Below are 93,593 nucleotides of genomic sequence, written 5' to 3'. Positions count from 1 at the left end.
CGGCTCTGGGCATGGTGTGGATTGCATCATGGCCGTGGCAAGTCGTGGCAGCATCTCGCGCAAGCGGAATCGACGATTAAAACGATAGGCCGCTTCTCCCAGGTAACGCCTTGCGTATTTGCCTTGCGCGATGGCGTGATACACGCCACTGATGGCGCGTTTGAGATTGCCCAGCACCACGTTGAGCCAACGTGCACCGGCCGTTTCGGTCGCGGCACGACCACCGCCAGTGTCCAGCGTGGTGTGCGCGTGGCCGGCGTCTTCTAGCCGGCGGAAGCAGGCCAGCCCATCGGTGTAGACCTCGCATTCGGGCGCCAAGCGACGGGCAATCCAGTCCTGCAGCGAGGTGTTGTCGAAGCTGCGCACCGGCTCGATCACCACAAAGCGCGGCGCGGTGAAGGTGGCATCGGTCTGCACCGCAATCAGGAACGCTTGTTTGTTCTCCGATCCGCGTCCGGCCTTGCCACCGTTACGCTCGCCGCCGAGATAGGCATCGTCGATCTGCACGAAACCCGCCAGTTTCCGCATGGATTCGCGCTCGGCCATAACCTGCATGATCTTGTGTTTCATCCGCCAGGCCGTCTTGTAGTTGACGCCCAGATGCCGCATCAACTCCAGCGCGGCCATGTTGGTTTTGGTCGAGGTCAGCAGGTGCAACGCCAGCATCCAGGTGCGCAGCGGCAGCTTGGTGCCTTCGAACATCGTGCCTGCAATCAGGCTGGTCTGATGCCGGCACGCGCTGCATTGGTAGTAGATCGCAGCACCCCGCTTGAAACGCGAGCGCACGCGTCCGGCACAAACAGGGCAACGAAAGCCTTGCGGCCAGCGCCACTTGTAAAGCGCGCGATAGCACTTGGCTTCGGTGCCGTAGGACGCGAAGAACTCAGGCATCGACAATCCCGCTTGGAACTGCACGGCATTGATACTCATCACGCCACCTCGTTGGCTTCAGGTGACAGCAGCATCCACCCAGCGCGGCGCAGATCCTGCGACAGGCGGCTGATGGTCAGGGCTAATCAGGNACGGCATTGATACTCATCACGCCACCTCGTTGGCTTCAGGTGACAGCAGCATCCACCCAGCGCGGCGCAGATCCTGCGACAGGCGGCTGATGGTCAGGGCTAATCAGGTGAACTGTTGATCAATTGTGGCAGATCAGGATGGGTTGTTCAGAGCTTCCATAATGATGGAATATTGCTTACAGCTTGTAGAAGCAGCAAAAAGTAAATCGAGATAAGGGTGGCAGCGATTACCGCAGTTGCTCGCGTCATACCCAGGCTATGACGAAGGACGTCGCTCTGTCATGTCGCCAGGCACCGAGGCCTGCAGCAATACATCGTTCAATTGCTCAGCCAGCATATCGAAGCAGAATGCCAACGCATCCAATGGTATGGGAGGCTCATTGCTGCCTGAGGTACTGGACACGCAGCGGGGGCGTGCCAGCGCAGCGAGAAAGCGTAGATGATCGCGCGTCTGCAGCAACCGAAGCTGCGCGTCTTCCGGCAGCAGGTAATACCCGAACAGAGACTGGTCCATGCTCGACTCTCCGGACAGGCTCCCGCCGCACGATGCGGCGGGATGCCGGGAGGTTAGCAACCGCAGACAGACGGCGGGCTTATTTCCCTTGCGGGTGTTGTATTCGCCGCCCTCCCGGCGCGGAGACGCCGAGCGTGTGCCCAAGAATCGGGCACAAAAAACCACCGCTTGACGGGGGTGGCACCGCTGTCTACGGAGTTGCTACGCTCCAGCGCCGAGTGTGCTGCGCAGGCACAGCAGAGTCAAGGCAACGCGATCGTTACGCAAGCGCTTGCACGGTAGGTGCCGCGTTGCGTGCATTCATGCAGAGCAGGGTGCGTGGCTCAGGTGATACGCTTGTCGAATGCAGCATGCTCCTGTCGCGCGGTGTGTGGGTTCCGCGCCGTCGTTCATCACCAAGGTGATGCCGCATCTTCCCCATACGGATAAATCGTCGCGATCTTTCCTTGCTCATCGTGCTGCAGCGGCGTCATCTTGATGCTGCGCAGATGCGTCTGGCCCTGCGACAGGCTGGCATCGTGGTAGAACAGGTACCACTGCCCATCGACGTTGCAGATGGAGTGATGGGTGGTCCAGCCGATCACCGGTGCGAGCAGTACGCCCTGATAGGTGAACGGGCCGTAGGGCGCGTCGCCGGTGGCGTAGCAGATCAGGTGGGTGTCGCCGGTGGAATACGACAGGTAATAGCGGCCGGCGTGGTGGTGGACCCAGGGGCCTTCGAAGAAGCGGCGGGCGTGGTCGTCGGCGCGTAGCGGGGTGCCGTGTTCGTCGAGGATCACTACCTCGCGCGTGGGCTCGGCCAGGTGCAGCATGTCCTGGCGCAGGCGGCCGACGCGCGGGCCGAGCGCCGGCGCCGCGCCTTCGGGTTCCTGGTGGGTCTGCGCATAGCCATTGTCGCGGTAGTGCTGCAGCTGGCCGCCCCAGATGCCGCCGAAGTACAGGTAATGCTCGCCATCGGCATCGGCGAACACCGCCGGGTCGATGGAGTAGCTGCCGGCGATGGGTTCCGGTTCTGCGGTGAACGGACCTTGCGGTCCGTCGCTGACCGCGACGCCAATCTGGAAGATGCCGTCGGCGCGCTTGGCCGGAAAGTACAGATAGGTCTTGCCGTTGCGTTGCGCGGCATCTGGCGCCCACATCTGCCGCTGCGCCCAGGGCACATCGCGCACATGCAGTACTTCGCCCAGGTCTTCGGCCGGCGCGTTGGGATGCGCCATGCGAAACACGTGGTAGTCCTCCATGCCGAAGTGCGAGCCGTCGTCGCTGAAGGCCACGCCGGCATCGATGTCGTGCGAGGGATAGATATACAACGCGCCGTCGAACACATGCGCGGACGGGTCGGCGGTGTAGAGGTGGGTGACCAGCGGTGCGGAAATGGCGGTGCGCGCCAGCGCCTGCAGGGTGGCGGCTTGCAGTTCATCGGACATGCGCGTACCTGTGCATGGGGTGGGAGGTGGGGGGTTAGGGCGATGCGAGGGGTGTGGCCTGACGGCGCACGCCCAGCTCGCGTTCGATGCGGGTTTCCAGTGCCTTGTCGATTTCGTACAGCGCCAACAGCGCGGTGCCGAGCAGGAACGGCAGGGCGGCGTACACGCTGATGGCCAGGCGGATGCCATCTGTTACCGCGGTGCCCTGCCGTGGCTGCGCGGCGTCATAGCCATAGACGGCGAGCAGGCCGGCAACCAGCGCGCCACCGACGCTCAGGCCGATCTTCAGGCCACACAACATCGCCGAGAAGATGATGGCAGTGGCACGGCGGTGGTTCTTCCACTCCGAGTAATCGGCCACATCGGCGATCATCGCCCACAGCAGCGGGATGGTGATGCCGTAGAAAAAGCCGTGCAGCACGTAGGAGGCAAATACCAAGCCAATCGCATCCGGCGGATACACGTAGAACGCGAGCAGGAACAGCGTGGAAACCAGCAGCGCGCCGCCGAAGACGTTGCGCTTGCCGTAGCGATCGGCCAGGCGCTTGGAAAACCCGATGCCCACGATCATCGCCAGGATGCCGCCGGCACTGAACACGCTGAAGGCCGACGTGGGCGCGTCCTGCGGCCACTGCAACGCGGTCATGCCGGCACCGGTGAGCATGCTGTTGATGCCGCCAGTGAAGCGATTGAAGCCTGCGTTGTCGAGAAACTGCGCCAGCGCGCCCGCGTCGAGGTAGTCCTTGAAGTAGTAGATGTACATCCCGCCCTTCATGGCGAGATTGATGAAGACCAGAATCGTCAGTGCCAGCATCACCAGCCACGGCTTGTTGCGCACCAGGTCGGTGAGGTCCTGGCGCACGCTGCTGCGCTGTTCGGTGATCGGCAGCACGCGTTCGCGGGTGGTGAAGAAGGTGATCAGGAAGCACAGCGTGCCGACTGCCGCGAACAGCCCCATGGTGTTGCGAAAGCCTTGCGCCTTGTCGCCATTGCCCAGGATCAACACCAATGGCAGCAACAGCACCTGGATGATGAACTGCGCGAACGTCACCGCCAGGAAGCGATACGCAGACAGGCTGTTACGCTGCTCCATGCTGCTGGTGAGCACGCCGCTCAATGCCGAGTACGGTAGGTTGTTGGCCACATACACCAGCATCAGCAAGGTGTAGGTGGCGAAGGCATAGGTGATTTTGCCGTGCTCGCCAAGCGTCGGCGTGTTGAACGCCGCCAGCGACAGTGCGCCGAACGGCAGTGCCGTCCACAGGATCCATGGGCGGAATTTGCCCCAGCGGGTGCGCGTGCGGTCGGCCAGGATGCCGATGATGGGCGTGAACACAAACGCGCCGAGCAGGCCGACCACAAAGATCAACGTGGCCGCCGCGCTGGCGGGAATCCGGAACACGTCGGTATAGAAGAACGCCAGGAAAGTGACCAACGTCTGGAAGATCAGGTTGGCGGCCAGGTCCCCCAGGCTGTAGCCGATCTTCTCGCGCACGGAGAGCTGCTGTGACCGATCGTTCATGAGGTGAGGCGGGCTCGAAGAGTGCTACGGAAAACGCCGCGGCGCGCGCTACGCCGCTGGCCGTGACCTCGCTGGATCGTGGCCGCAGGCGCAGCGGTTGCAGTGTCCGTTAAAACGTCGTGTGCCGTCTTGCAGGCAGCGTGACCGGCGCAGCGGCGGCGCGATGCACGCGTAGAGTGCGTGCATCGCGACCATCGGCCGCGCATGGCTGCCCACGGCGCCGTCGTGTCGATAGTCACTGTCAGAACGTGCCGCGGATGCCGAGCATGACGGTGCGCCCCGGCTCGTACAGGTCGTAGGTGGCGTTGGGCCACGCATAGGTGGTGCGCAGCGGCTCGTCGGTGATGTTGGTGACGTTGAGGGTGATCTGCGGCTTGGACGGCAGCCAGTCCAGCGCATAGCTGGCCGACAGATCCAGCTGGCCGCGCGCATCGGCATTCAGGCGTGCGTACGGAATGCCGTTCTGGTTGGCCCCGGAGATCACCATGTCGTCGTTCCAGGTGTAGGACAGGCGTACCGAGGCGGCCTTCTTTTCCCAGTACACGGTGCCGTTCCACAGGTTCGGCGCCACACCCACCGCCACCGCCGGCACGCCTTCGCCTTCGGAGGATTGGGCGACATGGGTGTAGTTGACGCTGAAGCCCAGGCCGTCGACCAGCCTGTCCAGCGGCTGCACCCAGATCGCCTCGGTACCGCGGATGTCGAGCACGCCATCGGCGTTGACCTGGGTCTGCACGTCGACTGGGGCCGCGTCCGGCCCACCGCGTTGCTGCAGGCCGGCCTGCTGGATCGGCAGCAGGCTGTCGTAGGGCACACCCAGATCGTTGAAGGGAATGCGCCGCACGCCGTTGACGGTAAAGCCGCTGATGCGCTTGTTGAACAGCGTCAGGCCCACATAGCCTTCCCCGCCGGTATACCACTCGCCGCCGAAGTCGACGTTGGTGGACAGGTAAGGCGCCAGATTCGGATTGCCTTGGGTGGCGGTCTGCGCGGAGGGATCGCTGAAGTTGGTGTTGGGCAACATCGCGCTCGGGTCCGGGCGGGTGAGCGTGCGCGAGCTGGACAGGCGCAGCACCACGTTGTCGGCCACGTCCCAGGCGGCATTGAACGAGGGCAGGGCTTCCTTGTAGTCGGAGTCGAGTACCTGCACGCGGCGGATGCCGTTGATGGTGACCGGGCCGGTGATGGTCTGGTCGGTGGTGACGTAACGTACGCCGGCGTTGAGGCGCAGCGTGCGGTTCCACACCTCGGTTTCCGCGTTGGTTTCGATGTAGAAGCCGAGGTTCTTCTCGCGGATGCCACCGGTCGAGGCGCCGGTATTGGCCGAGTTGGATTCCGGCGCTGCATCGCGCAATGGGTAATAGTTGGTGTCACGCAGGAAGCGATCGAAATCGGCGGTGATGAAGCCATCCGGGCCGGGCCGCAAATAGGTGGCTAGCACCGCGCTAGGTACCGCCGAGCCCGGACCGCCATTGCATACGTTACCGCCACCGCCACGGCAGACCACCTGCTCCCAGGCGATGCTGTTGTCGAAGCCGCGGATGGTGCGCTCGGCCTGATCGTAGGCCGCACCGATCTTGATGTTGCGCTTGTCCTCGCCGAACTGCAGGTCGGCGCGTGCGCCGCGGGTTTCGGTCACGCGTTTTTCGTTCTGGATGTTGACCCGGCCACCTGTCCAGCCCCAACCCAGGTTGGGATCGTTGAGGTCCAGCGGGCTGGTGATCGAGGGGCGGTCGCCGCCTTCGTTGCGATAGTCCACGGTGGTGAACGGCGAGGTGACCAGGATGCTGGGCGACTCGCGGTCCAGCCAGCTGCGCGTGGCATTGGCCTGCACGTTGAGCTTGATGTCCTGCTCGGGGCCGAACAACAACTCTGCACCGGGATTGACGCTCCAGAACTTGACCTCTTCGCGGTATGGGCGCGCTTCCAGAAAGTACTGCGCGTTGGCGAAGGTGGCGCTGGTGACCACGTTGTTCTGGTCCAGCTGCATGCCCAGCGGGATCATGTTGCCGTTGCGGCCGATCAGATTCATGCTGATCCGCTCGGTGGTGCGCTTGGCTTCGGAATACAGCGTGTCCAGGTAGAAGTGCATGCTGTCGGAGGGGCGCCATTCGAGCGACATCACCGACGCATCGCGGTCGCGATCGCCATTCATGTAGACCTGGCGGCCAAGACGCGGAATCAAGGCATCGCTGATCTGGTCGATGCTCAGGCCCGGGTTGCGTGCCAGCAGCCACGCCGCGTCGATGGTTTCGCCGGTGGTCAGGCCGCTGCCGGCAGTGGCAGGGACACGGTCGGGAATGCGCCAGTTGCCGCCGCCGTTGACGTTGCACGCCGCCGGCTGATTGGTGGCCGGCGTGCCTGCGGGCGGGGTGAGCCCGCATTGGGTATAGGTCAGGCCCGGGTTGGTCCAACCCACGCTCTCGAAGCCGCGCACGCCGAGTTTGCTGCGCACCGAGGCCATCCCGAACAACGCGCCGAGGGTGCCTTCCTCATTGGTCCAGCTGCCCATGAAGGCGCCGCGTGGGGTTGTCTTCTCGCTGGTGCTGTTCCAGTCGGCCTGCGCCTGGTAGGTGAAGTGCACGCCGGGGCGATCGAACGGGCGCGCGCTGCGCATGTCCACCACACCGGAGACGCCGCCCTCGAGCATGCTGGCGGTCGGTGTCTTGCTGACGGTGAGCTGGGTGAAGAACTCGGTGGGAAACAGGTTCAGATCGACTTCGCGGTTCTGGTTCTGCGCGTTCAGGCCGATCGAGGCGGTGGCGATGCTGGAGCCGTTGAGCGTGGTCTTGGTGAAGCTGGTGCCCAGGCCGCGGATGGCGATGTTGAGGCCTTCGCCGTTCACGTCGCGCGCCAGCTGCACGCCGGGAATGCGGTTGAGCGACTCGGCGATGTTCATGTCCGGAAACTTGCCGATGTCTTCGGCAAACACGGTGTCGGCGAAACCGACCGAATCGCGCTTGGCATCGGTAGAGAACTGAATGCTGCGTCGGTAGCCGGAGACGGTGACGGTATCGAGCTGGGTCACTGCGTCGTTGCTGCCGGCCGGGTCCGGCGGCGGTGGCGCAGTGGTGGCATCGGTGGACTGGGCCCAGGCGACGCTGCTGGCCATGCCCAGCAGGATGGATCCCAATGCGCAGGACAACGCGGTTCGTGCGTAACTGTTCTTCACCGTAATCCCTTCCCTAACAGGTGAGCAGATGTCCCACGCATCGCCCCGGCGCAGGGAGTGCCGCTGCCGGTAGCGGCGCGGCGATGGTGCGGTGGGGAAGAACGGGCGATCAGTGGCGCTGGATGTTAGCGCTACCAAATTCGTAACATCACGCTGCAGGGCAGCATAGACGCAGCAGCCGGGCAGGATGGTGCGCAAGCCGGGCGTTTTTGACGGTTGGCGAGTGCGTACGGCACGCGGTCGTGTTGCACTGCGCGATGGCTTTCGCCGGGGAGCGTGATAATGATAGCGCTATCACCCGTGGCGCAAGGCCACCCTCGTGCAGGTGCAGCGGTCGATGAAACCCAGCGAAGAACGCGGCAACCACGCGCATGAGCGGCACCGGTGCGGTACGCGCACCGCTGCTGCTGCGATGCCGGTGCAGCAGCTGCGCGGAGCCTGGTCGCCGCGCAGGCCGTGCGCATGAGCGAGGCACCCAAGGCCGTGCCTGTCGCTGCGCCGGCGGGGTTGGGCCGCGTGCGTTGGCGGGTGTGCGCGCTGTTGCTGGCAGCGACCACCATCAACTACGTCGACCGCCAGGTGCTGGGCGTGCTGGCGCCGTTCCTGCAGACCCAGATCGGTTGGAACGAGATCCAGTACGGTTACATCGTCACCGCGTTCCAGGCGGCCTACGCATTGGGGCTGTTGTGCAGCGGCGCGGTGATCGACCGCTTCGGCACCCGCATCGGCTATGCGCTGGCGATCGGGGTGTGGAGCCTGGCGGCGATGGGGCACGCGCTGGCGACCAGCGTGGTAGGCTTTGCGATTGCGCGGTTCTTCCTGGGGCTGGGCGAGTCGGGCAATTTCCCTGCCGCGCTCAAGACGGTGGCCGAATGGTTCCCGCGCCGCGAGCGCGCGCTGGCCACCGGCATCTTCAATTCCGGCTCCAATATCGGGGCCATCGTTGCCCCATTGCTGGTGCCGGTGATCGCCACGATCTGGGGCTGGCAGGCAGCCTTCCTGTTCACCGGCGTCCTCAGCGCCACCTGGTTGTTGGTGTGGTGGGTCAGTTACCACCCGCCCGAGCAACAACCCGGCCTGTCGGCGGCAGAGCTGGCGCATATTCGCAGCGATGCGTACGAGCCGGCGCAACGGCGGCTGTCGTGGCTGCAGGTGCTTGCGCATCGCCAGGCCTGGGCCTTCGTGCTGGGCAAGTTCATCACCGACCCGATCTGGTGGTTCTTCCTGTTCTGGCTGCCGAAGTTCCTGCATGCCGAGTATGGCTTGAGCCTGCTGCAACTGGGTGCGCCATTGATCGTGATCTTCGTGCTGGCCGATGTGGGCAGCATTGCCGGTGGCTGGATCGCCGGGCGGTTCATCGCGCGCGGCTGGAGCGTCAATCGTGCGCGCAAGACCGCCATGCTGATCTGCGCGATCTGCGTGGTGCCGATCGTGTTTGCCGCGCGCGCAGACAATCTGTGGCTGGCGGTGGCACTGATCGGGTTGGCGACCGCCGCGCACCAGGGCTGGTCGGCCAATTTGTTTACGCTGCCGTCGGACATGTTTCCGCGACACGCGGTGGCCACGGTGGTGGGCATCGGCGGATTCGCCGGCGCGGTGGGCGGCATGCTCATCGCCACCTTCATCGGGTTTTTGCTACAGGCGACCGGCAGTTATGTGCCGGTGTTCCTGATGGCCGGCTCTGCGTATCTGCTGGCGTTGGCGCTCGTGCATCATCTGGTGCCGCGGCTGGAGCCGGCGCATCTGCCCGCGACCACCCCGGCGCCGCCATCTTCCTGAGGGACGCATCATGCAGTTGCACACAATGGGGTTGGGCGTGTTGCTCGCCGCAAGCCTTGCATTGGCGGCCCATGCGGCGCCGTTGGCGGGGCGCGCATCCAAGTTTTTGGGCAGTGCCTACAGCGCGCAGCAGGCACCGGAATTTGCGCAGTACTGGAACAAGCTCACCCCGGAAAATGGCGGCAAGTGGGGCACGGTGGAAGCGGTGCGCGACCAGATGGACTGGAGCGCGCTGGATACGGCCTATCGCTTCGCCAAGGCCCGCGGCATACCGTTCCAGATGCATGTGATGGTGTGGGGCAACCAGCAGCCGGAATGGATCAAGACGCTGCCGCCGGCCGAGCAGCGCCGCGAGATCGAGCAGTGGTTTGCCGCCGTGGCGCAACGCTATCCGGACATCGACCTGCTGGAGGTGGTCAATGAACCGCTCAACGACCCGCCCAGCAAGGCCGACACCGGTGGCGGCAACTATCTGCAGGCCCTGGGCGGTACCGGCACCAGCGGGTGGGAATGGGTAGTGCAGTCGTTTCGGTTGGCGCGCCAGCATTTCCCGCACACCAAGCTGATGATCAACGACTACAGCATCACCAACACGCCCAAGGCCACCCAGCGCTATCTGCAGATCGTGCACCTGCTGCAGCGCGAGCACCTGGTGGATGCCATCGGCATCCAGGAGCATGCCTTTGAAACCACCCCCGACGTGGCGATGTCGGTGCACCGCGCCAATCTGGATGCCTTGACGGCCACTGGCCTGCCGATCTACATCACCGAATTCGACCTGGATGGGCCAAGCGATGCGCAACAGCTGGCCGATTACCAGCGCGTGTTTCCGGTGTTCTGGGAGCACCCTGCGGTGCGCGGGATCACCCTGTGGGGGTTTCGTCCCGGCCTGTGGCGCGACAAGGAGGCGGCGTACTTGCTGCGTGGCGACGGCAGCGAGCGGCCGGCGATGCGCTGGTTGCGCGAGTACGTGGCCACCCACCGCGGTACCTCGGCACCATGACGCGGGCGGCCGACAGCGTGTATTTCCCGTCTTTCTCGGTGTTCTGAGCCCATGTCCACACCTGTTCCCCTGACCCTGCACGACGACCGGCTGTTACCCGCCGACCCTGGCACGCGTGCGATTGCGCGCCGTCTGTATGCACGGATCGCCAGGCTGCCGATCGTCAGCCCGCATGGGCACACCGACCCGGCCTGGTTTGCCACCAATGCGGCGTTCGCCAACGCAACAGAACTGCTGCTGGTGCCCGATCACTATGTGTTTCGCATGCTCTACAGCCAGGGCATCGATCTGGATACGCTGGGCATTCCGCGAGCCCATGGCAGCCGCGCAGCGGTGGACCCGCGTGCGGCATGGCGGGCGTTCGCCGAACACTTCGCGCTGTTGCGCGGAACGCCGTCGGCGTTGTGGCTCAACCATGTCTTCCACGAAGTGTTCGATCTGCGCATCCGGCTGGATGCGGCCACCGCCGATCACTACTACGACCACATCACCGCCGCGCTGCAGACGCCCGCATTCGCACCGCGTGCCTTGTTCGAGCGCTTCGCCATCGAGGTGATCGCCACCACCGAGTCGCCGCTGGACAGCCTGCAGCATCACGCCGCCATCGCCGACAGCGGATGGACCGGACGCGTGCTGACCGCCTACCGTCCGGACCCGGTGGTGGACCCGGAGCACGAGCAGTTTGCCGGCGCGCTTCAGCAGTTCGGCGCACTCACCGGCGAGGATGTGCTGACCTGGCCCGGCTATCTGCGCGCGCACCGGCAGCGCCGCGCGTTCTTTGCGGCGCACGGCGCCACCTCCACCGATCATGGGCATCCCAGTGCCGCCACGGCCGACCTGTCGCCGGGGGAGGCGCAGCGCCTGTTCGAGACCGTGGTGCGCGGCGCGGCGACGCCGCAACAGGCCGAGCTGTTCCGCGCGCAGGTGCTGACCGAAATGGCAGGCATGAGCCTGGACGACGGGCTGGTGATGCAGCTGCATCCGGGCTGCTTCCGCAATCACAACCAGCCGCTGTTCCAGCGCTACGGGCGCGACAAGGGTGCCGATATCCCGATGCGCACCGACTATGTGCATGCGCTCAAACCCTTGCTCGATCGCCATGGCAACGACCCGCGGCTGCGCCTGATCGTGTTCACCCTGGACGAAACCAGCTACAGCCGTGAACTGGCACCATTGGCCGGACATTACCCGGCGCTGCTGCTGGGACCGGCCTGGTGGTTCCATGACGCGCCGGAGGGCATGTGGCGGTTCCGCGAGCAGACCCTGGCCAGTGCCGGCTTCTACAACACGGTGGGCTTCAACGACGACACCCGTGCATTCCTGTCGATTCCCGCCCGGCACGATGTCGCGCGACGCGTGGACAGTGCATTCTTGGCCAAGCTGGTGGCCGAGCATCGGCTGGACGAGGACGAGGCTGCGGAAATCGCAGTGGATCTGGCCTACCGCCTGCCCAAGCAGGCCTACAAGCTGTGAGAGTGGGCAGGCGCATCGCGCGCCCAGGCGACGACCGGCGCATTGCAGGCGACGTGCGTCGTGGGAGTGAGCGGGTGACCCTGCCGCCGCACAGCATCACGCGCACGCGGCCAAGGCGCGCGCGACCACATGCGGCGCGCGTATGCCGCTACCGCGCGCCCTGGGTCTACGGGCGTTGCTGTCCCACCTCGACAATTGCGCCTGTGACCTGCGCCCGGACACCCGGCAGCGGCACGCCCGGCATGCTGGCCTGGTCGCGTCATCTGCTGCCGCACTGGAGCTGGCCGGGGCGCGAGGGCCACGTTCGTCTCGACACAACGCAACGCCTGACTCCCCGCACCCACCGGTATGCACACGCCGCATTCCCCACCACACGCCCCTTTTGACTTGTGAGAACGCCATGCATCACCGACCCTGGCTGTTACGCTGCGGCTTGTTGCTCGGGCTGAGCGCGATCGCCGCATCCGCCACGGCAGCGCCGGCGTGCGCGCCCGGAGCGGTGACGCTCAAGTCGGCCTATTCCAAGGGGTTTTTGCTGGGGACGGCAGTCAATGCCGAGATCGTCTCCGGCAAGGACGCCGCCTCCGCGGCGCTGGTGGCTTGCCACTTCAATGCGGTCACTCCGGAGAACGTGATGAAGGCCGAGGTCGTCGCGCCGCGGCCGGGCGTGTTCGACTTCGCCGCCGCCGACGCGTTCGTCGCCTATGCGCAGCGCCGGCGCATGTTCGTGGTCGGGCACACGCTGGTCTGGCACAACCAGACCCCGGAGTGGTTCTTCGTCGATGCGCAGGGCGCAGCCAACACCTCGGCTGCGCAGATCGAGCGCATGCGTGCGCATATCGAACGGGTTGCCGGGCGCTATGTCGGCAAGGTGCGGGCCTGGGATGTGGTCAACGAGATCATCGACGAAGACGGCAGCTACCGGGCCACCAACTGGGTACGAGTCGTAGGCGATGGTGACACCGTGGTGCGCAATGCCTTTGCCTTCGCGCAGCGCTACGCGCCGGATGCAGAGCTCTACTACAACGACTTCAATGCCTGGCGGCCGGCCAAACGCGACGGCATCGTACGCATGGTCAGGATGTTGCAGCAGGCCGGTATCCGCATCGACGGCGTCGGCATGCAGGGGCATTGGGGGCTGAACTACCCCAGCGTGCAGGACATCGAAGCGGCCATCGATGCGTATGCTGCGCTCGGTATCAAGGTGATGATCACCGAACTGGACGTGGACGTGTTGCCGGTCACCAAGGAAGGCCAGGTGATCGGAACGGGCCTGGCGCACAAGCAGTTCCAGCTGCCGGAATTCAAGCGGTTTCTCGACCCGTATCGCGATGGGCTACCGCCACAGGTACAGGCGCAGTTGACCGAGCGCTATGCGGCGCTGTTCGCGCTGTTCTGGCGCAAGCGCGACACGCTGGCGCGTATCAGCGTGTGGGGCGTCACCGACGGCATGTCGTGGAAGAACGATTACCCGGTTCCCGGCCGCACCAATTATCCCTTGCTGTTCGACCGCAATCATCGGCCCAAACCTGCGCTGGACGCGGTGCTGGCGGTCCCCGCCGCTGCCGGGCAATAGCCGCGTTCGCCAGCATGCGCGGCTCGCATGATGGCATGATGCTCGCACTTGAACCCGGACCTTGCCGATGCGCTTGTCGCCCTATTTGTTGTTGGCCGTTCCGCTGCTGGCCATTGTCGCTGCCTGCACGAAGAAGGACACACCGCCACCGCGATTCACCAGCATCGGGCATCTGCAACGCTTCGATCAGCGTTTCAGCAAGGTGGTCGCGGCCGATGCGCGCATCGAGAAGCTCACCGAAGGCTTCACCTGGTCAGAAGGCCCGGCGTGGGTGCGCAACGGGGGCTACCTGCTGTTCACCGATGTACCGGAAAACAAGCTGTATCGCTGGTCCGAGGAAGCGGGCCTGTCGGTGCTGCTGTCGCCGTCCGGCTACGTCGGCCCGGAACAGGCCACGCTGCGCGAAGCCGGTGCCAACGGCCTGTATGCCGAGCCGAGCGGCACGGTGCTGCTGGCCGATTCGGGCACGCGGATCGTGGCCAGGCTCGATCCGGCCACCCGCAAGAAGACGCCGCTGGCCACCCGCTTCGACGGCAAGCGCTTCAATAGTCCCAACGATGTGGTGCGTCGCAACGACGGCGTGGTGTTCTTTACCGATCCGCCGTATGGCTTGAAGGATCTCAACGACTCGCCGGCCAAGGAACTGCGCTACAACGGCGTATACCGGCTGGACCCCGACGGCAGCGTGCATCTGCTGGACGACAGCCTGAGCTTCCCCAACGGGATCGCATTGTCGCCGGATGAGCGCACCTTGTACGTGTCCAATTCCGACCCCAAACGGCCGATCTGGATGGCGTATGCGCTCGATGCGCAGGGTGCCGTCACCGGCAAGCGCGTGTTCGCCGATGCCTCGGATCTGGTCGCCAAGGACGCCCCCGGCCTGCCCGACGGCATGGCGGTTTCGTCTGACGGCCACCTGTTCGCCACCGGCCCCGGCGGCGTCATCGTGTTCGACCCATCCGGCCAGCGGCTGGGCCGCATCGAAACCGGTGAGGCCATCTCCAACTGCGCGTTCGGCAACGACGGCCATACCCACTACATGACCTCGCACGCGATGCTGGCCCGCGTGCGGGTCAAGTCGCTGGGGTTGCAGTTCGTGCGTTGATGGTGCACTGCGCGCCTGTGCATCTCGGCGGCAGCGCATGGAGACAGGGCGGTCTCAACTTGCAAGTGCAACACGTGAGTTGAATTGAGCGATCTCTTCTTCCAGCGCCTGGTTCGGCGTCTTCCAGCCAAGCGTCTGCCGTGGCCGGGCGTTNCTCCGCGTCGCCGAAGGTCAGTTGCATCGTCATCGTCCTGGTGCCTCTGTGCGATTGTCGCAGGATCGGGGGGAGTTGTTCAGAGTTTCCCTAAAAGACGGCTCTGCTATCGGTTGTCTGGCGTCGTTGGATGGAGCCAGCGAATCGGGAGTGCGTGGTGAAGGATTTGAATTGGTTGACACGCAAGGCAGCGTGTATGCCTTCAACCACATGGTCACTCGCTCCTATCCAGCGTTGGCTAAGTCCTCCCCTGGCCCAGCGGCCCTTTCTGCAGGTGCGGCAATGACCACCGCAAGCGTCGGTGGAGTCGTTCCGATGGTCGCTAACAACTACATCCTGGTTCGCAAGGAGGTCTTGATCTATCCCACGCGAGTGACCGATCGCTTCGGCAACACGGTGGTTTACAACTGGAATCCCGGTGCTCCGTGGCAGCTTCTAAGCATTGTTGCCAGCGATGGGCGTCGCATTGACCTGTCATATGCCGGAGGGGATAGCAACACCATCACCTCCGTGACCACCGGTGGGCGAACGTGGTCTTACGGCTACAGTGACCCCCTGGATACAGTGACGCTGCCTGACGGCAGCAGCTGGACCTTTGATTTGGTCGCCTTGTCTCTTGCACGCGTAACTTACAGCCAGCCGCCGGGCTGCGACAACATACGCCCTTGGTCCGGTGGCACTAGGGTCGGCAGCATCACTGCTCCGACCGGCGCTCGCAGCGATTACACGATCAATTCCATGCTGATGGGACGGTCGTGGGTGCCCAGGGTTTGCAGGAGAGAAGAGGCCTATTCGGACATCCCCTATCAGTTCTATGTCATGGCAGGGCGGTCTCAACTTGCAAGTGCAACACGTGAGTTGAATTGAGCGATCTCTTCTTCCAGCGCCTGGTTCGGCGTCTGCCAGCCAAGCGTCTGCCGTGGCCGGGCGTTCATCAGGTCGGCGACGTTGTTGAGATACTCCTGGCTCGCCTTGGACAAGTCCGCGCCTTTTGGCATGAACTGGCGCAGCAGGCCGTTGGTGTTCTCATTGCTGCCGCGCTGCCAGGGCGCATGTGGATCGGCGAACCAAAGATCGATGTTGAGCCGCTTCATCAGCTCTGGACAACACGTCATCTCGGTTCCGCGGTCATAGGTGAGGCTTCCCAGCAGGAAACGCGGCAGCTTCTTCATCTGTCGCGTGAAGCCCTCCAGCGCATCCTGTGCAGTACAGCCATCCATCTTGCACAGCACCACAAAGCGCGTCTTTCGCTCCACCAGCGTGCCTACGCACGAGCGGTTGAAAGCCCCTTTGATCAGGTCGCCTTCCCAGTGCCCAGGAATCAAGCGCTGCGCCACCTCTTCAGGCCGATGGACGATACGCAGCTCCTCCGGCACCCACGTGCGCTTGGCAGCGGTTGTACGGCGCAAGCCTCGCGTCGGCTTGTGCTGACGAAGCGCCTCCACAAGCTCTTTCTTCAAACCACCACGCGGATGCGCGTAGATAGCGGCGTAGATTGTTTCGTGACTCACGCGTTGACTTGGATCATCCGGATGCATGGCCTTGAGCTTGGCAGCAATTTGCTGGGGCGACCAACGATACAGAACCAAGTCGTCACGCACCTGCTGAAAGAGCGCACTGCCTTCAACAAGCCGGCGCCTTCGAACGCACGCTCTGCGGCGCAGCCGATAGTTGCTGGCTGCGCTGGTTGCCGCATAGACAGGTTCGCCCTGTCGCCTTATCTCGCGCGACAGGGTGGACGCACTGCGATTGAGTCGCCTTGCAATGGAGTTGATGCTCATTCCGTTACCGAGTTCAATTTGAAGCAAAGCGCGTTCTTCGGAACCCAGGTGTCTGTACTGTGTGCCCATGCCGCTACCCTACGTCAAGGCGGGGTGTTGCACTTGGAAGTTGAGTCTAAGGTTTGAGATAGATCATCCCCACGCCATAGCGGCGATGGCGATGCGCCAACGCAACAATGTGCTCGCGCAGCTCAACGTTGCGGCCCCCGCGCGGGCGATAGCGCAGCGCACTGGCGCTCATGCCGATCGCTGCCAGGGCGCACCGCTCGCTGGCCCCAGCTTCGATCCACTCGCGCACCAGCGCACCGCGCGCCGGTGCGCTCACCATTTTTTTGTAGCGCATCCTTGGATCAGGTCGTTCTGGAACACCTGCTCGGCCAGCGACTTCTTCAGTCGCGCATTCTCGGCTTCCAGATCCTTGAGCCGCTTGGCATCGGGCACGCTCATGCCGCCGAACTTGCTGCGCCACAGGTAGTAGGAAGCCTCACTGAAGCCATGGCGCCGGCACAGGTCCTTGATGGCGACGCCGGCCTCTGCTTCGCGCAGGAAGCCAATGATCTGTTCTTCGGAAAAACGCTTCTTCACGTCCAATCTCCTCGGGATGGGGAATTGGACTCCAAACCAAGGTGCTACTCAAACTTGGGGGGACGTCAGTGACGCGCCGTTGATCGGATTCGCTCCGTCGTCACTTTAACATCGCTTTTCCTCAATGTTTGGCTGGATAGGGTGCGGTTTCCCCTAATCTAACGAGGACATCCTCATGGCCGAACCCAAAGAAAACCTGCTTGATTGCTCCGCGATGCTCATGCGATGGAACAGCAGGCCGAGACCATGTTGAGGGGCCAGGCGTCTCGCATTGAGCACTACCCGGTCTTGAAGGCGCGGATTGAGGAGCACATCCAAGAAACGATCGGCCAGCGGGAGTTGCTCGAGGGGTGTATCAAGCGTTTGGGCGGTTCTCCCTCCACGATCAAGGACGTGATGGGCAAGATGGCGGCTCTAGGCCAAGCGGTGGGTGGGATGACCGCATCAGACGAAATCGTGAAAGGCGCGATGGCCGGCTATGTCTTCGAACACCTCGAAATTGCGTCTTATACCGCGCTGATCGCGGCGGCCAAGACCGCCGGTGATCCGGAAACGGCACGCGTGTGCGAGGAGATCTTGGCTCAGGAGGAAGCAATGGCCGACTGGCTCGCGACGCACCTGCCAGAACTCACCGAAGAGTTCCTGGTGCGCGATGCAACTCCGGGCGTTGAGGCGAAGAAGTAACGATTGGCTCTTCATCAGCGCCTTGTCGGATGCGCTACGACGGCCCGACGGGCGCTGATTTGCATTACATCCCAGGTTTTGCGATAGGCGTGGGTGCTGAACTTCTAGAGAGCGAGCACCGTAAGAAGCAACACCAGCATGATGGCAAATAGCCGCAGATCGAGGAGATCACCATGACTGACGACAAGAAGACCACCGGCAGCCCGGACCGCGATCGGATCAACGTCAATGAGGACTACGAGCTGCACTACTGGACCAAGGTGGTGGGCGTCAGCGCGGAGGAGCTTAGGGCAGCGGTCGAAGCCGTCGGCCCGACCGCGGCGGCCGTGCGTAAACACCTGGATAAGTAACCGGGAGTAGGGCATGTTCCTCGCCGAATACAGCCGCAAGCGGCGTTTTGACAAAACCAAGGAGCCAGAGCCGGGGAAGGTCTTGCCATCCGGGCAGCGCGCGATTTTCGTGGTTCAACTCCACCATGCCAGCCGCCGTCACTACGACTTCCGGCTCCAGGTCGGCGATGCGCTCAAAAGTTGGGCCGTTCCCAAAGGGCCCAGCTACGACCCCAAGGTCAAGCGCATGGCGGTGGAGGTTGAAGACCATCCCGTGGACTACGCCGGCTTCGAAGGCGAGATTCCGAAGGGGCAATACGGGGGTGGCCACGTCGCCCAGTTTGACCACGGTGTGTGGGCCACCTCAGGCGACCCGGAGGCCCAACTTGCCAAGGGACACCTGCGTTTCGAGCTCTTTGGCACCAAGCTCAAAGGCGGTTGGCATCTGGTTCGATCGGGCAAGCCGGCCAAGCAGCCGCAATGGCTACTTTTCAAAGAAGACGATGCCTTCGCCAGCGATGTGGAGGCGGATGACCTGCTGGGCGACGTCACCTCGCCGCCTCCTGAAGATCTGAAGCGGGCAGGGGCTGGCAAGGCAGACAAGAAAAAGCTCACGGCGGTGGCCCTGCCACGTAAGGGCCGTCGCAAGGACTGGGCGAAGAAGGCCGCGGCGCTGACCAAGGCCAAAAGAGGCAAGCCGCCAGAGGGCCCGTTCGAACCGCAGCTGGCCAAGCTCGGCGACGCTCCCCCCCAGGGCGACCAATGGGTGCATGAGATCAAGTGGGATGGCTACCGTATCCTGGCCACCATTGAGGAGGGCGAGGTGCGCTTTTGGTCACGCAATGCTCTGGAATGGACCGAGAAGATTCCTGAAATCAGGGATGCCGTTGCAGCTCTCGGGCTGAAGTCAGGGGCACTGGACGGGGAACTCATCGCCGGCAACGGTACAAAAGAGGACTTCAACCTCCTGCAGGCCACCCTGTCCGGTGAACGGCAAGGCACCTTGGCCTATGTCTTGTTCGATCTGCTCCACATCGATGGAATAGATGTTGCCGATGCGCCCCTGCTCGAGCGCAAGGAACTCCTGCAGGAGCTGTTGGAGGACAGCCAAGGGCACTTGGCCTTCAGCTCCCACATCGAGGGCGATGGGGAATCGGCCTACCGGCTGGCAGGCGAGCGCCACTTTGAAGGCATCATTTCGAAACGTGCAGACCGGGCCTATCACAGGGGCCGGGGCGAGGACTGGAAGAAGACCAAGCAGCTGGCCAGCGACGAGTTTGCCGTCGTGGGTTACACGGCCCCGAAGGGCAGCCGCACGGGCTTCGGGTCGTTGCTCCTGGCCAAGCCTGACCCTAAGCACGGCTGGCTTTACGTGGGCCGGGTGGGTTCAGGCTTCTCCGATGCGCTGATCAAAGAGGTGGGCCAGCTGGTCGGCCGAGCTGGCGGAAAGACGCCTACCGCTTACGTCCCCACCGAGGACACCGACCTCCGCTCGGCCACGTGGTTTGAGCCAAGGTTCGTGGTGGAGGTCTTTTATCGCGGCATCGGCGGCCAGCAACTGCTGCGCCAAGCCTCGCTCAAGGCGGTCAGGCAAGACAAGGACGTGGCCGATTTGGCCGACTCGGACAGGGCTGCCACCGTCGAACAGCCCGCCGATGCCCCCCAGTTCACCCCCCCTGGCAAGCGGCTCAAGAGCGCCTCAAAGCACGGCAACGCTTCAAAGCACGGCACCGCCCCGACAGGAGCCCAGGGCCGCACACCGCCTCGGCTGTCCAGTCCGACCAAGGTGATCTTTCCTGACATCAGGGCCACTAAGCAGGACGTGTGGGATTACTACACGGCCGTGATCGACCACGTATTGCCCGAGGTTATCGGCCGCCCCTTGTCGATCATCCGGTGCCCCAGTGGGGCTGCCAAACCTTGTTTCTTCCAGAAGCACCACACCGCAGGCCTGGAGCTTGTGGACTCGGTTCGGCTCAAAGAAGACAGTGGGATCAACGCACACTACTTGGTGGTCAGGGATGCAGCCAGCCTGCTCGAGCTGGTTCAGTTCAATGCGCTGGAGTTCCACCCGTGGGGCAGCCACGCGGAAGCGCCTGATCGGGCCGACCGCGTCGTCTTTGACCTGGATCCCGGCCCTGATGTGCCCTTTTCCGAAGTCAAAAAGGCAGCCGTGGACATCCGCAAGCTGCTTGAACGGTTGGAATTGGAGTCGTTCTTGCGGGTGTCAGGCGGCAAGGGGCTGCACGTGGTGGTGCCGTTGAACCCGGGGTGCGATTGGGACCTGACCAAGCGCTTTGCCAAGGGGTTTGCCGACGCGTTGGCACAATCGGAGCCGACCCGCTTTTTGGCCACCTCGACCAAAAGCCTTCGTGACAAACGCATTTTTGTGGACTACCTGCGCAACGGCCGCGGGGCGACAGCGGTCGCATCGTATTCTCTGCGCGGCCGCCCCGGCGCCCCGGTGGCCATGCCCATCGCCTGGAGCGAGCTTGCCGAGCTGACCGGTGCGGACGCTTTCACCATGAAAGACGTGCCGGCGAAGTTGGCTAGACGCAAGAAGGATCCTTGGGCGGACATCAACGCGATCCAGCAAAACCTGGCCCGGTGGGCGCAAGACGCGTGATCCGGCCGCCTGCCTTGATACTTGGGAGAAACCGATGCATCGATCCATCCTGTCCGCTGCCGCAGCCCTCGCCTTAACCGCGTGCGGGGGCGGAAACACCGAGTCCAGTGTCCAAGCGCCTGGTGCGGAGGAAACGGCCAAGACGAAGGCCTTGGAAACGGGTGCGGCAGTGATGCAGGATCGGCCGCCGATCGATGCCGTCAACGCCTACCTGGACGGCTTTCATTTCTACAATGGTCAGATGAAGCTCCAGATGGAAGCTCATCATTACTGCTCAATCCTCAACGAGGATGTCATCCAGTGCACCATCTACGATGGCAATGTGAAAGACGCCAAGCTGATGGGCGTGGAATACATCATCAGTGAGAAGCTATTCGCGGGCCTCCCTGAGCAGGAAAAGGCGCTCTGGCATAGCCATGTCCAGGAGGTGAAATCGGGGCAGCTGATCGCACCAGGGATCCCGGAGGTGGCTGAGCATGAGCTCATGGAGAAACTCATCCGCACGTACGGGAAAACGTGGCACACCTGGCACACCGACTTGGACAAGGACCTTCCGCGAGGCATGCCGCAGTTGATGATGGGCTTCACGGCCGATGGCCAAGCGGACCCGGCGATGGTGGCGGCTCGCGACACGCGGCTCGGCGTCAGCAGCGAGGACAAGCGAACGCGCCGCGCCGATATCGCCGCTTCGACCATAGACCCGGGTGCAGACGCCTGGCAACAGGGGACAGTGATCCAAATCCAGGACCCAAGCGGTGGACACGCTCACGGGGCCGAGAGCCGGAATAAGGCAGCCACCACCGGTGGGGATCCTTCTTGGCCCCGGCGGTGAAGATCTTCGGGTCAAAGATGCGCTGCAGCTCTTCCTCGTCGAACAAACGCTCCGGCTTATCCGTGTCCACGGCCAGATCCTTGTTGATTTCTGCGAAGGCGTCCATGGGCGACATCGGAATCGCCTTGGTCTTGGCCAGATTGCCGAAGAACGTCACCAGGAACCGCCGGTGCTTCTCCAGCGTGGCGGGAGCCGGGGGCGCCACGCCGAGTTCCTTGCCGAGGGCAACCGTCCTGCTCGAACGTGTAGTCCCGATACTTGAAGTCGGGCAGCAGAAGCAGTGGTGCCCGACGCATCAGGCCGCAAAGCTTGTAGACGTGAGCGTGGTCGGTGCGCGAGACGGGAATGTCACCACCCGCGATTCGCGAGCCGTGGCGTCGATGGTCTCCTTGGCCAGGCAGCACCGGTCGCGGCGTCCCAGGTAGTCCGAGATCTCGACCGAGAGCAAGCGAGCCGAGGGCAGGGGCTCGGGGGGAGAGTGTCCGGTTCTTGCCGAGGCGCACCCTTCGAGAGCGCTCATCCGCGCGGTCAAAGAGTTCTAGTGCGTGGATCGTGGCTTCGCGACTCGTGATGTTGATTTCGGAGGCCCGGACGTTGCCGACATGGACATCCTTTATTTGCAGGAGCCCGAAGGGGGCGGTGATGTAATCGCGGAGTTGTTGCTGGATGGGTGACGACATGGCTTTCTTTCATTGGAACAATCCATTCCCNGGCCGGGCGCTTGACCGCGGCCATGGCGAGCTCGCGTTTGGGCGCGGCCACCGGCTTGCTCTTGGACTGCAGTACGGTGGGCGCGGCAGCGCGGATGGTGGTCGGGCGTTCGGCTTCGATCTTGAAGATCGACACCGCCTGCCTGAGCTGCACGGCCTGGTCTTCCATCGAGCGGGCGGCCGCGGTGGCTTCTTCCACCAGTGCGGCATTTTGTTGGGTGGTCTCGTCCATCTGGGTGACGGTGAGGTTGACCTGCTCGATGCCGGAGGACTGCTCCTGCGAAGCGGCAGAGATTTCGCCCATGATGTCGGTGACGCGCTGCACGCTGGCCACGATTTCGGCCATGGTGGTGCCTGCGGTGTGCACCAGGGCAGAGCCTTCAGCCACGCGTTCGACCGAATCGTCGATCAGGCCCTTGATCTCCTTGGCCGCGGCGGTGGAGCGCTGGGCGAGGGTGCGCACCTCGCTGGCAACCACGGCAAAGCCACGCCCTTGTTCGCCGGCACGCGCGGCTTCCACTGCAGCGTTCAGCGCCAGGATGTTGGTCTGGAACGAGATGCCGTCGATGACGCTGATGATGTCGGCGATCTTCTTGGACGAGGCTTCGATGCCGGTCATGGTGCCCACGACCTTGCTGACGATATCGCCACCTTGCGAGGCGACGCTGGCCGCACCGATCGCCAGCTGATTGGCCTGGCGCGCATGTTCGGCATTCTGCTTGACGGTGGAGGTGAGTTCCTCCATCGAGGCGGCGGTTTCTTCCAGGTTGGCGGCCTGCTGTTCGGTGCGCTGGGAAAGATCCTGATTGCCGGCGGCAATTTCGCTCGCAGCCGAATTGATCGACACTGCCGACTGCTGGATGCGCCCGACAATCTCCGCCAGCTGCGTGGCCGTGGCGTTGGCGTCGTCGCGCATCTGTGCAAACACGCCCTTGAAGTCGCCGCTCATGCGCGCGGTCAGATCGCCGGCTGCGATGGATTGCAACAGCGTCGACAACGATTGCAGGTTGCCGTCGGCAGTGGCCATCAGCTGGTTGAGGCTGTCGACCATGACATGGAAATCGTACTGGAAACGATCAGCATCGCCACGCGCGCTGAAGTCGCCATTGGCTGCCGACAGCGCCAGCTGCTTGATCTCTGCATTCATTGCCGACAGGTTGGCCTTGACTTCATCCATGGTCTGGGTGAGCACGGCCTTTTCGCCCGGCAATGCCGCCATGCTCTCGCTCAGGTCGCCGATGGCGTAGCGGCCCATGATGCGTGCGAGCGTGGTCTGCACCGCCAGGTGCGAGGCCACCAGCGCATTGGTGTCCTGCGCCATGCGGCCGTAATCGCCGGGAAATGCATCGGCATCGATACGGAAACTGATCTGCCCATCATCGTGACGCTTGGCCATCTCGCCTTGCGCGCGCAACAGGGACTGCAACTGGGCCTGCATGCCGCTCATGGCACGCAGCAGGCGGCCGGTTTCGTCCCGGGCATCGGTCTGCACCTGGTTGTCCAGCTGGCCGTTGGCAATCGCTTCGGCGGCCTTGGTGGCGCGGGCCAGCGGATGGGTCAGGCTGCGGGTGATCAGCCAGGCCAGCAGGCCGCTGATCGTGACCACGGCGACTCCGCCGATCAGCAACAGCAGCTTGGCGCGATTCATCGACTGCACGGTTTCCGCATAGGCCTGCCGACTTTGCTCTTCCTGCCGGCTCACCAGCTCGCGGATCTTGTCCTGCCAGGCGATATTGGCAAGGCGCGCCTTTTGGTTGAGCAGAGTCTGGGCAGGCGTATTGTCATCAGCGGCTGCCAGGGTCATCACTTCGTCATTGATTTTGCCGGAAACCGCACGCAGCGCGTCCATCTCCGTGCGAATCTTGCGGCCTTCTTCGGAGCTGGGCAGCGTCTCGAGCCTTGCGCGCAGATCCTTGTAGCGCTGGCGCTGGGTCTTGATCGTCTCCAGTGCCTGTTTGTCGAGTTCGGCACTAGTGGCCATGGCGTAGGTGCCCAGCGCGATCATGATCGACGAGTTGGCATCCAGCATCCCGTTGCCCATCTGGATCTTGGCCATGCGGTCGAGCACGATGAAGTCCAGCTGTTTCTTGGCGCTGGCCATCGAACTCAAGCCGATGGCAACCAGCAGACCCGACAGCAGGATCAACAGGGCGAATGCGGCGCCAAGGCGGCGGCCGACGGAATAGCGTTGCAGTAAGGCGGTCATGCGGCAGTCCCGTGTCCAGGTTTAGAAGGTGCCGGTCTGACCAGTCGTGTGAAGATCGCATGAGGATCGGGTCGGCACCGTGGATAACGACGCGTAGTGTGGAAACTTGATCCGCCAAGGCCAATGGATTTAGCTCCGCGTCGCCGTTGTCAACAGGTCGGGAAATACCCGACTGGCAGATGCTGTGGGCGGGGCTGCAGACTGCTGACGTGGCAGCCTGCGGCAGCGGCGGGCGCAGCCCTCATTGCACATGATCGTGTCGGCGGCCGCGTTAGAGTCGCAGCCCACACCGACGTCCGACATGCACGCATGGATACCCAGAACCACGAATGGATGCAGGCCGTCACCGATGCGCTCAGCGATCTGCTGGCTGCGCGCGTTGCGCAGGCCACCTTGCTGGAGGCCATGCTGGTCTCGCATCCCGAGCCTGCCGCGCTCAGAAAAGCCTGGGACGAATTGTCGTCCCAGCGCATTGCCGTCGTAGCCCAGAACAAGGCGACCGCACAGGTGGAACGGCCGATGGATGGCTATACGCTGGAGCAATTCCAGGCGTGGGAAGAGAAGTTTCGCCGTTATTTTCCGCGCGATTTGAACGCGTCATCGGACGATGCGTCAGGTTGATCAACAGCGCGCAGGGCAGGGCAATCAGCTCCTGGTGTCCTGTAGAGCAGTTGTCGTCGATCAGGTGCCGAAGGCGCCTTTCATGCGGCTGCTTTGAAGGCGCGGTCTTCTTGCTGGCCACTTCTCGTACGACGTCTTAGAAAGATTTTCTGGTGATGTCGTTGTCATTGCTGGCAAATGGTGCCGTCATCGTGGGCGTTGCAGCATCGCAAGGCTGCAGCGCAGTACTGGGCTTCACCAGCTTTGCATCACCGCCGGCGGCTTCTGGTCAGACCCCTTCGGCGGTTGGAAACGCTAAGATCCGGACTCGTGCAGAGTTGGAGGCGCTAATGATCGATCGTCGTACCTTTCTTGCCACAGGTGTCGTGGCCGTTGCCGCAAGTTTCGGCGCATCCGCCGCTCGGATCACGGCGGCGCCGCGTCCGAATGGCCCGGCGCCGTGGGGCGCCGTGCCCAGCGCACGTCAGCTGCAGTGGCATCGGTGGGAGCAATACGCCTTCGTGCATTTTGCGATGAACACCTTCACCGACAAGGAATGGGGCTACGGCGACGAAGATCCGCGCAGATTCGATCCCAGCGATTTCTCTGCCGATCAAATCGTCGCCGCTGCCAAGGCCGGCAATCTGAAAGGGCTGATCTTCACCGCCAAGCATCACGATGGATTCTGTCTTTGGCCGACACGCCTGACCGAGCATTGCATTCGCAATTCGCCCTACAAGGACGGCAAGGGCGACATCGTCGGCGAAATGGCAGCGGCGTGCCGACGCGCTGGCCTGGCCTTCGGCATCTACCTTTCGCCTTGGGATCGCAACCACGCCGAGTATGGCCGCCCCGGCTATCTCGATTACTTCCGCAAGCAGATCGTCGAACTCTGCACGAGGTATGGCGACCTGTTCGAATTCTGGTTCGATGGCGCCAATGGCGGCGACGGCTACTACGGTGGCGCACGCGAGTCGCGCAAGATCGATGCGCCTGCGTATTACAACTGGCCGCAGACGATTGCGTTAGTTCATCAGCACCAGCCGATGGCCTGCACCTTCGACCCGCTCGGTGCGGATATCCGCTGGGTTGGCAACGAGGACGGCGTTGCTGGCGATCCATGCTGGCCGACCATGCCCAATGCGCCCTATACTCAGGAAAACGGCAATGTCGGCGTGCGCGGGGCGGCACTATGGTGGCCGGCCGAAACCAACACCTCGATCCGCCCGGGCTGGTTCTACCATGCCGATGAAGACGGCAAGGTGCGCAGTCCGGAAAACCTGGTGCGCTACTTCGATACCTCGGTCGCGCGCGGCACCAACATGAATCTCAATCTTCCGCCCGACCGACGCGGCCGCATCGCCGAACACGACGTGGCGGTGCTGCAGAGTTTCGGTAATGCCATCCGCGCCAGCTTCGCCATCGATCTGGCCAAGGGCGGCAAGGCCAGTGCCAGCGCGTCGCGCGGTGCCGGGTTCGAGCCGGCGCGCGTGCTCGACCATCAACCGGACAGCTACTGGTCCACGCCGGATGAGATCACCACGCCCACGCTGACGTTGGAGCTGTCTGCGGCGCACAGCTTTGACCTGATCCGGCTGCGCGAGTACCTGCCGCTGGGCGTGCGTGTCACTCGTTTCGCGATCGAAGCCGAGGTGGGGCAGCAATGGCAGCGGTTGGCCGAGGCGCAGTGCATCGGTGCACAGCGGATCCTGCGGCTCGATCGCCCGGTCACCGCGCGCCGTGTGCGTTTGGTCGTGCTTGAGGCGCCGGTCTGCCCGGCGATCAGCGAATTCGCGCTGTTCCGCGCGGTTGCGCCCGTCCCGGTTGCGCGGCCGACGGCGAACGCGCCGGATGTGCTGTCAACCGCAGGCTGGCGCATAGTGCAGGCCAGCGCGCCGGGAGCGGAGGCATTGCTGGACGATGATGCAGGCACGATCTGGACCGTGCCCGCTCCCACACCTGGCCACCCCGTGCAGGTGACCATCGACCTTGGCGAGCGGCGTGACGTTGCCGGCTTCAGCCTCACGCCATCGCGCACGGCGACGACCGGCGCGGCGCCGCCGAAGGGCTACCGCGCCGAAACCAGCGAAGATGGTCAACACTGGCAGCCGGCCGGTGCCGGCGAGCTGTCCAATATCGCCTATGCACTTGCGACCCAGCGTCTGAATTTCCCTGAGGTCCGCCAACTGCGCTACCTGCGGCTGTCGTTCGCAGAAACGGCAGTGCCTGCCGCGCGGCTATCGATCGCCGGCATCGGTGCCTTCTCCCGGTTGCGCTGACGGGACACGGGGTTTCTCGCCATGCACGGCGGTTGGTTGTGCATGGCAGCGGCGATGCAGCGTCACGGATCCGGCAACGCGTGAGAGGAGTACAGGCCCTGCGCCGGAGTGAACCGCCGGCCACGATCGCCGCGTAGCGGTGGGCGTTGGCGTGCGGCCCTGCGTGCGTCCATCGTAAGAACAGCAGATGGGAATGGCTTAGGCGGAAGAACAGCAGGTCCGGTGATTGAAGCTTTGGCGGCGATGGAACTGTTTCATCTGCCGGGGCAGTCAGGGCTCCTCTTGCCACCTCGCCTTGGTGGCTCCGCGCGGCGTAATGGGCCCGGCCAGGCACCGGCCTGAGACGCCTCGGGCCGGCGGCATGCGCGGTGTCCATCGCGTCGTCCTGCCGATCAGGTCACCGAAGGCCGTGTTCTTGCCTGCTCGCTGCGCAACGCCAGCCGTGCCGGGGGCAGCCCCGGTGCGCGCGCTTCCACTACCAGCGCGCCGGCGGCGCGAGTGGTCTGCAGCAGCGCCATGCACAGGCCGTTGAACGCGCGACGGCTGTTGCCCTTGTCGTTCTCGTGGCTGGCCGGGTCGCCGTTGCCCAGGCCGATCAGGCGCGCAGGTCCACGTAGCGCGAACTGCACCTGGTTGTCGGCGCTCGGCGCCATGCGCCCTTGCGCATCGACGATTTCCACCTTCACCACAGCCACGTCTTCGGCATCGGCGCGTAATGCATCGCGATCGCAGCTCAGGCGGATCGCGGCCGGCTTGCCGACGGTTTCGCGGCGCTGGCTCAGCACCAGCGTGCCGCCGCGATAGCCGCGCGCTTCGATCGCGCCCGCGGCATACGCCACGCGCCATTCGACATGGCCGTAAGTGGGCACCTGCTTTAGGCCCTGGCTGACGCCGTTGACCAGCAACTCCACGGCGTCGAGATTGCTATGGCACCAGACCTGTACGTGGCCGTTGTCGTCGGCCTGCAGCAGGCCATCCCAGTTCCAATGCGGGAACAGATGCAGCACCGGGTCGCTGGTCCATTGCGCGCGGTAGTACCAGTAGTTGTCCTTGGGAAAGCCGCAGCTATCGAGTACGCCGAATTGCGAGGCCACATTCGGCCAGCGGTTGTAGGGCGTGGGTTCGCCGCGGTAGTCGAAGCCGGTCCAGATGAAGCCGCCGGCGATATAGGGGCGTTGGGCGACATAGCTCCACCACGCTTCGGCGGTGCTGGCCCACCAGGGGTGGTCCAGGTCGTAGGCGCGTGTGTAGCCGCGTGCGTCGTCGCGTTGGTAGTTGCCGCGTACCGACACGGTGCTGCCGGTTTCGCTGCCGTAGATCGGAATGTCAGGGTATTGCGCGTGGAAGCCATCCATCTGGCTGGTGCGGTAATTGAAGCCGACCACGTCCACCACCTGGCCGACGCCATCGCCAAAGCCCTTGTCCATGGCGAAGGTGGTCGGGCGGGTGGGGTCGAGCTGGCGCACGCGCTGCTGCATGCGCGACACGATGCGCGCGCCGCGCTCGGTGACCTGCTGCGGTTCTTCGTTGCCGAGCGACCACAGGATGACGCTGGGATGATTGCGCCCGCGTCGCACCATCGTTTCCAGCTCGCCCATCGCCTCGGGATCGGTGGACATACGCCGGGTTTCTTCGATGACGAACATGCCCAGGCGGTCGCACAGGGCCAGCAGTTCCGGCGTGGCCGGATTATGCGAGCTGCGGTAGGCGTTGCAGCCCATCGACTTGAGCTGGCGCAGGCGCCATTCGTGCAAGGCGTCCGGGATGGCGGTGCCGACGCCGGCATGGTCCTGGTGGTTGTTGGTGCCGTGCAACTTGAGCGGGGTGCCGTTCAACAGGAAGCCGCGCTGTGCGTCGAAGGCGATGCTGCGTACGCCGAACCGGTTCACCACCGCATCGGTGGCGCGACCGTCGCTGTGCACGCTGGTGGTGGCGCTGTAGAGCTGCGGGGTGTCGATCGACCACAGCATGGCCTGGCCCAGTGGCAGGGTCTGCTCGATCTGCTGCAGCTGCCCCGGCGCCAGCGTGATGGCCGTGCTGGCCGATTGCGCAACCACGCGACCGTCGGGCGCGCTGATGCGCGTCTGCACGACGCACTGGCGCGGCGCGATGCCGTCGTTGCGCACTTCGGTGGAGACCTGCGCGGTGGCGTTGCCGGAGTCGATGCTGCTGCGCACGAACACGCCGTCCTGCGGCACATGCAGTGGGTCGATCTTTTGCAGCCACAGGTGGCGGTAGATGCCGGCGCCCTCGTAGAACCAGCCTTCGCCCCGGGTGGCATCCACGCGCACGGCGATGACATTGGGCTTGCCGTAGTCGAGCACTTCGCTGAGGTCGACCTCGAACCCGCAGTAACCGCTGGCATGGCGGCCGACAATGTGGCCATTGCAGAACACGATGCAATCGCGGAACACACCGTCGAATACCAGGCAGATGCGCTTGCCCAGGTCGCTGGCCGGAATCTGCAGCGTGCGCCGATACCAGCCCACGCTGTTTTCAGGAAAGCTGGTCCCCAGCGCCTTGTAGCCATGTGCGGCTGCCGGGTCTTCCTCGGTCATCGTGGCCGAGATCGGCTCCTGCCGGAACGGCAGGGTCACGGCCCAATCGTGCGGCAGGTCCACCGGCTGCCAGCCGCTGTCGTCGAAGCCCGCCTGCGCGGCGGTGGCGGTGTCCTTGCCGGCCTTGGCGAAGGTGCGCTGGAAGGTGCCTAAGTCGAAATCGCGTGAGGCATCGCTGGCGTGGCCCAGATGAAAGCGCCAGCCAAAATCGAATAGCAGGCGCTCGCGTGGCGCCAGTGTTGCGTCACCCAATGCGCTAACCGGCGCGGTGGTTTGGGCAGCCGTCGGTGCGGCGGCGGCAACGCCAGGCCCCAGGGCCGCAGCGGTGCCAACCGGGAGTGCCGCGCGCACGCCGCTTGCAAGCATGCCGCGCAGCACCTCGCGGCGATTGATGCCGGTCATGGCCGTGTCCTCGTGCCGACGTCTGCCGGTGTTGCCGATACAGGCGTGTGCGCTGCGGGCGTGTACGAGGGCGGTGCGCCGGTGTAACGGTGCTGCATGAAGTCGATCGCCGGCAGCACCTCGTTGCCGTGCCGGAAATCGAAGAAGCTGGCGTTTTCCCACGACGAGCCGGTGCCCCAGCGCGTCTTGCAGCTGCTGCTGGTCCAGGCCGGTTCCCAATACACTACGCCGGCACCGCCGGTGTCGATCACCAGCTGGGTGAGGTCGATCATGTACTTGGACTGGCCTTGCGGCGTGGCCGGATAGCCGGCAATCAGCGAGTCTTCGCCAAGCAGGTTGTGCGAGGTATCGCCGGATGCCAGCGTCCACGGGTAGGCCGTTTCCACCACCACCACGTCGGCATCGAAGCGACCACGCAGGCGCTTGATGGTCTTGCCCAGCTGCGCCATCGATTGGGTCGACCACTTGCGGTAGTAGCTGATGCCGATAAGGTCGAAGTCGGTGACGCCGGCCTTGGTGGCGGCGGCGAACCACGGCTCCACGTTCTCCGGCTGGGCGATATGCAGCATCACCCGTGGCTTGATCGCCGAGTGTGCGCCGATGTCGCGTACCGCCTTGATGCCGGCGTTGAACAGCTTGGCGTTGCGCTGCCAGTCGATGGGGCGCTTCTTGTCCCAGGGCTGGCTGTCCATCAGGTCGGAATTGCTTTCATTGCCCACCTGCACCAGTTCGGGCATCAGCCCGGCGCGGTCGAGCGCGCTGAGCGTGTCGTAGGTGAACCCGTAGAGCGTGCGTGCCAGCTCGTCGGTATCGGTGATGCTGGCCCAGGCCTTGGGAATCAGCTGTTTTTCGCCATCGGCCCAATCGTCGGAATAGTGCAGGTCCAGCAGCACCTGCATGCCCTGTGCGCGCGCGCGGGCAATGGTCTTCTTGACGTCGGACAGGTCGCTGTAGCGGGTCCAGCGCGCATCGTTCCACAGCCGCACCCGCACCAGATTGGCGCCGTGCGCATGGAACAGTTCGAACGGGTCCTGCACCACGCCGTTTTCGCGGTACTGCACGCCGCATTCTTCCATCTCGTTGACGTAGGACAGGTCCGCACCGAGATACAGCGTGGCGGGGGGCTGGGCGGCGTGTGCGGAGGCAGACAGCGCCAACGCCAGCAGCGTTGGCATCCAGAGACGGCGTGTAGTGCGCATGCAATTCCTCGACAGATCAAACATGGAGCGGCCGACAGCATGCTGCATGTGGCCGCCGTGGAGCGCAGGCGGTGCGCGGAATCGCAACCAGGGTTGCAGGTTGTTTCCGCCTCTGGAGGTCACTCACCTGCTGACCGGCGCAGCAGGCGCAGGAGACGTGGGTGGGGCGGTTATCGAACGCAACGGTGCAGGCGCAAAGTGTATGGCGGCCTGCACGGACCCGGCAGATACCTGCCGGATCCTGCATGCCGTCCAAGCATTGCCGGCGCCTGCGCGTCATGCGTTCGCCGCCATGCTTAGAACCGGTAGGTCGCCTCCAGCTGGTAGCGGCGCCCGAACAGCTGGTAACCACCGTCGTCCTGATTGGCCAGGCGATTGGGCTTGTTGTCGGTGTAGGCGCGCAGCGGTTCGTTGGTGAGATTGCCGGCCTGGAAGCGGAAACCCAGCTGCTTGCTGTACTGCCAGTTCAGGCTCAGATCCACCGTGCCTTCGCTCTGCAAGCGTGCCAGCCGCGCAGCATTCCAGCCGTACACCACCGTGTAGGGGCTGTGGTATTTGTAGCCCACGCGCGCTTCGAAGGTGCCGTTGCTGTACCACAGGTCGAAGGTGCCGGTCTTGCGGGCCAGGCCGCTCAGCGGCAGCGGATTGTCTTCCGGCGAGAATTCCTTGAGGTTGGAATCCACCAGCGAATAGTTGGAGTAGACGCCGAAGTTCTCCATGTGCGGGATGAAGAAGAACGGCGTCTGGAAGGTGAGCTCCACGCCATTGATGTAGCCGCCACCGCCATTGAACGGCGCGCTGACCAGGTAGTCCAGGCCGTTGATCACTTCGCGATCGGTACGGTAGCCGATGCTGGAATCCACTTCCTTGCGATACACCGCCAACGCCGCCAGCGCTTCCTTGTGGAAGTACCACTCGTAGGAGACATCGACCTGGGTGGCCTTGAACGGGTCCAGCTGCGGGTTGCCGCCGCTGCCGGTGAGCTGGCCCACGGTGACGGTGGGGTCGTCCAGGCGACGGCCGGTGCGCAGTTCGTCCAGCGGCGGACGCGCGATGACCTTGGCTACCGCAAAGCGCAGGATGCGTTGATCGTCGATCAGGAAGTTGAGCGTGGCGCTGGGCAGCACGTCGGTGTATTCCTTGCTGTCGCTGCTGGGCTGCACGGTGCCGCCGACCGAATCGAAGCCGTTGCTGCTGGTCTTGGTATTGACCAGGCGCACGCCGACATTGCCGGTGACATCGGTGCCGAACAACTGCGAGCTGAAGACCGCCTTGGCGAAGGCTTCGCGCACATCTTCCTTGACGTTCCAGTGGTCGAGCATCTGCTCATTGAGCGTGCTCGGGTCGAAGCCGCCGAACCCGATCCGCGCGATCTCGGCCAGATTGCCGCCGGTCAGCGTGGGCACGTTCAAGTCGGGCATGCTGACCGGGTAGATCAGGTCCTGATACGCCGAGATCGGTTGGTCGTAGCCGGACTGGTTGCCGAGGAAGTGGCGGTTCTGTTTTTCGCGGCGTGCGGCGCGTGCGCCGAATTCCAGCGAGGTGAACGGGCCGGCATCGACCGAGCGGCTGGCATTGAGCGCCAGCGCGGCGATCTTGTCGCGCAGTGCCTGCGGTTCGGTCTGGCCGGCGATGCCGTATTCGGGCGTGTCCGAGCTGGTGCTGATGGTGGGCGTGACGCTGCGGCGGAAATCGAACGACACCGTGTCCGGGTTGCTGCCCAAGCGCACCGCCTGCCAGGTGTTGTCGCGTTTGGCCTGCGAGAACGACAGGTCGCTGCCCAGCGTCCACACATCGCCGTTCCACTTGGCATTCAAGCCACCGGCAGCGAGCGTCTTGACCTCGTTGTAGTGGCTTACCACGTGGTCGACCTGCAGGTTGGAGTTGGCCAGGGTGCCGGCCACCACGTCGCCATCGACGATGGTGTAGGACGAGCCCGGGGTGGTGTACGGATTGGTCGCGCCGGAAAAGGTGCTGAAGGCCAGGCCGTTGAACCAGTTCTGCAGCTGGTCTTCGTCGATCTCGATGCGCGAATACAGGCCGTCGAACTTCAACTCGAAATTGCCCGAGCGCCACTGCACCGTGCCCATCGCGCCGGTGCGGGTCTGGTCGATCAGCTTGAGCTGGTCGGCCGCGCCCCACGGTGTGGGATCCGGGGTGCCATCGCCGTTGACGTCGCGCGAGGTGGTGGCATCGGTATAGCCCCAGCTGCCGATCGAGGAGCTGGCATTCTTCTGCTTCTGGTACGTGGCGCCGAACGCCACCGCCAGGTTGTCGTTGAACTTGTGCACCCAGCTGGCGCCAAAACGGCTGCCCCAGGGGGTGTAGCCGTCCACGTCCTTGGCGTGGTCGTAGAACACCGGGCCGGCTGTGCCGACAAAGCCCGGGCCGGAGTAGTCCAGCGGGCTGATGGTGGAGATGTCCACGGTGGCGGCCAGGCCACCGGCCACCAGGTCGGCCGACTGGGTCTTGTAGACCTTGACGGTGGAGACGATCTCGGTGGGAAACACTTCCCAGCGCACCGCGCGATTGGGCTCGGAGGAGGCGATCTCGCGCCCGTTGACGGTGCCCATGGTCATGCGCGGGCCCAGGCCGCGCACGGTGGCCAGGCTCTCGTTGCCGCGGTCGCGGGTGCCGTTGACGCCGGGCAGGCGCACCAGTGCCTCGGCCACGGTGACGTTGGGCATCTGGCCCATGTTGTCCGCGGAGATCACTTCCATGACGTGATCGGACATCTGCTTGGCCTGCACGGCCTGATTCAGGCTGGCGCGCTGGCCGATCACGGTGATGTTGTCCAATGTGACCGGCGCCTGGCCATTGCTGGCGGCGCTGCTGGTGTCGTTGGCCGGCGGCGCGGCGGGCGCGGTGTCCTGCGCGTGCGCGCTGAACGCGGTGGCCAGGACGCAGGCGATGGTGGTGCAGAGAACGTCGCGGACCGGCGTGCGGCGCGCAGGCCGGCTGGCCGAGCGGCCGGTGTGGTGAACAGGCATCGGTTGATCCCTCCCAGGACAAAGTGACCGAATAAGGTAGTTGGCTGCGTCGGCCTGCCGGCGCCGACGTGCGAGGCGCGAATGGGCGGGCGTGGCGTGAGGCGGTCATGCGTGTTGCGGTGTGTTCGTGTGGCGCCGAGACGCTCGACGAGCGCGTTGGCGTCCCCCTGTCCTGCATGTGTCCGCTTCAGGGTAGAAGCGAGAGTCATTCCATTCCAATGAAGCATTTTGCTGGAGCTATCTCGGCTTGGAATGCTGCAGTGCAGCGCTAGTGTCTGCTTCGTCACACTCCGGCATGCGTGGGTCAACGGCGATCAAAGATTGCTCCATGTCGTGGCCGTGCGCTCTGGTCTTGCGGTCAGCGCGCACTGGCCGGGAGCCGGGGCAGGGCAGGAAACGCGCGCTGGACGCAATCGCTGCGCTCGCAGGTCAGACAGCCGGGTCCGATCGGCACCGCATCGTCCACCGCGCCCAGATCCCAGCCGCGCGCGTAGACCAATTGGTCGGCATGGCGCAGGTCGCAGCCCATTGCCAGCGCGAAGGTCTTGCGCGGGCGGCCGTAGCCCGGCGGCCCGCTGCTGACCTGGCGTGCCAGCCAGAAATAGCGCCGCCCGTCGGGCATGCGCGCGATCTGGGTGAGGATGCGGTCGGGCTGGTTGAAGGCTTCGTACACGATCCACAGCGGGCAGGCGCCACCGACGTGGGAAAAATGGAAGTCGGTGGCAGAGTGGCGCTTGGAGACATTGCCGGCGCGGTCCACCCGCATGAAGAAGATCGGCAGCCCGGCCGCGCCGCGCCGCTGCAGGGTGCTCAGGCGATGGCAGACCGCTTCGAACCCCACTCCGAAACGATCCGCCAGCCATTCGATATCGTAGCGCGAGGCCTGTGCGCTGTGCAGGAAATCGCTGTACGGCATCACCAGCGCGCCGGCGAAATAATTCGACAGGCCGATCCGCGACAGCGCGATGCGCTCGGCATCGGCGAAGCCGGCATCGGCGATGCGCGCCTCCAGTAGCGGGGCACATTCCAGCACGGCCAGTTGCGCAGCCAGTTGGAACGCCTGCTGGCCTGGGCGCAGATGCGCCGGCAGCCACAGCACGCGCGCCTGCGCATCCAGATGCCGCTTGTCATGGTGCAGGTCGGGCGATTCCTGCACCAGCAGGTCGTGGCGATCGGCCAGGCGTTGGCGCAACCGCAGCGGCAGGCTGTCGGTGGTCGCGCCGAGTTCGGCGTGCAGTGCTTCGGCGCGTTCGTCCAGTTCGGGCAGATAGTTGTGCGCGCGATTGAAGTAGTCGCGTACCTGCTCGCCGGGCGACAGCGACGGCATTGCCGCATGCCCCACGCCGACCTGTACTTCCAGCACGGCAGTGCGCTCCAGCAGATGCTGATGGGCGCGCTGCAGGTCCAGCAAGGCCTGCGCCACCTGCGGCAGGTTGCCGGTGAGCGTGCGCAGTTCGGGCGGCGACAAGGTGTGGCCCAGGCTGCGCAGCGCATCGTCCAGCGGCTCGACCAGGGCGGCCGGGTCGTCCGGGTCGTGCAGTCCGTCCAGCTCGCCCAACGTGGCCTTGAGGCGCTGCTGGATCGCCAGAGTCAGCGGCCGCTGGTTGCGCTCGATCTGGTTCAGATAGCTGGGCGACAGGCCCAGCCGGCGCGCCAGCTCGGCCTGGGTCAGGCCGTGGCGCTGGCGCAGCCGCTGCAGGCGCAGGCCCAGCTGGTGCCGCAAGGTAGGAAGGGACTGGGGCATTCGCAGATTTCGCAAAATCTTGCAGGTAGCTTAGCGCGATTAAGCAATTCATGGCTGGGAATGCCAGGGCAGGGTGCGAATAATGCGAAGCACTGGGCCGGCGTGGCCCGATGCCCCTTGCGAGCGAGCCCTGTGATGAGCGAATCCGTCCCCCGCGTGTCCCTGTTGATCGATGGTGAAATGGTGGTCTCGGCCAGCGAGCAGTGGCAGGACGTGGTCAACCCGGCCGACCAGTCGGTACTGGCGCAGGTGCCGTTCGCCACCAGCGCCGAAGTCGACGCCGCCGTGGCTGCCGCCAGCCGTGCCTTTGTCAGCTGGCGCAAGACGCCGATTGGCACCCGCGCACGTATCTTTCTCAGGTACCAGCAGCTGATTCGTGAGCACATGCCCGAGCTGGCCGCGCTGCTCAGCGCCGAGCAGGGCAAGACCCTGGCCGATGCCGAAGGCGACGTCTTCCGCGGGCTGGAAGTGGTGGAGCACGCCGCGGCCATCGGCAACCTGCAGCTGGGCGAGCTGGCCAACAACGTCGCCACCGGCGTGGATACCTACAGCCTGCTGCAGCCGCTGGGCGTGTGTGCGGGCATCACCCCGTTCAACTTCCCGGCGATGATTCCGCTGTGGATGTTTCCGATGGCGATTGCGACGGGCAACACCTTCGTGCTCAAGCCGTCCGAGCAGGACCCGATGGTGACCATGCGGCTGGTGGAACTTGCCTTGGAAGCGGGTATCCCCAAGGGCGTGCTCAACGTGGTGCACGGGGGCGAAGCCGTGGTCAACGCGCTGTGCGACCACCCGGAGATCAAGGCACTGTCGTTCGTCGGCTCCACCAAGGTGGGCACGCACGTCTATCGCCGCGCATCGCTGGCCGGCAAGCGCGTGCAATGCATGATGGGCGCCAAGAACCATGCCGTGGTGCTGCCGGACGCCAACCAGGAACAAACCCTCAATGCGATGGTCGGCGCCGCCTTCGGAGCGGCAGGCCAGCGCTGCATGGCCGCCTCCACGCTGGTGCTGGTGGGTGAAGCGCGGCAGTGGATTCCGGAGCTCGTCAGCAAGGCCAGGAGCCTGAAGCTCGGTGCAGGCAGCGCCGCTGGCACCGATGTCGGTCCCTTGATTTCCTGCGCCGCACGCGAGCGTGTGGAAGCATTGATCGCCTCAGGCGTGGAGCAGGGCGCCACGCTGGAACTGGACGGGCGCGCGCCGCAGGTGCCGGGGTTCGAGCAGGGCAACTTCGTCGGCCCGACGATCTTTTCCGGGGTCAAGCCCGGCATGCGCATCTACGACGAGGAAATCTTCGGGCCGGTGCTGGTCATTCTCGAAGCCGCTACGCTGGATCAGGCCATCGCGCTGGTCAACGCCAATCCCAATGGCAATGGCACCGCGCTGTTCACCCAGTCCGGCGCGGCCGCGCGGCGTTTCCAGGAAGACATCGATGTGGGTCAGGTCGGCATCAATGTGCCGATTCCTGTCCCGGTGCCGCTGTTTTCCTTCACCGGCTCGCGCGCCTCCAAGCTCGGCGACCTCGGTCCCTACGGCAAGCAGGTGGTGATGTTCTACACCCAGACCAAGACCGTGACCGCGCGCTGGTTCGACGACCAGACGCTGAGCCATGGCGTCAACACCACCATCTCTCTCAAGTGAGCCGATCGCAATGAATGCAGCCATCCAGCTCCACCCCAACGCGGCCGAGTTGAACGACGAGCAGGAGGCCTTCCGCGCCGCCGCGCGCGACTTTGCCGACAAGGAACTCGCCCCGCATGCGGCGCAGTGGGACGCGGAAGGGCACTTCCCGCGCGAGGTCATCGCCAAGGCCGCCGAACTGGGCTTTTGCGGCCTGTACACCGACGAGGACGTCGGCGGCCTGGGGATGCGCCGGCTCGATGCGGCGGTGGTCTTCGAGGAACTGGCCACGGTCGATCCCTCCACTTCGGCCTTCATCAGCATCCACAACATGGCCACCTGGTTGATCGCCAGCTACGGCAACGATGCGATACGCGCGCAGTGGGGCGAGGCGATGACCAGCGGCGCCAAGCTGGGCTCGTACTGTCTGACCGAGCCGGGCAGTGGTTCGGATGCGGCTTCGCTGAAGACCCGCGCGCAGCGCGCTGGCGACAGTTACCTGCTCAACGGCAGCAAGGCCTTCATTTCCGGCGCGGGCGCCACCGATGTGCTGGTGGTGATGGCGCGCACCGGCGACGACGGCGCGCGCGGCATCAGCGCCTTCGTGGTACCCGCCGATGCGCCGGGTATCAGCTACGGCCGCAAGGAAGAAAAGATGGGCTGGAACAGCCAGCCCACGCGCGGGGTGACCTTCGCCGATGTGCGCATTCCGGCCGGCAATCTGCTGGGCAAGGAAGGCGAAGGCTTCAAGATGGCGATGAAGGCGCTGGATGGCGGCCGCATCAATATCGCCGCCTGTTCGCTGGGTGCCGCGCAAGGCGCGCTGGACGCCGCCCGTCGCTACATGGGCGAGCGTCGCCAGTTCGGCAAGAAACTGGCCGATTTTCAGGCGCTGCAGTTCAAGCTGGCCGACATGGCCACGCAACTGGTGGCCGCGCGGCAGATGGTGCACACCGCTGCGCGCAAGCTCGATGCCGGCAGCCACGACGCAACGGTGTGGTGCGCGATGGCCAAGCGCTTCGCCACCGATGCAGGCTTTGCGATCTGCGACGAGGCACTGCAGATCCACGGCGGGTATGGCTATATCCGCGAATATCCGATCGAGCGGTTGCTGCGCGACAGCCGCGTGCACCGCATCCTGGAAGGCACCAACGAAGTGATGCGCATGATCGTGGCGCGTCACCTGCTCAACGGCGAGGAGGAACTGCGATGAGCGATTGGGAAGGGCGCCTCCACACCGGCCTGCAGGTCGAGCGCGATGGCCATGTGGCCATCGTCACGCTGAGCAACCCGCCGGCCAATACCTGGACCGTACACAGCCTGGCTGCTTTGCGCGACCTGATGCGTGCACTGGATGCCGACCGCAGCATCTATGCGTTGGTGATCACCGGCCAAGGCGAGAAGTTCTTCAGCGCCGGCGCCGACCTCAAGCAGTTCGCCGATGGTGACAAGGCCAACGCGCGCGAGGCCGCGCGACGGTTTGGCGAGGCGTTCGAGGCCCTGAGTGCTTTCCGCGGCGTCTCGATCGCCGCGATCAACGGCTATGCCATGGGTGGCGGGTTGGAATGCGCATTGGCGTGCGATCTGCGCATCGCCGAGCAACACGCACAGCTCGCCTTGCCGGAGGCCAGTGTCGGCCTGCTGCCGTGCGCGGGCGGTACCCAGAACTTGCCGCGGCTGGTCGGCGAGGGCTGGGCCAAGCGCATGATCCTGTTGGGCGAGCGCCTGGATGCCGCCACCGCCCAGCGCATCGGTCTGGTCGAAGAGGTGGTGGGACAGGGCGAATCGCGCGCGCTGGCGATCGCCTGGGCGCAGCGTGCCGGCAAGCAGAGCCCGGTCAGTGTTGCGGCCTGCAAGCGGTTGGTGCAGGCCACCCGCACCGCGACCCATGCCGCAGCCCTGGTGGCCGAACGCGAGGCCTTCGTGGATCTGTTCGAGCAGGCCGACCAGGCCGAAGGCGTGGCCGCCTTCCTGGGCAAGCGCGCGCCGCAGTGGAGCAACCGCTGATGGTGGGGGCCACTGCAGCCGACGATGCCGCGCCGGTGCTGTTCGAACAGCGCGACTGCACCGATGGGCACTGCATCGGCATCGCTACCTTGAACGCACCCAAGACCCTCAACGGATTGTCGCTGGAGATGACGCGGCTACTGGACGCGCAACTGCGGGCCTGGGCTGACGATGCGCAGATTGCTTGCGTGGTGTTGCGGGGCGCCGGCGACAAGGCCTTGTGCGCCGGTGGCGATCTGCATGGGCTCTACCAAAGCATGCGCGCGCATCGCGATGCGGTACCCGAGGCCGCGCGGCGACGCGCCAGGCCGCAGGACAATGCGCATGCCGCTGCCTTCTTCGAAGAAGAATATCGGCTGGACTACCGCATCCATACCTACCCCAAGCCGTTCCTGTGCTGGGGCCATGGCATCGTGATGGGCGGCGGCATCGGGCTGATGTCCGGCGCCAGCCATCGTGTCGTCACCGAGCGTTCGCGCCTGGCCATGCCTGAAATCACTGTTGGCCTGTTCCCGGATGTGGGCGGCAGCTGGCAGCTGCGTCGCGTGCCGGACGGCGCCGGCCTGTTCCTGGCGTTGACCGGGGCGCCACTCAATGCCAGCGATGCCATCCATGCCGGGCTGGCGGACGTGCAGCTGGAACATGCGCAGTTTCCGGCGGTACTGGAAGCGCTGGGCGCGCACGCGTGGAGCGGCGATGCGCAGGAGGACCGCGCGCAACTGGGCGCCTTCCTGCAAGGCCTGGCACAGCCGCTGGAGCCGGGTCCGCTGCAGCTGCATGCGGGGTTGATTGCGCAACTGGTGTCCGGCGACACGTTGGAGCAGGTCGTCGCGGCCATCGACGCCCTGCAGAGCGAAGATGCCTGGCTGCAGGCCGCGCGTACCACGCTGGCCGCCGGTGCGCCGGGTTCGGCACGTCTGGCCTGGGAGCTGCAACGCCATCCTGGTACCGCTGTGCTGGCCGATACGTTTCGTACCGAGTATGTGGTTGCGCTGCACGCCGCAGCGCATGGCGATTTTGCCGAAGGCATCCGTGCGCTGCTGATCGACAAGGACCGCCAGCCGCAGTGGCAACCGGCATCGCTGGGTGAAGCCGATGCGGCGTGGGCAGCGGGATTTTTCGCCACGCCCTGGTCTGCCGATCAGCATCCGCTGGCCGATCTAGGCATGCGCTAGGCATGGCAACGCGCGGCACCGCTCGGGTCGGCGCGATTGCCGGACGCATGCGCGCTGCGTGCGTGCCGCCGCGTGGTTGCTGCTTGCCGGGATGCAATCCCTTTCTTCTTCCGATGAATGCTCCAACCTGGAGATCGACACGATGAGCAAGCTCGCCTTTATCGGCCTGGGCAATATGGGCGGCCCGATGGCCGCCAACCTGATCAAGGCCGGGCACCAGCTGCGGGTGTTCGACCTGATGCCCGCCGCGCTGGACGCTGCTGCGGCGGCCGGCGCGCAGGCGGCCGGCTCGGCGCACGACACCCTGGCCGAGGCCGAGATCGTTATTTCGATGTTGCCGGCCAGCCGCCACGTGGAAGGCCTGTACCTGGGCGATGGCGGCATCCTGGCGCAGATTCCAGACGGCGCGCTGGTCATCGACTGCAGCACCATCGCGCCGGTGTCCGCGCGCAAGGTGGCCGAGGCGGCGCGCGCGCGCGGGCTGGCGATGCTGGACGCTCCGGTCTCCGGCGGCACGGCCGGCGCGGCCGCCGGCACGCTGACCTTCATCGTCGGTGGCGCTGTCGACGCGCTGGAGCGCGCGCGTCCTGTGCTGCAGGCGATGGGCAAGAACATTTTCCACGTCGGCGACAACGGCGCCGGCCAGGTCGCCAAGCTGTGCAACAACATGGCGCTGGGCGTGATCATGGCCGCCACCGGCGAAGCCTTGGCGCTGGGCGTGGCGCAGGGGCTGGATCCGGCGGTGCTGTCGCAGATGATGGCGGTCAGCACCGGGCGCAGCTGGGCCACCGAAGTGTGCAATCCGTGGCCGGGCGTGTTGCCCAACGCGCCGGCCTCGCGCGGCTACAGCGGCGGTTTCGGCAATGATCTGATGCTCAAGGATCTGGGGCTGGTGGCCGAATCGGCGGTGCAGGCCGGGGTCTCGATTCCGCTGGGCGAGCTGGCGCGCAACCTGTACGCGATGAACAGCCAGGCCGGTCATGGCGGCCTGGATTTCTCCAGCGTGGTCAAGCTGGTGGCCAAGGTCTGAGCGAGTGCAGGGTTGCCGTCGCGTCATGTGATCTCATCACGCGCGGGTGTAATAGTCTCCGTCATCGCGCGTGCTTAAGGTGCGCGCATTGCACGAGGCCGCACAGCATGGGACACGACCACAACCACGCCCCCAACGAAATTCGCCACGAAACGCCGCTATGGTGGGCGCTGGCACTGACCGCCACCTTCCTGGTGGCCGAAGTGATCGGCGCATTCGTCACCAACAGCCTGGCGCTGCTGTCGGATGCGGCGCACATGGCCACCGACACGCTCGGCTTGATGATCGCGCTACTGGCCGTGCGCCTGAGCCGGCGCCCCGCCGATGCGCGCCGCACTTACGGCTATGTACGCCTCGAAGCGCTGGGTGCACTGGTCAACGGCGCGCTGCTGTTCGGCGTGGGCGCCTACATCCTGTGGGAAGCCGCGCAACGCTTCCGCGCGCCGCAGGACATTTCCTCCAACGGCATGTTGCTGATCGCCGGGCTGGGCCTGGTGATCAACCTGGTCGCGATGAAGCTGCTGCATGCCGGCAGCGGCGAAAGCCTCAACGTCAAGGGCGCCTACCTGGAAGTGTGGAGCGACATGCTGGGCTCGGTGGCGGTGATCGTCGGCGCCCTGCTGATCCGCTGGACCGGCTGGCCCTGGATCGACCCGGTGCTTGCGGTGCTGATCGGTCTATGGGTACTGCCGCGTACCTGGGTGCTGCTGCGCGAGGCGATCAATGTGCTGCTGGAAGGCGTGCCCAAGGGCATCGATCTGACGCAGGTGCGGCGGGCACTGGCCAGCTACCCAGGCGTGGACGACGTGCACGACCTGCATGTCTGGGCGCTGGCCTCCAGCATGCCTGCACTTACCGCGCACGTGGTGGTGGGCGGGTCCGTCGAGCGCGACCACCTGCGCGATGCGCTCGCCGCGCTGCTGCACGAACGCTTCGAGATCGATCACGTGACCCTGCAGGTGGAAAGCGGGGATTGCGGTGTGCACCCTTGCGGGACCCCGGTGTCCGTGTCGGCGGCCTCGCATCACGCTCATCATGATGATGATGGGCACGCCGGGCATCATCACCATCATTGATGCGTGTTCCGGTGTCGGTATCGACGGCCCGGCCGCCGGTGTCGATCCATCGAGGCTACCGCGGCTGCGACAACGCACCGTGCCAAGCGCCACCCCATGGCCGCACAGAAGCAGCAAGGCCGCCAGTCGGCGGCCTTGCTGCATTCGATCATCCACCACGATCATCCACGAGATTGGATGGACCTGGGTTCACGCCACCGGCTCGCGCAACACCGGCGAGTCCCAGCCCGGGCGCGGCGCGAAACGCTCGCCATAGCGCGCGTGCAGCGCCTGCAGGCGCGCCAGCAGCGCATCGGCGCCGGCGCTGCGGATGTACTGGATCGGGCCGCCGCGGAACGGGGCGAAGCCGGTGCCGAAGATGACGCCGGCATCCAGCAGATCGGCATCGGCTACCACGCCGTCGTGCAGGCAGGCCACCGCTTCGTTGAGTAGCGGCAGGATCAGGCGGTCTTCCAGATCGACCGGCGCGGCGTAGCCGTTGGGAACCTCGGCCTTGACCGCACGCCCGTTCTCCCACTTGTACAACCCCTGGCCATCCTTCTTGCCGCGCTTGCCCGCCTCCACGGTGGCCAGCGCGGCCGGAATCGGCAGATGCAGGAACGGCGCCAGCTCGGCACCGACGCCGGCGGCGACGTCCAGGCCCACGGTGTCGATCAGTTCGATCGGCCCCATCGGCATGCCGAACTTGACAGCCGTCTTGTCCAGCACCGGTCCCGGGATGCCCTCGGCATAGGCGGTGGCCGCTTCCAGCAGGTACGGAAACAGCACGCGGTTGACCAGGAAGCCCGGGGTGCCCGCCACCGGCACCGGGAACTTGTCCAGCGCCCTGCAGAACGCCGCCAGGCGCGCCACGTTGACCGGATCCAGCCCGTCGTGCTGCACGATCTCCACCAGCGGCATCATCGCCACCGGGTTGAAGTAGTGCAGGCCGGCGAACTGGGCCGGGCGCAGCAGCTGGCCACGCAACTCGGTCAGCGGAATCGACGACGTATTGGTAGTCAACACGGCGTCCGGCTTGAGCTGCGGTTCGATCGACTGATACAGCTCGCGCTTGGCCTGCGGGTTCTCGACGATCGCCTCGATCACCAGATCCGCCTGTGCCACGCCTGCACCGGCCAGGTCGCCACGCAGGCGCGCGGCGACCGCCGGGCGCTTGGCCTCGTCCTTGACCCGCTTGGCGAACAGCTCGCCGCCACGGCTCAGCGCGGTGTCGATGAAGCGCTGCTCGCGATCCTGCAGGGTGACCTCGAAGCCCTTGTAGGCGGCCAATGCCGCGATATCGCCGCCCATCACGCCGGCGCCGACGACATGCACATGACGGATGGGTACCGCCGCCGCGCCGCCGGCATCCTTGCCGCCCAGCGCCTTCAGCCGCTCGGTAAGGAAGAAGATGCGGATCAGGTTGCGTGCGGCCGGGGTGCTGGCGAGCTTGACCACCGCCTTGCGCTCGGCAGCCAGACGCGCCTGGATGCCGCCGCCGCCCGCCCGTTCCCACACGTTGATCAGGGCGTACGGTGCCGGGTAATGCTCCTTGCGCGCCTTGCGCGCGACCTGCTTGCGCATCTGCGGCGCCAGCAGCTGGCGCGCAAGCAGGGTATTGGTGGCCCAGGCGGTGGCGCGTTGCTTGAGCGGGCGCGTGGTGCCGGCCAGCGCCAGGGCAGCGGCCACGTCGACCAGCACGGCGGGTGCAGCGACCTTGTCCACCAGGCCCATGGCACGCGCGGCCTTGGCCGACACGCTGCGGCCGGTCAGCATCAGGTCCATTGCCGCCGGTGCGCCGATCAGGCGCGGCAAGCGGGCGCTGCCACCCCAGCCGGGAAAGATGCCGAGCTTGGTTTCCGGCAGGCCGATGCGGGTGCTGCCGTCATCGGAGGCCACCCGGTAACGGCAGGCCAGCGCGATTTCGGTACCGCCGCCCATGCAGAAGCCGTGGATGGCTGCCACCGTGGGGCAGGGCAGCTCGGCCAGCTTCTGGAACACCTGCTGGCCGCGGTGGATGGCATCGTTGACCGTGCCCTTGCGATCGAAGTCCTGGAATTCCTTCAGGTCGGCACCGGCAATGAAGCCGTTGGCCTTGGCCGAGCGCAGCACCACGCCCTTGGGCGGATCCAGCGCCAGCCGTTCCACCAGTGCGCCCAGCTCGAGCAGCACCTCCTGCGAAAATGCGTTGACCGCTGCGCCCTGACGATCGAGGCTGAGCACGAGCACGCCGTCCTCGCGCAGGTCGGCCTGCCAGTGGCTGAATCGAAGCCCGTCGAAACCTGGAAGCATGCGGTTGGCCGTCCGGCGATATAAGGAAAGGCCGTTATCATCCAGAGGTTGTTTCCTTCACGTCAAATACCCATACCTGTCGACAGGGACGGCGCGCGCTTCGGCGAGGTGCCGCTGGCGGCGCATCGGTACCGCTACCCTGATGCGCGACGCTCGTACGGATCGGTATGAACTTTCCTCTTCAATGGCGGTCTCATTGCCCGACTTCGGTGGGCTGACAGGAGTGCGGCCCACCATGGCCGAAGTCGATACACCTCAGGAGCTGGACCTTGAACTGGTCCGGCGTGTGCAGCGCGGCGAGAGCGCGGCGTTCGATGTGCTGGTACGCAAGTACCAGCATCGGATCGTTGCCCTGATCGGGCGCTACATCGCCGACTGGAGCGAATGCCAGGATGTGGCCCAGGACACGTTTGTGCGCGCGTATCGCGCCATCAACAGTTTCCGCGGCGACGCCCAGTTCTATACGTGGCTGCACCGCATTGCCGTCAACACTGCCAAGAACCATCTGGTTGCGCACAACCGCCGGCCGCCCACCGACGACATCGAGATCAGCGATGCCGAGCAGTTCGATGGGGCCACCCGGTTGCGCGATACCAATACCCCGGAGCGTGAACTGATGCGACAGGAGCTGGAACAAACGGTGATGCGCGCGGTCCAAGCCCTACCGGAAGAACTTCGGTTGGCCATCACCCTGCGCGAGGTGGAAGGTCTGAGTTACGAGGACATCGCGCGAAAGATGGATTGCCCGATCGGAACGGTGCGCTCGCGCATCTTCCGGGCGCGCGAGGCCATCGACATCGAGCTGCGGCCTCTGCTGGAGACCGATAGCGCTACCCGTGAGCGACACCGTGTATGAGCCATAACCCCGACATGTCCACCACCGACAAGTTCGAACGCCACTACCGGCAGCAATTGTCCGCGCTGGTCGACGGTGAGCTGAGTGCCGACGAATCGCGTTTCCTGTTGCGCCGCCTGGCCCACGACGACGAGCTGGCCGGTTGCCACGAACGTTGGCAGCTGTGCGGCGACGTGCTGCGCGGCGCGGCCAGCGCGCCGGCGCCGCTGGATTTCGCGGCGCGGGTCCGCAGTGCGATCGCCGACGAGCCTGCACCGCAGCCACAGCCGATGCCGCGCGCGGCGGTACGCTGGCGGTGGGGTGGCGGCGCGGCGATCGCCGCCTCGGTCGCGGCGATCGCCATGTTCATGGCGCGCGAACGCTTGCCGGATCCGGCCCGGCCGGTCACTGAGGTGCCGGTGTATGCCACCGCCGCCCAGGTGCCTGCCGCGGTCCAGCCGCCCGTCGCGCCGAAGGCGCCCGCAGCTCCCGTCCCCGCCAACCCCGGCGACGGCGACGGCGACGGCGGCGGCGGCGCGCTGGTTGCGGCGGTTCCGGCCGCGGCTCTGGCCTCCACGCGCCGCGGCGCCGCGACCCGCAATCAGCAGGTGGCACGCAGTGCGGCGGCGCGCCAGCAGCAGGCGCCGGCTCCGATGGTGGCTGCCGCCACGCCGGCCGCGGCGAGCCCGGTGGCGCCATCCAACCCGTTCACGCACCCGGATACCACCTTGCAGGCGCGTCCCTGGCCGCGCGCGGCACTGCCTGGCGTTGGCAACAGTCCGCTCAACGCCAGTTTCAGCCAGAGTCGCCAGGGCCCGGCGTTCTATCCGTTCGAACCAGCGCCGCAGGCGGCCCGGGCTCCAGCACCAAGTCCGCCTTCGTCGGCGCAGGGCCCGCAATACTGATCCGGCGGCCGATCTTCATCCACTCGGCGCCCTCCCTCCCGTTACCTTGTCGGACCCGTGCCGCTGCATGGGTTCAGGTTCCTGTCGCCCTGCCATCGGAGGCAACTCGATGAATCACCGCATCCGTACCCAGATGTTCGGCCTGCTTGCCATGACCCTGCCGCTGGCCGCCTGTGCCCAGCAAACCGCACCCGCACCCGCGCCCAAGGCCAGTGCCCCGATCACTGCCAACCGCAGCACCACCCCGGCGCCGCAGCTGGTGGCGGGTTTGCCAGACTTCACCAATCTGGTCGAGCAGGTCGGCCCGGGTGTGGTCAATATCGAAGCCATCATCACCCGCAAGGACGCGATGGCGCGTTCGGCGCGTGGCGGGCGCGGTGGTCAGGGCGGCATGCCCGACGACGAGCAGATGCCGGAGTTCTTCAGGCGCTTCTTCGGGCCGGATTTCCAGATGCCGGGCGGTCCGTGGCAGGGGCCGGGTGGTGGCGATGACGATGGCGGCATTGCCGGCAAGTCGATGGGCTCGGGCTTCATCATTTCCGCTGATGGGTATGTGCTGACCAATCATCACGTGGTCGACGGCGCCAGCGAAGTCACCGTCAAGCTGACCGACCGCCGCGAGTTCAAGGCCAAGGTGGTCGGCAGCGACGAGCAGTACGACGTGGCGCTGCTCAAGATCGAGGCCAAGGGCCTGCCCACCGTGCGCCTGGGCGATTCCAACACGCTCAAGCCGGGCCAGTGGGTGGTGGCGATCGGCTCGCCGTTCGGCCTGGACCACTCGGTCACTGCCGGCATCGTCAGTGCCACCGGTCGCAGCAATCCGTACGCGGATCAGCGCTACGTGCCCTTCATCCAGACCGACGTGGCGATCAACCAGGGCAACTCCGGCGGCCCGCTGCTCAACACCCGCGGCGAGGTGGTCGGCATCAATTCGCAGATCTTCTCCGCGTCGGGCGGCTACATGGGGATCAGCTTCGCGATCCCGATCGACCTGGCCTTCAGTGCCGCCGAGCAGATCAAGGCCACCGGGCGGGTCAGTCGCGGCATGCTGGGCGTGGCGGTCGGCCCGATCGATTCGTTGAAGGCGCAGGGCCTGGGCCTGCCGGATACGCGCGGCGCGCTGGTCAACGACATTCCCGCCGGCAGCCCGGCGGCCAAGGCTGGCGTTGAAGTGGGTGATGTGATCCGCGCGGTCAACGGCAAGCCGATCGAGGTGGCCAGCGATCTGCCGCCGATGATCGGCCTGATGGCACCGGGTACCAAGGTCAACTTGGACGTGCTGCGCGACGGCAAGCCGCGCCATGTCAGCGTGACCCTGGCGCCGTTGCAGGACGGCAGCGAGAGCGCTGCACCGCGCACCGCCGCCGAGGATGCCAAGCCGGAGGCTCCGGCCAGCGTGGCCTTGCTGGGCCTGCAAGTCGCCGATCTGACCGCCGCCGAACGCAGCCGCCTGGGCCTGGATGCAGGCGAGGGCGTGCGGATTGCCGCGGTCACCGGCCCCGCGGCGCGCAGCACCCAGCCACCGCTGTCGCCGGGCCTGATCATCGCCCGCGTCGGCCGCACCAAGGTCGGCACCGTCGCCGAACTCAACCGCGCGCTGTCCAGCTACAAGAAGGGCGACGTGGTCATGCTGCTGGTCACCGATGGCAAGGCGACGAGTTATGTGGCCTTGAAGGCCGGCGGCTAACGGAGGGAATCGGGAATCGGGAATGGCAAGAGCGGGTCCGCGAGACGATGGCCCGCCTGGCTTTTCCGATTCCCCACTCCCGATTCCCAATTCCCGGCCCCAATGGGGCCGACCATGCGATAATGCTGCGTTACCCTGACGACGGCTGCGCCGGCGCCCACCTCAATGTCCTCTGATTCAATGCGGAACATCCGCAATTTCTCCATCATCGCCCATGTCGACCACGGCAAATCCACCCTGGCCGACCGGATCATCCAGCTGTGTGGCGGCCTGCAGGCGCGCGAGATGGAGGCCCAGGTGCTGGACTCCAACCCGATCGAGCGCGAACGCGGCATCACCATCAAGGCGCAGTCGGTGTCCCTGCCGTACACGGCCAAGGACGGGCAGACCTACCACCTGAACTTCATCGACACCCCCGGGCATGTGGATTTCTCCTACGAAGTCAGTCGCTCACTGGCCGCCTGCGAGGGCGCGCTGCTGGTGGTGGATGCGGCGCAGGGCGTGGAAGCGCAGTCGGTGGCCAACTGCTACACGGCAGTGGAGCAGGGCCTGGAAGTGGTGCCGGTGCTCAACAAGATTGACCTGCCCACCGCCGATGTCGACCGTGCCAAGGCCGAGATCGAAGCGGTGATCGGCATCGATGCCGGAGACGCGGTGGCGGTCAGCGCCAAGACCGGCCTGAACATCGATCTGGTGCTGGAAGCGATCGTGCATCGCATCCCGCCGCCGAAGCCGCGCGATACCGACAAGCTGCAGGCGCTGATCATCGATTCCTGGTTCGATAACTACCTGGGCGTGGTCTCGCTGGTGCGCGTGATGCAGGGCGAGATCAAGCCGGGCAGCAAGATCCTGGTGATGTCCACCGGCCGCACCCATCTGGTGGACAAGGTCGGCGTGTTCACGCCCAAGCGCAAGGAACTGGCGGCGCTGGGCGCCGGCGAAGTGGGCTGGATCAATGCCTCGATCAAGGACGTGCATGGTGCGCCGGTCGGCGACACCCTGACCCTGGCCGGCGATCCCGCCCCGCATGCCTTGCCCGGTTTCCAGGAAATGCAGCCGCGCGTGTTCGCCGGCCTGTTTCCGGTCGATGCCGAGGACTATCCGGACCTGCGCGAAGCGCTCGACAAGCTGCGCCTGAACGATGCGGCGCTGCGCTTCGAGCCGGAAAGCTCCGAGGCGATGGGCTTCGGCTTCCGCTGCGGCTTTTTGGGCATGCTGCACATGGAAATCGTGCAGGAGCGGCTGGAGCGCGAATACAACCTGGACCTGATCAGCACTGCGCCAACCGTGGTCTATGAAGTGCTCAAGACCGACGGTTCCATCGTCAACATGGACAACCCGGCCAAGTTGCCGCAGTTGAACCTGGTGGATGAGATCCGCGAGCCCATCATCCGCGCCAACGTCCTCACTCCCGAGGAGTACATCGGCAACATCATCAAGCTGTGCGAGGAAAAGCGCGGCACCCAGATCGGCATCAATTATCTGGGCAGCCAGGTGCAGATCAGCTACGAGCTGCCGATGGCCGAGGTGGTGCTGGATTTCTTCGACAAGCTCAAGTCGGTCAGCCGTGGCTACGCCTCGCTGGATTACCACTTCGTGCGGTTCGATGCCGGCCCGTTCGTGCGCGTGGACGTGCTGATCAACGGCGACAAGGTCGATGCGCTGTCGCTGATCGTGCACCGCAGCCATGCAGATCGGCGCGGGCGCGAGCTGTGCGAAAAGATGAAGGACCTGATCCCGCGGCAGATGTTCGACGTGGCGATCCAGGCCGCGATCGGCTCGCAGATCATCTCGCGCTCCACGGTCAAGGCGATGCGCAAGAACGTGCTGGCCAAATGCTATGGTGGCGACGTGTCGCGCAAGAAGAAGCTGCTGGAGAAGCAGAAGGAAGGCAAGAAGCGCATGAAGCAGGTCGGCCGCGTGGAGATTCCGCAGGAAGCCTTCCTGGCTGTCTTGCAGATGGACAAGTAACCGGGATTCGGGATTCGCCATTCGGGATTGGCAACGGCTCGTCCGCCTTCCTGCTGTTGCGAATCCCCAATCTCCAATCCCGAATCCCGTTCCGAAGGAACACCAATGAAATGGTTTGAAATCGTCCTGGTGGTGCTGACCCTGGGCACCGGCTTCATCTGGTTGCTGGACAAGCTGTTCCTGGCCAAGCGCCGCGCCGCACGCGCCGGGTTGCTGGACAGCGAGCCGGCGATCATCGACTACTCGCGCGCCTTCTTTCCGGTGCTGGCGGTGGTGCTGATCCTGCGCAGCTTCGTGGCCGAGCCGTACAAGATTCCGTCCAGCTCGATGATGCCCAACCTGTTGATCGGCGATTTCATCCTGGTCAACAAGTTCGCCTACGGTTTCCGTCTGCCGATCACCAATACCAAGTTCATCCCCACCGGCGAGCCCAAGCGCGGCGACGTGGTGGTGTTCAAGCCGCCGCATGCGCCGGACCAGAACTGGATCAAGCGGGTGGTGGGCCTGCCGGGCGACAGGATCGGCTTCCATGGCGATACGCTGTACATCAATGACAAGCCCATGCGCTATACGGTCAAGGGCGAGTACATCGGCAAGGGCAAGGGCGCCGAGATGACCGGCACCACATTGCTGGTCGAGGATTTGCCGGGCCGCACCCACACCGTGCTGGAGTGGGTAGACCGCAACATGCCGGCCGGCCAGGGCGACTGGACGGTGCCGGCGGACAGCTATTTCGTGATGGGGGACAATCGCGACAATAGCGAAGACAGCCGGTTCTGGACCCAGACGCACTTTCTGCCCGAAGCCAATCTGCGCGGCAAGGCGTTCCTGATCTGGCTCAATTGCGAAGGGTGGTTCTGCAAGGGGAGTTTCGATCCATCGCGGATCGGGACTGGAATCCAGTAAATGCACGCACGGCGTGCCAGGGGAAGCACAATGAAGCGCAAGCAAAGCGGTATGACGTTGACGTCGTTCGTGGTGGTGCTGGCGGTGGTGGGGTTCGGCCTGTACATCGGGATGAAGCTGTTTCCGATGTACCAGGAGTATTACTCCGTGCGCACGGCGATGAAGGGCCTGGCCAACGAGCCGGGGAGTGCCAACATGGACCCGTCCAAGTTGCAGGACCTGTTCTTTCGTCGCCTGTACATCAACTATTCGGAAAACGTCAAAAAAGAAGACGTGAAGTTTGAGCGAGTGGATGGCGGTTGGCGGATGAAGGTCAACTACGAAGTGCGTCGCGAACTGGTCGGTAATCTGGATGTCGTGGGCAAGTTCGACACGTCAGAGGACCTGAAAGGGCGCAGTGTCGAATAGAACCTTCCAGCGCGATGACCCGATCGGGCACGCGTTCGCCGATCCGGGTCTGCTCGCCCAGGCGCTGCGCCATCGCAGCGCCGGGACGCCGCACAACGAGCGGCTGGAATTTCTCGGCGACGGCATCGTCAACCTGCTGGTCGCCGAGGCGCTGTATCAGCGCTGGCCCAAGGCCGACGAAGGCGCATTGACCCGCGCGCGCGCCGAACTCGTACGCGAAGGGGCGCTGGCGGTGATCGGGCGTACGCTCAATCTGGGCGAACGGCTGACGCTGGGGCCGGGCGAGCTGAAATCCGGCGGTCATCGGCGCGATTCGATCCTGGCCGATGCGGTCGAGGCGATCGTCGCGGCCATCTATCTGGACTGCGGATTCGAGCGCTGCCGGGCGGTGGTGCTGCCGTGGTTCGAGCCCTCGCTGGCGGCGCTGCCAGTGGGCAAGGCAGAAAAAGATCCCAAGACCCGGCTGCAGGAATGGCTGCAGGCACGGCAGCTGCCGTTGCCCACTTACGCGCTGATCAGCGAAAGCGGCGACGAGCACGCCAAGCAGTTCCATGTCGCCTGCATCCTGGAACAGCCCGTCGCCCGCGCCGACGGCCAGGGCACGTCGCGCCGTCTTGCCGAGCGGCAGGCCGCGGCTACCGTCATCGCACAACTGGATGTCAACACGTGAGCGAAACCACCCCCCACCGTAGCGGCAGCGTTGCCGTGATCGGCCGGCCGAATGTCGGCAAGTCCACCCTGACCAACGCCCTGGTGGGCGCCAAGGTCAGCATTGTGTCGAACCGGCCGCAGACCACCCGGCATCGCTTGCTGGGTATCGCCACCTTCCCCGAAGGACAGCTGATGCTGGTCGACACGCCCGGGCTGCACCGCGAGCAGAAGCGCGCGATGAACCGGGTGTTGAACCGTGCCGCACGCGGCTCGCTCGAAGGCGTGGATGCCGCCGTGCTGGTGATCGAAGCCGGCCGCTGGGATGAAGAAGACACCCTGGCCTTCCGCGTGCTCAGCGACGCCAATGTGCCGGTGGTGCTGGTCGTCAACAAGGTGGACCGGCTTAAGGACAAGACCGCATTGTTTCCGTTCCTGGCCCAGGTCAGCGAAGGGCGCACCTTCGCGGCGGTGCACCCGGTCTCCGCGCTCAAGCGCAAGGGCCTGGAAGCCTTGGTGAGCGATCTGCTCAAGCTGGTGCCCGAAGCCGAGGCGATGTTCGGCGAGGACGAAATCACCGACCGCAGCCAGCGTTTTCTGGCCGGCGAGCTGGTCCGCGAGCAGCTGATGCGTCAGCTCGGCGAAGAATTGCCGTATGCCACCACGGTGGAGATCGAACGTTTCGCCGAAGACGGCGCGCTGCTGCGCATCGGTGCGGTGATCTGGGTCGAGCGCGAAGGCCAGAAGGCGATCGTGATCGGCAAGGGCGGTACCCGCCTGAAGGAAATCGGTGGCAAGGCGCGTCTGCAGATGGAGCGGCTGTTCGGCGCAAAAGTGTTCCTGGAGACCTGGGTGCGCGTGCGCGAGGGCTGGTCGGACGACGAAGCCGCGTTGAAGGCGTTCGGCTACGAATGAAGCCGGGACCGGGGACCCGGGAAGAGCGCTGGATCGTTTGTCCGAAGCAAGCCGGAGGCTGCGATGGCGAGCGTCTCCGGCACTGACCGCATGGCGCATGGAGTTGGCAGCTGCGGCGGCGTGCAGTGTCGGCGGCGTGGCGAGCAACTGTGTGCCCTGGCTTTTCCCGGGTCCCACGTCCCCGGTCTCCGGTTCCGGCTACCCGCCGCATGCTGATCGAGCACGAACACGGCTTCGTTCTGCATGTGCGAGCCTGGCGCGAGACCAGCGTGCTGGTAGAAGTGCTGACCGAGCAGCACGGGCGGGTCGGGTTGCTGGCGCGTGGCGTGCAGGGCCCGCGCAAACAGGCGCTGCGTGCGGCGCTGCAGCCGCTGCAACTGATCCAGTTCACGGCCGTGCAACGTGGCGAACTTGCGCAGCTGCGTCAGGCCGAAGCGCTGGATACAGCCCCGCGATTGGTCGGCGAACGCATGCTGGCCGGTTTCTACATCAGCGAGCTGTTGCTGCGCCTGGCCCCTCGTAACGATTCGGTGCCGGAGCTCTACGCGTGCTATGCGCAGGCACGCGCGCATCTGGCATCGGAGGTGTCGCTGGCGTGGGGGCTGCGCCGGTTCGAGCGCGATGTGCTGGAGGGGCTGGGGTTTGCCTTCGATCTGCAGCACGACAGCGACGGGCAGTCGATCGACCCGGCGGCGCGCTATCGACTCGACCCGCAGGAAGGCGCCATGCGGGTATTGAGCGAACGTCTGGCGCAAGATCGGCGCGAAACCGTGACGGGCGCGGCGCTGTTGGCCTTGGGGGAGGACCGCATGCCGGCCACCGAAGACATGCCCGGCCTGCGCCGCAGCCTGCGCAGCGTGCTGCTGCATCATCTGAACGGGCGCGGCCTGAAATCCTGGGAAATGCTGGAGGATCTGGCGCAGCGGCGTTGATCTGCACGACCCGGCCCAAGCGCAGTGTCGCGTGTCACTCCACCCATCGCGTCTCCGGTCCTGTCCACATCCCGCCAGCGCATGACCCATGGGTGGGGCCGACGACGCTACCCTCAGCTCAGTGCAATAACGCGGCCACCGCCGCATGGAACTGGGTCTGCGCGGTGCGTGACTGCGGATCGCCACGTAACAGGCGTACCGCTCCAGCGAGCCGCGCGGCACCGACGAATCCGCAGCTGGCCTGCAGCCGGTGCAGATGATTGCGCAGGGCCTGCTCGTCGCTGATGTTCAGCGCCGATGTCACTGCGTCGCGGGTGCCCGGCAATTCCGCCAGGAACAACTCGCGCAAGGCGTTGAGGTGATGCTGCTGGCCATTGAGCGCGCTCAGTGCCGCGGTCTCGTCCCAGTCGCTGGCGGCAATGTCCACCACCCCGACCGGTGCCACGCTGTAGCGGCCGCGCGCCAGACCACGGCGCACTGCCCGTAGCAGGCGTTCGGTGGTCAGCGGCTTGACCAGCATTTCCAGGAAGCCATCGGACTGCAGGCTCTGCTGCATCGCCATGGTGCCGTCGGCGGTGTGCGCCAGCGCGGGGACGTCCGGGTGCAGCAGACGCAATGCACGCAGCAGGCCGCTGCCGGTACCATCGGGCAGATTGACGTCGATCAGCCAAAGATCGTGGCGACGTTCGCGCGCGCGATCCAGCGCGCAAGACAATGAATCGGCCCAATCCACCTGGGCCGGAAGACCTTCCAGCGCAGCCTGCAGGAAGCCACGGCTGATCGGGTCGTCCTCTACCAACAGTAAGCGTGGATGGGGTTCCTGACGTGTCGCCATATTCATGCTGCCTCCTTGTCAGCGGTGCCGCGACCCGAGCTGCCGCGCGCAGGTGAAGTTTGCCTGTGTTTGTGTGGCCCGACAATTGCCGTACCGCGCGCAGCGGCCTCCATCGATCGCATCTGCGACAATACGCACCCTTTTTGCCCGAAGCTTGTTGCCACGTGGCCAGAACCCGCAATCGCCTCGACCGTACTCCTTTCCAGACCGCCATCACCGATCTGAGCCACGACGGCCGCGGAGTGGCCCGTCGCGACGGCGAGGGCGGCAAGGTCACCTTCATCAGCGGCGCCCTGCCGGGCGAACTGGTGCGCGCCGAGCCCACCGCGCGCAGCCGCCATTTCGACGAAGCCAGGACCATCGAGGTCCTGGAAGCCTCGCCGCAGCGGGTGGCCCCGCGTTGCCCGCACTTCGGCGTCTGCGCCGGTTGCGTGCTGCAGCACCTGGAAGAATCGCAGCAGATCGTCGCCAAGCAACGGGTGCTGACCGACAACCTCGAACGGATCGGGCATGTCACCCCGCAGACCGTGTTGCCTGCCCTGGTCGGCGACAGCTGGGGATACCGGCGCAAGGGGCGGTTTTCGGTCCGGCGGGTGGAGAAGAAGGACAAGACCCTGGTCGGCTTTCGCGAGTTGGACCCGCGGTTCGTGGCCGACCTGTCGGTGTGCTACACGGTGATTCCGCAGATCGGCGAGAAGATCCCGTTGCTGGCGGCGCTGATCGAAGGCATGGACGGCAAGCGCGACATCCCGCAGATCGAGTTCATCGCCGGCGACGAGGCAGTGGCGCTGACCATCCGCCATATGCAGCCGCTCAGCGAGCGCGATCAGCAGGCCTGGGTGGAATTTGCACAGGCGCACGGCTTTGCGATCTTCCTACAGCCCGGCGGTGTGGATAGCGTGCACCCGTTGTGGCCGCGCGAGGTGCCGTTGTCGTTCCGCCTGCCGCAATGGGATGTCGAGCTGGCGTTCCGGCCGCTGGACTTCATCCAGGTCAATGCCTCGCTCAACCAGAAGATGATCGCGCATGCGCTGGCGCTGCTGGATGCCACGGCCGAAGACCGGGTGCTGGACCTGTTCTGCGGCCTGGGCAACTTCACCCTGCCGCTGGCGCGGACGGTGCGCGAAGTGGTGGGCGTGGAAGGCGATGCCGGGCTGGTGGCGCGCGCCAGGGAAAATGCGCAGCGCAATGGCCTGGCCAACGCGCAGTTCTACGCCGCCGATCTCACCCAGGACCAACGCAATGCGCCATGGATGAAGCAGGGCTTCGACAAGCTGCTGCTCGATCCGCCGCGCTCCGGCGCACTGGAAGTGCTGCAACAGCTGCCATTGAAGCGCTTCCAGCGCATTGTCTACGTCAGCTGCCACCCGGGCTCGCTGGCGCGCGATGCCGGCTATCTGGTTAACGACCAAGGCTTCACCCTGGTGTCGGCAGGGGCGATGGACATGTTCCCGCATACCGCGCATGTGGAAAGTATTGCGGTGTTTGAGAAGCGGTGATTGGGGATTGGGCATTGGGGATTCGCAACGGCGAGTCGTGATGTCCTTTCGCTAAACGCTCTACCCAAGCGTCAGATCGAAGCATTGCCCCTAGTAGTGCAGGGTTTTGGCAAGAACCCCACAGGCATGCAGTACGTTGCTTTAACCAATCCCCAATTCCGAATCCCCAATCCCATGCCCCTAGAAATCGAACGCAAGTTTCTCGTCACCGGCGATGGGTGGCGTGCTGCCGCGCATGCGGTGATCCCGATGGCGCAGGGCTACATCAATGACCAGGCGGCGTTGCGTAGCGGGGCGCAGAATGCGTCGGTGCGTGTGCGGGTACAGGGCCAGGGCGCGTTATTAAATCTGAAGTCGCGTGAGGTGGGGCATACCCGCCAGGAGTTCGAGTACCCGATTCCCGTCGCCGATGCGCGCGCGCTGCTGGACCTGTGCGTCGGCGGGCTGATCGACAAGCGCCGGCATCTGGTCAAGTACCAGGGCCATGTGTGGGAAGTGGACGAATTTCTCGGCGACAACGCCGGGCTGGTGGTGGCCGAGATCGAGCTTGCCAGTGCCGACGAAGTCTTTGCCAAGCCCGAGTGGATCGGCGCGGAAGTGACCGACGACACGCGTTACTACAATCTGGCGCTGGCATCGCATCCGTTTTCGCGCTGGGAGGGATGACTCGGGAGCGGGGATTCGGGAGTCGGGAGTCGGGAGTCGCAAAGGCAGAGTGCGACGCCGTGCTGACAGCTGCTGTCCAGGCATCCCCCCTCACCCATCTCTAATTTCAGCTGCGGCGATTGAGCTTATGCTCTGCGAATCCCCAATCCCCAATCCCCGCTTATGCGCATCGATATCTGGTCCGACGTGGTCTGCCCCTGGTGCTGGATCGGCAAGCGCCGGTTTGAACAGGCGATAGCCGCGCTTGGCGACAAGGCGCCAGCGCTGGACATTCATTACCATGCGTTCGAGCTGGATCCGGAGGCCGGCGCAGCGCCGGTGCCGTTGCGCGATGCCCTGGCACGCAAGTTCGGCGGCACCGCACGGGTGGAGCAGATGCTTGCGCAGACCCAGGCCATCGCGCGCGCCGAAGGCCTGCCATTCGACTTCGGGCGCGGCCAGGTGCAGGTCAGTACCTTGCGTGCGCATCGGCTGCTATGGCTGGCCACTCACGAAGGCGATGTCGGTGCGGTGATGGAAGCCTTGTTCCATGCCCACTTCGCCGAAGGCCGCAATGTGGCAGAAACCGAGACGCTGGTACGTGCCGGTGAGGCCGGCGGTCTGGCGGCTGCGCGGGTGCAGGCGATGCTGGACTCCGACGAAGGCACGGTGGACGTGCAGGCGCAGTTGGCGCAGGCCAGCGCGCTGGGCATCCGCGCGGTGCCCAGTTTCGTGATCGACGGACGCAGCCTGATCCAGGGGGCGCAGCCGCCGGAGAGTGTTGCCCAGGCGCTGTTGCAGCTGGCCGCCGAATCGGTACCGGTCGGTGGCGCCGATGCCTGCGGGCCGGATGGCTGCGCGGTCTGACCTGCCCCGATGACAGCATGCCTGTGCAGGACATTGATCCAATGATGCCGCCACGCCGCCCAACGCGCGTGGCGGTGATCGGCGCCGGCCTGGCCGGGCTGGCTTGCGCCGATGCACTGCAGAAGACAGGCATTGACGTTACGGTGTACGAAGGCGCCGATGCGGTTGGCGGACGCATGCATACCCGCACCGGACCGGGCTGGCAGTGCGACGACGGCGCGCAGTACTTCACCGCGCGCGATCCGGGCTTCGCGGCCCTGGTCGAGCAATGGATGGCCGACGGCGTGGCCGCGCGCTGGCCGGCACGGGTCGCCAGTTGGGATGGCGCTACGATGCGTCACTCGCAAAGCGCATTGGTGCGGTTTGTGGGAACTCCCGGGATGGCCACACCCGCTTGCGCGCTCGCCGCCGGCCTGGAGGTACGCACGCGGGCCGGCGTCCATGCGCTCGAGCGCAGCAGTGCGGGATGGGGGGTCAACCTCGGCGCTGCGACCGCGGCCGCAACGCAGGTGGTCGATGCGGTGCTGCTGGCAGTGCCGGCTCCCGATGCGGCCACGTTGCTGGCCGATCGCGCACCCGCGCTGCTACGCGTTGCCCGCAGCGCGCGACTGTTGCCGGCCTGGGCCGTCGTATTGCGGTTTGCTGCGCCCATCGATCCTGGCTACGACGCCTTGTTCGTCAACGCCGGCCCGCTGCGCTGGGTGGCACGCGATTCCAGCAAACCCGCGCGCGCAGGTGCCGAGACCTGGCTGCTGCATGCCACGGCAACGTGGAGCCAGGCGCATGGCGATGCCACGCCCGCGCAGGTGATCGCCAGCCTGTTGCCCGAACTGGCGGCGCTGGGCCTGCCGCCACCGCTGGCATGCGACGCGTATCGCTGGGTGGCGGCCAGTACCGATCCGCCATTGCAGACCGGCTCTGTCTGGGACGCCAGCCTCGGGCTCGGCCTGTGTGGCGACTGGCTGGCGGGTGGCAAGGTCGAAGGCGCCTGGCTCAGCGGAACTGCCCTGGCACGCGAGGTGGCTGGCATCGTGGCAACAGGCATCAAGGCGCAGTGATGCGGTGGCGTGCCGCCGCGTCGGTATCGATGCAGCGCTGCCTGCAATGCACACGCGTGGCAGCATCGCCCGGCATGCTTTCGACAACGCTGCATACGCTGCTGCGCGCTACGCAATCCGCAGTGCCCGCCACGGCTGCGCTGGGCCGACGTTGATGGCCCCACCCAAACACCATTGGACTGGTAGCACGGCGCAAACGCCTGCCCACACGTTGCGCCTGATCCTGGGCGATCAGCTCAATCCGCAGCACAGCTGGTTCGCCGCGCATGACCCTGGCGTGGTCTATGTGCTGATGGAGGTGCGCGCCGAGACCGACTACGTGCTGCACCATGCGCAGAAGATCCTGGCGATCTTCGCCGCGATGCGCGCGTTTGCCACCGCGCTGCGACAGGCCGGCCACCGCGTGCGGTACGTGGCAATCGACACCGCCAGCAACCGGCAATCGATTCCGGCCAACCTGGACGCGCTGATCGCGCACTACCGCGCGCAGTACCTGGAGTATCAGGCACCGGACGAATGGCGGCTGGACCAGGCCCTGCAGCAGTGGAGCGCCGCGCAGGCGTTCGTCACGCGCGTGGTCGATAGCGAGCATTTCTTAACCACGCGCGACGAGGTGGCTGCATGCTTCCGCGCGGGCAGCCAGTGGCGCATGGAAGTGTTCTATCGGCAGATGCGCAGGCGCCACCGCATCCTGCTCGATGCCGCCGGGCAACCGGAAGGCGGGCGCTGGAACTTCGATCACGACAATCGCGCGCCGTGGCCAGGCGATCTGCCTGCGCCGCAAGACTGGCGCAGCGCACACGATCACAGCCGGTTGTGGCGCAGCATCGAAGCGGCAGGCGTACGCAGCTTCGGCACGCCCAACGCCGACGCGCTGCCGTGGCCACTGGATCGCGCCGAAGCGTTGCAGCACCTGGATGCCTTCATCGATCGCGCCCTGCCGGATTTCGGCCGCTACGAAGATGCGATGAGTACGCGTAGCCCGCGGCTGTTCCATTCGCTGCTGTCGTTTGCGCTCAACGTCAAGATGCTGCACCCGGCCGAAGTCATCGCGCGCGCCGAAGCCGCCTGGCGCCAGGGGCAGGCACCGCTGGCCTCGGTGGAAGGCTTCATCCGGCAAGTTCTGGGCTGGCGCGAATACGTGCGCGGCGTGTACTGGTCGCAGATGCCTGAGTACGCGCAGACCAATCACCTGGAGCAGCACCTGCCGTTGCCGCACTGGTTCTGGGATGGGCAGATCGGCATGCGCTGCCTGGCCGATGCGGTGGGCAATTCGCTGGCCAATGCGCATGCGCACCATATCCAGCGGCTGATGGTGATCGGCAATTTTGCGCTGCTGGCGGGACTGGACCCGCAGGCGCTGCATCGCTGGTATCTGGGTGTCTATATCGACGCCTTCGAGTGGGTGGAGCTGCCCAACACGGTGGGCATGAGCCAGTTCGCCGATGGCGGCCTGCTCGGCAGCAAGCCCTATATCAGCGGCGCCGCCTACATCGACCGCATGAGCGATTACTGCGGCGGCTGCCGCTACCAGCGCAAGGTGCGGGTGGGCCCGCAGGCCTGCCCGTACAACGCGCTGTACTGGGATTTCCTGGCGCGGCAGCGCACGCTGCTGGGCGCCAACGAGCGCCTGGCGCTGCCGTACCGGCAACTCGACGCCATGGCACCGGAGGTGCTGGAGCAGGTGCAGGCGCAGGCCACGCATTGGCGGGCGAATCTGGAGGTGCTCTGAGCTGCAACCGAAGGGCAGCGGCGGGGCAGGGACGGCCGGAAAATGGGCCTGCCTGAATGCGCAATCTGACGCTGCAGCGCGCATCTGCGACAATGCCGCGCTGCGCCCTCGTGGCGCCTGGCCCGGGAGTCCCCCAACATGCTTTTGATCGGCCTTGCCGGTACCGAACTCAGCGCACAGGAACGCGACTGGCTGCAGCACGATGCGGTCGCCGGCGTGGTGCTGTTCAAGCGCAATTTCGCCTCGCGCACGCAAGTGGCCGAATTGTCCGCTTCCATCCGTGCCGCCGCACCGCGTCCGGTGCTGATCTGCGTGGACCAGGAAGGCGGCCGCGTGCAGCGCTTTCGCGAGGGCTTCAGCGCATTGGCGCCGTTGCAGAGTTTTGGTGCGCAGTACGCCCAGGACCCGGACGGCGCGCTGGCTGCGGCCCGTGCGCATGCGCAGCTGATGGCCAGCGAAGTCCGTGCCAGCGGCGTAGACCTGAGTTTTGCGCCGGTGGTGGATCTGGGCCGCGGCAATCGCGCCATCGGCGATCGCGCTTTCAGCGACGATCCGCAGGTCGTGGCCACCTTCACCCGCGCCTATGTGCAGGCCTTGCATGGCGCCGGCATGGCGGCCACGCTCAAGCACTTTCCCGGCCATGGCACGGTGCTGGAAGATACCCATGTGGATCACGCCAGCGACCCGCGTCCGCTGGAGGTCCTGCAGGCCGAAGACCTGTTGCCGTTCGTGGCGGGCATCGAGGCCGGCGCCGACGCGGTGATGATGGCGCACGTGGTCTACCCGCAGGTGGCGCCGGAACCGGCCGGCTATTCGTCGCGCTGGATCGAGCAGATCCTGCGCGGGCAACTGGGCTTTCGCGGCGTGGTGTTCTCCGACGATATCGGCATGGCCGCCTCGTTCAGCGCCGGCGGTGTGGCTGGGCGCGTGCATGCGCATCTGGATGCCGGCTGCGACGTGGTGCTGGTCTGCCATCCGGAACTGGTCGACGAGTCGCTGCAGGCCGTGCAGGGCCGCCACCTCAATACCGCCGCGCTGATCGGCCTGATCGGGCGCGGTGCGCTCGGCTGGGACGGCCTGCTGGCCGGCACCGACGCTTCCTTCAACACTCCTTCTGCCCCTTTCGGAACACTCGCCTGATGTCCACGCTCACCATTTCCCAGGCCCTGGCCCAAGCCGATCTGCTGGTCGATCGCCCCGCCATCGACACGGCCGTGTCCACCATCGCCGACGCCATCGCACGCGACTACGCCGGCGAAGTGCCGGTGTACCTCACCATCATGCACGGCGCGCTGCCGTTCTCCGGCCAGCTGGCGCTGGAGCTGGGGGCACGCGGTCAGGACCTGCAGTTCGATTACCTGCACGCCACCCGTTACCGCGGCGAAACCGTTGGCGGCGAGCTGGTGTGGAAGCACCGTCCGGCCACCGCGCTGTTCGGTCGCCGGGTGATCCTGGTCGACGACATCCTCGATGAGGGCTACACGCTGCAGGGTGTACGTCAGTGGTGCCTGGAGCAGGGCGCCACCGATGTGCGCGTGGCGGTGTTGACCGTCAAGCGTCACGACCGCTGCGTCCCGGGCGTGACCGCCGATTACGTGGGCGTGGAAGTGCCCGACCGCTACGTGTTCGGCTTCGGCATGGACGTCAACGAGCAACTGCGCGGCATTCCCGCCATTTATGCGATGAAGCAGTAAGAGTGGCTGACACACGGTCGCGCAGCCGCAAGGCGGGCGTGGCCGGTGCCCGGTGCGGCATGGACCACGCGTGCCCTCTAGTCCCAAGCACGCCGTCCACATTCACCGGCTGCTGGCTACGTGTTGTTCGCCGCCCCAGGTCCGCACGGCGCGGCCGAGCGTGTCGGCTGCGCTCGAGGCGTCAAGCATTGCGCAGACGACGTTCAACGCCGCGCGCGGCGAGGCTGGGAGTGCGCAGATCGCAGCCTCGCATGTTCAATAACGACACTGACAGCCTGTTCGGCGTCGTTCGTCCTGGCCCGCCACTGCGCGGGCAACCTGGCGCGCGTCGCGCGCATCCCCCGATCGTTCGTAGCAGAGGTTACCCATGTCCTCCCATTCCATCGCCCTGGCCGTCATCGGCGGCACCGGTGTCTACAAGCTTGCGCAGCTCGATGACGTGCAGACGCATGAGCCCGACACCCCGTACGGTGCACCGTCCGGGCCGATCCGTGTCGGCATGCTGCTCGGCCATCGCGTGGCGTTCCTGGCCCGGCACGGCGAGGGGCATTCGCTGCCGCCGCACAAGGTCAACTACCGCGCAAACATCGCTGCGCTGCAGCAAATTGGTGCGTCGCGCGTGCTTGCGCTCAACACGGTGGGCGGCATCACCGACCAGTTTGGACCGCGCGTGCTGGCCTGCCCGGACCAACTGATCGACTACACCTGGGGCCGCGTTTCCACCTTCTGCGAAGAGCCGGGGAGCGAGGTGCAGCACGTGGATTTCGGCCACCCATATTCGCCGATGTTGCGCAGCAAGGTGATCGCCGCCGCCAAGGTGACCGGCGTCACGCTGGTCGCGGGCGGATGCTACGGCGCAACGCAGGGACCGCGTCTGGAAACGATTGCAGAGATCGCGCGCATGCGCCGCGACGGCTGCGGTCTGGTTGGCATGACCGGCATGCCGGAAGCCGGGCTAGCGCGCGAAAAAGGCCTGGAATATGCGTGTCTGGCGATTGTGGCGAACTGGGCGGCCGGGTGTGGCGAGGCCCAGGAGATCACCATGGCGGAAGTGTTGGCCAACGTGGATGCAGCCTCGTCCGGGCTGCCGGAGCTGATCGGCGAACTTGCACGCGGGTGATTGTCATCGGGGCATAAGCTTTGCATACTCGGCGCGTACGCACTGCCGTACACCACCCATTAATTATTGCAAAGGTCTCGCATCACCATGCCGAACGGTACCGTCAAGTGGTTCAACGACGCCAAGGGATTTGGCTTCATCTCACCGGAGGACGGCAGCGCCGATGTCTTCGCGCACTTCTCCGCGATCAACTCCAAGGGCTTCCGCAGCCTGCAGGAAGGCCAGCGCGTCAGTTATGACGTGACCCAGGGCCCCAAGGGTGCCCAGGCTTCGAACATCACGCCGGTCGAGTAAGCTGACTCGATTGTGCGGTTGAAGAACCCCGCCATGGCGGGGTTTTTTTTGCGCCGGCCCATGCGGGGCGGCAAGAGCAGAACAGAGTCGGGAACGATGCAACGGACATTGCGGATTGCGGTAGTGGGCTATGGAACGGCGGGTCAGGCCCTGGCGGTGTTGCTGGGTGCCGACGGCCACCAATTGGATGTGTTCGAACGCGCTGCGGCACCCCGGCCGGTTGGCGCCGGCTTCCTGTTGCAGCCCAGCGGCCTGCAGGTGCTGTGGAAGATGGGCCTGTTGTCGCAAGCCCTGGCACACGGCGCGCCGGTGCGGCGGCTCTACGGCGAAACACCCTGCGGGCGCGCGGTGATGGACATGCAGTACCGCGATCTGGACCCGCGACTAATGGGGCTGGGCATGCAGCGCGGAGCGTTGTTCTCGCTGTTGTGCGATGCCTGGCCCGAATACGCGCAGCTGCACACCGATACGCAGATCACTGCGATCGACCATGATGGCACGCGCGTGCAGGACCAGCGCGGGCAGTGGCACGGCCCCTACGATCTGATCATTGCCGCCGATGGTTCGGCATCGACCTTGCGTGCGCAGGTGCAAGGCACGCGGCTGGACCGGGTGTACCCGTGGGGGGCGTTGTGGTGCCTGCTGCCGCGCGAGGACTGGCCGTTCGTCGACGAGCTGCGTCAGCGCTATATCGGCGCACGCAAGATGATCGGGTTGCTGCCGGTCGGCACGCGGCCGGGGGATGACACTCCGCGCCTGAGTTTTTTCTGGAGCCTGCCATGCAGCGATTTCGCTGCATGGGAACAACGCGGCATCGATGCCTGGCGCGAGGAAATGGCGCAGATGTGGCCCGAAGCGATCACCCGCCTGCAGACGGTACAGGTCCACACCGCGCTGGCACGTGCCAGCTACCGCGATGCGGTGATGACGCGTTGGCACCGTGGGCGTTTCGTATTGGCCGGCGATGCCGCACATGCGATGAGTCCGCAGTTGGGTCAGGGCGTGAACATGGCGCTGCTGGATGCGCTGGCAATGCGCGACGCGCTGCGCGCCGGGGCCGATCTGGATGACGCCTTGATGCACTACCAGCGCGAACGCCAGGCGCACGTGGCGATCTATCACCGCTGGAGCCGCTGGCTGACGCCGCTGTTTCAATCCGAGCGCGATCTGTGGGCCTACGGGCGCGATCTGTTGCTGCAACCGATAGGCCGCGTGCCGGGCGGGCGTGGACACATGTTGCGCGTGCTCAGCGGTACCCAGCACGGCTGGTTCGGCAAGCTGGCGTTGGCGCCGGAGTTTGTTGACGCGTTATCGCAGCCGGTCATGCGTGCGGTGGGCGATAAAGCTGAAGCGACCGCGTCGAGCAACTAATAGAACGATATGCAGCCGTTAGGCGGGCGCAGCCGGTGCCGGCTGCGGTATGCACCGCTCGGACAGTGCGGTTCTGAGCGCTCGGTTTGCACCTGCCCGACGGCTGCTTGCCACGCTTTTAGCCGTTTTAGGCGCGGCGTCGGCCGGCGCGTTCGCGGCGCTGGCTAACGCACCGGCAGTGCCATCGCATCGCCTTCCACGCAGGCGACCAGGCGCTCGCCTTCGCTCAGCGTCGGCACGATGCCTGCGGTGAACTGCGAAAACGCCGGCAGGATGGTGAGGTTTTCGCGCAACCAGAACGCCGGCCAGCGCCGCGACAGCCCGGGCAGTGCCGCCAGCGGATGCAGATGCCCGCACAGCACATGGCCGGTGGGGTGTGGCAGCGGATCGTGGCGCAGCACGAACGGGCCGTCCTCGACCTGTTCGCCGGCTGCTTCGATATGCAGGTCTGCACCCGCCAGGGCGCGATCGTGATTGCCGCGGATCGCGATCACGCGCAGGCTGCAATGCTGCTCGCGCCATGCGCTCCAGCGCCGATGCCAGGCCGCGCGCAGTGCCGGTCCATGCAGCAGGTCGCCCAGAATCCACAGTGCGTCCACCTCGCGTTGAGCGAGCAAGGCATCCAGCCGGTCCAGATCATGCGCGGTGCCGCCTGCCGGCAGCCCGATGCCGGCACGCCGGAACACATCGGCCTTGCCCAGATGCAGGTCGGCAATCAGCAGGGCACGCCGCGCCGGCCGGTACAGCGCACGTTCGCCGAGCAGTTCAACGGTTTCGTCGCCCAACTGCAGCTGCACGCTATCGCCCATGCTTGCGCTCCAGTTGTTCGGCGGCGCGCAACACGCGCGCTTTCCAGTCTTCGGTGCTCAGCTGGCCACGCACGCGCTCGGCCCACAGCGGAAACGACAACGGGGTGAGGCTGCGTGGCGTGCACAGGCGTAGTTCGCGCCGGGCGCAGTCCTCCAGCGCATGCGCCAGGCGCGCCAGTTCCAGTTGGCCTTCGAACACCTCGCGTTCGGCTTGCGCCAGCAGCAGATGGTCGGGATCGAAGCGCTGCAGGACGTCGTAGAGCAAACCGCTGGAAGCCTGCAGCTGGCGCAGGCTGCGCGGTGCGCGGCCGGGCAACGATGGCGACAACAGCCCGGCCACGCGTGCGATCTCGCGGAATTGGCGGCGTGCCAGCTCGCCCAGGTTGAGGCTGTCGCGCAGATCGTCGAACAGGCCAACCGGCGATAACAGCGCCTGCAGCAGGCCAGCATCGATCTCGACATCTTGCGCCGGCGAGAGCACGAAGCCGTAATCGTTGGCGGCGAAGCTGAAGGTATTGCGCTGGCGGCGGCCCCAGCGTGCTGCCAACAGCGCGGCCAAGCCTTCGTTGACCTGGCGGCCGGCGAACGGATAGACGAACACGTGCCGGCCATCGCGCGCCTTGATGCTTTCCACCAGCAGATGGTCCGGGCCGGGTAATGCAGACAGCGCGGCCTGCAGCTGCAGCAGCGGTGCCAGCGCCTGCATCTCCGGCGCCTCGCCGGGGTCGGCGAACAGCGCTTCCACTTCGCGCCCCAATGCCGACGACAGCGGCATGCGCCCGCCCATCCATTTGGGCACCACACCGCTGCCGCCTTTTGCCACGCGTACATACGCGGTCATGTCTTCCAGGCGCACCAGCTCCAGCAGCCGGCCGGCGAACTGGAAACGGTCGCCGCGGCGCAGGCGGCCGACGAACTGTTCTTCCACCGCACCCAGCCGGCCGCCCCGCAGGAACTGCACGCGCACGCTGCCATCGCTGGTGATCGTGCCGATGGACAGCCGATGGCGCAGCGTAACGCGCCGATCGGTGACGCGGTAGATGCCGTCGTCGTCGCGGACTACCTTGTGGAAATCCGGGTAGTGCGCCAACGCGCTGCCGCCTTGCACGATGAAATCGAGCACTGCAGTCCAGGTGGCCGGGTCCAGTGCGGCGAAGGCATCGGTGCCGCGTACCTGCGCGAACAAGGCATCGGCATCGAAGCCGCCACCGAGCGCGAGGGTGACGCAGTGCTGCGCCAGCACGTCCAGCGACAGCCGCGGCGGCGGCCGCGCTTCGATATGGCCGTGGGCAATCGCACGACGTGCAGCGGCGTACTCCACCAGTTCCAGCGCATGCGAGGGCACGCACACCACGTGGCCGGATTCGCCGGGCCGGTGACGCGCGCGACCGGCGCGTTGCAGCAACCGCGCAATGCCTTTGGGGCTGCCGACCTGCAGCACCTGATCCACCGCCGGAAAATCCACGCCCAGATCCAGGCTGGAGGTGGCGACCACGCAGCGCAAGCTGCCATCGCACAGCCCTTGCTCGGCGGCTGCACGCAAGCTCGGGTCCAGCGAGCCGTGGTGCAGCGCCAGCGTGGCCGGATCGTCCGGCCACACTGCGCTCAGGGCCTGATGCCACAGCTCTGCCTGTGCGCGCGTATTGGTAAACACCAGGCTGGTGCCGTGCTGCAGGATCTTCTGCAGCACGCGCGCCAGTTGCGCCAGGCCCAGGTGGCCGGCCCACGGAAAGCGCTCGCCGCTGTCGGGCAACAGCGTCTCCAGCGTCATGGCACGTGGCCTGACGCCGGACACCAGTGCGGCATCGGGCAGATGCGGCAGCAGCACGTCGCGTGCCTGCGCCAGATTGCCCAAAGTGGCCGACAGGCCCCAGATGCGCAGGGTCGGCGTCCAGCCGCGCAGGCGCGCCAGGCACAGCTGCAGCAGCACGCCACGCTTGTTGCCCAGCAGCTCGTGCCACTCGTCCACGATCACGCAGCGCAACGCCGACAGCTGCGGCGCGGTGTCCGGGTACGACAGCAACAGGGCGAGCGATTCGGGCGTGGTGACCAGCACATCGAGCTTGCCGCTGCGAGCCAGGCGCTTGTCGCGCGCGCTGGCATCGCCGGTACGCAGGCCCACCTGCCAATCCAAGCCCAGGGCGTCCACCGGTTCGCGCAGCGCACGCGCGGTGTCGGCGGCCAGTGCGCGCAGTGGCGTGATCCAGAGCACCTGCAGCGTGCGTTGTTGCTGTCGGCGCGCGCTGGCTGCGGGCCTGGCGGAGCGTGCCGCTGGTTTGCGTCCGCGCGCGGCCAGCGCCTCCAGCAGCGGACCGCCGAAGGCCGCCAGCGTCTTGCCGCTCCCGGTGGGGGTATGCAGCAACCCGGATTCGCCGTCGAGATAGCGCGTCCAGACATCGCGCTGGAACGGCAGCGGCGCCCAGCCGCGCTGCGCGAACCAGGCGCGCCATTGCTGCAGCGGCGTCGCGCGCAGTTGCTGCGGTGCCGTCACCGCGCCAGTGCCTGCAGGCTGCTCAGATGGTCGGCCTCGGCAAACGGCTTGTCGTGCCGCCAGCGCAGGATGCGTGGGAAGCGCACGGCAATGCCCGACTTGTGGCGCGCGCTGCGGTTCACCGCTTCAAATCCCAGCTCGAACACGTGATGCGGGCTCACCGCACGCACCGGCCCGAAACGTTCGGTGGTATTGGCGCGAATCCAGCGGTCCAGCTGCAGGATCTCGGCATCGTCCAGGCCCGAATAGGCCTTGGCGACCGGCACCAGCTGATCCTGGTGCCACAGCCCGAAGGTGTAGTCGGTGTACAGCGTGCTGCGCCGGCCATGGCCGGCCTGTGCATACAGCAGCACCGCATCGATGGTGAGCGGGTCGATCTTCCACTTCCACCAGTCGCCGCGGCGTCGGCCGGCCTGGTAGACCGAGCTGGCGCGCTTGAGCATCAGGCCTTCCACGCCGCGTTCGCGCGCCTGTACGCGCAGCTGCGCGGCGGCCCGCCAATCGCTGGCCCGGACCAGCGGCGAGGCCACGATGCGTGGGTCGCCAAGCGTGGCAAGCAGCGTGTCCAGCAGCGCGCGCCGCTCGTGCAGGGGGCGCTCGCGTAGGTCCGCGCCATCCAGTTCCAGCAGGTCGTAGGCGACCACGCGCGCCGGTGCGGCCGCCAGGGTCTTGGGCTCAGGCTTGAGCCGCTGGATGCGCGTCTGCAAGGCGGTGAACGCCATCGGCAACGGCTGCTCGGGCTGCCAGGCCAGCAGCTCGCCATCGACGACGGTGCCGTCGGGCAACCGCAACGCCGCCTGTTCGATCTCCGGGAAGCGGCCATCCAGGCGTTCTTCGCCACGCGACCACAAGGCGGCTTCGCCGGCGCGCCGGATCAGCTGCAGGCGGATGCCATCCCATTTCCATTCCAGCAGCCAGTCGCCGATGGCGCCCAGCGTGTCCACATCCGCCTCCAGCGGCGAGGCGAGGAAGAACGGATAGGGCTGCTGGCGGTCGCCGGGCAGTTCCTCGCTGGTCAACAGATCGGCCAGATAGGTGGGGTGCGGGCGCCAGCTGCCCAGCATGCGTTGGGCGATGCGGGCGATGTCCACGCCCGACAATTCGGCCAGCGCCTGTTGCACCAGCCGCTGCGAGACGCCCACGCGCAGGGCGCCGGTCAGCAGTTTGTTGAACACCAGGCGCTCGTCGAAGGCCAGGCTGCGCCAGGCCTGCACGATGCACGCCTGGCGCACGTCCACATCCTGGTTGGCGATCGGCAACAGCCGCTGTTCGATCCAGTCGGCCAGCGGCAGATCGGCCGCTTCGGTGGCCGGGTCGTCGAGCAGCAATGCCAGCGTTTCGGCCAGATCGCCCACGTGGTCGTAGCTGTCGGCCACCAGCCAGTCGGCGATCCCGGCGGTGTCGGTGATCCATTCGCGCAACTCGCCGCTGCTGGCAATGCGCATACGGCTGCTGGCGACCTTGCCGCCGGCCAGCAGGTACAACGCCCAGGCCGCGTCCAGCGGAGCGGCGTCGCGAAAATAGGCGACCAGCGCGGCACGCTTGTCGAGCGTGCCGGTGCTGCGGTCCAGGGTGCGGTACAGCGCAGCAAAGCGCTTCACGGCAGCGCCTGCGCCATAGCGTGTCGGTCGGCCGCGCGCAGCTCCAGCGCGCGGCGTGTGAATGCAGCCAGCGTGCGCGGGCGGCGTTGCGGCCGGGGTGGGCCGACGATGGCGGCCGGTGCGCTACGGTGCACGCGAAATGCCAACGCATGCCGGCGGAATGCCAGCGCACCGCTCAGACGACTGCGCGGACGTGCGCGCGTATACCGGCATGCGGGGAGCGGATTCATTCCTCGGCTCCAAAATCGGTGCGGAAGGCTTCGGCTGCGACACCGCGCTCGCGCAGGTGCTGGATCAGCGCATCGGTATTGCCATGGGTGGCGATCACGCGGCGAGCGCCGGTGTCTTCGATGGTGCGCAACAGGTCCGGCCAGTCGGCATGGTCGGACACCACGAAGCCGCGGTCGTAATTGCGCCGCCGCCGGTTGCCGCGGATGCGCATCCAGCCCGAGGCGAATCCCTGCTGCGCATGCCGGAAGCGGCGGATCCAGGTGCTGCCCGCGGCCGAAGGCGGTGCCAGCACCAGCTGGCCGGCATAGTCGGCACCGCGCGCATGCTCGCTGACCGGCTGGGTGTCCAGCATTGAAATGCCTGCCTGGCGATACACCTCCACGCCGGTGGCGATCGCGCCATGCAGCAACGCCGGTTGCGTGTCCCAGGCGCGCAGTTCGGCCAGCACACGCTGCGCCTTGCCCAGCGCGTAGCAATACAGGATGGCGGCCTCGCCGCGCTCGGCGCATTCGTGGCGCCAGGCGACGATGTCGGCGGCAACCTCCGAGGTGTCCGGCCAGCGATACACCGGCAGGCCGAACGTCGCTTCGGTGATGAAGGTGTCGCACGGCACCACCTCGAACGGCTTGCAGGTGGGGTCGTGCTGGCGCTTGTAGTCGCCGGAGGCCACCCAGACGTCGCCATCCACTTCGATGCGAACCTGTGCCGAACCCAGCACGTGTCCGGCTGGATGCAGCGACACGCGGGCACGTCCCAACGTAAACGCTTCACCATCGGCGTGCGTGTGATAGGCCTGTTCGCCAAGCCGCCACTGCAGGATCGGCAAGCTTTCGCGCGTGCAGTGGTACTCGCCCGTACCGCTGCGCGCGTGGTCGCCATGCCCATGGGTGATCACCGCGCACGGCACCGGCCGCCAGGGATCGATGTGGAAGTCGCCCTGCGGGCAATACAGCCCTTCAGGCCCCAGCACCACCAGATCGCCGCATGTATGAGAGATGTTGCCGTTGCCGTTGCGCATGCCGCAACTCTGGGCAAGCCGATGTGCAGATCCTGAGAATGGGAATGCCTCCATGTGCGGCAAGCGTTGGTCGGTCGCCGTTGCATGCCGCGTGCACTAAGCTCTCAGTCCAGCGGGGACGCTGTCCCCACCGAAAACAGCGAGTCATACCTGGCAAGCGGATCGGGGCAAGCTGCAGATCAAATACGTCGCGCGACTCCCAAATCCCAAATCCCGGTCGGCCGGTGCCGGCCCAGAAACACCTAATGCCGCGTGCGCCGCCCAGGCGAACGCACGGCCGTCGCTTCCACCGCCAGGGTGAAGCCGCGTTCTTCGCCGCCCAGCATCGCGCCCACATCGACGACCTGGCGCCGGATCTCCTCGCCTTTGCCATTGCGCACGATCACCACCACCGTGTATTCCCACGGATCGCCATCGGCAGGGTGGCGAATGGTGCCATCGACCTTGAGCGGTACGATCGGCGCCGGCTGCGCGTGCTGCGCAGCCGCCGAGTCGAAGCGCAGGTGATGCTTGCAGGCCGGGCAGACGCTGGCGCTTTCCAGGATCGTGGCCTTGCAATGCGGGCAGCTGCGGGTAGCGCCGGGCGTGCCCGGGCGGGGTGCACTCATACGGCGTCGCTGTCGTCACCGCCGCTGGTGCCCGCAGCGCCACTGCCGCCACTGCCGTTGGTCTTGCTGCCACCGCCCGGCTTGGCAGCATCCTCACCCCAGCCGAAATCCGCCTGGCCGCGCATCCGCGCACCCGAGGCCACGGTGAGGTTGCCGGCCTTGACGTCGCCGACCAGCACGCCAGAGGTCTGCAACTCCACCTGCGCGGCCGATTCGATATTGCCTTCCAGCTCACCGGCAATGATGACCTTGTTGGCGCGCACGCCGCCGTTGAGCTTGGCGCCGCGTTCGATGGTGAGGTCTCCTTTGACGTTGACATCGCCCTTGAAGCGGCCGGCCAGACGGACATGGCCGGCGCCCTCGATCTTGCCCTCGATGCTGATGTCGGCGGCGATCAGCGATTCCTTGGCCTCGCTCTGCCGTGGCGAGAGCGTGGCGGTGGGCGTCACGCTGGGCGTGGCGGTGGCCGGCACGGGCGGGGCCGGGCTGGCGTCTGCGGCGAACAGCCGTCCGTCGACGGCCGGAACCTCGGGTGCAGGGGGGACGCCGTCTTTCTTGTTGGGACCTTGATCGCGCCACATCGACATCGGATTGCCTCGCTTCGGGGGTCGAAGCCGACTATCGCCGCGTCAATCGATCTTTTTTGTGACAGCGCGCGCAATCCAGGATCGACGCGGTGCGTGCTCAATCCAGCGCGGGCATTCCGGCGCCATGGCGCTCGACCCGATTGCGTCCCCGATGCTTGGCCGTATACAGCGCGGCATCGGCCTTCTGGATCAGGCTGGCGCCCAGTTCGCCATCGGCCGGGAAGCTGGCCACGCCGATGGAGGCGGTCACCCGCGGCAACGCATGCTGGCCGTCGCTGACCGCCAGCGCCGCGATATGGCCGCGAATCTGCTCGGCCACGCGCATGGCCTCGTCGCCATCGGCCTCGGGCAGGATCACGGTGAATTCCTCGCCACCGTAGCGGCAGGCCACGTCCTCGGCACGCAGGCGGGTCAGCAGCAATTCGCCCACCGCAGCCAGCAGCAGGTCGCCGCCGGCATGTCCCTGGCTGTCGTTGAATTGCTTGAAATGGTCGACATCCAGCATCAGTACCGATAGCGGTAGCCCGCGTCGCGCGCAGCGCGCCAGCTCATGGCTGAGCGATTCTTCCAGGTAGCGTCGGTTGTACAGCCCGGTCAGCGCATCGCGGATCGATTGCCGGCGCAGCGACTCGCGCAAGCGCAGATTGCTCAACGCCAGCGACAGCTGCTCGGCCGCCGCCTCGGCAATTTCCAGCCGCGCCATCGGCCCCGGGCCAGGCGAGGACAGGAACAGGAAGCCGAGTTGGGTGCCCTGCGCCGACATCGGCAGGCACGCGGTGCTGACGGGCAGGCCGGTGTCGGGCATTTCGATATGCGCGCACACTGCATCCCGGCGCAGGTCGTCGACGAGATGCGGCTGGCCGCGGCGCAAGGCCCAGCATTCTTCCGGCAACAGGTGCGGGGCGCTTCGTACCAGCGGTTCGCCCCAGTGGCTGATCGCCTCGGCACGGTCCTGCGATGCGCGCAGCAGATACACGCTTCCGGCAACGCCGGGCAACAGGCTGGCCAGGGTGCGGCTGGTGACCACCAATGCTTCCTCTGCACTGATGCAGCTCTGCAGCAGCCCGGTATAGCGGCTGAGCAGGCTGATCGGCGGTACTGCGTTGCAGCGCGCCCACGCTATCGCTCAGCTCGCGATTGGCCTGCGCAGCCAGGCGCTCGGCCTGCGCCCGATGGCGTAATTCGCGCATCAGCAAGGCATACACCGCGCCGACCACCACCAGCCCGAACGGAATGCCGGCCAATGCCAGTACCAGCAGCAAGGTGGCGCTCTGCCGGCTGCTTTCGGCGCGTTGTGCCAGCAGTTCCTGTTCGCGCTGCACCATCGTCAGCGCCTGCTCGCGGATGGCGCTGGTGGTCCGGAACGCGGTCTGCCGGATGCTCGCCCGTGCCGGCTCCAGGCCGCCCTGCGCGTAGACATCCAGTACCCGCTGGATCTGCTGCAGCCGCGTCTGCACCAGAGCCTGCAACCGATCCAGATGCTGCTCCTGCGCGGGGTTGTCGACGATCAGCCGGCGCAGGTTGGCGAGCAGGATCGGCAGGCGCTCGACGCTGCTCTGGTAATCCAGCAGGTAGGCGTCGTTGCCGGTCAGCAGGAAGCCGCGCTGCGCCGATTCGGCATCCAGCAACCGTGCCTGGATTTCGTCGACCCGGCCGATCACCTCATGCGTATGCGACACCAGGGCCGCATCGGCCAGCGAGCGACGTGCACCGACAAAGATGCCAACGCCGATGGCGATAAAGATCAGCGCAGAAAAAGCCAGCGCCAGCTGGTTGCGGCGGCGCGATGTAAAGGAAGAAGGCATAGCCGAATGCTAGCGTGCCAGCTTCGACAACACGAGAGCGATCCTGGCCGGAGACGTGCGCGCCGGCACGAAATGGCCGGCGCGCAAATGAAGTGAGGCAAGGTGATGGGAGTGGCTGGAGCCTTGTTGGCGAGCGTCAATTGCGCTCAGTGCTGGGGATGCTCGGCGTCGTGCTTGTCGGCATTGTGCTCGGCCTTATTGGCCATCTCGCGGGTCTTGTCGGCAGTGGCGTCGGCGGCATTGGCGGTGGCGCGGCTGGCGTCGGCGGCCAGTTCACGTGCGGCGACGCGTGCATCGGCAGTGGCGGCCTTGGCTTCCACGGCGGCGCGGTCGGCGGCCTGTTCGGTCGCGGCGGCAGCGTGCTTGGCGGCCGAGGCAGCGTCGCGGCGTGCCTGCTCGGCGTCAGGGCCCTGGCAGGCAGCAAGAGTGAGGGCAGCGATGGCGCTCAACGACAGCATGCGGATCGTCTTCATGGGTGGTCCTGTTCCTGTTCCGGTAGTGGAGAGCGGAGCTTAGGCAGGGGCCGATGCAGCCTGCGTCAAGGTGCAGCCTGCTACCCAATGCCGGGCAGGCAGGAGAGTTGGTGGCGATGCAGTGACGCATCCCTGGCGATCAGCAGAGGATTCGCGTGGACGACAGGCAAAGAAAAAGCCGCTGGAAACCAGCGGCTTTCTCCGAACGCGCTTAAAGCGAAGAAGTGATTACTTCTTGGCTTCTTCAGCGGTGTCCTTGGCAGCTTCGGCGGTGTTTTCAGCCGTCTTGGCAGCATCGGCAGCCTGCTCAGCAGCAGCGTCGGTCGCGGCGCCGGAAGCAGCCTGGGCAGCGTCAGCAGCGGTGTCGGCCGAAGCAGCGGCGGTGGTGGCAGCAGCCTGAGCGGCGTCAGCCGACTGCGAGCCCGAGGCAGCAGCCTGGTCGGCAGCGGTCTGGGCGTCGGCAGCAGCTTCGTTAGCCGAAGCAGCTGCGTCCTGAGCCTGTTCCGGCTTCGAGCAAGCGGTCAGGGCCAGGCCCAGAGCCATTGCGATCAGCAGCTTGTTGATGGTCATTGTTTCAATCCTCGTCGTTAGATTAGGCAACGCGCTATTGCGCGCCCCCGACATGATGACGGCCACAAGACGGGTGTCAAGCGCACGCGCATTCAGTTTTGCAAAATCGCCGTTAAAGGCTGTTAAATCAATTCGATAGCGATAGCGGTCGCTTCGCCGCCGCCGATGCACAGCGTCGCGATCCCGCGCTTGCCTCCGCGCGTGCGCAACGCATTCACCAATGTCACCACCAATCGCGCACCGGACGCACCGATCGGATGACCCAGCGCGCAGGCACCGCCATGCACGTTGACCTTGTCGTGCGAAATCCCCAGCTCCTTGATCGGCGCCATCGCCACCACGGCAAAGGCTTCATTGATTTCGAACAGGTCCACCTGGTCCAGTTGCCAGCCGATCTTGCCGAGCAGCGACTGGAGGGCCGCTACCGGCGCGGTGGTGAACCACTCGGGCGCCTGCGAGTGGGTGACATGGTCGACGATGCGTGCCAGCGCGGTCACGCCGCGACGTTTCGCGTCGTCGGCACTCATCAGCACGGTGATCGCCGCGCCGTCGGAAATGCTCGACGAACTGGCTGCGGTCACGGTGCCGTCTTTCTTGAAGGCCGGCTTCAGGGTCGGGATCTTGGCCACGTCGGATTTGCCGGGCTGCTCATCGCGATCGACGATGACCTCGCCCTTGCGCGTGGCCACGATGACCGGAACGATTTCATCGGCGAACGCGCCGCTGCGCTGGGCAGCCTGCGCGCGTTCGACCGAGGCGATCGCGAACGCATCCTGGTCGGCGCGGCTGAAACCGAACTTCTCGGCAGCGGCCTCGCCGAACACGCCCATGGCCTGGCCGTCGTACGGGTTGGTCAGGCCGTCCCAGGCCATGTGGTCGACGGCCTGGAAATTGCCGTAGCGGTTACCGGTGCGCGAATGGGGCAGCAGATGCGGTGCGTTGCTCATCGACTCCATGCCGCCGGCGACCACGATGCTGGCCGAGCCGGCCTTGATCAGGTCGTGGCCGAACATGATCGCCTTCATGCCCGAGCCGCATACCTTGTTGATGGTGGTGGCGCCGGTCGAGGTCGGAATACCGGCCGCGATGGCGGCCTGCCGTGCCGGCGCCTGGCCGAGATTGGCCGGCAGCACGCAGCCAACGATGACCTCGGAGACATCGGCCGGGGCGACCCCCGACTGCGCCAGCGCGCCTTCGATCGCGGCAGCGGCGAGCGCAGGTGCCGGCACTGCGTTGAATTGGCCGAGGAACGAACCGATGGCGGTGCGTTTTGCAGCAACAATGACGATGTCGGACATGAGTGGATACCGTTTAAAGTGAAACGATTATCTGCCTCATGGCCGGATCGCGCCAGCGCACGCCGCGCTGGAGCAAGTGCATGGCATACCGTATAAGAAGTGATAATCGGGCCCGGGGTTGGGTCCGTTCCATGGAATGGGGTCGGGGAGAGCAACACAATGAAGAAGATAGATGTCGCCAGAACTGTCCTGGCTTCGGCGCTAGCCGTGGCGTTGACTGCGTGCGGCGGTGGCGGGGGTGGTGGCGCAGGTGGTGTCCGTCCAACGCCGCCGGCCGCTCCGCCGCCGACATCGCCTCCGCCTCCACCGCCTCCTACATCTCCGCCGCCGCCGCCCATTTCACCGCCGCCGCCGGAACCTGCAATCGATGCGCACCTGGTGCTGACCAACGCCCGTGCAGCACAGGCACTGGGCTTCTCTGGCGCCGGTTACCGCATCGGCGTGATCGATACCGGGATCAACGTCAATCACCCGTCCCTGCAGGGACGGGTGAGCAGTAGCTTTATCTATGTTGATCCGCGCACCAATAACGTCGCAGTGGGCGACGTGCAAGGACATGGCACGGTAGTGGCCGAGCTCGCAGCTGGTCGCGCGGCCAGTCAGTGGCCCGGTGGCATTGCCCCGGATGCGGGCTTGGTGTCGGCGCGCATCATCAACGACCAGTCACCACCCGACGATGGTAGTGGCGACGGCAATCAGGTCGATGGTCCGCTTGGACTGGAGCCTGTGCACTCCGACCTGATCGGTGCCGGCGTGCGCATCATGAATAACTCCTGGGGCGGTCTGTACTGGAACGACGTATCGGTCACCAATCAGATCGCGCAGGAATACCGTTCTTTCGTCATCAACAACGATGGCCTGGTGGTATTTGCCGCAGCCAACGAGTCGCGTGCGCAGCCTTCCGACACTGCAGCACTTCCCAGTCAGCCGGGCCCCAACGGCACGTTGCCGGCGGCGGACCTGGAGCGTGGCTGGCTGGTCGTCGGTGCGCTGGATACCGCCAATCCCACGCAGCTGGCGTCCTACTCCAATGCCTGCGGCGTGGCGATGCACTATTGCTTGGTAGCGCCGGGGACGTCGATGTTCATCGACCCCGATGCCACCGCCAGCAACATCCGTTATTTCTATGGCAGCGGTACCTCGTTTGCCGCACCGCTGGTCTCCGGTGCAGCGGCGCTGGTATGGCAGGCATTTCCGTATTTCAACAATGATCTGGTGCGCCAGACGCTGCTGGGAACGGCCACCGATCTGGGCGTCGCAGGCGTCGATCCGGTGTTCGGCTACGGGCTGCTCAACGTGGGCAAGGCGGTACTGGGGCCGGCGCGGTTCGACTGGGGCATGGTGGACGTCAACGTGAACACCTTGCGTTCGACCTGGGCCAACGACATCAGTGGCACCGGTGGCCTGACCAAGCGCGGAACCGGCACGCTGGTCTTGGGCAGCACGGCCAATACCTTCACCGGCGATACCCAGGTACTTGGCGGCACCTTGCAGACCGCCAGCCTGCAGAGTGCACGGGTGGGTATTGCCAATGGGGCGAGCCTGATCGGCGCCGGCAGAATCGGCGGGCGGGTCGACAATGCCGGCACGCTGCAGGTCAACAGCGCAGTGCTCTCGGTCGATGGGAACTACACCCAGGACGGTAACGGGCGCCTGGCGCTCAACGTAGGCGACCGCTTGAACGTAAGCGGCACCGCGACCATCGCCGGCGACCTGCAATTGCTTGGCCGGCGCAGCTACGTCGCCAACACCACCACCTATCCGGTATTGCAGGCGACCAACGGCTTGCAGGGCACGTTTGCGACGACCAGCGGCGGGCCGGCAGTGACCTTCCTCGACGCCACGGTGACCTACGACGCCAATACTGCGTTCGTGTCGCTGCAGCGCATGGATGTCACCGCGGTCGCTACCTCGCTTGGTGCGGTGGGGACGGCGTCGATAGAGTCTGCCGTTCGGGTGGAGCAGGCGTTCCAGAAGGTAGACGCGCAACAGCTGCAAGGCAGTGGCGCGATCAGCGGCAGCTTCATTCGTGCCGCGGCGGCGTTGCAGCAGGCCCCCGATGCCAAGGCGGCAGCGGACTCGCTACGCAGCCTGTCCGGGCGTGCGCATGCGGCATCGGCGGCAATGACCTTCGACACCATCGATCTGGGGCGGCGTGCGCTGGCGTCGCATTTCGATCGCCTGTCGCAGCAGCCGCGGTTGCTCGGTACCTGGCAACGCGCGCTGGGTGGTCCGGGCGAGGGCGGGGTGACCACCGCCGGATTCGCCACCTCCGGCTGGATGATGGGCAGCGACCTGCGCCTGGCATCTGGCGCAGTCACCGGCTTTGCGTTCGGTGAAACGCGCTCCAACAGCCTGGGCGATCTGGACGGTGCACGTGGCCGCGATCGTCAGGTGCAGGCACAGCTGTACTGGGGGACCACGCTGGGCTCGGCCTATACGCTCGGGCAGCTGGGGTTTGGCAACGTCAATCGGCAGATCGAACGGAACCTGCAGTTGGGCGAAGACCGCAGTAGCGCCTTCAGCGATTACAGCGGCAGTTATCTCAGCAGCAACCTGGAAGCCGGCTACCGCTGGGGACATGCGGCCGCCTCGCTGACCCCATACATGGGGCTGGACTATGTGCGCCTGCGTAGCGAAGGCTTCCGCGAAAGCGGTGGCGACGGCTTCGGTCTGCGTGCCGATGCGAATACGTCATCGCGCACCCAGGTGCTGGCAGGCATGCGGTCGGCATACCGTTGGCGTGGCCTGCAGTTGGGCGGGTATGCCGAATGGCAGCAGGCGCTGAGCAGCCAGGGCCTGATGCTGGATGCCAGCTTCATCGGTGTGGATGCCTGGGCACCGTTGCGCGGCATGCAGCCGGCGCGTTCGGGCGGGCTGTTCGGAATCGCCGCGTCCGCGCCACTGGGGCAGCAGAGCCAGCTGCGTTTCGGTTACGACCAGCGGGTGGGCGAGCGTGGCGACGACCGCGCGCTGAGCCTGAAGTACAGCGCCGATTTCTGATCGGCGTGCATGACGCCCGGGCGCAATGCCCGGGCGTGGCGGCCACAGCGGCAATCACGTACGGCGCTGCTGGTTGCGCCCGATCTATTGTTCACAGTCACTCGCCGCGTAGTTTGTGCAGGAAGCGCGGTGCAGTACGGCCCAGCGGCAGCTTGAGTTTGCTGATTGCCTTGATGCGGGTTTCGGCAATCTGATCGGCCGCCACCTGCGGCGAAACGTCCCGCTGCGCCGACAGGTCGAAGACCTTTTCCAGATTGTGGTAAATGCTGCGGATCAGGCGCATGGCGCGTTCGCGGTTGTAGCCGTCGATTTCCAGCGACACATTCATCACCCCGCCGGCATTGACCACGTAATCGGGCGCATACAGGATGCCGCGCCGGTGCAGTTCCTCGCCGACGGCGGCGCTGGCGAGCTGATTATTGGCGGTACCGCAGATGATCCTGGCCTTGAGTTGCGGCAGGGTCTGTTCGTTGATGGCCCCCTCCAGCGCGCAGGGAGCGAAGACGTCGGCCGCTACCTGATGGATCTCGTCCGGGCGCACGGCCTCGGCGCCGTATTCGGCGACCGCGCGGTCCACCAGCGCCTGATTCAGATCGGCTACATACAGTTTCGCGCCGCGTTCCTTGAGCAGCTTCACCAATTCCATGCCGATGTGGCCCAGGCCCTGGATCGCGATGCTGGCCTTGCCCACTTCCTCATGGCCGAGCTTGCGATTGAGCGAGGCCATCAGTGCCTGCAGCGCGCCATAGGCAGTGAAGGGAGCAGGGTCGCCGGAGCCGCGGTGCACCTGGTGTACGCCGGTGACGTACTCGCTTTCCAGGTAGATCTGCTCCATGTCGTTGACGTCGGTGCCGACATCTTCGGAGGTGATGTAGCGCCCGCCCAAGGTGTCCACGAATCGGCCGAATGCGCGGAACAGCGCCTCGCTCTTGTCGGTCTTGGGGTCGCCGATGATCACCGCCTTGCCGCCACCGACGTTCAGGCCGGCCAGGGCGTTCTTGTAGGTCATGGTGCGGCTGAGGCGCAGCGCATCGTCCAGCGCCGCCTCGCTGTTGGGGTAGGGACGCATGCGCACGCCGCCCAGAGCGGGCCCGAGCCGCGTGCTGTGCAAGGCAATGATGGCCTTGAGACCGGCATCGCGGTTGTGACAGAAGATCACCTGCTCGTGGCCGGTGGTGTCGAGGGTTTCGAAAAGCATCGAAGGCTCCGCGGGGCTGCGTGATGTGCCTTCCCTGAGGCCGGGTCTGCACCCGTGCAATGGGAAACAAAAAACGCGACGTTTGCAGATCCAATCCGGTCACGTCGCGCTGCAACATTTTAAACCACGTCCACAGGGGGTTGTGTATGAATCTGTTCACCGATCCCGATAGCGCCGCTGCCGAAACCACAGGGTCCCCAGCCACTTGCTTCCGGCCGTGACCGGCAGCCCGGCGTGGAGCGAATCCGGATCGGGGCGGCCGTCGGGGTGGAGATTATCGAAACACACCACGGAGCCGGCACGCGGCTGTACGCGGAGACCTGCGATCGGGAATTCGGTCTGGCCACCTGCTTCGACTGCATTGAGGTAGACGCAGACAGTACGCAGACGATTGCCGGCAGCGGGGCGGTCGGCCGCCACCCTGCCTGCCGGCAGGTAGTCACGATGTGCGCGATAGTGCTCGCCGGGTGCATAGCACAGCACCGAGAGCGGTTCGGCGTGGGTCAGTGGCAGTCGCGCGCATGCGGCGAGCCGTGCCTGGGCCGCAAGGGCCGCAAAGTCTTCCAGAACCGGATCCAGTGTGGCGCCGCGGCTGGTGCGGACCGGTGTGTGGTGCGTGCGTGCATCATTGGGGTCTACCACCTGGGAGGCGCGTAGATGCGGGCGCGCCAGCAGGATCAGCAACCGGCATTCGTCGGCGGACAGCACGGCCGAATATTCCTCGATCAGCGGCCCCTGGCGGCGCCGCGTCGGCAGGCCGTGCGGCGTGAAGCGTACGCTGCTGGCCTCGCTGGCCTCGGCGGCCTCGGGAGGCGCAACGTCGAGATCGGGAAGGGCGGTAATGCCCAGCGGCCGCAGCTGCTGCAGTAGATGGGCGGCAGCGTCCGGCTGACGAGGCACACCTTCGCCGCGTCGCAGGCGCTCGGCAAGCAGGACCGCCGCGGGCACGTCCCCGACCGATGCGGCGTGTTCCAGCAGGCCGACGCAGCGCTGTTGCTGGCGCGGATCATTGATCCGGCCGTGCTGGATCGCCAACGCGCGCAGGGCCGGGGGATAGCCGGCCGCCGCCGCCGCGTGCAGGCGCGCAAGCCCCTTTGCTTCCAGCTCCACTGGGTTGCTGCCGACTGCCAGCGTCGCCAACAGGTAACCCGCTGCCGCCGCGCCGCCGCGTTCGGCATCTTGCCAATGCGTTTGGGCCTGCTCGACATCCACCGTGCAGCCGATGCCGTACGCCAGCAGGCGGCCGGCCTCGATTTGCGCAGTGGCATCGCCAGTGGCTGCACTGCGCAAATACCAGGCAAGGGACTCTTCTGCCTGACCGCTGCGTATCAGTGCCTGTGCCAGGGCATTCATGGCCGCAGGTTGTCGGCTTTGTGCGGCAAGCAGAAGGCTGTCGAGTGAGGATGCATGCATGAGTGCATCCTAAGCCCTGGCCCTGTCCTGCGCGATCAGTTGCCTGCTTGCAGTGCCAGATGGGTCAGGTACAACCGCAGATCGAATTCCAGCTGGTGGTAATCCGGGCGCATGTGGTGACACAGTTGGTAGAAGGCCTTGTTGTGATCGGCCTCTTTCAGGTGCGCCAGCTCGTGGGCCACGATCATGTGCAGGAAGGGTTCGGGCGCGTCGCGAAACACCGAGGCAATGCGGATCTCGCGGCTGGCCTTGAGCCGGCCGCCGTGGACGCGCGAGATTGCGGTATGCGTGCCCAGTGCGTGCTTCACCACCTGCAGGTGGTTGTCGTAGACGGCTTTGTGCAAGGTCGGGGAGGAACGCAGGTAACGCTCTTTCATGGCCTTGACGTAGTCATACAGGTGGCGATCGGTGCGAATGGAGTGCCGCTCCGGATAGCGACGTGCCAGTACCGCGGCAAGCTTGTCCTGCGCAATCAATTCGCGCACCTGATCCAGGACAGCGGGTGGGTAACCGGTGAGGTAGCGAAGAGTGTCCATGGCGATCGGATGCGGCGAGAGCCGCATGATCGCCGATGCGGGCAGGACTGGCGACTGTTCCGATGGGATGCTCGCCAGCAGTGAATCTCAAACGATGGCGGGAATGTGGATGTTGTGGAGGCCGCGGTGACGGCCGCAAAAACCGTTGTGAAGTGGCAGGCGGGCGGCTCTTACGCGGAGCGTTTTCCGTCAGCGGAGTGCAGAGATCAACAGCGGGCGCTATCGAACCAGTGTAGGGCGACAGCACGGCTTCAGTGGTGTGGCTACGTGCCTGCGGGCTGGCACTGCCGCGTCAGACCGGGGTGATGGACGTGTGCCAGCGTGTGTCATGCGTATTCACGAATGCGGCACATCCGGGTGGGTAGCGTGCAGCGCATGTGTTGCGGCGACGTGCCGCAAACACACGATTGAATGATTGCACTGTGTCGAACTAGGAGACAACAACATGATTAAGTGGGCCATTATCTTCGCCATCATCGGGCTGATTGCCGGTGCGCTTGGATTTGGTGGAATGGCAGGCGCCGCGATGGGCATTGCCAAGTTCCTGTTCTTGGCCGGCATCATCATTGCCATCGTGCTGTTCGTGCTGGGCATGACGATCGCCAAGAAGGTGACCTGAGGCGGCTCGCAGATTCTTGCGAAGGCATCTGTCAACGAGTGCCATGCAGCCAAAAAGAGCGGCCATTGGCCGCTCTTCTTTTATACGTGATTTTCCGGCTGCGGTGCTGCAGTCGGCCGCAACCATAGTCGACAGCCGCAGACTGCCGTTCTGACCTGCCGTCAGACGCCGGTGTTGTCGGCCGTGGTATGCAGCGCGATATTGAGCTGGTCGATGGTCACGATCCAGTCGGCATCGTCGAGGCGTTCTTCACGCAGCAACTGCGCCTGCGCCGGCGTCCAGAACGGCGCCTCTTCCAGCCGCATCTCGCCCGGCAGCGGCGAATGTTCGGCGATGAAATTGCGAATACTTGCCTCGTCTGACGGAAGGCCAAGTTGGGCGAACAATTCCGAGAACGGGTGAACGGGGGATTCCATTGCAACTCCTTTGTAGGTGCAGACGATCAGATGTTAGAGCACGCCGGTTGAGGGCACTGTGCACAGCCGGCTTGGATTTGCCTGCGGCGATGACCATATCGACAGCTTGACCAGCGAAGGGTGAAACCACCATGGCAACCGGATGGGCGGGTGATGGAGCGGTGCAGGACCAGATCGATGCCACCGTCGAGGATGCAATCAAGCGCGCGCGGAGCCAGTTGCACCAGGGGCCGAGCCTGACGCACTGCGAGGACTGCGACGCACCGATCCCGGAGGCGCGTCGCAGGGCCGTGCCGGGCGTGCACCTGTGCGTGGCCTGCCAGGAAATGCATGATCAGGAGCTCGGCGTGCAGGGCGGTTTCAACCGCCGTGGCAGCAAGGACAGTCAGCTGCGCTGACCGGGCCGGTGACCCCGGCGTGGGCGTGCGACACGGCGCCGATCACGCGGCGCGCCAACTCGCAAGGCGCGTTTGCCGCGTGAGCTACTGCGCCCTTAGCTTGCGTTGAAGCCGCTGCTCTCGCGCCAACGACGCGTCGTGCGCTGGAAGAACAGGCTGTTGGGTACCTGCAGCACGCTGCCGGCATGGTCGCCGGTTTCTTCCAGCGTCGTGTAGATCACGTTGATATCGATCACGCGTCCCTTCAGGCCCGGCTTGTCGCCCCCTTCGAGCAATTCGATATGGTCGTGCAGCCGGAATGGGCGGGTGGTGATGATCAGGAATGTGCAGAAGATATTGGACAGCACACTCCACGCAGCGAAGAACGCGACCGCGCCGACCGCTGCAAAGCTGGTGAAGGCCGTCCATAGCACGGCGGTCGAGACCCCAAGCACGTGCAGCGCAATCAGGACCGCACTGAGCGAAATGACGAAGCTACCGACGCGACGAATACCAATCGTGATCTCGGCCGGCACGCTGTAATGCGCGCAGATGCGTCGCAGCAGCTGGCGCAGCAATAACCGGGTCAGCGCTGCGGCCGCGAGGATCATGACGATCTTGATCGTTGGCACCGCCACCGCCAGCCATTCCGGATTCCAGTGCGGCAACAGACTGCGGATCATGGCGGGCAAGGCATCGGACGCGGACATCACTTAATGGGACAGCGGGACAGGGGCCCATTGTAACGTGCGACTTCCGCCCACCAGGAGCAGAGGTTAAATGCGCGCGCATCCAGCCAGGCAAGATGCCCGACGCTATCGGCCTATGTAAGGCGTTGCGATGCGTGGCCAATGCTTTCCAGCTGACCTCGCAATTCGGTGCTGTGTGCGTATCGATCCAGGCCCATGCGAAAGGCATTCGCCGGCAATCTGTGTGCCGCGTGCGTCAATCACGGCGCGTTCGCCGTGCACAGTGTTGATGCGCGCCCTGGCTGCACTGCCTGGCTGCACTGCGGCCAGGGCGGCGATCACGCCGCGATGCATGCGGCTGCAACGGATTGTGAGGCCAGTCTTGCGGTTCAATGCGGATGGCGCAGGCCAGGGGCAGCCAGCCTGACCAGGCGCTGCCAGGTCTGCTCGACGGAACGGACCGGCATCCATCCAGCTGGGCCCTCCACGCTGATGCAGAAGGGCTGCGGCCACGCTGTGCGCTGCAGGCACAGTTCGGCCCGGGTAGGTGTCAGTGTGAGCTGTACCGCGTCCAGCGGCAGCGCGGATGTGCAGTGGCTGGGGGAGCACAAGGCCAGAATCAGGCCGAGCAGGTGCGACATGACGATCTCCAGCGTGGACCAGGCGCTGCCGGCACGGAGGGAGCAGGCGGCGTACGGCACAGGCGCGCCGTTGCAGACTTGGATGCGCCAACCGCCGAAAAGGTTTAGAGCGCAATCTGCATTGCGCTCCAGCGGGCGCGGCGGGGCGGGCACGCGATCGATGCAACGCCAGTCCAATCCTGCAGCGGCACGCTGCACCTCAGACGCGGGTGCAAGAAAATCTGCCGAGGTTTAAACCTTTGCGCCGTCAGGCGCATCCAACTGGCTATGCTAGACACCTCCGTGCCCATCGACCGACCACCGCCCGGCGCCACCTCCGCCGACCGCGACGACGCGGCGTTGGCGCATGCGGCGGCGGCAGGAGAGCGTGCGGCTTACGAGGCGATCTACCGCCGGCATTCGCCGCGGTTGTATGCGCTGGTCTGGCGCCTGTGTGGCGGTCACGCCGCGCGCGCCGACGACGTGTTGCAGGAGACCTTCATCGCCGCGTGGAAGGCTCTGCCGCAGTTCCGTTTCCATAGCGCGCTGGGTACCTGGCTGCACCGCCTGGCCGTCAATACCGCGCTGATGGAATTGCGTGCGCACGCGGCCTCCGGCCACCCTGTCGTGGACGATGCCGACGGCGAGATTCTGGCAGCGGTGCCCGACGCTGCGCGGTGCCAGTCGACCCGGATGGACCTTGAACGGGCGCTGGAAACTCTGCCGCCACGCGCCCGTGCAGTGCTGGTGCTGCACGATATCGAAGGCTGGAAACACCAGGAGATTGCCGACCAGCTACAGATGGCGGTCGGCAGTTCCAAGGCACAACTGCATCGTGCGCGTGGCCTGCTGCGCGCGCGGTTGGGAGAACCCGCATGACCCCTGAGTCGCATGACCACGACGGGGCCGCGGACGCTGCATTGCGCGCGCGCCTGCAGGCCTTGCCGCAGCAGCGCCTGCCACCTGCGCAGGTGTGGGAACGCATCGCCCCCGCGTTGGGGCTGCAGCCCGGCGCCGCTGCGCTGCGGCAGCAGCGCAGGCGGGTGTGGGCAATACCGGCGCTCGGCGTGGCCCTGGCCGCAGCGGTGGCCTTGATCGCAGTCGTGCCCGGCATCCATCGGTCTGCGCCACCGCCCGCACAGCCGGCGCTGGTGCTGCAGGCGCAGGCGATGGCTGGGCAATACCAGCAGGCCATGGCGGAATTTCCGCTGCAGCAGGTACCGGCAGAGCTGCGGCCCGCGCTGGACGCGCTGGATCACAGCGCCCGCAGCATTCATGCCGCCATCGTGCAGAGCCCGCGTTCGGTCTTTTTGTTGTCGCAGCTGCAGCGTACCTACGCCAAGCGGCTGCAGTTGACCCGTCTCGCCTCGCAAGGCGAGGCGTCCTTTCCGAGTTGAGGAGCATGCCCATGCGCTACGCCACCGTTTCCCTGCTGCTGTTGGCCGCGTTCTGCGCTGCGCCTGCGGCAGCGCAGAACGCCGTGAATCAGAGTCATCCGCTGGCGCGCGGAGGGCGCGTGGAACTGGAAAACATTGCCGGCAAGATCCGCGTGCGCGGCTGGGACCGCGACGAAGTGTCGCTGACCGGGACCCTGGGCGAGGGCCAGCGGCTGGATGTGGACGCAAGCTCGAACCGGCTGCAGTTCGAGGTGATCTACCCGCGCAATAGCCGCAACGGCCAGGGCGCGCAGCTGGAGTTGCGCGTGCCGCGCGGTGCCTTGTTGCAGGTGGATGCGGTCAGTGCGTCGGTCGATGTGGATCAGGTCGACCTGGCGACGCTGCAGCTCAAGTCCGTCAGTGGCGATGTGGTCGCCAGCGGGCGCGCCAAGGAAACGCACCTGGAAACGGTCAGCGGGCAGCTGCGCAGCACGGTGAACAGTACGCGGGTGACCTTGGGGACGGTCAGCGGGGAGATCGACGCGCAGGCGGGCGCCAGCGGCGTGGTGTCGGTCGAATCGGTGTCCGGTCAGATCCGGATCGGTGCCGGCCAGGTGTCGCAGCTGCGCTCGGAAAGCGTGTCGGGCGCGACCGCATTGACAGTGGCCGGGCTGGCGCCGGGCGGCAGCATTTCTGCAGAAAGCGTCAGCGGCACGATCGCGCTGGGGGTGCCGCGCAACGTGTCGGCAGCGCTGGACGTGGACGTGTTCAGCGGCGCCATCCGCTCGGTGGTCGGCAAGGTCGAACGCCCCGAGTACGGCCCCGGCAAGCGCCTGCGCACCACGCTGGGGGGCGGCAATGGCGACGTCAAGCTGGAGTCGCACTCGGGCTCGGTGCGCATCGACTACACCAACTGAGCCGCGGCAACCGGGGCTGCAAAACAAACGTGCCACCTTGCGATGGCACGTCGGTGAAACACTTCAAGGCAACCCTTGCAGGCCACTGCCGGTCTGCTCGCCGCACGGCGGGGCAGACGGCAGCGGCGTGCCGCTCAGCCGATCTTGTCGCCATCGTTGCGCGCGGGGCCGAAGTTGGTGGTGAGCACTTCGATCCGGCCGCCGGTCTTGCGGAACGCGGCAATGTCGGCAGCGATGCGCTCACGACTGAGCGGCTGCGACTTGCCTTCGCTGCGAGCGATGCTGGGCTGGGATTTCTGCTTGGTCGCGGGACGTGCCATGTGGCCTCCTGTAGCGGGGAAGTGCAATGACACCGCATGCGGCAAGGGTGGCGCGCGCGTGAAGCGGTGTCGAGAAGTGCGATCGCGTTCGGTGCGCAGTCGCGGCGGCACGGCAGGCGTGCCTTGCATGCATGACGGCGGGGCGTCAGGCAGCAACCGTGCATTATACGAGCTGATTAACGACTTTTGTTAACCGCCCGATGGACGGGCGCCGCCTGCCGCAGCCCAGGCCAGGCCTTGCACGACCCCGAACGACGGATCGCCCTGCACCATGCGCGATTCCGGGAAAGCGGCCGCCACCGCGTCGCGCAGATAGCCGGCGCGCGACATGCCGCCGGTCAGGAACAGGGTTGCCGGCGCTGCCGCCATGTCGGCGCGGACCTGCGCCAGCAGCGCTTCCAGCTCGCGCAGATAGCTGGAGGCGGACGCAACCAATGCATCGGCCTGCACGTCCACCTGCAGGCCGCGTTCGATGAAATCCAGTGCCGTGTGGTGCTGGTCGGTTTCGCTGAGCGCAATCTTGCAGGCTTCCACGTTGCGATACAGGCGCGCGGTATTGCCGGTGTCCTGCAGCGCCTTCAGGCGCGTATCGAACGGGGCCGGGGCGTCCTGGTAGTTGTGCAGGCGGAATTCGCGCTGGCGCGTCATGTCCTGCACCATCGCCGCTTCCACGTAATGGTGCGCCGGTACGCGAGTGGTGCCGCGGCCGAACAGCGGCATGTAGCTGGCAAGGCTGAGCGCCAGATCGATATCGGTCCCGCCGCGCGCGACGCCCCAGGCGCGATGCACCTGCGGCGCAGTGCTGCCACCGACGCTGGCATGCGCGATATCGGTGGTGCCGCCACCGATATCGACCACCACGGTCTCGTGCCGGCTGTCGTGGCTGACGTGGTAATGCATGGCCGCTGCAGCGGGTTCTTCGAGAAACTCCACGCTGTCGAAGCCGGCGGCGATGGCGGCGGTCTGCAGGATATCCAGCGCCTGTGCATTGCCTGCATCACCGATCGAACTGCGGAACTGCACCGGACGACCGAGCACGGCCTCGCGGATATTGATGTCGAACTGACGCGAGGCGGTGAGACGGATATGTTCCAGCACGTGCGTGGCGATGCCGGTAATGGTCTGGCGCGCACGCGGATGCAGGTTGTAGCCCAGCATCGACTTGGGGCTCTGCACCAGATTGCCTTCGCCCTCGAGAAAGTAGGCGTCCAGCGCCTCGTCGCCGTAGACCGCGTTCTGCAGCAGTGCCGCCGAACTCCGCGGCTCGCGCACCTGCTGCTCCATCCACTGGCGGCGCACGATACGCAGCGCATCGCGCCGCAGGCTGTCGGGAGTGGAGGAGCGCCCGGCAGCGGTGGCGTCGCGACGCGCGGAATCGATCAGGCGCTCCATCTCGTATTCCAGCGCCGGTGTCAGGCTGAAATCCTCCGGGTCGCGCATGATCTCGGGAAAGTACACCGTGGTGCGGAACTGCAAGGCCTCGCCGAAGCGCACCGGCTCCACCTGGCCGTCGACGATTGCCGCAGCGGCGGAGTTGCTGGTACCGAAGTCGATGCCGAGTTTCATGCGCAGCTGCCTGGGAACGGGCCGCGCACTTTACTACGGTGGCCGCTTCTGCAGTCCAGGCCGGAGTGTCTGGACGACGTTCCCAGACGAAGTAGAGTCAGCCCTGCCATATGCCGAAGGCACATGGCTGTTGGCCTCAGGCGGCGACATCGTCGACGTGGCCCTGGTACAATTCGTCGGTGGTGGCTTCGCGCACCTGCACCACTTCCACTGCGAAATGCAGGGTCTGCCCAGCGAGCGGGTGGTTGCCGTCCACGGTGACCTGCTCGGGGCCGACCTCGGTCACGGTGACCAGTACGGGACCCTGCTGGGTCCGTGCCTCGAACTGCACGCCTGGCACCACGTCCACATCGGTCGGGAAGGCGTCGCGCGGCACATGCTGGATCAGTTGCTCATGGCGTGGACCATAGCCTTGTTCCGGAGCGACATCGGCAGTGAGGGTGTCGCCGGCTTGCCTGCCGTCCAGCGCCTGCTCCAGGCCGGAAACGATATTGCCGGCACCATGCAGATAGCTCAGCGGCGTGTCCGGCGTGGAACGGTCCAGCACCTGGCCGCTGTCGTCGGAAAGGGTGTAATGAATGGTCGCAACGCGACCCTGGCTGATTTCCATTGGAAACCTCCATGAGGGGGGCGAGGGGAGTGCACCGGCTGATTCACGATGCGAACAGATGCCGCAGGCACACCGTAGGCAATCGGGCTGCATCATGCAACCGCTGCCGGAGCGGCTATTGGGCCGAGGATCAGCTTGGTGGAAACGCGCATGTCGGTTGCACTGCCGGATGACGCTGCGCATATGCGGTACACGCAAGACCTATCGGCCGTACCGGTGTGAGTGGTCATCGGGCATGGCGTAGCGTGCCGGCTGCGATCAGGCGCGCTGGTGTGACGCGATGCCACGCCCACCGCAGGCAGCGTGCATCCTGCAGAAACGCGCTAAGCGCGCCTGTCAGTTTGGCATGGCATGTGTGTCGATCGCGCTCAGTCGGTCTGCGCGCCACGTTCGATCTGGGTGCGCCGCGCCCGCCAGGTTTCCGGAGTCTGCGGCTTGACGAACAGGGCGGTGATCTCCGGATGCTGGCGCTTGGCCGCCGCTTCGATACGCCCGACGCAGGCTTCGATGTCCGGCGTGCTGCGGGTGTCTTCGAACTCGGCACTCAGCGCGGCCACGACCTGGTTGGGACCCATCTGCATGGTCAGCACGCCATTGGCGGCGCGGACGTCCGGGTCGCTGGCGGCAATGCGCAACAGCGACGCGCTGACATGCGCATGCGCGGGTTCGCCGATCAGCAAGCCCTTGGTTTCCCGCGCCAGCAGGAAAGCGGTAAAGGCGAGCACGCCGGCAATGCCGATCGAGGCAATGCCGTCGAGCTCCGGCATGTCCAGTAGCTGCGCCCCGGCCAGACCGAGCAGGGCCATGAACAAGCCGATCAGCGCGGCGCTGTCTTCCAGCAGCACGGTGAAGGTGCTGGGGTCCTTGCTGTTGCGAAACGCCTCGAAGTAGCCCATGCGGCCCTTCTTGGCGCGGAACTCGCGCAACGCCACCACCCAGGAAATGCCCTCGAACACGATGGACACGCCGAGCACGCAGTAGGCGATCAGGTGGCTCTTGGCAGGCTCGGGATGGCGCAGATGCACGATGCCTTCGTACAGCGATATGCCGGCGCCCATCGCAAACACCAGCAGCGCCACGATGAAGCTCCAGAAATACAGCTCGCGCCCGTAGCCGAACGGATGGGTAGGCGTGGGCGCGCGCGCCGCACGACGCAGGCCATACAGCAGCACTTCGTTGACGGTGTCCACCAGCGAATGCACGCCCTCGCTGAGCATGGCCGAGCTGCCGGAGATGCCGGCCGCGATGAACTTGGCCACCGCAATGGCCAGGTTGCCGGCCAGGGCGACGTAGACCACCAGATGCGAACCCTTGGTGTGATCCGGCCCGGCGTTCGCATCTGCGGCCTTGGCGGCGTCGCCGTTCTGCCCGGCAGCGGGCACATCGATGCGCGGCGATGCGGCAGCAGGTGTGGAAGGGGCTGAGCGTTTGGACACGGGCGGCCTGCAGTGGTCGGCAAGCGCTGCACTATCGCGCTGCAGCCGTGCCCGCTACGTGATCGCAGCGCCGGCAGCTACAATCCACGCCCGTTTCGATCAAGGACTCGCATGTCTACCGTTCCCGCCTGCCCGCAATGCGGCCAGGACAACACCTATGCCGACGGCGCGCTGTCGGTCTGCGCAGACTGCGGTTTCGAGTGGAGCGCGGGGGAGCCTGCCGCACACGCCACCGTGGTACGCGACAGCAACGGCAATGTGCTGCAGGCCGGCGATACGGTGACGGTGATCAAGGATCTCAAGGTCAAGGGCTCGTCGATTCCGCTCAAGCAGGGCACGGTGATCCGCAATATCCGCCTGGTCGAAGACGATGCCGAGCATGTCGAAGGCAACTCGGAAAAGATCAAGGGCCTGGTGCTGAAGACCTGCTTCCTGCGTAAGGCATGACCGCTTGCTGGCGGCGTGCTGGCTGGCAGTTGCGCATGTGCGGTGCCTGATCGGTACTGCATGCGCGCTGCGGCCTCTGTGCACCCGGTTGATGGCGGCGTGCAGTGAGCTGCGTCGCGGTGAGCCGCACCGGCGCGGCGAGCGGCAACCAGCACGTGCCGCAAGATCGGGTTCCATGCGCAACGCGCCAGGCCCACCCAGCCGAGCCCACACGCCGATATCTGGAGCAGCTACAACACTACGGCGCTCACCGTCAGGCGGGCGCTGCCGGAGCCCGGTGCCGCATGTAGCACCCGTACACTCCGGCTCCGCGCCGTCCGCCACCTGACGGCAACTCGCTACGGTTTGATAGCCGCGCTTAGTCGCGCGGATACACCGCTGCCACCAGGCAGCTCTGGCGCATGCGTCAGAGCCGGCCGCCACGTGTCGTGCCCAGGTGTCCTTCGTGGCCGGCACCGGCGTTTGCGCCGGCAATGCCGATCTCGTCCAGCACGTCGACCTTGTCGCCGGGATTGCCGCAGATCGCGTTCAAGCCCATGCCGGACACGAAGCGAATCGGCGGGGCGCCGCTCAGTTCGTTGCAGCTGTCCATCAGTTCCACCCGGTAATGGCGATGCGTGCCGGGATGGCGCGGGGAGACTTCCACCACCAGCCCCTGTGCGTCTTCCGATCATGCACGCAACATGCTGGGACCTGATTAGCCCTGACCATCAGCCGCCTGTCGCAGGATCTGCGCCGCGCTGGGTGGATGCTGCTGTCACCTGAAGCCAACGAGGTGGCGTGATG

Annotated in this window: 75 protein-coding genes, 1 other RNA gene and 5 pseudogenes; 45 read left to right on the top strand and 36 right to left on the bottom strand. The window is 65.7% G+C overall.

The window, feature by feature from the left end:
- From XCSCFBP4642_RS0122580 to XCSCFBP4642_RS0122560, 5 genes are all read right to left on the bottom strand, one after another.
- A partial coding sequence (locus tag XCSCFBP4642_RS0122580) for an IS1595 family transposase (protein ID WP_029221777.1) occupies nucleotides 1-930 on the bottom strand: 930 nt, incomplete at its 3' end.
- Between the two features lie 348 nt (nucleotides 931-1,278).
- On the bottom strand, nucleotides 1,279-1,536 hold the full coding sequence (locus tag XCSCFBP4642_RS0122575) for an XAC0095 family protein (RefSeq protein WP_029221776.1): 258 nt from the start codon (nucleotides 1,534-1,536) through the stop codon (nucleotides 1,279-1,281).
- 392 nt (nucleotides 1,537-1,928) lie between these two features.
- Nucleotides 1,929-2,963, bottom strand: coding sequence for a glycoside hydrolase family 43 protein (locus tag XCSCFBP4642_RS0122570; RefSeq protein ID WP_029221775.1), 1,035 nt, complete (start codon nucleotides 2,961-2,963; stop codon nucleotides 1,929-1,931).
- Between the two features lie 34 nt (nucleotides 2,964-2,997).
- The gene (locus tag XCSCFBP4642_RS0122565; protein WP_029221774.1) at nucleotides 2,998-4,485 is read right to left on the bottom strand and encodes an MFS transporter; all 1,488 of its coding nucleotides are present in this window, start codon (nucleotides 4,483-4,485) and stop codon (nucleotides 2,998-3,000) included.
- 241 nt (nucleotides 4,486-4,726) lie between these two features.
- Entirely contained in the window at nucleotides 4,727-7,657 is a 2,931-nt protein-coding gene (locus XCSCFBP4642_RS0122560; RefSeq protein WP_029221773.1) for a TonB-dependent receptor, read from the bottom strand.
- 462 nt (nucleotides 7,658-8,119) lie between these two features.
- Between XCSCFBP4642_RS0122560 and XCSCFBP4642_RS0122555 the strand changes: the two genes are divergently transcribed.
- The 6 genes and pseudogenes from XCSCFBP4642_RS0122555 to XCSCFBP4642_RS27875 all read left to right on the top strand — a co-directional run.
- On the top strand, nucleotides 8,120-9,436 hold the full coding sequence (locus XCSCFBP4642_RS0122555) for an MFS transporter (protein WP_029221772.1): 1,317 nt from the start codon (nucleotides 8,120-8,122) through the stop codon (nucleotides 9,434-9,436).
- Nucleotides 9,437-9,446: 10 nt separating this feature from the next.
- Complete coding sequence (locus tag XCSCFBP4642_RS0122550) at nucleotides 9,447-10,439, top strand: endo-1,4-beta-xylanase (protein ID WP_029221771.1); 993 nt, start codon at nucleotides 9,447-9,449, stop codon at nucleotides 10,437-10,439.
- 51 nt (nucleotides 10,440-10,490) lie between these two features.
- Nucleotides 10,491-11,912 (top strand): glucuronate isomerase, encoded by a 1,422-nt coding sequence (uxaC, locus tag XCSCFBP4642_RS0122545; protein WP_029221770.1) that lies wholly within the window; start codon nucleotides 10,491-10,493, stop codon nucleotides 11,910-11,912.
- A gap of 400 nt (nucleotides 11,913-12,312) precedes the next feature.
- Nucleotides 12,313-13,488, top strand: a complete 1,176-nt coding sequence (locus tag XCSCFBP4642_RS0122540; RefSeq protein WP_029221769.1) for an endo-1,4-beta-xylanase — start codon at nucleotides 12,313-12,315, stop codon at nucleotides 13,486-13,488.
- Nucleotides 13,489-13,555: 67 nt separating this feature from the next.
- On the top strand, nucleotides 13,556-14,593 hold the full coding sequence (locus tag XCSCFBP4642_RS0122535; RefSeq protein WP_029221768.1) for an SMP-30/gluconolactonase/LRE family protein: 1,038 nt from the start codon (nucleotides 13,556-13,558) through the stop codon (nucleotides 14,591-14,593).
- 202 nt (nucleotides 14,594-14,795) lie between these two features.
- Nucleotides 14,796-15,593: pseudogene (locus tag XCSCFBP4642_RS27875) on the top strand (type IV secretion protein Rhs); the annotation flags it as partial.
- Here the strand turns inward: XCSCFBP4642_RS27875 and XCSCFBP4642_RS0122530 are convergent.
- Both XCSCFBP4642_RS0122530 and XCSCFBP4642_RS28995 read right to left on the bottom strand, forming a co-directional pair.
- Nucleotides 15,581-16,597: an IS30 family transposase gene (locus tag XCSCFBP4642_RS0122530; RefSeq protein WP_029221767.1), complete on the bottom strand. Its 1,017-nt coding sequence runs from the start codon at nucleotides 16,595-16,597 to the stop codon at nucleotides 15,581-15,583. The pseudogene XCSCFBP4642_RS27875 and the gene XCSCFBP4642_RS0122530 sit on opposite strands and share 13 nt — an antisense overlap.
- A 52-nt stretch (nucleotides 16,598-16,649) precedes the next feature.
- A pseudogene (locus XCSCFBP4642_RS28995) lies at nucleotides 16,650-17,113 on the bottom strand (transposase); the annotation flags it as partial.
- 175 nt (nucleotides 17,114-17,288) lie between these two features.
- Here XCSCFBP4642_RS28995 and XCSCFBP4642_RS25610 point away from each other — a divergent pair.
- The 4 genes and pseudogenes from XCSCFBP4642_RS25610 (at nucleotide 17,289) to XCSCFBP4642_RS0122500 (ending at nucleotide 21,584) form a co-directional block, all read left to right on the top strand.
- Nucleotides 17,289-17,797, top strand: a pseudogene (locus XCSCFBP4642_RS25610) (ferritin-like domain-containing protein).
- Nucleotides 17,798-17,970: 173 nt separating this feature from the next.
- Nucleotides 17,971-18,147, top strand: a complete 177-nt coding sequence (locus XCSCFBP4642_RS27870; RefSeq protein WP_084624640.1) for a DUF3606 domain-containing protein — start codon at nucleotides 17,971-17,973, stop codon at nucleotides 18,145-18,147.
- Nucleotides 18,148-18,160: 13 nt separating this feature from the next.
- Complete coding sequence (gene ligD, locus XCSCFBP4642_RS0122505) at nucleotides 18,161-20,752, top strand: DNA ligase D (protein WP_029221764.1); 2,592 nt, start codon at nucleotides 18,161-18,163, stop codon at nucleotides 20,750-20,752.
- 34 nt (nucleotides 20,753-20,786) lie between these two features.
- Entirely contained in the window at nucleotides 20,787-21,584 is a 798-nt protein-coding gene (locus XCSCFBP4642_RS0122500) for an OBAP family protein (protein WP_029221763.1), read from the top strand.
- A 678-nt stretch (nucleotides 21,585-22,262) separates the two neighbouring features.
- On the opposite strand, the pseudogene XCSCFBP4642_RS0122490 reads toward XCSCFBP4642_RS0122500, so the two are convergent.
- Nucleotides 22,263-24,500: pseudogene (locus XCSCFBP4642_RS0122490) on the bottom strand (methyl-accepting chemotaxis protein); the annotation flags it as partial.
- A 309-nt stretch (nucleotides 24,501-24,809) separates the two neighbouring features.
- On the opposite strand from XCSCFBP4642_RS0122490, the gene XCSCFBP4642_RS0122485 reads away from it, so the two are divergent.
- Both XCSCFBP4642_RS0122485 and XCSCFBP4642_RS0122480 read left to right on the top strand, forming a co-directional pair.
- Complete coding sequence (locus XCSCFBP4642_RS0122485) at nucleotides 24,810-25,121, top strand: hypothetical protein (protein WP_029221760.1); 312 nt, start codon at nucleotides 24,810-24,812, stop codon at nucleotides 25,119-25,121.
- A 329-nt stretch (nucleotides 25,122-25,450) separates the two neighbouring features.
- A complete protein-coding gene (locus XCSCFBP4642_RS0122480; protein WP_029221759.1) occupies nucleotides 25,451-27,379 on the top strand; it encodes an alpha-L-fucosidase in 1,929 nt (642 codons plus the stop codon).
- A gap of 392 nt (nucleotides 27,380-27,771) precedes the next feature.
- On the opposite strand, the gene galA is transcribed toward XCSCFBP4642_RS0122480, so the two are convergent.
- The 4 genes from galA to XCSCFBP4642_RS0122460 all read right to left on the bottom strand — a co-directional run bounded on the left by galA (nucleotide 27,772) and on the right by XCSCFBP4642_RS0122460 (nucleotide 36,272).
- Complete coding sequence (gene galA, locus XCSCFBP4642_RS0122475; RefSeq protein ID WP_029221758.1) at nucleotides 27,772-30,339, bottom strand: beta-galactosidase GalA; 2,568 nt, start codon at nucleotides 30,337-30,339, stop codon at nucleotides 27,772-27,774.
- The gene (locus tag XCSCFBP4642_RS0122470) at nucleotides 30,336-31,538 is read right to left on the bottom strand and encodes a glycoside hydrolase family 53 protein (protein WP_029221757.1); all 1,203 of its coding nucleotides are present in this window, start codon (nucleotides 31,536-31,538) and stop codon (nucleotides 30,336-30,338) included. The genes galA and XCSCFBP4642_RS0122470 overlap by 4 nt, the downstream gene beginning before the upstream one ends.
- A 296-nt stretch (nucleotides 31,539-31,834) precedes the next feature.
- The gene (locus XCSCFBP4642_RS0122465; protein WP_029221756.1) at nucleotides 31,835-34,528 is read right to left on the bottom strand and encodes a TonB-dependent receptor; all 2,694 of its coding nucleotides are present in this window, start codon (nucleotides 34,526-34,528) and stop codon (nucleotides 31,835-31,837) included.
- A 358-nt stretch (nucleotides 34,529-34,886) separates the two neighbouring features.
- On the bottom strand, nucleotides 34,887-36,272 hold the full coding sequence (locus tag XCSCFBP4642_RS0122460) for a helix-turn-helix domain-containing protein (protein WP_029221755.1): 1,386 nt from the start codon (nucleotides 36,270-36,272) through the stop codon (nucleotides 34,887-34,889).
- Nucleotides 36,273-36,407: 135 nt separating this feature from the next.
- Between XCSCFBP4642_RS0122460 and XCSCFBP4642_RS0122455 the strand changes: the two genes are divergently transcribed.
- The 6 genes from XCSCFBP4642_RS0122455 to XCSCFBP4642_RS0122430 all read left to right on the top strand — a co-directional run bounded on the left by XCSCFBP4642_RS0122455 (nucleotide 36,408) and on the right by XCSCFBP4642_RS0122430 (nucleotide 43,180).
- Nucleotides 36,408-37,913: a CoA-acylating methylmalonate-semialdehyde dehydrogenase gene (locus tag XCSCFBP4642_RS0122455; protein WP_029221754.1), complete on the top strand. Its 1,506-nt coding sequence runs from the start codon at nucleotides 36,408-36,410 to the stop codon at nucleotides 37,911-37,913.
- A gap of 10 nt (nucleotides 37,914-37,923) precedes the next feature.
- Nucleotides 37,924-39,105 (top strand): acyl-CoA dehydrogenase family protein, encoded by a 1,182-nt coding sequence (locus tag XCSCFBP4642_RS0122450; RefSeq protein WP_029221753.1) that lies wholly within the window; start codon nucleotides 37,924-37,926, stop codon nucleotides 39,103-39,105.
- Nucleotides 39,102-39,899: an enoyl-CoA hydratase gene (locus XCSCFBP4642_RS0122445; protein WP_029221752.1), complete on the top strand. Its 798-nt coding sequence runs from the start codon at nucleotides 39,102-39,104 to the stop codon at nucleotides 39,897-39,899. Before XCSCFBP4642_RS0122450 ends, XCSCFBP4642_RS0122445 begins: the two co-directional genes overlap by 4 nt.
- Nucleotides 39,884-41,074 carry an enoyl-CoA hydratase/isomerase family protein gene (locus XCSCFBP4642_RS0122440; protein ID WP_029221751.1) on the top strand — a complete coding sequence of 397 codons (1,191 nt, stop codon included), beginning with the start codon at nucleotides 39,884-39,886 and terminating at the stop codon, nucleotides 41,072-41,074. Before XCSCFBP4642_RS0122445 ends, XCSCFBP4642_RS0122440 begins: the two co-directional genes overlap by 16 nt.
- A gap of 127 nt (nucleotides 41,075-41,201) precedes the next feature.
- Nucleotides 41,202-42,104, top strand: a complete 903-nt coding sequence (gene mmsB / locus XCSCFBP4642_RS0122435; RefSeq protein ID WP_029221750.1) for a 3-hydroxyisobutyrate dehydrogenase — start codon at nucleotides 41,202-41,204, stop codon at nucleotides 42,102-42,104.
- A 107-nt stretch (nucleotides 42,105-42,211) separates the two neighbouring features.
- A complete protein-coding gene (locus XCSCFBP4642_RS0122430; protein ID WP_029221749.1) occupies nucleotides 42,212-43,180 on the top strand; it encodes a cation diffusion facilitator family transporter in 969 nt (322 codons plus the stop codon).
- Nucleotides 43,181-43,369: 189 nt separating this feature from the next.
- On the opposite strand, the gene XCSCFBP4642_RS0122425 is transcribed toward XCSCFBP4642_RS0122430, so the two are convergent.
- Nucleotides 43,370-45,451, bottom strand: coding sequence for a 3-hydroxyacyl-CoA dehydrogenase NAD-binding domain-containing protein (locus XCSCFBP4642_RS0122425; protein WP_029221748.1), 2,082 nt, complete (start codon nucleotides 45,449-45,451; stop codon nucleotides 43,370-43,372).
- A 235-nt stretch (nucleotides 45,452-45,686) separates the two neighbouring features.
- Between XCSCFBP4642_RS0122425 and rpoE the strand changes: the two genes are divergently transcribed.
- The 9 genes from rpoE to recO all read left to right on the top strand — a co-directional run bounded on the left by rpoE (nucleotide 45,687) and on the right by recO (nucleotide 54,658).
- Nucleotides 45,687-46,307 carry an RNA polymerase sigma factor RpoE gene (gene rpoE / locus XCSCFBP4642_RS0122420; protein ID WP_029221747.1) on the top strand — a complete coding sequence of 207 codons (621 nt, stop codon included), beginning with the start codon at nucleotides 45,687-45,689 and terminating at the stop codon, nucleotides 46,305-46,307.
- On the top strand, nucleotides 46,304-47,191 hold the full coding sequence (locus XCSCFBP4642_RS0122415) for a sigma-E factor negative regulatory protein (RefSeq protein ID WP_029221746.1): 888 nt from the start codon (nucleotides 46,304-46,306) through the stop codon (nucleotides 47,189-47,191). Before rpoE ends, XCSCFBP4642_RS0122415 begins: the two co-directional genes overlap by 4 nt.
- 109 nt (nucleotides 47,192-47,300) lie before the next feature.
- Nucleotides 47,301-48,878 (top strand): DegQ family serine endoprotease, encoded by a 1,578-nt coding sequence (locus XCSCFBP4642_RS0122410; protein ID WP_029221745.1) that lies wholly within the window; start codon nucleotides 47,301-47,303, stop codon nucleotides 48,876-48,878.
- A gap of 180 nt (nucleotides 48,879-49,058) precedes the next feature.
- On the top strand, nucleotides 49,059-50,849 hold the full coding sequence (gene lepA / locus XCSCFBP4642_RS0122405; RefSeq protein WP_029221744.1) for a translation elongation factor 4: 1,791 nt from the start codon (nucleotides 49,059-49,061) through the stop codon (nucleotides 50,847-50,849).
- A 105-nt stretch (nucleotides 50,850-50,954) separates the two neighbouring features.
- Nucleotides 50,955-51,755: a signal peptidase I gene (gene lepB, locus XCSCFBP4642_RS0122400; protein ID WP_029221743.1), complete on the top strand. Its 801-nt coding sequence runs from the start codon at nucleotides 50,955-50,957 to the stop codon at nucleotides 51,753-51,755.
- The gene (locus tag XCSCFBP4642_RS0122395) at nucleotides 51,756-52,163 is read left to right on the top strand and encodes a DUF4845 domain-containing protein (protein ID WP_029221742.1); all 408 of its coding nucleotides are present in this window, start codon (nucleotides 51,756-51,758) and stop codon (nucleotides 52,161-52,163) included.
- The gene (rnc, locus tag XCSCFBP4642_RS0122390) at nucleotides 52,153-52,833 is read left to right on the top strand and encodes a ribonuclease III (RefSeq protein WP_029221741.1); all 681 of its coding nucleotides are present in this window, start codon (nucleotides 52,153-52,155) and stop codon (nucleotides 52,831-52,833) included. The genes XCSCFBP4642_RS0122395 and rnc overlap by 11 nt, the downstream gene beginning before the upstream one ends.
- Nucleotides 52,830-53,726 (top strand): GTPase Era, encoded by an 897-nt coding sequence (gene era, locus XCSCFBP4642_RS0122385; RefSeq protein WP_029221740.1) that lies wholly within the window; start codon nucleotides 52,830-52,832, stop codon nucleotides 53,724-53,726. The genes rnc and era overlap by 4 nt, the downstream gene beginning before the upstream one ends.
- A gap of 209 nt (nucleotides 53,727-53,935) precedes the next feature.
- Nucleotides 53,936-54,658 (top strand): DNA repair protein RecO, encoded by a 723-nt coding sequence (gene recO, locus XCSCFBP4642_RS0122380; RefSeq protein WP_029221739.1) that lies wholly within the window; start codon nucleotides 53,936-53,938, stop codon nucleotides 54,656-54,658.
- 118 nt (nucleotides 54,659-54,776) lie between these two features.
- Here the strand turns inward: recO and XCSCFBP4642_RS0122375 are convergent, their stop codons facing one another.
- Nucleotides 54,777-55,499 (bottom strand): response regulator, encoded by a 723-nt coding sequence (locus tag XCSCFBP4642_RS0122375; protein ID WP_029221738.1) that lies wholly within the window; start codon nucleotides 55,497-55,499, stop codon nucleotides 54,777-54,779.
- Between the two features lie 158 nt (nucleotides 55,500-55,657).
- Between XCSCFBP4642_RS0122375 and rlmD the strand changes: the two genes are divergently transcribed.
- The 10 genes from rlmD to XCSCFBP4642_RS0122325 all read left to right on the top strand — a co-directional run bounded on the left by rlmD (nucleotide 55,658) and on the right by XCSCFBP4642_RS0122325 (nucleotide 65,773).
- Nucleotides 55,658-56,992 carry a 23S rRNA (uracil(1939)-C(5))-methyltransferase RlmD gene (gene rlmD / locus XCSCFBP4642_RS0122370; RefSeq protein ID WP_029221737.1) on the top strand — a complete coding sequence of 445 codons (1,335 nt, stop codon included), beginning with the start codon at nucleotides 55,658-55,660 and terminating at the stop codon, nucleotides 56,990-56,992.
- 174 nt (nucleotides 56,993-57,166) lie between these two features.
- Nucleotides 57,167-57,658 carry a CYTH domain-containing protein gene (locus XCSCFBP4642_RS0122365; RefSeq protein WP_029221736.1) on the top strand — a complete coding sequence of 164 codons (492 nt, stop codon included), beginning with the start codon at nucleotides 57,167-57,169 and terminating at the stop codon, nucleotides 57,656-57,658.
- A 162-nt stretch (nucleotides 57,659-57,820) separates the two neighbouring features.
- Nucleotides 57,821-58,504 carry a DsbA family oxidoreductase gene (locus XCSCFBP4642_RS0122360; protein ID WP_029221735.1) on the top strand — a complete coding sequence of 228 codons (684 nt, stop codon included), beginning with the start codon at nucleotides 57,821-57,823 and terminating at the stop codon, nucleotides 58,502-58,504.
- Between the two features lie 41 nt (nucleotides 58,505-58,545).
- Nucleotides 58,546-59,562, top strand: a complete 1,017-nt coding sequence (locus tag XCSCFBP4642_RS0122355) for an NAD(P)/FAD-dependent oxidoreductase (protein ID WP_033898679.1) — start codon at nucleotides 58,546-58,548, stop codon at nucleotides 59,560-59,562.
- 154 nt (nucleotides 59,563-59,716) lie between these two features.
- A complete protein-coding gene (locus tag XCSCFBP4642_RS0122350) occupies nucleotides 59,717-61,294 on the top strand; it encodes a cryptochrome/photolyase family protein (protein WP_029221733.1) in 1,578 nt (525 codons plus the stop codon).
- 138 nt (nucleotides 61,295-61,432) lie between these two features.
- Nucleotides 61,433-62,434, top strand: coding sequence for a beta-N-acetylhexosaminidase (gene nagZ, locus XCSCFBP4642_RS0122345; RefSeq protein ID WP_029221732.1), 1,002 nt, complete (start codon nucleotides 61,433-61,435; stop codon nucleotides 62,432-62,434).
- The gene (locus XCSCFBP4642_RS0122340) at nucleotides 62,434-62,988 is read left to right on the top strand and encodes a hypoxanthine-guanine phosphoribosyltransferase (protein WP_029221731.1); all 555 of its coding nucleotides are present in this window, start codon (nucleotides 62,434-62,436) and stop codon (nucleotides 62,986-62,988) included. Before nagZ ends, XCSCFBP4642_RS0122340 begins: the two co-directional genes overlap by 1 nt.
- A 367-nt stretch (nucleotides 62,989-63,355) precedes the next feature.
- Nucleotides 63,356-64,108: an S-methyl-5'-thioinosine phosphorylase gene (locus XCSCFBP4642_RS0122335; RefSeq protein ID WP_029221730.1), complete on the top strand. Its 753-nt coding sequence runs from the start codon at nucleotides 63,356-63,358 to the stop codon at nucleotides 64,106-64,108.
- Nucleotides 64,109-64,195: 87 nt separating this feature from the next.
- A complete protein-coding gene (gene cspE, locus XCSCFBP4642_RS0122330) occupies nucleotides 64,196-64,402 on the top strand; it encodes a transcription antiterminator/RNA stability regulator CspE (protein ID WP_003488188.1) in 207 nt (68 codons plus the stop codon).
- 96 nt (nucleotides 64,403-64,498) lie between these two features.
- Complete coding sequence (locus XCSCFBP4642_RS0122325) at nucleotides 64,499-65,773, top strand: FAD-dependent oxidoreductase (RefSeq protein WP_029221729.1); 1,275 nt, start codon at nucleotides 64,499-64,501, stop codon at nucleotides 65,771-65,773.
- Nucleotides 65,774-65,937: 164 nt separating this feature from the next.
- On the opposite strand, the gene pdeM is transcribed toward XCSCFBP4642_RS0122325, so the two are convergent.
- The 11 genes and pseudogenes from pdeM to XCSCFBP4642_RS0122270 all read right to left on the bottom strand — a co-directional run bounded on the left by pdeM (nucleotide 65,938) and on the right by XCSCFBP4642_RS0122270 (nucleotide 77,264).
- The gene (pdeM, locus tag XCSCFBP4642_RS0122320; protein ID WP_029221728.1) at nucleotides 65,938-66,582 is read right to left on the bottom strand and encodes a ligase-associated DNA damage response endonuclease PdeM; all 645 of its coding nucleotides are present in this window, start codon (nucleotides 66,580-66,582) and stop codon (nucleotides 65,938-65,940) included.
- Complete coding sequence (locus XCSCFBP4642_RS0122315) at nucleotides 66,572-69,073, bottom strand: ligase-associated DNA damage response DEXH box helicase (RefSeq protein WP_029221727.1); 2,502 nt, start codon at nucleotides 69,071-69,073, stop codon at nucleotides 66,572-66,574. Before XCSCFBP4642_RS0122315 ends, pdeM begins: the two co-directional genes overlap by 11 nt.
- Complete coding sequence (locus XCSCFBP4642_RS0122310; RefSeq protein ID WP_029221726.1) at nucleotides 69,070-70,674, bottom strand: ATP-dependent DNA ligase; 1,605 nt, start codon at nucleotides 70,672-70,674, stop codon at nucleotides 69,070-69,072. The genes XCSCFBP4642_RS0122315 and XCSCFBP4642_RS0122310 overlap by 4 nt, the downstream gene beginning before the upstream one ends.
- The gene (locus XCSCFBP4642_RS0122305) at nucleotides 70,671-70,904 is read right to left on the bottom strand and encodes a hypothetical protein (protein WP_029221725.1); all 234 of its coding nucleotides are present in this window, start codon (nucleotides 70,902-70,904) and stop codon (nucleotides 70,671-70,673) included. The genes XCSCFBP4642_RS0122310 and XCSCFBP4642_RS0122305 overlap by 4 nt, the downstream gene beginning before the upstream one ends.
- Entirely contained in the window at nucleotides 70,901-71,923 is a 1,023-nt protein-coding gene (locus XCSCFBP4642_RS0122300) for a ligase-associated DNA damage response exonuclease (protein ID WP_029221724.1), read from the bottom strand. Before XCSCFBP4642_RS0122300 ends, XCSCFBP4642_RS0122305 begins: the two co-directional genes overlap by 4 nt.
- Nucleotides 71,924-72,165: 242 nt before the next feature.
- Nucleotides 72,166-72,531, bottom strand: coding sequence for a hypothetical protein (locus XCSCFBP4642_RS0122295; RefSeq protein ID WP_029221723.1), 366 nt, complete (start codon nucleotides 72,529-72,531; stop codon nucleotides 72,166-72,168).
- On the bottom strand, nucleotides 72,528-73,118 hold the full coding sequence (locus XCSCFBP4642_RS0122290; protein WP_029221722.1) for a bactofilin family protein: 591 nt from the start codon (nucleotides 73,116-73,118) through the stop codon (nucleotides 72,528-72,530). The genes XCSCFBP4642_RS0122295 and XCSCFBP4642_RS0122290 overlap by 4 nt, the downstream gene beginning before the upstream one ends.
- A 97-nt stretch (nucleotides 73,119-73,215) precedes the next feature.
- Nucleotides 73,216-74,923: pseudogene (locus XCSCFBP4642_RS25605) on the bottom strand (diguanylate cyclase).
- Between the two features lie 146 nt (nucleotides 74,924-75,069).
- On the bottom strand, nucleotides 75,070-75,396 hold the full coding sequence (locus XCSCFBP4642_RS0122280) for an XAC1346 family secretion chaperone (protein WP_029221721.1): 327 nt from the start codon (nucleotides 75,394-75,396) through the stop codon (nucleotides 75,070-75,072).
- A gap of 228 nt (nucleotides 75,397-75,624) precedes the next feature.
- Nucleotides 75,625-75,966: a hypothetical protein gene (locus XCSCFBP4642_RS0122275; RefSeq protein ID WP_029221720.1), complete on the bottom strand. Its 342-nt coding sequence runs from the start codon at nucleotides 75,964-75,966 to the stop codon at nucleotides 75,625-75,627.
- Nucleotides 75,967-76,088: 122 nt separating this feature from the next.
- Complete coding sequence (locus XCSCFBP4642_RS0122270) at nucleotides 76,089-77,264, bottom strand: thiolase family protein (protein WP_029221719.1); 1,176 nt, start codon at nucleotides 77,262-77,264, stop codon at nucleotides 76,089-76,091.
- A 159-nt stretch (nucleotides 77,265-77,423) separates the two neighbouring features.
- Between XCSCFBP4642_RS0122270 and XCSCFBP4642_RS0122265 the strand changes: the two genes are divergently transcribed.
- The gene (locus XCSCFBP4642_RS0122265; protein ID WP_029221718.1) at nucleotides 77,424-80,267 is read left to right on the top strand and encodes an autotransporter serine protease; all 2,844 of its coding nucleotides are present in this window, start codon (nucleotides 77,424-77,426) and stop codon (nucleotides 80,265-80,267) included.
- A 97-nt stretch (nucleotides 80,268-80,364) separates the two neighbouring features.
- On the opposite strand, the gene XCSCFBP4642_RS0122260 is transcribed toward XCSCFBP4642_RS0122265, so the two are convergent.
- The 3 genes from XCSCFBP4642_RS0122260 to XCSCFBP4642_RS0122250 form a co-directional block, all read right to left on the bottom strand.
- On the bottom strand, nucleotides 80,365-81,465 hold the full coding sequence (locus XCSCFBP4642_RS0122260) for a Glu/Leu/Phe/Val dehydrogenase dimerization domain-containing protein (RefSeq protein ID WP_029221717.1): 1,101 nt from the start codon (nucleotides 81,463-81,465) through the stop codon (nucleotides 80,365-80,367).
- A gap of 156 nt (nucleotides 81,466-81,621) precedes the next feature.
- Nucleotides 81,622-82,878 (bottom strand): 2OG-Fe(II) oxygenase, encoded by a 1,257-nt coding sequence (locus XCSCFBP4642_RS28985; protein ID WP_029221716.1) that lies wholly within the window; start codon nucleotides 82,876-82,878, stop codon nucleotides 81,622-81,624.
- 35 nt (nucleotides 82,879-82,913) lie between these two features.
- Nucleotides 82,914-83,441 (bottom strand): M48 metallopeptidase family protein, encoded by a 528-nt coding sequence (locus XCSCFBP4642_RS0122250; RefSeq protein WP_029221715.1) that lies wholly within the window; start codon nucleotides 83,439-83,441, stop codon nucleotides 82,914-82,916.
- Between the two features lie 418 nt (nucleotides 83,442-83,859).
- On the opposite strand from XCSCFBP4642_RS0122250, the gene XCSCFBP4642_RS27860 reads away from it, so the two are divergent.
- On the top strand, nucleotides 83,860-84,033 hold the full coding sequence (locus XCSCFBP4642_RS27860) for a DUF1328 domain-containing protein (protein ID WP_029221714.1): 174 nt from the start codon (nucleotides 83,860-83,862) through the stop codon (nucleotides 84,031-84,033).
- Nucleotides 84,034-84,194: 161 nt separating this feature from the next.
- Here the strand turns inward: XCSCFBP4642_RS27860 and XCSCFBP4642_RS0122235 are convergent, their stop codons facing one another.
- Complete coding sequence (locus XCSCFBP4642_RS0122235) at nucleotides 84,195-84,449, bottom strand: DUF2789 domain-containing protein (RefSeq protein ID WP_029221713.1); 255 nt, start codon at nucleotides 84,447-84,449, stop codon at nucleotides 84,195-84,197.
- Nucleotides 84,450-84,580: 131 nt separating this feature from the next.
- On the opposite strand from XCSCFBP4642_RS0122235, the gene XCSCFBP4642_RS0122230 reads away from it, so the two are divergent.
- Entirely contained in the window at nucleotides 84,581-84,847 is a 267-nt protein-coding gene (locus tag XCSCFBP4642_RS0122230; RefSeq protein WP_029221712.1) for a DksA/TraR family C4-type zinc finger protein, read from the top strand.
- A gap of 95 nt (nucleotides 84,848-84,942) precedes the next feature.
- Here XCSCFBP4642_RS0122230 and XCSCFBP4642_RS0122225 read toward each other — a convergent pair whose 3' ends face one another.
- Both XCSCFBP4642_RS0122225 and XCSCFBP4642_RS25600 read right to left on the bottom strand, forming a co-directional pair.
- Nucleotides 84,943-85,536 carry a mechanosensitive ion channel domain-containing protein gene (locus XCSCFBP4642_RS0122225; protein WP_029221711.1) on the bottom strand — a complete coding sequence of 198 codons (594 nt, stop codon included), beginning with the start codon at nucleotides 85,534-85,536 and terminating at the stop codon, nucleotides 84,943-84,945.
- 368 nt (nucleotides 85,537-85,904) lie between these two features.
- On the bottom strand, nucleotides 85,905-86,156 hold the full coding sequence (locus XCSCFBP4642_RS25600) for a hypothetical protein (RefSeq protein WP_228325692.1): 252 nt from the start codon (nucleotides 86,154-86,156) through the stop codon (nucleotides 85,905-85,907).
- 267 nt (nucleotides 86,157-86,423) lie between these two features.
- Here XCSCFBP4642_RS25600 and XCSCFBP4642_RS0122215 point away from each other — a divergent pair, with 267 nt between their 5' ends.
- From XCSCFBP4642_RS0122215 to XCSCFBP4642_RS0122205, 3 genes are read left to right on the top strand one after another with little or no spacing between them, the layout of a single operon-like run.
- On the top strand, nucleotides 86,424-87,014 hold the full coding sequence (locus XCSCFBP4642_RS0122215) for an RNA polymerase sigma factor (protein ID WP_029221709.1): 591 nt from the start codon (nucleotides 86,424-86,426) through the stop codon (nucleotides 87,012-87,014).
- The gene (locus XCSCFBP4642_RS0122210; RefSeq protein WP_029221708.1) at nucleotides 87,011-87,532 is read left to right on the top strand and encodes a hypothetical protein; all 522 of its coding nucleotides are present in this window, start codon (nucleotides 87,011-87,013) and stop codon (nucleotides 87,530-87,532) included. The genes XCSCFBP4642_RS0122215 and XCSCFBP4642_RS0122210 overlap by 4 nt, the downstream gene beginning before the upstream one ends.
- A gap of 11 nt (nucleotides 87,533-87,543) precedes the next feature.
- On the top strand, nucleotides 87,544-88,428 hold the full coding sequence (locus XCSCFBP4642_RS0122205) for a DUF4097 family beta strand repeat-containing protein (RefSeq protein ID WP_029221707.1): 885 nt from the start codon (nucleotides 87,544-87,546) through the stop codon (nucleotides 88,426-88,428).
- 134 nt (nucleotides 88,429-88,562) lie between these two features.
- Here the strand turns inward: XCSCFBP4642_RS0122205 and XCSCFBP4642_RS0122200 are convergent, their stop codons facing one another.
- From XCSCFBP4642_RS0122200 to XCSCFBP4642_RS0122185, 4 genes are all read right to left on the bottom strand, one after another.
- The gene (locus XCSCFBP4642_RS0122200) at nucleotides 88,563-88,748 is read right to left on the bottom strand and encodes a hypothetical protein (protein WP_029221706.1); all 186 of its coding nucleotides are present in this window, start codon (nucleotides 88,746-88,748) and stop codon (nucleotides 88,563-88,565) included.
- Between the two features lie 189 nt (nucleotides 88,749-88,937).
- Nucleotides 88,938-90,314 (bottom strand): Hsp70 family protein, encoded by a 1,377-nt coding sequence (locus XCSCFBP4642_RS0122195; RefSeq protein ID WP_029221705.1) that lies wholly within the window; start codon nucleotides 90,312-90,314, stop codon nucleotides 88,938-88,940.
- 136 nt (nucleotides 90,315-90,450) lie between these two features.
- Nucleotides 90,451-90,924, bottom strand: a complete 474-nt coding sequence (locus XCSCFBP4642_RS0122190; protein ID WP_029221704.1) for an FKBP-type peptidyl-prolyl cis-trans isomerase — start codon at nucleotides 90,922-90,924, stop codon at nucleotides 90,451-90,453.
- Between the two features lie 368 nt (nucleotides 90,925-91,292).
- Nucleotides 91,293-92,360 carry a cation diffusion facilitator family transporter gene (locus XCSCFBP4642_RS0122185; protein ID WP_029221703.1) on the bottom strand — a complete coding sequence of 356 codons (1,068 nt, stop codon included), beginning with the start codon at nucleotides 92,358-92,360 and terminating at the stop codon, nucleotides 91,293-91,295.
- 111 nt (nucleotides 92,361-92,471) lie between these two features.
- Between XCSCFBP4642_RS0122185 and XCSCFBP4642_RS0122180 the strand changes: the two genes are divergently transcribed.
- The gene (locus XCSCFBP4642_RS0122180) at nucleotides 92,472-92,807 is read left to right on the top strand and encodes a zinc ribbon domain-containing protein YjdM (RefSeq protein ID WP_029221702.1); all 336 of its coding nucleotides are present in this window, start codon (nucleotides 92,472-92,474) and stop codon (nucleotides 92,805-92,807) included.
- A 284-nt stretch (nucleotides 92,808-93,091) separates the two neighbouring features.
- A non-coding RNA gene (locus XCSCFBP4642_RS27855) (sX9 sRNA) lies at nucleotides 93,092-93,161 on the top strand.
- A 52-nt stretch (nucleotides 93,162-93,213) separates the two neighbouring features.
- Here XCSCFBP4642_RS27855 and XCSCFBP4642_RS25595 read toward each other — a convergent pair.
- A complete protein-coding gene (locus tag XCSCFBP4642_RS25595; protein WP_053329650.1) occupies nucleotides 93,214-93,402 on the bottom strand; it encodes a hypothetical protein in 189 nt (62 codons plus the stop codon).
- Between the last annotated feature and the right edge of the window lie 191 nt (nucleotides 93,403-93,593).

Origin of the sequence: Xanthomonas cassavae CFBP 4642, assembly GCF_000454545.1 — a bacterium.
Lineage (GTDB): Bacteria > Pseudomonadota > Gammaproteobacteria > Xanthomonadales > Xanthomonadaceae > Xanthomonas > Xanthomonas cassavae.
Note: the sequence above shows the minus strand (reverse complement) of the source record. Positions and strands in the feature narration are given on the sequence as shown.

Excerpts from the sequence above, each read along its gene's own strand:
- XCSCFBP4642_RS0122575 (WP_029221776.1), bottom strand. The coding sequence starts at position 1,536 with ATGGACCAGTCTCTGTTCGGGTATTACCTGCTGCCGGAAGACGCGCAG.
- XCSCFBP4642_RS0122570 (WP_029221775.1), bottom strand. The coding sequence starts at position 2,963 with ATGTCCGATGAACTGCAAGCCGCCACCCTGCAGGCGCTGGCGCGCACC.
- XCSCFBP4642_RS0122565 (WP_029221774.1), bottom strand. The coding sequence starts at position 4,485 with ATGAACGATCGGTCACAGCAGCTCTCCGTGCGCGAGAAGATCGGCTAC.
- XCSCFBP4642_RS0122555 (WP_029221772.1), top strand. The coding sequence starts at position 8,120 with ATGAGCGAGGCACCCAAGGCCGTGCCTGTCGCTGCGCCGGCGGGGTTG.
- XCSCFBP4642_RS0122550 (WP_029221771.1), top strand. The coding sequence starts at position 9,447 with ATGCAGTTGCACACAATGGGGTTGGGCGTGTTGCTCGCCGCAAGCCTT.
- uxaC (WP_029221770.1), top strand. The coding sequence starts at position 10,491 with ATGTCCACACCTGTTCCCCTGACCCTGCACGACGACCGGCTGTTACCC.
- XCSCFBP4642_RS0122540 (WP_029221769.1), top strand. The coding sequence starts at position 12,313 with ATGCATCACCGACCCTGGCTGTTACGCTGCGGCTTGTTGCTCGGGCTG.
- XCSCFBP4642_RS0122535 (WP_029221768.1), top strand. The coding sequence starts at position 13,556 with ATGCGCTTGTCGCCCTATTTGTTGTTGGCCGTTCCGCTGCTGGCCATT.
- XCSCFBP4642_RS0122530 (WP_029221767.1), bottom strand. The coding sequence starts at position 16,597 with ATGGGCACACAGTACAGACACCTGGGTTCCGAAGAACGCGCTTTGCTT.
- XCSCFBP4642_RS27870 (WP_084624640.1), top strand. The coding sequence starts at position 17,971 with ATGACTGACGACAAGAAGACCACCGGCAGCCCGGACCGCGATCGGATC.
- ligD (WP_029221764.1), top strand. The coding sequence starts at position 18,161 with ATGTTCCTCGCCGAATACAGCCGCAAGCGGCGTTTTGACAAAACCAAG.
- XCSCFBP4642_RS0122500 (WP_029221763.1), top strand. The coding sequence starts at position 20,787 with ATGCATCGATCCATCCTGTCCGCTGCCGCAGCCCTCGCCTTAACCGCG.
- XCSCFBP4642_RS0122485 (WP_029221760.1), top strand. The coding sequence starts at position 24,810 with ATGGATACCCAGAACCACGAATGGATGCAGGCCGTCACCGATGCGCTC.
- XCSCFBP4642_RS0122480 (WP_029221759.1), top strand. The coding sequence starts at position 25,451 with ATGATCGATCGTCGTACCTTTCTTGCCACAGGTGTCGTGGCCGTTGCC.
- galA (WP_029221758.1), bottom strand. The coding sequence starts at position 30,339 with ATGACCGGCATCAATCGCCGCGAGGTGCTGCGCGGCATGCTTGCAAGC.
- XCSCFBP4642_RS0122470 (WP_029221757.1), bottom strand. The coding sequence starts at position 31,538 with ATGCGCACTACACGCCGTCTCTGGATGCCAACGCTGCTGGCGTTGGCG.
- XCSCFBP4642_RS0122465 (WP_029221756.1), bottom strand. The coding sequence starts at position 34,528 with ATGCCTGTTCACCACACCGGCCGCTCGGCCAGCCGGCCTGCGCGCCGC.
- XCSCFBP4642_RS0122460 (WP_029221755.1), bottom strand. The coding sequence starts at position 36,272 with ATGCCCCAGTCCCTTCCTACCTTGCGGCACCAGCTGGGCCTGCGCCTG.
- XCSCFBP4642_RS0122455 (WP_029221754.1), top strand. The coding sequence starts at position 36,408 with ATGAGCGAATCCGTCCCCCGCGTGTCCCTGTTGATCGATGGTGAAATG.
- XCSCFBP4642_RS0122450 (WP_029221753.1), top strand. The coding sequence starts at position 37,924 with ATGAATGCAGCCATCCAGCTCCACCCCAACGCGGCCGAGTTGAACGAC.
- XCSCFBP4642_RS0122445 (WP_029221752.1), top strand. The coding sequence starts at position 39,102 with ATGAGCGATTGGGAAGGGCGCCTCCACACCGGCCTGCAGGTCGAGCGC.
- XCSCFBP4642_RS0122430 (WP_029221749.1), top strand. The coding sequence starts at position 42,212 with ATGGGACACGACCACAACCACGCCCCCAACGAAATTCGCCACGAAACG.
- XCSCFBP4642_RS0122425 (WP_029221748.1), bottom strand. The coding sequence starts at position 45,451 with ATGCTTCCAGGTTTCGACGGGCTTCGATTCAGCCACTGGCAGGCCGAC.
- rpoE (WP_029221747.1), top strand. The coding sequence starts at position 45,687 with ATGGCCGAAGTCGATACACCTCAGGAGCTGGACCTTGAACTGGTCCGG.
- XCSCFBP4642_RS0122415 (WP_029221746.1), top strand. The coding sequence starts at position 46,304 with ATGAGCCATAACCCCGACATGTCCACCACCGACAAGTTCGAACGCCAC.
- XCSCFBP4642_RS0122410 (WP_029221745.1), top strand. The coding sequence starts at position 47,301 with ATGAATCACCGCATCCGTACCCAGATGTTCGGCCTGCTTGCCATGACC.
- lepA (WP_029221744.1), top strand. The coding sequence starts at position 49,059 with ATGCGGAACATCCGCAATTTCTCCATCATCGCCCATGTCGACCACGGC.
- lepB (WP_029221743.1), top strand. The coding sequence starts at position 50,955 with ATGAAATGGTTTGAAATCGTCCTGGTGGTGCTGACCCTGGGCACCGGC.
- XCSCFBP4642_RS0122395 (WP_029221742.1), top strand. The coding sequence starts at position 51,756 with ATGCACGCACGGCGTGCCAGGGGAAGCACAATGAAGCGCAAGCAAAGC.
- recO (WP_029221739.1), top strand. The coding sequence starts at position 53,936 with ATGCTGATCGAGCACGAACACGGCTTCGTTCTGCATGTGCGAGCCTGG.
- XCSCFBP4642_RS0122375 (WP_029221738.1), bottom strand. The coding sequence starts at position 55,499 with ATGAATATGGCGACACGTCAGGAACCCCATCCACGCTTACTGTTGGTA.
- XCSCFBP4642_RS0122365 (WP_029221736.1), top strand. The coding sequence starts at position 57,167 with ATGCCCCTAGAAATCGAACGCAAGTTTCTCGTCACCGGCGATGGGTGG.
- XCSCFBP4642_RS0122360 (WP_029221735.1), top strand. The coding sequence starts at position 57,821 with ATGCGCATCGATATCTGGTCCGACGTGGTCTGCCCCTGGTGCTGGATC.
- XCSCFBP4642_RS0122355 (WP_033898679.1), top strand. The coding sequence starts at position 58,546 with ATGATGCCGCCACGCCGCCCAACGCGCGTGGCGGTGATCGGCGCCGGC.
- XCSCFBP4642_RS0122350 (WP_029221733.1), top strand. The coding sequence starts at position 59,717 with ATGGCCCCACCCAAACACCATTGGACTGGTAGCACGGCGCAAACGCCT.
- nagZ (WP_029221732.1), top strand. The coding sequence starts at position 61,433 with ATGCTTTTGATCGGCCTTGCCGGTACCGAACTCAGCGCACAGGAACGC.
- XCSCFBP4642_RS0122340 (WP_029221731.1), top strand. The coding sequence starts at position 62,434 with ATGTCCACGCTCACCATTTCCCAGGCCCTGGCCCAAGCCGATCTGCTG.
- XCSCFBP4642_RS0122335 (WP_029221730.1), top strand. The coding sequence starts at position 63,356 with ATGTCCTCCCATTCCATCGCCCTGGCCGTCATCGGCGGCACCGGTGTC.
- cspE (WP_003488188.1), top strand. The coding sequence starts at position 64,196 with ATGCCGAACGGTACCGTCAAGTGGTTCAACGACGCCAAGGGATTTGGC.
- XCSCFBP4642_RS0122325 (WP_029221729.1), top strand. The coding sequence starts at position 64,499 with ATGCAACGGACATTGCGGATTGCGGTAGTGGGCTATGGAACGGCGGGT.
- pdeM (WP_029221728.1), bottom strand. The coding sequence starts at position 66,582 with ATGGGCGATAGCGTGCAGCTGCAGTTGGGCGACGAAACCGTTGAACTG.
- XCSCFBP4642_RS0122305 (WP_029221725.1), bottom strand. The coding sequence starts at position 70,904 with ATGAATCCGCTCCCCGCATGCCGGTATACGCGCGCACGTCCGCGCAGT.
- XCSCFBP4642_RS0122300 (WP_029221724.1), bottom strand. The coding sequence starts at position 71,923 with ATGCGCAACGGCAACGGCAACATCTCTCATACATGCGGCGATCTGGTG.
- XCSCFBP4642_RS0122295 (WP_029221723.1), bottom strand. The coding sequence starts at position 72,531 with ATGAGTGCACCCCGCCCGGGCACGCCCGGCGCTACCCGCAGCTGCCCG.
- XCSCFBP4642_RS0122290 (WP_029221722.1), bottom strand. The coding sequence starts at position 73,118 with ATGTCGATGTGGCGCGATCAAGGTCCCAACAAGAAAGACGGCGTCCCC.
- XCSCFBP4642_RS0122280 (WP_029221721.1), bottom strand. The coding sequence starts at position 75,396 with ATGAAGACGATCCGCATGCTGTCGTTGAGCGCCATCGCTGCCCTCACT.
- XCSCFBP4642_RS0122275 (WP_029221720.1), bottom strand. The coding sequence starts at position 75,966 with ATGACCATCAACAAGCTGCTGATCGCAATGGCTCTGGGCCTGGCCCTG.
- XCSCFBP4642_RS0122270 (WP_029221719.1), bottom strand. The coding sequence starts at position 77,264 with ATGTCCGACATCGTCATTGTTGCTGCAAAACGCACCGCCATCGGTTCG.
- XCSCFBP4642_RS0122265 (WP_029221718.1), top strand. The coding sequence starts at position 77,424 with ATGAAGAAGATAGATGTCGCCAGAACTGTCCTGGCTTCGGCGCTAGCC.
- XCSCFBP4642_RS0122260 (WP_029221717.1), bottom strand. The coding sequence starts at position 81,465 with ATGCTTTTCGAAACCCTCGACACCACCGGCCACGAGCAGGTGATCTTC.
- XCSCFBP4642_RS28985 (WP_029221716.1), bottom strand. The coding sequence starts at position 82,878 with ATGCATGCATCCTCACTCGACAGCCTTCTGCTTGCCGCACAAAGCCGA.
- XCSCFBP4642_RS0122250 (WP_029221715.1), bottom strand. The coding sequence starts at position 83,441 with ATGCGGCTCTCGCCGCATCCGATCGCCATGGACACTCTTCGCTACCTC.
- XCSCFBP4642_RS27860 (WP_029221714.1), top strand. The coding sequence starts at position 83,860 with ATGATTAAGTGGGCCATTATCTTCGCCATCATCGGGCTGATTGCCGGT.
- XCSCFBP4642_RS0122235 (WP_029221713.1), bottom strand. The coding sequence starts at position 84,449 with ATGGAATCCCCCGTTCACCCGTTCTCGGAATTGTTCGCCCAACTTGGC.
- XCSCFBP4642_RS0122230 (WP_029221712.1), top strand. The coding sequence starts at position 84,581 with ATGGCAACCGGATGGGCGGGTGATGGAGCGGTGCAGGACCAGATCGAT.
- XCSCFBP4642_RS0122225 (WP_029221711.1), bottom strand. The coding sequence starts at position 85,536 with ATGTCCGCGTCCGATGCCTTGCCCGCCATGATCCGCAGTCTGTTGCCG.
- XCSCFBP4642_RS25600 (WP_228325692.1), bottom strand. The coding sequence starts at position 86,156 with ATGTCGCACCTGCTCGGCCTGATTCTGGCCTTGTGCTCCCCCAGCCAC.
- XCSCFBP4642_RS0122215 (WP_029221709.1), top strand. The coding sequence starts at position 86,424 with ATGCTAGACACCTCCGTGCCCATCGACCGACCACCGCCCGGCGCCACC.
- XCSCFBP4642_RS0122210 (WP_029221708.1), top strand. The coding sequence starts at position 87,011 with ATGACCCCTGAGTCGCATGACCACGACGGGGCCGCGGACGCTGCATTG.
- XCSCFBP4642_RS0122205 (WP_029221707.1), top strand. The coding sequence starts at position 87,544 with ATGCGCTACGCCACCGTTTCCCTGCTGCTGTTGGCCGCGTTCTGCGCT.
- XCSCFBP4642_RS0122200 (WP_029221706.1), bottom strand. The coding sequence starts at position 88,748 with ATGGCACGTCCCGCGACCAAGCAGAAATCCCAGCCCAGCATCGCTCGC.
- XCSCFBP4642_RS0122195 (WP_029221705.1), bottom strand. The coding sequence starts at position 90,314 with ATGAAACTCGGCATCGACTTCGGTACCAGCAACTCCGCCGCTGCGGCA.
- XCSCFBP4642_RS0122190 (WP_029221704.1), bottom strand. The coding sequence starts at position 90,924 with ATGGAAATCAGCCAGGGTCGCGTTGCGACCATTCATTACACCCTTTCC.
- XCSCFBP4642_RS0122180 (WP_029221702.1), top strand. The coding sequence starts at position 92,472 with ATGTCTACCGTTCCCGCCTGCCCGCAATGCGGCCAGGACAACACCTAT.